The organism is Brevibacillus brevis (assembly GCF_900637055.1).
In the GTDB taxonomy this organism is placed as follows: Bacteria; Bacillota; Bacilli; order Brevibacillales; family Brevibacillaceae; genus Brevibacillus; species Brevibacillus brevis.
This window is the reverse complement of the sequence record NZ_LR134338.1, coordinates 2385491-2500567: the sequence shown is the minus strand read 5'-3', so window position 1 is coordinate 2500567 and position 115077 is coordinate 2385491. Positions and strand designations below refer to the sequence as shown.

The window sequence follows — 115077 nt, the reverse complement described above, 5'->3', positions numbered from 1 at the left end:
ACCGGGACTTTCAAATGCTTCAGCACGTAGCTGAGGCCGCCGATGTGGTCTTCGTGTCCATGCGTAATAATAATACCCCGAACCTTGTCGCGATGTTCCTCCAAGTAGGTGATATCCGGAATAACCATATCAATCCCCAGCATTTCCTCTTCCGGGAACTTCAATCCGGCATCAATCACTACGATGTCGTCACCGCTTTGTACCACGTACATATTCTTCCCAATTTCGCCGACTCCGCCCAGGGCGAAAACGAGAACAGAGTGATTCGATTTTGCCAAAACGTGTAACCTCCTATATTTAGTTGTCATGTCCACTCAAAAAAACCGCCCCAAATCACTTGTTTTTATTATACCCGAAGTGAAATCATGAACACAAGGAAAAAGAGCCATCCCAGGTAGGAATGGCTCTTGATCTTCTATGGAGTTAAACAAGCAGAGAATGCACGAATGCTTTTTCTTGTTCGTTCAGCTCGACTAAAGGTAGTCGAACGCCGCCAACTTGAACCCCGAGCTTTTCTAAGGCGACCTTGGTTGGTCCTGGGCTCGGGTAGGCAAAGAGGCCTTCAAAAATCGGCAACAGCTTGCGATGGAGTCTTGCTGCCTCCGTATAGTTACCGGCAAAATAGGCGTCCATCATGTCTGTCATTGGGCGGCCAACTACATGACTCGCCACACTGACAATGCCCACCCCACCGATAGACAGGATCGGCAAGGTTAAGCCATCATCACCACTGTACAGCTCAAAGCCTTCCGGGGCATGCTCAATGATTTGCGCCATCTGCGACAAATTGCCGGAGGCTTCCTTGATGCATACCACATTGGGCAGTTCCGCCAAACGAAGTGTCGTTTCGGCAGTCATATTGACTACGGATCTTCCTGGCACATTATACAGCATCACGGGCAGCTCGGTCGATTCCGACAATGCCTTGAAGTGTGCGTAAAGTCCTTCCTGTGATGGCTTGCTGTAATAAGGAGCAACGACCATGACAGCATCTACGCCAATGGATTGTACAGCTTGGGTGAACTCGATGCTTGATGCTGTATCATTACTGCCTGTTCCCGCAATGATGTGGCATCTTCCTTTTGCATAGGAAACCACGTGACGGAAAAGATCGAGCTTCTCCGTACGAGATAAAGTCGGTGATTCACCCGTGGTACCACTCAGTACAATTCCAGTTGTGCCATTAGCAATCAAATGGTCAATCAGTCGCTCTGTTTTATCGTAATCGACCTGTAGCTGCTCATTAAAAGGCGTTACCATAGCGGTAACCAGTCGACCAAAACGTGCCACTACCTCTCCAACTCCTCTTATCGTGATCAGTAGGTATTTAAGTCAGGATATGCTCTTACATATGTTGAACATGCAGGTTGAACTGCTGATGAAGCGCACGAACAGCCTTCACCATATCCATTTCATGCACGAGTACCCAGATGGTAGTATGAGAGTCTGCCGATTGAAGAATTTGAATGTCTTCTTGGGTAAGTGCCTCCACGATTCTCGCCATCACGCCGGGTACGCCCGTCATTCCTGCACCAATCACGGACACTTTTGCGCAATGCGGCAAAAGCTGCGGCTCGTATCCCATTTCCGTTAACAGACGAGCAGCTTTTTCTCCCATTTCATCATGGACCGTGTAAGCAACACCCATTGGGTTCACATTGATGAAATCTACGCTGATGTTATTGGTTGCCATCGTTTTGAAGACTTGCAGCTGTGTATCGTAAGACCCTTCTTTGTTCGCGACCTTGATCTGAGTAATGTTTGGTACATGAGCAATTCCCATAACGACTCTGTCGTGTACAGTGTAGCCCATTTTCCCGATCTCCAGCATAGTCGTAACAAGTGTACCGGGGTCGTCCGAAAACGTAGAGCGAACACGAATCGGCACGTTTGCGTGCATCGCGATCTCCACCGCTCTAGGATGAATAACTTTTGCACCCAGGTGAGCCATGTTGCAAATCTCCGTGTAGGTCACCATGCCGAGCCGCTGCGCTTCTTCGACGATACGCGGGTCCGCCGTCATGATGCCTTCCACGTCGGTGAAAATATCCACCGTTTCAGCCTTCAAGGCGACACCGAGAGCGGTTGCAGTCGTATCGCTTCCGCCTCGTCCCAGTGTCGTAATTTCCCACTCGGCTGTGCGTCCCTGAAACCCTGGAACGATCACAACTTGACTTTCCTGCAAGTCCTGCAAAATGCGACCTGGATCGATCGACATAATTTGTGCATTCGTAAAGTCGTCGCTGGTCACTATATTTGCCTGACCGCCTGTCAAAATCGTAGCTTTAATTCCTCGTGCATTCAGCATGCTGCACATGACTGTTGCAGAGATGATTTCTCCGGTATGCATCAGCATATCCATTTCTCGACTTGGCAGTTGGTTCCCATTCGCACGAACCAACTGCAAAAGTGTATCGGTTGCGTATGGATCACCTTTGCGCCCCATCGCCGATACGACAACGACGAGGGCATAGCCCTCATCAATTGCTTTTTCCATATGGTAGATTGCCCGCATCCGGCAATCCTCCGTCGTCAAGGAAGAACCACCGAACTTCTGGACGAGAATCTTCACTAACCTCTCCCCTATACTCTTGCTTTTATGAGTTCTTCAGCGATTTGTACTGTATTCCATGCTGCACCCTTGAGAAGATTGTCAGAAACGATCCACATATGCAGTCCACGAGGATGATGGAGATCACGACGCACCCGGCCCACGAATACTTCCAGTTTGCCTGTTGCATCAGTAGCGAGTGGATACTGCTGTTCCTCCGGCGCATCTACTAACACGATACCAGGAGCGTTTTTCAGCAGGGCCTTTACTTCTGCCAGATCGTAATCCTGTTTCAGCTCTACATATACCGACTCGCTATGGCCGTAGACCACTGGAATACGTACGCAAGTAGCTGAAACAAGTACAGTGTCATCACCGAAGATTTTTTTGGTCTCATTGACCATTTTCATTTCTTCATAAGTAAAACCATTGTCGGTGAACACATCAATCTGCGGAATCGCGTTGTACGCAATCTGATGATGTACAGGCAATTTGCCTACGGGAAGTACGTTACACTGCGGTTCTTTACCATCCAAAATGTCTCGACTCTGGTCGAGCAATTCATTGATCGCAGATTGACCTGCACCTGATACTGCCTGGTAAGTAGAAACGATAATTCTGTCTATACCAAAACGATCATACAGGGGTTTTAGAGCGGCAACCATCTGAATCGTAGAGCAATTCGGATTCGCAATGATTCCATTATGGGCGAGCGCAGCATCCATGTTTACTTCTGGCACAACGAGAGGAACATCTGGGTCCATCCGGAATGCGCTGGTATTGTCAATGACAACTGCACCATGACGCACTGCGTGATGAGCCAGTTCCTTACTGACCGATCCGCCAGCACTAAACAAGGCAAAATCAACCCCTGCAAAACTGTCTGGAGTCGCCTCTTCCAGCACAATTTCTTGTCCCTTGAACGTGACCGTTTTTCCTGCAGAACGTCCAGAAGCAAGCAGCTTAAGCTGTTTGATTGGGAAGTTGCGCTTTTCTAATAGTTGAATCATTTGCTGTCCGACTGCACCAGTCGCACCGACTACAGCAACATTGAAAGTCAGTTGGTTTGCCATCTCTTACTCTCCTCCTAATCGCGAAAAAGCAGGTTTATTGTTTTTTCTGTAGTCTTATTAGTAGTTAAATCTTTCGATGAGCAAGGGTTGCAATTGTCGTCCTTCCAAAGCTGCTTCGCATGTTTCCAAGAGGAGATCCATACGAGCTACAAGCGAGTTCGGTTTTTTATCCGGGGCATCCTGCCCGAACGGCACGAAATACATATGTTTCGCGGCCAATAGCTTGGCAATATTGGCTGCATTTAATCCCAGACCATCATTGGTGGAAATGGCAATCACAATGGGTCGCAGATTACGCATCGTCGCTTTAGCCGCCATCAGTACAGCACTATCCGTAATGGCATTCGCCAACCGACTCGTCGTACTGCCTGTGCAAGGCGCAATCAGCATGACATCCAACAACTTGGAAGGTCCCAACGGCTCAGCCTGAGGAATCGTCGAAATAAGCTCTTCCCCCGTCAGTTCCTTGATTTGTTGCTGCCAGCTTTGAGAAGTACCGAAGCGTGTATCTGTGGTCATAATCGTATTCGATACGATCGGTACTACCCGTGCCCCAGCATCCACAAATCGCTTAATTTGCGGCATGGTTTCCTCAAAGGTGCAATGCGATCCAGACAAACCAAATCCAATGGTCTTTCCCTGAAGCTTACTCATGTTGCATCCCCTCCTGGCGCTTTCCTTTGATCCGCAATAAGACGAGACAATGTTTGGGCTAAAATTTGTCCAGCGGTTTTCGGTGCAACGATTCCAGGCAATCCGGGAGCAAGAAGAGCTTTGATACCTCGTCTTTCAGCGTAACGAAAATCCGTTCCCCCTGGCTTGGAGGCAAGATCAAGAATAAACGCGGATTGAGGCATTTGAGCAATCACTTCTGCTGTGAGTAACAATTGCGGGATGGTATTAAAAATGAAATCAGCATTCGTAACCTGTTTCCTTACTTCGCTTATATGGAAGGGAGTCAATCCCATCTCATAAATGCGTGCCAAGTGTTCCTGACGCCTGGCCCCCACTCTTACGCGGGCTCCCAACGCATGCAATGCTCGAGCCATGGACAAACCTGTTCGGCCCAATCCCAAAACAATTGACTGTGATCCATGAATCGTAATATCCGTATGTTGAATCGCCATCATTAACGCTCCCTCTACAGTAGGGATAGAGTTATAGATAGCTACGTCATCACGATCCAATAGCTCCACGAGAGGAAGCTGTGTGGAAGCCAACAGCTTTTTCAGATAAGGCTTTGCCATTCCCGTGTAAACCACGCAATGACTCGGCAGACTTGCCACATGTTCATCTAGCAACTGCAGTTGTTTGGAGCAGAAAATACTTTCCACGTATCCTTGGTCATCGGTCCCTACGATGGGTAGGATGAGGGCGTCCACGTCTTTCAACACATCGCATGTTAATGGTTTCTTCGTTGCCCCTGTAAAATTACTTTCCAGGTTGTCGAAGCCAACTAACGTGACGCTAGCATCCAGTTGTATGCACCGCTTGATGACTTCCAACTGGCGAGCGTCTCCGCCGATGAAGGCAACATGTATGCCCGTTAGCATGCTGCGTTCCCCTTTCCACACATTTTACTGCATTAAATGATCGGAACGCAAAGGTTTTCCTTTTGGAAAAGTTGACGGAAATCCATGCGGTCTACCCCCATCCTATTCCGCTCCTGCTACTTCGGTGACAGTAGCGCCTACTTTTGGGAAGCCTGTGCCTCAGGCGTTTGAAGCTGGATGATGACCATATCTGGCCCAATTTTTACAATGGAGCTCCATGGGATCACGAGGTCCTCTCGCTTCTTGCCGAATCCAAAGAAACTACCTCCTGGCAAGATGATGGATTGAATTGTACCGTTTTCGGGATGGATGACTAAATCGGAATCACTGATAACTCCCATTTTCTCCCCGTTGTCCAGTCCGATAATCTCCTTCCCACCCAACTCGCTTAAGCGCATGGAGAAGCCCCCTTTGTCCTTTCATTTACTGTTGATATACGCAAAAAAATCCGGGCTATGCCGGATTTTTGCTTACAGTAAAATATCGTTCTTCACGTTTTCAGGGAAGCCGTCGAGTGGACTCACCATTGCCATAGACATCTTGGAACGGAACAGCTGCTGCGCCACAGCCAAAACAGATTCATGGGAAACACGGTCAATTTTGGCAATGATCTCGTCTAGACTAAGGTGACGGCCCAGCAAGAGTTCATTTTTGCCAAGTCGACTCATTCGGCTATTCGTACTTTCCAAGCTGAGCATCAGGCTGCCTTTCAGCTGCTCTTTTCCTTTGTTCAGCTCTTTGTCAGTAATTCCATGATCAGCGACATCGCGCAGGACGTGCGAGACGATGTCAAATACCTGTCCCACTTGCTCTGGTGCCGTTCCTGTATAAACTTGGAATGTACCCGCTTCTTTATAGGACGAATGATAGGAATAAACAGAGTATGCCAAGCCGCGCTCTTCTCGAATTTCTTGGAACAGGCGCGAGCTCATGCTGCCACCCAACACGTTGTTTAGCAAAATCAACGAGTATACTTCGGGATGCCCTACCTTAAACCCAGGTAAAGACAGGCACAAATGCGCTTGCTCTGTTGCCTTATGATGCGCGATAACATTCCCAGCAAAGTCAGGAGTAGACAAGGTCGGCATACTGCCTGAACGCGAGAAAGTCTGAAAGCGCTTTTGAATGTCTTCAATCAAACTGTCTTCAAAATTACCCGCTACCGTAATCACCGTATTCGTTGGCAGGTAGTGCTGATCAATATAAGCGAGCAAATCGTCACGCTTCAAGCTGCGCAGAACATCTTCCGTACCCAAAATCGAATAGCCTAGAGGGTGTGTGCTGTACGAAGCGCGTGCAATCAAATCATGCACCAAATCATCTGGCGTGTCTTCATACATGCTAATCTCTTCAATGACGACGTTCTTTTCCTTTTCCAACTCAGCTGCATCAAAAACTGAGTTGAAATACATATCGGAAAGAACATCGAGAGCGATTGGAGCGTGTTGGTCGAGCACCCTTGCGTAATAGCAGGTATACTCCTTCGAAGTAAAGGCGTTCACGTTCCCGCCAATCTCATCAAAGGTTTCCGCAATTTCCTTTGCAGAACGAGTTGTTGTGCCTTTGAAAAACATATGCTCGAGAAAATGGGAAATCCCGTTGTTTTTCTCGTTTTCATATTTCGAACCAGTCCCTACCCAGATGCCTAAGGCAACAGAGCGAACGGACGGAATCCGTTCCGTCACGATTCGAAGACCGTTATCACACGTATGACGTTGTATCACGTAAATCCTCCTCGGTTGTTCATCTGTCTCTACCCGAAACCTCGGGGAATTTCTTGTAAACACGTCTAACTATAGCAAACTTCCTTTGTCTCCACAATAAATGAACATGTATTTACGGTGACGGGAGTCTACGACTCGATATGACCTCCGAGACTGTCGTCGGCTGTAGCCCCTTCTTTTTCGCGATTGTCAGCAGTTGATCCAAACTGGCCTCGGAAGTAGAAGTAGGATGCATGAGTACGAGGACACCATTCCCCATTTTACTGCTTATTTTATTGATCACAGAAGCAGGCGATGGTTTCTGCCAGTCTACCGTATCTGCCGTCCATAGAATCGTCTTCATTTGGTAAGAAGACTGCGCGATTTGTACAACGCGCTGGTTAAAAGCACCAGATGGCGGTGCAAACAGGGAAGGCTTTACTTCCAGCGTTTTAAAAATAACATCTTGTGTACGACTTATCTCTTGATGAATCCTCTGTGTTCCCAGTATGTTCATATCGGGGTGGGAATACGCATGATTACCAATCTCATGGCCACGTGCCATGATCTTTTTAGCTTCATCTGGGTAGCGTTTTACCCAAGAGCCATCCAGAAAGAAAGTCGTCTTTACCTTGTGTTTATCGAGTGTATTGAGCATCGAATCGAGATACTCATTTCCCCAAGCCACATTGATCATGAAAGAAATCGCTGGTTTATTCGGATTTCCTCGATAGATGGGATGGGCTCCCAATTGCTCAAGCGAAACCGTTGGAGGTACTTCCTTGTATACCAGCAAATCTGGACTGTTCACACCTGCAGCCAGCATTTTATTAATTGATTCTTCTACATCCACTACACGGCCATTATAGCCGGGAATCGCCTTCCACGTCTGATCGACGACGGCATCTATCGGCTGTTCCTCTCTTCCCTCTTTCCACTTTTCAATCTGCGCCCGTAAACGCGCTTTTTCGTTATCATTACTATTTCCATTCACTACTTGGACATTTTTTATCGTACTCATGTAATGATGAATAGGCTGATAATTCAAGAGAACGATCAGCGCTGCTCCATATACAACTATGAACAAAAGTCTCCTGGTCCTATTCTTCATTAGGGCGCCGCCCTCCTCATCGATCGTACGAGTCTCTCTTGTCCAATGTATGAGAGGAAGGGACGACTTAGACATCATCTGGCACACAAAAGAAAAAAGCTTCCGTACACGAATTTCTTCGAGTGACGAAGCCTTTTGTTTTTCTTTATTCTGTTTTTGTTGGTGTTTCATCAGCTTGTGCCGCAGCAGCTTGCTCTTTCAAAACTGCTTTGCGAGAGAGATTCACACGACCTTGGTCGTCAATCTCGGTCACTTTCACTTGTACTTTATCACCAACTGCGACAACATCTTCTGTTTTGGCTACACGCTCTTCAGCCAGTTGAGAGATGTGGCACAAGCCCTCTTTACCTGCGAACAACTCGATGAACGCACCGTACTTCTCTACGCGTTTTACTGTTCCCAGGTACACCTGACCAACAGCTACTTCACGAACCAAATCTTCAATGATTTGTTTCGCGCGCAGATTCGCTTCGTGGTTGATGGAAGCGATGAAGACTCGTCCATCTTGTTCGATATCGATTTTTACGCCGGTTTCTTCGATAATCTTATTGATGATACGACCTTGTGGACCGATTACATCGCGAATTTTCTCCGGATTGATCGTCATGGTCATGATTTTCGGTGCATAAGGAGACAGTTCTTTACGCGGTTCGGAAATTGTGCTCATCATATGATTCAGGATGTGCAAACGACCTACACGCGCTTGTTCCAGGGCCAGCTCTAAAATCTCACGGTTGATACCGGAAATTTTGATGTCCATTTGGATAGCTGTTACACCAGCCTCAGTACCCGCTACTTTGAAATCCATGTCACCCAAATGATCTTCCATACCTTGAATATCAGTCAGGATCGAGAAAGATTTCTCATCTTTGCTCATGATCAAGCCCATCGCAATACCTGCTACCGGTGCTTTGATCGGAACACCTGCATCCATCAAAGCAAGTACGCTCGCGCAAATCGACGCTTGCGACGTGGAACCGTTGGACTCAATTACTTCGGATACGAGACGAATCGTGTATGGGAACTCTGTCTCAGATGGAATGATCGGCTCGATCGCACGCTCACCCAACGCACCATGTCCGATTTCACGACGCCCTGGAGGACGCAACGGACGTGCTTCACCCACGCTATACGGCGGGAAGTTGTAGTGGTGCATGAAACGTTTCGATTCTTCCAGACCAAGTCCATCGAGAATTTGAACATCTCCCAGCGCACCCAATGTGCAAACGCTTAGTGCTTGTGTTTGACCACGGGTAAACATAGCGGAGCCATGTGTACGGGAAAGAATGTTTGTCTCACTGGACAGCGGACGGATTTCGTTCAGAGCTCGTCCATCAGGGCGAACTTTCTCGTCAGTAATCAGACGGCGAACCTCATCCTTGACAATATTGCCAAGTACTTCGCTAATCATCTTTTCCTGCTCTGGATATGCCTCAGGGTCCTTGGCTGCAAAATGCTCTTTGGTTTCTGCCTTGATATCGTCAATAGCATCGTAGCGCGCTTGTTTTTCTTCGATGCGAACAGCTTCTTTCAGGCGAGCTTCCGCATATGCACGCACAGCTTGATCGATTTCAGGATCAACCTCATGCAAGATGACTTCCATCTTTTGCTTGCCGATTTCAGACACGATCTTGTTCTGGAATTCTACCAGTTGCTTAATCACGTCATGGCCAGCCATGATCGCTTCGAGCATTACTGCTTCCGGTACTTGGTTCGCAGCTGCTTCCACCATGTTAATCGCTTTGTGCGTACCTGCGACAGTCAGGTGAATATCGCTTTTCTCCGCTTGAGCGACAGTAGGGTTAATGACGAACTGGCCGTCAATTCGTCCTACGATTACTCCTGCAATCGGACCTTCAAAAGGAATCTCCGAAACGCATAGCGCTGCGGAAGTACCGATCATCGCAGCGATTTCAGGTGAGCAGTCTTGATCCACAGACAGAACAGTATTTACGATTTGTACATCGTTACGGAATCCTTCTGCAAAAAGAGGGCGGACAGGACGGTCAATCAAGCGGCTAGCCAAAATAGCCTTTTCGCTCGGACGTCCTTCTCTTTTAATAAAGCCGCCAGGAATTTTCCCAACCGCATAGAGACGCTCCTCATAGTTGACAGTCAGCGGAAAGAAGTCAAGTGGTTTTGGCTCCTTCGAGACTGTAACTGCAGACAGGATTGCTGTATCGCCGTAACGAACCAAGACCGAACCATGCGCCTGTTTAGCCATTTTGCCAAATTCCAGGGTCAGTTTTCGGCCTGCCAGTTCGAAGTCATATGTACGGTATTGTTGCTCCATGATGCTAGCAGTCCTCCTTTACAACAATGTGCATTTCACACTTTGTTTTCTACCTGTATGTATTATTTCCTGCCATGATAAAAATTAAATGGGTACCTTTGGCAGTCGTTCTAGATAATAAAAAAAGCTTCTTTTGTGAAGCTAATGCAAGCAAGCAAATTGTTTCCAGCTTTTTATTCGTTTCGGATGGGTTTAGCGTATTGCTACGCTAAACCCTCCTACACGATAGAAAAAGCGGGAAGAACCCGCTTTTTACAAAACGCTGATTAGCGGCGCAGACCCAGGCGGTCTACAACCGAACGATAGCGTTGAACATCTGCTTCACGCAGGTATGTCAACAGGTTACGACGTTGACCAACCATTTTCAAGAGACCACGACGGCTGTGGTGATCTTTCTTGTGCGTACGCAAGTGTCCGTTCAGATTGTTAATGTTTTCGGTCAAGATAGCGATTTGCACTTCCGGTGAACCGGTGTCGTTCTCATGAGTACGGAACTCTTGAATCAGTTGAGTTTTACGTTCTTGAGTCAATGCCATCATGACTCACCTCCTCATTTTTTATACCGTTCGCCGAGTCTGCCGTCGGTGAGAATCGGACAGCCAAGCTACGGTTATCTGTACAACGTTTTGAATTATAGCATACCATTTTGTGAAAAGCAAAGAGAATCCTTTACGAGATTCCCTCTGCGAATTTTTGCTTCGCCGTTTGTACATCTCGTCCAATTTGCGCGATGAGTGCATCGACTCCAGCAAATTTCTGTTCTTCCCGAATGTAGAACAGGAACTCTACTTCTACTTCTTTGTCATAAATTTCACCAGAGAACTCAAAAATGTGCACTTCTAGTGACTTTTCTTTTTTCTCCAGTTCAAATGTAGGCTTGATCCCTACGTTCATGACACCATAGTAGCTTTGTTCATCCACGGTAAAGCAAACACCGTAGACACCATTCTTTCCGATCAAATACGGCTGATTCACTTGGACGTTCGCTGTAGGAAAACCAATGGTTCGACCGCGTTTGTCGCCATGCACGACTGTTCCGCGCACTTTGTAGGGGCGGCCTAACAAATGGCGAACCTGCTCAACATCTCCATGATGAAGATATTCACGGATGATTGTACTGCTCACTTTTTCACCCAAGCGATTTACCGGACCCACGATGTCGAGCCCATAGCGACCTTTGCTCATTTCTTGCAAGGTATGGGCAGTACCCATCCCGCGATAACCAAAGGTGTAGTCGAAGCCAACGACAATATGGCGGCATTCCAATGGGAGAAGGCATTCCGAGATGAAATCTTCTGGATAAATAGCCGCAAAGCTAATATCGAACTTCATCACATATGTAGTGTCTACGCCCATCTTTTCGAATTGCTCGAGCTTGTCTGCAAGTGGTGTCAAATAGCGAGTATAACCGCTTTGCCCCAATACTTCTCGAGGATGCGGATCAAAGGTCACTACCGTACTTTGCCATCCGTTTGCTTTCGCTGTATCAATCGCCTTTTGGATTACTCGGCGATGCCCAATATGTACACCATCAAAGTACCCCAGTGCAATCGCACAAGGATTCGCTTGCAGGTCAGACGGAAACGGGTATGTCAGGTAGATCGTTTTCACGGATTACACCTCGGCTGGAAAGACTTTTTCTGGTTTGGCGAAAAGTCCTTTGTCTCCACGGCATACACGATGGATGCCAAGTAATTCTTCCCCCGCAAACAAGCAAATCAAACTTCCTTCCTCCGCAGTGACGCCCGGAAGCGCAGTCGCAAGTCCATTACGAACTGCTTTGATCCGTTCTGGCTTGACCTGAAACGATGGTAAGAACGAGATTGCCTGAGGGATGGAGACCAAGTGGCGGGAAATGTCCTCCCCGTTTGCTGCCTGTTCCTCAATTTGCTCGAGGGGAATTGCCTCTTGCTCCTGGAACGGGCCACTTTTTATTCGCCGCAACAGCTTCATATGGGCAGGATAACCCAGAGCGCGTCCGAGGTCAACACATAAGGTACGCATGTATGTGCCTTTGGAGCACGTGCACGTAAATGCAACATCGACAGTGTCCCCATCCACGCTAATCTTATGAAGTGTCAGCTCATACAACGTTACTTTCCGTGCCTGCCGCTCGATCACGGTGCCTTCACGAGCCAGGTCGTACAGCCGCTTGCCGTTTACCTTTACCGCAGAGAACATCGGAGGTACCTGCTCCATTTCACCCAAAAAGGATTCGAACAGCGCTTGAATACGCTCCATTGTAATCGATGCTGCATCTACTCTGGCTTGCTCCACCACTTCTCCGGAAGCATCTTCCGTCGTGGTAGTTGAGCCGAGGCGCATGACTACTTCATAGCGCTTAGGCAACTCTTGCAAATATTCAACTAGCCTCGTTGCGTGTCCCACACAAATGGGGAGTACACCAGTCACATCTGGATCCAGTGTACCCGTATGCCCCACTTTTTTCGTTCCATACAATCGACGAATACGTGCTACACAATCATGGGAAGTCATACCAGCTGGCTTATCGATAACCAGCACGCCGTTCACGTTACTCATCGAATTTCACTCCTACTGCATCGTCCAGCACAGTCCATACTTTTTGCTGTACTTCTGAAAGTGGTCCTTTAATCGTGCATCCCGCTGCTTTTGCGTGTCCACCGCCACCGAGCTGCTTAGCAATGACAGCTACGTCAACCCGATCGCGAGCGCGCATGCTCACCTTGACCACTCCCAGTTCCGCTTCCACAAAAGAAACGCCGACCTCGACTCTTTCAATGTTGCGGCAGTAATTCACCAATCCACCAGCATCTTCTCGCTCAGCACCGACTTCGGCAAAATCTGCGGCTGAAACAGTGATGGAGGCAACCTGATTTTGATGGGACAGTTGCAAGGTTTGGAGAGCACGTCGCAAAACTTTCACATGGGCAAAAGTGATTTCCTCCAAGCAGCGCTCTGCTACGTCTCCTGGCTTCACGCCGTATCCGAGTAATCGAGCAGCGATTTCCATAACGCGCGGCGATGTATTGGAATAGCGGAAACCGCCTGTATCCGTCAGAAGACCGGTATAGATGCACAGCGCAAGCTCTTCATTGAAAGAAACCCCTGCTGCTTCTGCAACATCAAACAAAATCTCTGCTGTTGCGGCTGCATCCGGACGAACCACATTTACCGTTCCAAAATGATCGTTGGTTGGATGGTGATCGATATTCAGCAAAGCAGCGCCAGACGCAAATAAAGACCGTACATCGCCCATCCGCGACTCATCCGCGCAGTCTACAGCGATTACGGCCCCGAACGTCTCGTTCAGTGGTTGTTTGCGCAGGTTATAAAGACGGTCAAACCGCGGCAAGAAGTTAAACTTGATCGGTGTTTCCCCTTCATTTACAACCACATACTCTTTTCCCAACTGCTCTAGCATGAGCACGACACCCAAAGCAGATCCTGTAGCATCTCCATCAGGACTTACATGAGAGAGAACCAGGAAGCGGTCGTGCTCCTGCATAAACCGCGCCGCTTCCTGTACTGCCATTTGATTAGGATTCATCCTGTTTCTCTCCCTCTGTGGAGATTTCCCGCAGGATTGATTCAATTTTGCTGCCGTAGTCAATGGACTCGTCCAGCTTGAATACAAAATCAGGAATGTGACGCAGCTTAACGCGTTTCCCGATCTCCGTACGCAAATAACCTTTTGCTTTTGTCAAACCTGCAAGAGAAGCTTTACGCTCTTCCTCACTGCCAAAAATGCTGACAAAAACTTTTGCCAATTGCAAGTCACTGCTTACCTCTACATCTGTTACCGTTACGAAACCGACACGAGGATCTTTGAGTCCACGCTGCAATACAAGGCTCAATTCTTTTTTGATTTCTTCGCCTACGCGGCTGATTCGTGTTTTATTCATCGATTTTCACCTCCGCTGACTGCTCGTTACTCGTAGTATTCCGTATCCACGCGAATCAACTCTACCTCTGGATGGTTTTCCACGAATCGAATGACAGCCTGCATTTCTTGTTGTAAAAAAGAGATCTCATTAGCAACGGCAGCGATACCCAACACGGTACGCTGCCATTGCTCGAGATAAGCCACCTCTGCCGCGGAGACATGAAATCGGCTCCGCAGCTTGCCGATCAGACTTTTGACGATGGCCCGTTTTTCTTTCAGGTTTTGGCTAGCGGGCAGAAACAGTTCAATCTGCACACCTGCAATCATTATTGTTTCACTTCAACCATGACGAATGCTTCGATTACGTCGCCGATTTTGAGGTCATTGAAGCGTTCCAAAGTCAGACCGCACTCATAGCCAGCTGCAACGTCTTTCGCATCATCTTTGAAGCGCTTGAGAGTATCGAGCTTACCTTCATAAATTACAATGCCTTCACGGATCAAACGCGCACCAGCATCGCGGCTCAATTTACCTTCAGTCACATAGCAACCTGCAATGTTTCCGACTTTGGATACTTTGAACACTTCACGAATCTCAGCTTGACCGATAATATTTTCTTTGAAGACTGGATCAAGCATACCTTTGAGAGCAGACTCGATCTCTTCGATTACAGTGTAGATAACACGGTGCAGGCGAATGTCGATTTTCTCTTGTTCAGCCATGCTGCGTGCATTCGGTTCAGGACGTACGTTGAAACCAATGACGATAGCATTCGAAGCATTTGCCAAAGTAACATCGGATTCTGTAATCGCACCAACACCTGTGTGAATGATCTTCACACGAGTTCCGTTGACATCGATTTTCTCCAAAGAACCACGCAGCGCTTCCACAGAACCGTGTACGTCTGCTTTTACAATCAGGTTCAGTTCTTTGATGTCGCCTTCTTGGATGTGTTGGAACAGATCATCCAAAGAAACGCGGGAGCTCTCACGACGCTCGGATTCACGTTGCTTGGAAGCACGTGCTTCCCCGATCGCGCGGGCTTTCTTCTCGTCTTCAAAGACACGGAACTGGTCGCCTGCTTGTGGAACATCATTCAGACCCGTGATTTCTACTGGCGTAGATGGACCAGCTTCTTTCAGACGGCGTCCTTTGTCATTCACCATCGCACGTACACGTCCAAAAGCGGAACCGACAACGATAGGATCACCTACACGGAGAGTACCTTGTTGAACCAGGATGGTTGCAACTGGACCACGTCCCTTGTCTAGCTCAGCTTCGACAACGGTACCGCGGGCAAGTTTGTCTGGGTTGGCTTTCAGTTCTTGTACTTCGGATACGAGCAAGATGTACTCGAGCAGTTCTTCGATACCTGTACGCTGTTTAGCGGACAATGGGGAGAAGATCGTATCGCCGCCCCACTCTTCGGCAACCAGCTCATACTCGGTCAACTCTTGCTTGATACGGTCAATATTTGCTTCCGGTTTGTCAACCTTGTTGACCGCAACGATGATTGGCACATTTGCCGCTTTCGCGTGGCTGATCGCCTCAATGGTTTGCGGCATGACACCGTCATCTGCTGCAACAACCAGAATAGTGATATCTGTGATTTGCGCACCGCGTGCACGCATCGTTGTGAACGCCGCGTGACCTGGTGTATCGAGGAAAGTAATTTTCTTTCCTTTGATCTCAACTTGGTACGCACCGATATGCTGTGTAATTCCCCCTGCTTCTCCCGCTACTACGTTTGTAGAGCGAATCGCGTCCAGCAAAGTTGTTTTCCCGTGGTCGACGTGACCCATGATGGTAACAACTGGCGGGCGCTCCAGCAGGCTTTCTGGTGCATCTACTTCTTCCAGCGTTTCGAAGTTAGTCTCATCGATGATGATTTTTTCTTCGACTTCAATACCGTAATCCGTGCAAATGAGTTCAATGGCATCGCGATCGAGGTATTGGTTAATCGTTGCCATGATCCCCAAGTTAAACAACTTTTTGATTACTTCTGCAGGTTCTTTGCGGAGCTTAACAGCCAATTCGTTTACAGTCAAAGACTCTGTAAATGTGATCTTTGTTGGTGGGTCAAAAACAGGACGCGGTGCCTTTTGACCACCACGCGAATTATTGCCACGGCGGTTGTTGTTGCGGTTATTACCACCACCACGGAACGGCTGACTTTTTTTATTATCTTCAAAAGTCTTTTGTGTTTGTGGTCCCTTTTTGATTTTCTCACGTTTTTCCGTACCCACGTTTGAAGGAAGTTTCACTTTGTCTTCAAACTCTTCACCAGTACGTCCCTCTGTTTGATTAGCAGCAGGTTGAGTGGTAGACGCAGCTTTCTGAGCTGGACGCTGTTGGTTTTGCGGTCGTTGCTGATTGTTCTGTGGTCTTTGTTGGCCTTGACCTTGTGGTCGTTGCTGGTTACCTTGTGGCTTGCGGTCATTCGACTTTGCGGGTTGACTTCTCATATTGTTTGGTTTTCTCTCCTGATTCTTCCCCTGATTTTTTCCATGCTGAGGACTATTTTGATCGGAATTGCTACCTCCACTGTTGATAGCTGGACGATTAGTGTTTGAGGTGCTTCCTCCACGATCGTTATTTGGTCTGTCATTTCTAACAGTTTGAGCTTGCCCCGCTTGCTGCTGGGGTTTGATCTGTTGTCCTCTGGAGTCGTTGGGGCGTCGTTGATCGTCCGTTTGTTTGGGTCTTGCATCACTAGGTGTATTCCGCGTTTCCGGTTTGGCACCAGATCGCAATTTGGCCATGTGATCCTCGATCCTTTTGATCGTCCCTTCTTCCATGATACTCATATGATTTGCTACTTCTATATTCAATCGTTTTAGCAAATTGAGGATTTCCTTGCTGCTCATGTTGTGCTGTTTGGCATACTCATACACACGTGTCTTCAAATATACTTCACCCTTTCTAAGTTAGGTGAGCAGACGCTGAATGCTTTCGGCCAATTTCCCATCGGTTACCGCCACGGTAACGCGCCCATCTTTTCCGATTGCGTGTCCCAATGAATGTCGGTCGCCAGTGGTTACACATGAGACACCGTAATAGGAACATTTATCCTTTACTTTCTTGGCGGTATTGTCTGATGCATCTGATGCGAGCAATACCAGGCGGGCCTGCCCATTACGAATAGCGGTAATGACCAGTTCCTCTCCGGTAATGATCTTTCTCGCACGCATCGCCAATCCGAGTAGTTGTGCTGCTTTTGGGATCATTTTCCCATCATCTCCAGCCATTTCTCACGGAAAGCATCATACTTTTCTTGGGAGATGGACATATTGAGGGCACGTTCCAGCACTTTTTTCCATTTTCCCGATGCGAACGCATCCGGCTTCAGACAGCTTTCCTGCCGACACACATAGGTACCGCGTCCCGCCGCCCTTCCAGTAAGATCAATGACGATCTCTTCTTCTGGCGTCCGGACGACGCGGACTAATTCCTTTTTCGGAAACATTCCTTGGCAAACAATGCACTTACGCAACGGGATCTTTTTTTGCTTCATGATTATTCGTTGTCCGTCCCTTCATCGCTCTCTACTTCTTTCGGATAAGCGATGCCTTCTTGGTCGGCTTGGGACTCGCTCTTGATATCGATTTTCCAGCCAGTCAGCTTGGCTGCCAGACGTGCGTTTTGACCACGCTTACCAATCGCCAGAGACAATTGATAATCGGGAACGATTACACGTGTAACCTTCTCCGTGACGTTGACCTCAACATGCAGAACCTTCGCAGGGCTGAGTGCGTTGGCTACGTACTCGGCAGGATCTTCAGACCAACGGACAATGTCGATCTTCTCGCCTTTCAGCTCTGTAACGATCGTTTGGACACGCATGCCCTTTGGACCCACACATGCTCCAACTGGATCTACATCGGCGTTGATCGAATGAACAGCGATCTTCGAACGATCACCTGCTTCACGCGCTACAGACTTGATTTCAACCACACCGTCATATATTTCTGGCACTTCTAATTCGAAGAGGCGCTTCAAGAGCCCCGGGTGAGTACGGGAAACGACGATTTGCGGTCCTTTAGTGGTTTTCTCTACTTTGATGATGTATGCCTTCACACGATCTTGTGATTTAAAATCTTCGGATGGCATTTTTTCAGTGATCGGCATAACAGCTTCCGCCTTACCCAGATCAATGTAATAATTGCGAGCGTCCATACGTTGAACGACGCCAGTTACGATATCGTCTTCACGCTCAATAAACTCGCTGTAGATCAAACCGCGCTCCGCTTCGCGAATGCGCTGCGTAACCACTTGCTTCGCTGTCTGAGCGGCAATACGACCGAAATCACGAGGCGTTACCTCGATTTCTACGATGTCCTCCAGACGGAAGTTAGGATCGATTTCTTGTGCTGCTTCTTGAGAGATCTCGAGGCGCGGATCCAAAACCTCTTCGACTACGCTCTTCCGCGCAAACACACGCACCATACCTGAATGACGATTTACATCCACCCGCACATTTTGGGCCGAGTTGAAGTTACGTTTGTATCCAGAGATAAGAGCCGCTTCGATAGCCTCGATCAGTACGTCTTTGGTGATGCCTTTCTCTCTCTCAATGGCTTCTAAAGCCTCGATAAAATCGCCGTTCATGACTTTCGTTGCCTCCTCCTTTACTTACCACGGGCTAACACTGGCCGCGACAACTAAAAAATAATTGCCATTCTAGCCGTGTCAATTTGCTCTTGGGAAATTACATACGTTTTCTTTGCTTCTTTTACTGTCAGCTTGCCATCCTCATAGGATATCAGTTCGCCTTCGAACGTGGTTGCACCTTCTATTGGCTCTTTTGTTGTGATATGCACATTTCTGCCGACAGCTTTCGTGAAATCCTTATCCTTGCGCAATGGGCGCTCAGCACCCGGCGAAGATACTTCTAAAAAGTATGCCGTAGGGATGGGATCTACTTCGTCTAGTTTTTCGCTCAGCTTCTCGCTGACAAGGCGGCAGTCATCAATGTCGATGTTGCCAGTTTCATTGTCGATAAACACGCGCAGAAACCAGTTGCTGCCTTCCTTTTTGTACTCGATGTCAACCAGCTCCAGGCCCACTTCTTCAACAATGGGCGTGACGAGTTCAGTGACGATGCTCGTTACCTTGCTCAAGCAAGTACCTCCTTCTCATTTGAACCATGAGGTGTAGCCAGAAAGAAAGAGTGGGTTTCCCCACTCTCGATCAGCCATGCGTATAAAACCAGTATTTCCAAAAAAATTATAGCATAACAGCCCTCCGCTGACAACCTTTGGATGACTGTGAGCCTTGACCGCACGCCTTAGAACAAGGATAGCTGGTTGGATTCTGGCAATCCTTTCAAAGCACCTTGCTCATCCAAGAACTCCAAAATGGTCTTGGATATACGGGATCGGGATAGGAGGTCCTCCTTGGACAAAAACTCCCCTTGCTCTCTCGCTTGCACGATACTGATCGCTGCATTCGTCCCTAAACCAGGCAGGGCGTTGAATGGAGCGATGAGAGAATCCCCTTCGATCAAGAAGCGAGTAGCGTCCGATTTGTACAAATCAACGTTGGCAAAACGGAAGCCGCGTTCTACCATCTCCAGCGCCATCTCCAAGACAGTCAGCAATGCTTTTTCTTTTGGCTGTGCATCGTGTCCCTTGCCCTCGATCTCTTCAATCTTTTGCTTGATCGCCGCTGAGCCTTTAACCATCAGCGGAATATCAAAGTCATCTGCGCGAACAGTGAAATACGTCGCGTAAAACTCCAATGGGCGATGAACCTTGAAGTATGCGATCCGTACAGCCATCATGACGTAGGCAGTCGCATGCGCTTTCGGGAACATGTACTTGATTCGCTGGCACGACTGAATATACCATTCTGGCACGTTGTTATTGCGCATTTCTTCCTGATCATCCTCAGGAACCCCTTTACCCTTACGCACGGACTCCATGATCTTAAAGGCACGAGAAGGCTCTAGCCCTTTATAGATCAAGTACACCATGATATCGTCACGACAACCAATTACATCTGGCAGCTTGCAGGTACCGTTGCGGATCAAGTCCTGAGCGTTGTTCAACCAAACGTCCGTACCGTGAGAGAGTCCAGAAATCTGAACAAGCTCGGCAAACGTAGTCGGTTTGGTGTCTTCTAACATCTGACGTACGAATTTGGTTCCGAACTCAGGAATGCCCAATGTCCCCATGTTCGTACCGATTTGCTCAGGTGTAACCCCCAAGGCTTCCGTCGAACTGAAGATGGACATCGTCTTTTTATCATCCAGTGGAATCGTCTTCGGGTCCATTCCCGTCAAGTCTTGCAGCATACGAATGACGGTCGGATCGTCGTGTCCCAGAATATCGAGTTTTAGCAAGTTGTCATGAATGGAGTGGAAGTCGAAATGGGTTGTGCGCCATTCTGACTCATTATCATCAGCCGGGAACTGAATCGGACAAAAGTCTTCAATCTCCATGTAGTCAGGTACTACGATAATTCCGCCCGGATGCTGCCCTGTCGTCCTTTTTACACCTGTGCAGCCGTTCACGATCCGGGATATCTCCGCATTTCGCAACGTCATGCCTCGTTCGTCGGCATACTTGCGCACGTAGCCATACGCTGTTTTTTCCGCAACCGTACCAATCGTTCCTGCACGGTATACGTAGTCCGCTCCAAACAGCTCCTGTGTGTACTTATGCGCACGCGGCTGATAATCACCAGAGAAGTTCAAGTCAATATCAGGTACCTTGTCTCCTTTAAAGCCGAGGAACGTTTCGAACGGGATGTCTTGCCCATCCTTGGCATACATGGTTCCGCATTGCGGGCATGCTTTATCCTCCAGGTCAAATCCAGAGGCGATTGAACCATCTGTAATGAACTCGCTATGTTTGCAATTTGGGCAACGATAATGAGGCGGCAGTGGATTAACCTCTGTAATCTCCGACATGGTCGCTACAAAGGAAGAGCCTACAGACCCACGAGAACCTACCAGATAACCGTCTTTCAACGACTTTGTTACCAAACGCTGTGAAATCAAATAAATCACACCGAAACCGTGCTTGATGATACTGTTCAATTCTTTTTCCAAGCGATGCTCGACCAGCTCAGGCAACGGATCGCCATATAAGGACTTCGCCTTATCGTAGCACATTTGACGCAGCTCATCGTCCGCCCCTTCAATGATCGGCGTGTACAGCTTGTCTGGAATCGGACTAATATCCTCAATCATATCCGCGATAGCATTTGTGTTCGTCACGACAATTTCTTTTGCGGTCTCTTCTCCCAAAAAGGAGAACGCCTCCAGCATCTCATCCGTTGTATGAAAGTAAAGCGGCGGCTGGTTGCCTGCGGTTGGATCACCTTTTGACAATAAGAAAACATCGCGGAAGATCTCATCCTGGGGATTCAGAAAGTGCACATCCCCTGTAGCTACGACCAGCTTGCCGAGCTCTTTTCCCATTTCGACGATCTTTTCATGATAGCCTTTCATCGTCTCCAGCGAAGGAATTTCTTCATTACGCAACAGGGGTGAGTAATGAGCAACCGGCTGTAATTCCAAAAAGTCGTAAAAAGCAGCAACTTCCTTCAATTCTTCAGGTGACTTACCGCGGAGAATCGATTGCATGAGTTCTCCGTCTTTGCACGCCGTACCAATTAGCAAGCCTTCGCGGTATTTGGTCAGCTGGCTTCGCTGAATTCGTGGCCAACGGAAGAATGTTTCCACATGGGAACGACTTACAAGCTTGTACAGGTTTTTGAGGCCTTCTTTATTTTGCACCAGAATCGTCGCATGGAATGGTCGTCCACTCTTGTAATCCGCCTCTTCGTTGCTTTTTTCATTCAACTCCGCCAGCGATTTGATTTCCGCTTCTTTAATGTCCTTTAGCATTTGCTGGAACACGTGAGCCAATGCCACGGTATCGTCCAACGCACGGTGAGCATTGATGAGCTCGACGTTGAACTTTTTCGCTAATGATCCCAAACGATAATTGCGCATTCCTTTGTACATCAAGCGCGCCAACGGCAGTGTATCTAAAAATGGATTGCTCCATGGCTCCATGCCAATCCTTTTAGCGCATGCATTAATAAACGCTTTGTCAAACTCTGCGTTGTGCGCGACCAGGATGGCGTCACCTGTAAAATCCTTGAACTTGCGGAGCACCACATCGAGTGTGTCTTGCCCACGGAGCATTTCGTTGGTAATCCCCGTGATCTCAGTTGTCTTTGGCCCAATTTCCAATTGCGGGTCGATCAGCTCCGTCCATTGGTCGACAATTTCCGAGCCCTTCATTTTGACAGCAGCGATCTCGATGATTGTATGCTCTGACGCGTTTAACCCCGTCGTTTCCGTATCAAACACAACATATTCCGTATTTTCATCAATGGAAAGATTATTGTCTGCTTGCAGGTTGTAAACGATATCGATACCATCCTCGACTACGTACGCTTCCATACCGAGAATGCATTTGATATTGTTCTTTTTGGCGATGGAATACGCCTCTGGAAAAGCCTGCACGACACCATGGTCAGTGACAGCAATTGCTTTATGCCCCCACTTTGCTGCCGTCGAGACCAGTGATTTTACAGATGCAACAGCATCCAGCGCACTCATCGGCGTATGGCAATGGAGCTCGACCCGTTTTTCATCCGCTTGATCTTTGCGAATGACCTGCTCAATCTGGTTCAAATCATTGGCATTCATAACTAGATCGCGTACAAATGTGTCATGCTGTACACTTCCCCGCACTTTCACCCACATGCCGTCTTTCAGCAATTCAAGCATTTTCACGTCTTCTTTATCGCGGGAGAACATCTTCACCGTGAGAGAATCCGTATAGTCTGAAACGTTGAACGTGAGCAAATGACGTCCACTGCGAAGCTCTTTTACTTCCACGTTAAATACGGTTCCTTGGATGACGATACGCCGTTCCTCATCTTGAATTTCGCAAATCGGGATCGGTGCATCTTTGATTTCATACCCCATCATGAGCGTAGTGACAGCCTCAGCTTTATCAGACGATTTGTTCTCTTGTTGAACAGAAGTCATCACAACTTCGACGAGCGCGCGCTCTTCCTCTTTCCGTTGCTCCTCAAAGGCCTTATACGCGTCATCGCTTTCTTCCCCATGGAAAGTAAAGCGCATCGAACAATCGGTAGCTTTCTGGAAAGCAGCCAAAAGCTCATTATCCGCTCGTTTTCGCTTGGCAACCTCAACGGACATCTCCGTTGGCAAGTACACCTTGACTTCCTGTTGGTCGACTTGCTTACGGGCTTGACGCATCGTAACTGCCAAGGAGTTCAGAGTTGGCTCCAGACCCGCCAGCAAGACATCCCAATACTCTTCGACTACGTGATCGAGAGACGGCTTTTGCAGATAGCGAAATCGGGTATCTACTTTGGCTAGATGTGAAAATGTATGCGTCAATCGCTTGGTAAAAGCTGCATAAACATCCGCAGGTATCATTCTCGGGAGGGCAAAGTGAAAAACCCATTCTTTGTTTTGCTTATACAGCTCTAGCTTTTCAATCTGAGCATCAAGAAAAAATCGCTCCACCCATTCGTCAGGAACTTCCATTTGCTTGACCAATAGGGAGAAGCGATGTTTTTGCTCTTGTAAACGGTCCACGGTTTTCCCACCTTCCCTATAAGTGAGCGTTCAAACAAGAAAAAGAGGCACTCCCCGTTAATCCAGGGGAGTACCCCGTAAAAATTCGACAAAATCCTTCTTATTCCTGCATGCAACTAGTTACCGAACAAGGCAGCTCCGGTATGGTCAACACGAGATAAGAGGCCTTTCACTTCATCAACCAATTGATCCAGCTTCACATCATGTGTTTCACCATTTTTGCGAATACGCACTTCAACTGTTCCTTCTTGTGCTGCTTTATCGGAGACGGTAATACGCAGAGGCAATCCAATCAAATCAGCGTCTTTAAACTTTACACCAGCACGCTCAGGACGATCGTCAAACAAAACTTCTACGCCAGCCTTGCGCAATGCTTCTGTAATTTGTTCACTGACTTGACGTTGCTCTTCTACTTTAACATTGACCGGAATCACATGCACATGGAAAGGTGCAACAGATACTGGCCAGATGATACCATTTTCATCATTGTTCTGCTCGATCACTGCCGCAATTGTGCGAGATACACCGATTCCGTAGCAGCCCATGATCATCGGTTGACTGCGACCGTTCTCATCCAAGTACGTAGCACCCATCGCTGTGGAGTATTTCGTACCCAGCTTGAATACGTGACCGACTTCTACACCACGTGCAAACTTGATAACACCACCTGACCGAGGGCATTCGTCGCCTTCTGTAATGTTGCGCAAGTCAGCGTATTGGGAAACCGTAAAATCACGGCCAGCAACTACGTGTGTCAGATGATAGTCAGTTTCATTGGCACCGACGACACCATCATAAACATCTTGAACAAAATTGTCCGCGATGATTTCCACTTTTTCAGGATCAATGCCAACTGGGCCAACAAAACCTGCAGGTGCCCCTGTTACCGAAACGATATCCGCTTCAGAAGCCAGTCCTACGATTGTAGCATCATACAAGTTTTTCAGCTTCACTTCATTGATCTCATGATCACCGCGCACCAGCACCATAACCAGCTTGTCGTCTACGCGATAAATGAGACTCTTGATGATTTGCTTTGCTTCGATTTGCAGGGCTTGTACCAATTGGTCGATCGTTTTCATGCCAGGCGTATGCAATTTTTCTCGAGCTGGCGCTTCTGTTGCCGGCTTCGCAGATGGCTTGTACACGACTTCTGCCTTTTCCAAGTTGGCCGCATAATCGCCTTCTTCAGAATAAGCAATCGTGTCTTCCCCAATGTCGCACAACGCCATGAATTCGTATGTGCCTTTTCCGCCGATTGCACCTGCATCCGCTTCTACCGCACGGAAGTTCAAGCCTACACGGGTAAAGATGTTCGTGTACGCATCGTACATCGCCTGGAAGTTGCGATCCAGACCTTCCTGTGACGTATCAAAAGAATAAGCATCCTTCATAATAAACTCGCGGCAACGAATCAAACCGAAGCGCGGACGAACTTCATCACGGAACTTGGTTTGAATTTGATAAAGGTTGATCGGGAGTTTTTTGTAAGAGTTAATCTCATCACGCACGAGACTCGTAATGACTTCTTCGTGGGTTGGACCCAAGGCAAAAGGACGATCATGACGATCACGCAGGCGAACGAGCTCGGGACCGTATACATCCCAGCGACCCGTTTGATGCCACAGCTCAGCTGGTTGCATCGCTGGCATCAACAGCTCTTGTCCCCCAGCATTGTTCATTTCTTCACGCACAATCGCTTGGATTTTGTGTAGGGAACGGAGCGCCAGGGGCAGGTACGTATAAATACCGGAAGCCAGTTGGCGGGCCATACCAGCGCGGAGCAGCAGCTTGTGGCTGGCAATCTCCGCGTCGGATGGCACTTCCCGCAGGGTAGGAATCAACATTTGACTTTGCTTCAACACGTGCGTGTCCTCCTTATGCCTTATCAGCAATCACATGCATTACCCTACAGTTGTAGGTTTTTGCTCGTTTACTATTTCGTTAATTTCTTTCATCAGCTCTTCAAACAACTCGGTTTCTTTTACTTTCCGAACAATTTCACCATTACGGAAAATCAAGCCCTCGCCATTTCCGCCCGCAACGCCTACATCTGCTTCACGAGCTTCACCAGGGCCATTTACCGCGCAACCCATTACCGCTACTTTTAACGGTACTTTCAGTGTAGAAATAGCATCCTCGACTTTTGTTGCCAATCCGATCAAATCAATTGCGCATCGACCGCAAGATGGGCATGCAATGACCACTGGATCGTTGTTCACGATATCCAAGCTGCGAAGGATTTGTTTCGCTACTTTAATTTCTTCAACAGGATCAGCCGTCAGGGATACGCGGATGGTGTCACCGATTCCCATCGACAATACCGTTCCGATTCCTACTGAAGACTTAATGCTGCCGGAGAACTGTGTACCTGCTTCTGTTACACCAACATGCAGCGGATAGTTGCGTTTCTGTGCCATCAACGAATAGGTTTGAATCATCGTTGGAACATCGGAAGACTTCAAGGAAATGACGATGTTATCGTAATTCAAGTCTTCCAGAATTTGAACGTGGTCTATTGCACTTTCTACGATCGCTTCCGGAGAAGGGTAACCGTATTTTTCCAAAAGCCTTCTTTCTACTGAACCGGAGTTGACCCCGATACGGATCGGAACATTGCGCTCGCGGCACGCTTCCACTACGCGTTGCGTTTTTTCTTTCGATCCGATGTTGCCTGGGTTGATCCGAATTTTATCAATCCCGCTCTCCAGTGCAATCAATGCCAGCTTGTGGTCGAAATGAATGTCGGCAACAAGCGGCAACGGGGAGCGTTCTTTAATTTTTTTGATGGCACGTGCTGCATCTTCATTGATGACGGCCAAGCGAACAATTTGGCAACCGACATCGTGCAGTCTCTGAATCTCGGCCAGAGTTTTTTCTACATCACGTGTGTCTGCTGTCGTCATCGACTGGATGACTACGCTTTTTTGGCCCCCGATTTGCACTCCACCTACAAAAACCGGTTTCGTCTCCTCGCGCTTGAACATTTTGCACCATCCTTTTACGTATGTCTGTTTTTCTTTCTATCGTGTTAGTACGTGTTTAGGAGAACAATCGTTGCAGATCATTCCAAGTCACTACCAAAATCAGCAACATCAAAAAGGCAAAGCCCAAGAAATGAACCATTCCTTCTTTATGCGGGTCAACAGGTCGACCACGCAGCGCCTCTACTCCCAAGAATGCGAGACGTCCGCCATCCAAGGCTGGCAGTGGCAACAGATTGAACAACCCAAGGTTAATGCTCAAAGCCGCGGACCACTTCAACAGAACCGCCATACCTTGTTGGGCAACCTCTCCAGTCATCTTAAAAATGCCAACTGGACCACTCAAGTCCTTTAGCCCGTATTCTCCAATTATAAGCATACCTAAGCTCTTCAAGATCATCACTGTAAACTCGTATGTGGAGGTCGCACCGTATTTCAAAACCTCTCCTGGGGAAAACGTGAGTGCGTAGGTAACCATGATTTTGCCCACGTTGTTTTCATCTTTCTCTACTTTAACTGGCACAGTCATCCGCTGGCCATTGCGCTCGTACTCAAAGGTTAATTGTTGATCCGGCGCTTTGCTAATCTTCTCTACAACATCTTTCCACGAGGATACAGGCTGACCTTGAATCGCGATCACCTTATCACCTGGCAATAATCCAGCTTGAGCTGCAGGTCCTCCCGGAATTACATTCCCCAGATAGCTGCCATTCGGTACGCCGTACAAGAAGCCGATCACGATAAACAAAACAAACGCCAGCAAAAAGTTGGCTGCAGGTCCTGCAAAAATCGCCCAAAAACGTTGTGATACGGTCTTGCCTTTGAATTGTCTGTTCAGAGGGGCAATCTGTACTTCTTGTCCATCCTTGACCAGATGAGCCTGTGGATGAACAGCAAACGTCTTCTGCTCTCCATCCAGTTCAAGCACGATATTTAAATTTTGCTCCAAATCAAATTGTACCACCGTACCGGTGATCGCACGAGCAGAACCAGAACTTGGCCCATCGAGCAAAATATGTGTGACCTTTCCTAACGCATCCCGCTCCACGCTTACTTCCATGTGCGGTTTCAACATATCCATCTCCGGGTCTTCCCCCGCCATGCGAACAAGTCCACCGATGGGTAACAGGCGTAAGGTGTATTCCGTTTCTCCCCGCTTCACGCGAAAAATTTTTGGCCCCATTCCCAGTGCAAATTCACGACATAAGATCCCTGCCCTCTTGGCCAGAAGGAAGTGTCCTAGTTCGTGCACAAAGACAAGTACCCCAAATACAACTACAATCGCGAGAATTGATTCAACGGAATCCAGGTTGGGCAAAGGCAAGTGAACAGCCACCTTTCTGTCAAGTATCTAACACTCATATTCCTTAGATGGAGACGAGCGCGTAAGAACGTGCCCAATCATCAGCTGCAAAAATATCCGCAAGCTTTGGGCTCGCTACACCAGCGTGAGCTTCGCAAGTTTTTCGGACGACCTTTTCGATGTCTAAAAAACTAATGGCTCCCTTCAAGAACCTATCAACTGCGACCTCATTGGCTGCATTCAGTACTGCCGTATGCGTACCACCTGCTATACCGCACTCATACGCTAATTTTAACAGAGGATAACGCTCATAATCCATGGCTGCAAAATGAAGCGTGGCGATCTTGACCAAATCAAGTGGTTCCGTAGGCAGTTTTTTTCTGATGGGATAGCTCATGGCGTACTGAATCGGAACCTTCATATCCGGCGTACCGAGTTGGGCCATGACGGCTCTGTCTTTGTATTCTACCATAGAGTGTATGATACTTTCATAATGCAATACGCATTCGATCTTCTCATAAGGTAAATCAAACAGCCAATGAGCCTCGATCACTTCAAAACCTTTGTTCATCATGGTAGCAGAATCGATGGTAATTTTTGCACCCATGCTCCAATTCGGATGAGCCAATGCCTGCTCTACTGTCACTTGCTGTAGATCCTCGCGAGAGAGGTGACGGAAGGAACCTCCTGAAGCGGTCAAAATAACTCGCGCCACATCTTCCTTGCGCTCGCCTTGCAGACATTGGTAGACAGCTGAATGCTCGCTGTCTACTGGAATAATCGATACGCCTTTTTCTTTCGCTCGTTTCATGACGACAGGGCCAGCGCTCACCAGTGTCTCTTTGTTGGCCAGTCCAATTGTTTTTCCCGCCTCAATCGCAGCGAGTGTAGGTGCGACCCCTACACTGCCGACAACAGCGGTCATAACGAAATTGGCAGCTTCATGACGGGCAACCAGTTCCAATCCTTCCGCACCGTAAACGATTTCTGGTTGAGACTTGCCCGCCAATCTATCTCGCAGTTCAACGGCAGCCTTCTCATTTCCTACAGAAACGAGCTCGGGCTTGAATTTTTCCACCTGGCGTGTCAATAGATCGACGTTTGTTCCAGCAGCCATAGCCACCACCGAAAAATCCTCAGGATGCTGATCTACGACTTCCAGCGTGCTCGTTCCAACTGACCCCGTTGAACCTAAGAGCGCTATTTTTTTCACGGATTTCACCCTCTATATCTCTTTCTATATGCAAAAGGTTTTAGACAATACCTAATAGATGTAGAACCGGAAAGACGAGCAAAAAACTATCAAAGCGATCCAAAACGCCCCCGTGACCCGGAATGAGCTGTCCTGAATCTTTTACATGGAAATGTCTCTTGAAAGCCGACTCAACCAAATCACCCAATTGACCGACGATCCCCGCAACAAGTGCGATGGTCAAAGCCTGATCAATCGCAAAATGTCCAAAGCTTGCATTGATGGAAAGAACAATCAAGACAGAAGCCACGAGACCTCCTAAGGCCCCTTCCACCGTCTTGTTTGGACTTATTTCTGGCCACAACTTACGCTTGCCTATTGCTTTTCCGACAAAATAGGCGCCCGAATCAGTCGACCAGATTCCCATAATGACCATGACCGTAAGCATAAATCCTTCAGGTAGGTTTCGGGTAGCGGCCATATAAGTAAAACCGTAGCCTATGTATAACGCCCCCACCAACGTAAGGGCGACGTGTTCAATGTGAAACTGATTTTTCCGTAAAACGGAGTAAATCAACAAGAGCAGGATGACGGGCAGCATCAGATCCGGCATGCTGATACTGAGCCAATCCGAAAATAATAGAGACGGCCACAAAATGCTTAACATCAATACATATCCGAGCAATCCTGCCAAATAAAATGACTGAATGCCAGCCATTCTCATAAATTCAAAATAGCCAATGACAGCCAGTAAAAACACCAGTAGTGAGTACCAAGCTCCACCAGCATACATCAAAAATAGAAAAGCAGCCCCACCAATCAGGCCTGTTATTATACGTTGCTTCAACTGATTCCACCTCTCGGCTATACCGCCCCGTAGCGACGAGCTCGGCCTTGGTATTCCACGATTGCCTGATAAAAATGTTCACGGGTAAAATCAGGCCATAGCACGTCCGTAAACCATAATTCTGTATACGCTAATTGCCACAGCATAAAGTTACTCAAGCGAATCTCTCCACTTGTGCGAATCAAGAGGTCTGGATCGGGAATTTCGCTTGTATACAGGTAGCTCGATATCAATTCCTCAGTCAGTTGCTCTGGTTGAAGCTCACCTGCTTTTACTTGTGCTGCCATTACTGAAAATGCTTTTGCAAGTTCATCTCGCCCGCCGTAATTCAGGGCAAAATTCAATTGAAGACCGCTATTGTCCTTCGTTTTCTCTTCTGCTTCCAGCAGTGCTTTCAGCGTATGAGAAGGCAGCTCGTTTTTACTGCCCAGCATGCGTATGCGGACACCACGTTCTATTAATTCATCCAATTCTGTCGACAAAAATTCCTGCGGAAGTTTCATGAGAAAATCCACTTCATCGCGTGGCCGCTTCCAGTTTTCGGTAGAGAATGCGTACATGGTCATATAACGAACGCCAATCTCGTCTGCAGCCTTGACGACTTCTTTTACTGCTTTCATTCCTGCACGGTGCCCGGCAACCCGGGGTAAACTGCGCTTGTTGGCCCAACGACCGTTACCATCCATAATAATCGCCACATGTTCCGGAATCTTACCGGAACGATCCAACTCGGCTGGCTCCGATTGCTTTTCTTTGCGGCCCCATTTGCGCGCCAGATGTTCTAACATAAAGTGTTCCCCCGTAATGAGAGATATAGACGTACATCCCCCTCAAACGAGGGGGATTACCATTACCTATACTTCCAAAATGTCTTTCTCTTTGTCCTTAACAATCTTGTCAACTTCGGCGATGAATTTATCCGTCGTTTTTTGTATGGTTTCCTGATGACGACGAGAATCGTCCTCAGAAATGGTAGCAGCTTTTTCAAGCTTTTTGATTTCATCGTTTGCATCACGACGGATGTTACGAATCGCTACCTTTGCTTCTTCTCCACCTTTACCTGCCAACTTCACGAGCTCTTTACGACGCTCTTCTGTCAGTGGAGGAATGACCAGGCGGATAATCACGCCATCGTTGGATGGAGAAATTCCCAAATCCGATTGTTGCAGCGCACGGTCAATTTCTTTGAGCGCCGTTTTATCCCAAGGCTGGATAGTCAGCATACGCGGCTCTGGTACGCTGATGTTTGCCAATTGGCTAATCGGCGTTGGAGTGCCGTAGTAGTCTACTGTAACACGATCCAGCATCGCTGGGTTCGCACGACCTGCACGCAGGCTGGACAGATCTCTTTTCAAAGCATTGATCGCTTTATTCATGCGATCTTCCATGTCATTTAGCACAGTTTGTGGCATAATTATTCCCCTTTCACTAGAGTACCGATTTTGTCGCCCATTACTGCCCGACGAATATTGCCTTCTTCAGAAATGTTAAAGACGATCAACGGAATACTGTTATCCATGCACAAGCTGGACGCTGTTGAATCCATGACACCTAAACCTTTATTCAGCACTTCCAGGAATGTCAACTGGTCGTACTTCTTAGCGTTCGGGTCAAGGCTTGGGTCTGCAGAGTACACACCGTCTACCTTGTTTTTCGCCATCAGGATTACTTCAGCTTCAATCTCAGCTGCACGCAGAGCAGCTGTCGTATCCGTTGAAAAGTAAGGGTTACCAGTACCGGCAGCGAAGATGACCACACGCATTTTTTCCAAATGACGAATGGCACGACGGCGTATGTATGGTTCTGCTACCTGTCTCATCTCAATCGAGGTTTGAACACGAGTCGGGACGTTCACTTTTTCTAACCCATCCTGCAAGGCGAGTGAGTTCATAATTGTGGCCAGCATCCCCATGTAATCGGCTGTTGCCCGATCCATTCCTTTAGAGCTGCCGGAAAGTCCGCGCCAGATGTTACCTCCTCCGACGACTACTGCGACTTGTACACCCAATTCTACGATTTCCTTGATCTGGTTAGCGACGGAGAAAATAACCTTTGGGTCAATACCATACCCTAAGTCCCCCGCCAAAGCTTCCCCACTCAACTTTAACACAACCCGTTTATAGGCAGGAAGTGGCATGTGAAACGGCCTCCATTCATGAATCATTCTCTGTGCCCAGTCTTCATTCCTTCTAATTGGGAACAGGTACACACTGCTATTTACATGCAGAGAGTTTCACACAAAGTGAAACTCTCGCTTTGAAAATAGGGAACACGAAGGTGTTCCCTATAACCTTTATTATTGCTTATTAACTTGAGCCATTACTTCAGCTGCGAAGTCTTCTTGTTTCTTCTCGATACCTTCGCCTACTTGGAAGCGAGCGAAACCTTTCAAGGTAGCACCTGCTTCTTTCAGCAGAACAGCTACTTTCTTGTCAGTATCTTTTACGAATGGTTGCTCAACCAGTACGTATTCTTCGAAGAATTTGGAGAGGCGGCCTTCTACCATTTTCTCAACGATGTTAGCAGGTTTGCCTTCAGCCAGTGCTTGGTTTTTCAGAACTTCACGCTCACGTTCGATCTCATCAGCGGAAACTTCTTCACGGTTAGCAAAACGCGGGTTGGACGCTGCTGCGTGCATGCCCAGGTCTCTTGCGAGTGTTTCGTCTTGTGTGCCTTCCAAAGTTACCAGAACGCCAATGCGGCCACCCATGTGCAGGTAAGCACCGAATACGCCAGCGTCAGATTTCTCAGAGAGTGCAAAACGACGGAAGGAGATGTTTTCTCCGATAGTCGCGATTTTCTCATTGATTACATGAGCCAGAGTCTCGCCAGCACCTTTGAATGGTTGCTCCAGAGCTTCTTCAACTGTTGCAGGACGTTGGGAAACAACGTGCTCAGCAATGTCTTTTACGAGTGTTTGGAACTCAGGGTTTTTCGCTACGAAGTCAGTTTCGCAGTTTACTTCTACAACTGCTGCAACGTTTCCAGCTACTGCCGTTCCAGTCAAACCTTCTGCTGCGATACGACCAGATTTTTTCGCTGCTTTCGCGATACCGCGCTCACGGAGCAAGTCAATTGCTTTTTCCATGTCGCCTGCTGTTTCTTCCAGCGCGCGTTTGCAATCCATCATACCTGCGCCTGTACGCTCGCGCAGTTCTTTAACCGCTTGTGCACTAATTGCCATTGAGTGAAACCTCCTCGAAAAGTTACGATCCTATTATAATCGAAAAGCAAGTCACCTGTTAACCTTGGTGACGCTATTCAGCAAAAAAGGATGGACGGGGGTTCTGACACCCTCAGTCCACCCTTTAACACACATGCTTACGCAGTTGTTGTTGCTTGTTGCTCTGTACCTTGGTTTCCTTCCAGGAGAGCGTCTGCCATTTTAGCAGTGAGCAATTTCACAGCGCGAATTGCGTCATCGTTACCTGGGATCACATAATCGATTTCATCTGGATCGCAGTTAGTATCTACGATCGCTACGATTGGGATACCCAATTTACGAGCTTCTGCTACAGCGATGCGCTCTTTACGAGGATCGATGACAAACAGAGCGTCAGGCAGTTTATCCATGTGAGCGATACCGCCCAAGAATTTTTCCAGACGATCCATTTCTTTGCGCAGAACGATAACTTCTTTCTTAGGCAATACTGCGAAAGTACCATCGTTTTCCATACGCTTCAGCTCAGCCAAGCGAGCTGTACGTTTTTTGATGGTTGTGAAGTTTGTCAGAGTACCACCCAACCAACGTTGGTTGATGAAGTAGTGACCTGTGCGTTCTGCTTCTTCTTTAACGGATTCTTGTGCTTGTTTCTTCGTACCAACGAAGAGGATTTTTCCGCCGTCTTGAGCGAGTTCACGTACGAAGTTGTACGCTTCCTCTACTTTCTTAACGGTTTTTTGCAGGTCGATAATGTAGATTCCGTTACGTTCGGTGAAGATATAGCGAGCCATTTTCGGGTTCCAACGACGAGTTTGGTGACCGAAGTGTACACCAGCCTCGAGCAATTGTTTCATCGAAATTACTGCCATATTTCACACCTCCTTCAAAAATGGTTTTTGTGATGCTACCTCCGCCTCACCGCATGTTCCAAGCAATTCTGCCATAGGCAGCACCGTTGCCGGAATTGGTGGACGTGCGATTTCAACACCGTAAATGAATATATCATATGGGAGTTTCAATTGCAACAAACGAATTCCATTTATTTCGTAAAAAAAAGTTTTGACCCTTTTGGCAGACGACAAACGGACACATTTCGTTACATTGAAAAAAACCGCCTATTTTTTAGGCGGCGTTGTTATCAACTTGACGATGTCTGCTTCCTTAGAGGCGGTCGACACTTCATAGGTACCGACACGAATGCGATTTAGCTTGTCACTCGCACGTAGCTGGGCCACAAATTGATTGTCGGCAGGAAGGATTCCTTCCTTTACTAGGATCTGCGCTACATCCTCTGCAGTTGCTTTGTAAGGAACAGTAAAAGATACCTTCTTATCTGCTACAGGTGCTTCCACTGTCGGAGCTTTAGGTGCCACCGTATTGGGTGGTGTTGGTGTCTGCGTATTTGGTACTGTTGGGGTAGCCTGGCCATCTTTACTCACTGGATTGGTTGGCGGAATCACCTTTTGCTCTGAAGCTGCAGGTGTTCCAGGCTGAACATCTGGCGTCTGCGGTTGCTTTGTCACAGGCGCCACTGTTTGACCCACCTTTGGTGTTACTGGCGCCTTAGGCACTCCAGGAGCTGGCTGTACGTTCACTTTCTTTTCTTCCTGCCACTGTTTGTATTCTTCTGCTGTAAGAACGACCATTTCCAGCTCTTGTGCAGCTGCTTTCATTTGATCTACAGTCATAGCTGGGGCCTGCGCAGTCTGTTTAGGCGCTAACATTCCGATAATGGAGGTAGCCACAATCAGTCCTGCTCCAAATCCAAATAATAGCTCTTGTTTACGCATCGGCAAGACCTCGCTCATGCCTGTCAGCCAAGGAAAAGATCAAATCGATTTCCCCTCTGCCGGCACCGAGTCGTTTTGCGATCTCATCCCGAGACAAACCTTCTTTATTCAGCTCAAAGGCACGGCGATAACGTTCACGCAGTGCCAGCATATCCAACTCTTGAACTTGAGGTGTTGGTTCTATCCTATTCGTATCCTTCGAAGCCTCTTGCTTGTGACTTTCACTCTTTTGCCATTGTTCTTCCATATTGTCTAATCGCTTGCGCAAACTAGCGATATCCTCGAGAAGATCCGCTCTCATTTCCTGCCATTCTGCAGCAAGAAGATTGGTTTCTTGCTTTACCTGTTTTTGAAGACGCTGCACGCTTTTTTCGAGCTCGTCCTTGTCCGTCGTGCGTTGTGTCGGTAATGAGGAAAAGGAGTCAACAGGCTGCTTCTTTTTAATAACAAAAGCAAGAAGCATGCTGATCATTCCTGCTCCAATCAGGATGGGATACACTACGTCCATGTTGTCCACCTTTATTTCTGGCTTGACTTCATTTATAAAGAAATATCTATAATACGTCCACGCAATGGATCTCTCATGAGATCAGCATTCGTAGATACACCTTCGCTTGATTCGGACAATTGACTCCCAGTGGATTCTTTTTTGTCCTGTTGTTCATGCTGTCCTTGCTGTTTTTCTCTTTCACGTATCTGGTTCTTTTCTGATTGCTCAATATCGCTCGGGCGCTGGCGCATCTGTTCATCCAGGTCTCTTCGCTGATCAATCATTGATTGTTGTTCATGCATGGTTCGTTGTTGCTGATGCTCCTGAATTCGGCTGACTTCTAGCGTGCGTGGTATTGCCACCTGCAATTCAACCGCTTTCAAACTCATATGGCCCCAACTCCCTTTTTCGCACTTAAGTATGTAAGCATCCTGGATCAGATAAGAGTTGCTGTACTAATTTCACCGTCTAGCACAATAAAGCGCGTTCTGGCATACTCGTGCTTGATAAAGTGCACCAGCTTTCCAAACGTCATTTTGATTCCTGGATACATTACATGATATGCCTCAATAGCTGCTGGGCCTTCCCCTTTCAGCTCGAGTTCAATATCATTTCTGCGTGCTTCCAATTCCTTGCTTTCTTTTTCCAGAACCAAACGAGTATTGGTTAGCTTGATTTGCATGAGACGTTTATCTGCTGGAAGTTCTTTGCTGACTTGGAGGATCTGATTAATAACGCCTAAACCTTGATCTGTTTTGCGTAAATTTTCATACACATTTTGCAGTTCTTTTTGAATGTTCGCCAGTTCTTGTCTTAATTCGGGTTTTACTCCTACTTCGAGTATCGTAGGAGTGGCACTGCTGTTCCCAAATACTCGTGCCGCAATCTTTTCCCCAGCCTGCAGCACGCCGCCAATGATGAAGCCTTTTGACCCTTTGCAAATGATTTGCTTGCCGGCTCTTACGGTTGAGAACATAATGCTTTGTGAAACAATGACTTGATTGCCAGCCGTTACATTGGCGTTTTGGATAAAGGACGTCCGGATATCTTTCCCCGCAACAATGCAGCCTTTGTCCTGGGCAACAATCCCGCTTTTGATTTCAATGGAGCCTTCCGCGTACAACTCGGCCCCTTCTACACTGCCAAGTACGCGGATATCTCCTGATGACTTTACGCGAAAGCCATTCAATACGTTCCCGCGAATGACCACCGTTCCCACAAAATCAATATTGCCAACACCAAAATCAACATCCCCGTTTACTTCAAATACGGGAAACACGTTCATTTTTGCCTGTTCCGTAAAGGAGACTTGTCCGTCAATAGCGGCGTATAGCATCGTCCGCTCTTGATTGAGCACAACATTTTTCCCAGGCTTTATGTTTATTTCCTTGCCGGCTTTGGGAGCGATGGGCTCTCCGGTAACTGCTGTGCCTGGTTGTCCCTGGCTTGCTGATATTTTACGCGCCAAGAGTTGTCCTTTTGCTACATTAGGGATTGTCGTGACATTATAAAAATCAACCCGGCCATCCTCTAGCTCTACTGGACCTTCCCCTTCATTAATAGAAGCCAAATAGGGGTACTCGATAGTCGCATCGGTTCCGCCCACAGGTGCAATCCCTTGAGCAACCTTTACTTTCGCGTTTGCATACTTCGCGGGAAAGGTACACAAGTTCTGCACTACATCATCGAGAATTCCATACTTCACATTGCTTGCCTGTAATGCTTTGTATACGTCTGTTTCCAAGACGACAATTTCGTCGATATCTTGTTCGTCCACACGTAATAGTACCTCAGCCTCCAATTTATCAGCTGAAATTCTTACTTCTATTTTATATTTCCCGATCCCTTCCATCATTCTACCCCTCTCAAGCTTGGGTAATGTCCCCTTACATCAATTGCGATTTCCATCTGGACAACGCAGAACGAAGTCGGAAAAGAGCTTTGGAGTGCAACTGGGATATTCTTGAAGGTGACAAGCTCATGATTTCCGCAATTTCTGATAAGGTCATTTCTTCAAAATAAAACAAGGAGACAACCAGTCGTTCCTTTTCAGGCAATTTGTCGATCACCGTTACAAGAACCTCTTTTAAGCTGGATACTTCTGCCACATTTTCAGGGCGTGGTGTGAGCTCGTCGATGATATACGAATGTCTTGCTGTTTTTTGCTCGTCTTCATCCCCTACTGCCTCATCGATAGAAACCATGCTGGCGAGTGAGGTTTCCAAGAAAACCTGTTGAAGCTCCTTTTTGCTTATTCCCAGATAATCAGACACTTCTTGATCGGTTGGCATTCGCAGCATTTGCTGTTCCAAGGTGGTGTATGCTTCTTCGATTTTTTTGGCCTTGTCTCGAACAGTACGAGGGATCCAGTCGTTCTCGCGTAGTCCATCGATCATTGCACCACGAATCCGCCACATGGCGTACGTCTCAAATTGGAGACCCCGGGTATGATCGAATTTAGCCAAAGCGTCCAATAGCCCAAAGCGCCCATAACTAATCAAGTCATCCTTGTCCACATTTGCTGGCAGATTAATTGCCAACCGATTTGCCACCTTATCTACCAGTGGCAAAAACCGCGTGACCAAGTCAACCTCCGCCTCGCGACTTCCCTCTTGCTTCCACATGACCCATTTATCGAACTCTTTTGCTTTTTCTTGACTGGTTAGCCGTGCCACGAATAGTCACCAACCTTTACTCATCTGATAAGCGCCTAACGACCTCTGCAACGGTGGCTGGATCCTCAGTAGGATGAATCCTTTCCATCTTGTTGATTGAGAGTGGTGCAAATGTTTGATCTTCCTGTTCGAATTGTTGTCCAATTTCCAGAACGACCCCACCTTCTGCTAGAGGAGAGCTTGTCCCCTCTAGCGTGTCCGTAACCATTGGTGGAGTAGATGACTGTATGAACGTTGCGAGCAGCCAACGAATTGGAAATGCAGCGAGGAAGAATAGGACAAATGCGATACCTGCTCTCTCCAGTGATACAAGCCAGACATTACTCGCCACAGCCGTACCCAGCGTTACAAGAAATGCGAGCATCCCTAATCCAAAATTAATCCAAATGGTTCCTAACATTTGTTATACTTCCTTCACACCTTGATTTACGGTCCTGATTTGAAGAATGCCGTTTGTGGCATCTAACTCTATTGTCCGACCGCAGTTTCCCCCTGTATCTTCTGCCACGATCTTTATACGAGCATCCTTCAATGCAAGTTTGCACGCCTCTACATTTCGAGGCCCAATCCGCATGGTGTCATTATTCCCTAAAAATGCGAACATTTGTGCACCGCCAGCCAATTTCGCAACCGTGTGTCTGGTCTCCGCACCAGCCTTCACCATCAACTGAATCAGATGGGGGATTGCTGTATCCGCATACTTGCCTATCGTTAGCTCCCCGCCTTTAGCTAAAGACGATTCAGGGAGCATAACATGTGCCATACCTGCAATTTTATGGATATGATCGTAGAGCACTACCCCTACGCAAGAACCTAAACCGGTAGTACGCAGCTTGCTCGGCGGCTTTGCCACACCGAGATCCGCCATCCCTATCTTAATAATCTCCATCGAACGGAACCCCTAATGAACGAAATAGTATTGGGAGCGATTCAGGATCAGGAATTAAGAAAAAGTTCCCTTTTACTTGATCATTGCCTTCGAAAAAAGCGGTGTCAATCGTGAGGGCAAAGTCACCCGCTTGACCCAACGCTATTAATCCATAACTTAGAATAGCTCCAGCCATATCCACAGCGAGTGCAGGTACGGACGGCTGTAAATTTAATTGTGTAAAATCAGCTAACGATGATAAATAAGAACCTGTTAAGATGTTGCCAATCTCATGCAGCGCCGAGATCTCCAGCTCTTCCCACTCGTACACATCTTTATTAATTCCTGTAATTTGTTCGAGCAGATGCTTGGCAGAATCCAAATCAAGGATGAAAAACATGTTCCCTGGACAATCGCCTTCAACCCGGAGGAACACGGTCACTACTACAGTTTCCGCTCCTCCTACACAATCTGCAACTTCGTCGAAGGGGATAATCTTGACTTGTGGAACTTTCATATCGATTTCTTTTTGTATGAGCTTGGAGAGAGCCGTGGCAGCGTGACCAGCACCGATGTTCCCGATTTCCCGTAAAACGTCAAATTGGAAATCCCCAAACTTCGTAAAATCGCCCATTTTACTTACCCCTCAATTGCGTCCAACTGCTTGATTTCCTCTGTGCTCAATACTTTATCGAGGTTTAAGAGGATTAACAGTCGTTTATCCAGCTTCGCGACTCCTCGCAAATAAGCAGCCTCCACTCCTCCTACAACCTCTGGAGGCGGTTCAATCGCATCAACTGGTATATCGATAACATCATTAGCAGCATCTACAATGAGACCCACTTCCAATTCACCTACGGCCACGATAATGATTCGAGTTGCTTCGGAATAGACGCTTTCTTCGAGACTAAAACGATTGCGCAGGTCAATAATCGGTGTCACAACGCCACGCAGATTAATAACCCCTTTGACGAAACTAGGCGTTCGCGGAACTCTTGTGATGTGCTCCAGTTTTTCAATGGATTTAACCTGATGAACCTCTACGCCATACTCTTCGTCCTTCAATCGAAAGACAATCACTTTGACTTCGCTAATGACTTCTTTTTGATCGAGCATGTGGCTGCCCCTCCTTCTACTTAATCAGCGAGTTACAATCTATGATGAGCGCGACCTGACCGTCTCCCAGGATCGTTGCACCTGAAATGGCAAATACATTAACCAGATATTTGCCGAGAGATTTTAGAACAATCTCTTGTTGACCGATGAACGAATCGACGACAAGGCCTGCCATTTTCTCACCTTTACGTACGATGACGACTGCCACTTCATCTTCCATCGTTTCCCCATTATCAGGCACTTGGAAAATGTCCTGCAGCGAAACGAGCGGCACTACACGTCCCCGGAAGTCGATCACTTTTTGGCGGTGAGCCATCATGATTTGATCTTTTTTAAATACAGCCGTCTCAATGATGGAGCTGAGTGGGACAGCGTACTTCTCATCTTTCACTTGTACCAGCATCGCGGAAATGATAGAGAGCGTAAGTGGCAATTGAATGAGGAAAGTCGTGCCCTGGCCGCGTACAGAATCTACGCTGACACTGCCGCCCAACGATTCAATTTTGGACTTAACGACATCCAGACCAACACCACGACCGGAAATATCAGAAACAACTTCCGCTGTACTAAAACCTGCTGCAAATAGCAACTCGTGGATTTGCTTGTCGCTCATGCTATCTGCAGTAGCAGGATTGACAATCCCTCTCTCAAGCGCTTTTTTGAGAACCTTATCTTTATTGATTCCAGCTCCGTCATCTTTTACTTCAATAAATACATGGTTCCCACTGTGGAAAGCGCGGAGCTCGATTTTTCCTTCCTCTGGCTTACCCGCCTTTTTCCGATCTGCTGGAGACTCAATTCCGTGGTCAAGCGAGTTACGCAGCAAGTGATTGAGTGGGTCGCCGATTTCGTCGATGACGGTACGGTCCAATTCTGTCTCCGCACCGATAATCTCCAGATTCACTTTTTTATTCAGATCTTTTTGTAGATCACGAATCATACGTGGGAAACGATTGAATACTTGCTCCACCGGAACCATGCGCATGGTCAGAATGATGTTTTGCAAATCGCCACTAATCCGACTCATGTGCTCCACGGTTTCCTGCAGTTCGTTCTTTCCAATCTCCCGTGCCAACTGCTCCAGACGACCGCGGTCAATGACTAATTCGCTAAACAGATTCATCAAGATATCCAAACGTTCAATATCCACACGAATTGTTTTTCCACCAGCCGTCGCCTTCTTCACTGGTGCTTGAGGAGCTTCTGCTGCTCCTTTCTCAGCTGGTGCTGGTGCCTGTTGCACTACGGGAGCAGGTGGAGCTTCACTCTTCAATTGAATGTTTTCGATTGTCACATCTTGGATTTCCGAAATGTTAAGAATCGTAGTACGTACTTTTTCAATCGATTGCTCCGTCACATATGCGATTTCAAACGATTGTTCAAATCGCTCATTCTCAATATCTTCAACAGCTGGCTTCGTTTTGATCACTTCACCCATGGATTCCAACTGATCAAAAACCATGTAAGAGCGGGCAGCCTTGAGCAAGCAGTTTTCATTCAATGTCACTTTGATCCACAAAACGTTGTTTCCGAGCTCCTGAGACTGCTTCAAGACCATCATTGCATAATCATCGAGCTCATGATCTTCAGCTGGTGTACTTTCCTCTTGCGGTGCTTCCACTTCCATCGTAGCAACTGCTACTTCCTGCTCGGCTGAGAAGTCTCCCGCAACAATCGCCCGGAGTTTCTTTACAATAGCGGATACATCTGCTGAACCGTCTCCACCTTCTGTGATATCGATTACCATGCCTTCAATCAAATCTACGCTCTGAAAAATAGCGTCCATGATGTCACTGGTAATCGTTAACTTCTGATTGCGAATCAGGTCAAGTACATTTTCCGCTTCGTGAGTCAAACTCGCCATGTCTTCAAAGCCCATGGTCGCCGACATACCCTTCAATGTATGTGCGGAACGAAAAATCTCTTTGACGTGGCCAATATTACCCGGATCACTTTCCAAGAGTAACAAATTGGCGTTGATTGCCTGTAGGTGTTCCTTTGACTCCTCAATAAACATGTCCAAATACTGATTCATATCCATAGGTGATCCACCTCCCAAAAATCAGTGCAAGAGCTTGCACAACAGCTCTGGAATCTTTTCCAATGGGGCCACGTTGTCTGCCAAGCCTGCTTGAATCGCTGCTCGTGGCATTCCGTATACGACACAACTCGACTCATCTTCAACAATACTTGTGACACGGCCAAGCTCCTTCATAAGCTTTAGTCCTTTAGTCCCATCATTTCCCATGCCTGTCATGATGATTGCCCATTTGTCTACATTTGTCAATTGACTGACTGATTCAAACAGAATATCGACAGACGGTCTGTGACCGCCTCGTGGCTCCTCTTGATGCAAATAGGCCTGCAGTCTCCCATTTACTTGACGAACTTCGAAATGGAAGCCTCCTGGAGCGATGTACGCTGTACCATTTTCCAAATACTCGCCATCGACAACCTCGGTTACTCGAATTTGGCATAACGAGTCTAGTCGATTTGCTAACGATTTTGTGAAACCTGCTGGCATATGCTGAACGATGGCAATTGGTGCCGGAAAGTTCGCCGGAATTGCAGTCAGTACACTCTGCAATGCTTTAGGACCACCCGTGGAAGTCCCCAGAACCACCAGTCTTGCCTTTCCGCCCACTTGTGACCGCATCACGGCAGGCGGGCTCGGTATTTTCGTACGTATTACTGGAGATGCCGGTGTAACCGGTGCAGGTTTTGATTCGGAAGATACCGGTTTGACTACGCGAGGGATCTGCTTTCTCAAACGTACTTTCGACGCTGCCGCAGCCTTCACGCGCTCGATAAGACGATCGCCCACTTTGTGAATGTCGAGAGAAATTGGACCAGAAGGCTTCGTTACAAAGTCAAACGCGCCTAGTTCCAACGCATGAATTGTAGCTTCGGCCCCTTCTTTTGTCAGGCTGCTCAACATGACGATCGGAACCGGGCACTCATTCATCAGCTTTTCCAGTGCGTCCAAACCGTTCATGACCGGCATTTCAATGTCGAGTGTGAGGACATCCGGCGCCAGTTCTTTACATTTTTCTATACATTCGAGTCCATTCTTGGCTCGATCAATCACTTCAATCTCAGGATCAGTAGATAAAATGTCCGAAATCACTTTACGCATGAATGCTGAATCGTCCGTGACGAGAACCCGGATTTTGCTCATTCGAATGTCGCTCCCTTCCTACATTTATGTCTCATCGTATGAAGTGCCTCAACCTCGCAAGAAAACCTTTGAGACCACTGACAGAAGTATCTGAAGTATCCGGACGATCCAAATACCGTTCTACCAGATTTCGTATGCTTCTCGCGGCTTGCGATTGTGGATATGTAAGTAGAAAAGGACGCTGCAGTTTAACAGCTTTTGAAACGTAAGGATCATCAGAAACATATCCAAGCGACTGAATATCCATATTCAAAAAGCGTTTGGAAACCATCGCAAGCTTGTCCGCCGTCATTTTCCCTTCTCTCTCCGACGACGCTCTATTAATCACCAAGCGAATAGAGACAGCGGGATTACGTGCGTGTAGCATCTTGATGACTGCATATGCATCCGTTATCGCTGGTGGTTCGGGGGTGGTAACGAGGATGACCTCGTCTGAGGAGAGCATGAATCGCATGGATTCTTTTGAAAAACCTGCTCCCGTATCAAAAATGATAGTGTCGGCATAGCCTTGCAGCGGGTCCAGATGCGAGAATAAGCGATCTAGCTTCTCATCATCTAACTGCATAATCTGCGTAAATCCAGAACCACCCGCGATGAACTCTAAGCCTCCTGGCCCGTGCTCGATAATGTCCCAAACAGTCGTATCTGGCTCTAACAAATGAAACAGATGCTTTTTTGGGGTAATTCCCATTAATACATCCAGATTTGCCAGACCCAGATCCAAGTCAAACAAAACCGCTTTATGACCCTTCTCAATCAAACCAAGTCCAAAATTCAAGCTGAAATTGGACTTGCCGACACCACCTTTTCCACTCGTCACTGTCACCAGTCTAGTTGGTCGTGACTTCTTGTTTTGTAGCATCCGCTCACGGAGTTGCTCTGCTTGGTCACGCATCTGTTTACTCTCCCATAATCATCGTTGAAACCAGCTCGGGTGTAGCTACAACGATATCATCTGGTACATTTTGACCTGTCGTTACATAGGAGAGTTGTAGATTCATCTCCTGACAAACATTCAGCATTGTGCCAAAGCTGTTCGTTTCATCCGCTTTTGTAAAAATGACTTGCTTCACTGGAACTTCCGCAAAATTTTGGACGATCGCTTTCATATCGTTGAATTTGGAGCTCAAGCTAAGTACTAGGTAGTTCACGCTGTCTTTTCCATGCTCCAACAATTCACGAATGCCTTCCACGTACTCATCGTTGCGAAAATTTCGTCCAGCGGTATCGACAAAAATGAGGTCACAATCACTTAAGCGTTCCATCGCTGCCGCCATTTCTTTCGGAGAAAAGACAACCTCCAGCGGGACATTCAAAATGTTTGCGTACGTCTTCAATTGTTCTACAGCCGCCATTCGATACGTATCAGCCGTGATAAAGCCGATTTTTCGTTTTTCTTTCAACATGCTGTTCGCCGCAAGCTTCGCAATGGTCGTTGTTTTTCCAACCCCCGTCGGACCGAAAAAGAAAGCATACCGTACGTTCTTACCCAACTTTGGTGAAGATACTGTATATGGCTCGATCATGGAAGTGACAATTGATCGGCATACCGCAAACGCTTCTTCCTCCGTCCACTTTTCACCCGGTTGCGACATTTCCATTACTTTTCGAATGATTTCCGCTGTTAACTCTTCAGTCACTTCTTGCTTCAATAACTGTGCACGAATAGACTGTATCGCCGGAGGAAGTTGTTCACTTAAGTCATGCACTAACAGCTTTTGAAACATTTGACGCATATCTCGCATTTCAGTGGCAATCGCGTCATGATTGCTCGCGTGTAACACTCTTTCTTGGGAGGTCGTGACAGGAGCATGCTGCTCAGCTAGCTCACCTTGCTTTTGCACATCTCTCGTATCTGAGATCTCTTCTTTTGGAGGCGCCGCAACCGCGGTTTGTGCCATCGCGGCTACGAGCTGCTCTCTACCTGTTGATTCAACTTGTTGATTCTCCGATGCTTTTGTCACAGGCGGTCTTCGATACGCTTGAGCAGCCGTGTACGTACCCGTCTGCGATTTGGGCAAAACGTTGTTGGTTCGATGTTCAGCTGCTACTGTGGGATTTTCTCGCTCGGATGCCTTTTCATCGACAGCAGCGATTACTTCGATTCGTTGTTTGCCAAACATCCCGAACAATCCACCTGTTTTGATCGGCTTGGAATTAAGAATCACTGCATCCATTCCTAAGTCCGTCCTGATTTTTTCCATTGCTTCTGGCATCGAATCGACAATGTAACGTTTTACCCTCACGAAATGTTCACCATCCCTACGCTTTGCACTTCAACATGTGGTTCGAGCTCGCTGTACGACAAAACGGGAACGTCTGGCATCATGCGATCTACTAATTGACGCAAGTACATTCGGACCGCTGGTGAAGAAAGAATGATCGGCTGTTGACCCGAGTTGATCATTTTGCTCACTTCAGTCGACATGTTTTGGAAAATTCGCTGAGACGTTTCCGGATCCATCGCCAGATAGCTTCCTTGCTCAGACTGTTCCACACGTTCAGAGATTGCTTTTTCCAATCCTGCTCCAGCTGTAAGCACGTGAAGTGGTTGTCCTGGCTCCGTAAATTGGAGTGTAATCTGTCTCGCCATCGCTTGTCTCACATATTCTGTCAGTACATCTGGATCTTTTGTATACAAGGCATGATCCGCAAGTGCTTCGAGAATGACGTGGAGATTTCGAACAGACACTTTTTCACGCAACAGCTTTTGCAATACTTTTTGTACGTCCCCAATGGCCAGCAGACTTGGAATCAGCTCGTCTACGAGAACTGGTGCTGTCTCCCGTACATTGTCGATCAGGGCCCTTGTTTCCTGGCGACCTAACAATTCGTGGGCATGTCGCTTAATGACCTCTGTCAGATGTGTAGCTACAACAGATGGCGGATCGACAACTGTATACCCAGACAGCTCAGCAATCTCCTTATTCTCTTCTGTTACCCATAATGCAGGCAATCCAAACGCAGGTTCTACGGTTTCTATACCAACAATGGAATCATCTTCGATCCCCGGGCTCATCGCCAGATAGTGATCCAGCATGATTTCCCCTTTTGCGACCTGGTTGCCTTTTATTTTGATCATGTATTCATTCGGTCGAAGCTGGATGTTGTCACGTATACGAATGACCGGTACAACGATCCCCATCTCGAGTGCGATTTGTCTTCGAATCATAATAACCCGATCTAGCAAATCTCCTCCCTGCTTCACATCGGCAAGCGGGATTAAGCCATAACCGAACTCGAATTCGATCGGATCGACCTGTAACAGGTTTACGACGCTTTCTGGACTGCGTACTTCTTCCATTTGCTGCTCTTCCACCTTATCGGCGGATTCTTGAATTTGCATCTTTTGGTTCTTCTCCATTTTCCAAGCAGCAAATGCCATTATCCCGCATACCGGAAGTACAGGCAGAATTCCAATCGGTGTAAAGAGCCCCAGCAAAAGCATGCATCCGGCTACGATATAGAGAAGACGCGGAAAGCTGAACATTTGCTTGACGATGTCTTCTCCCAAACCTTCACCAGAAGTGGAACGCGTTACAATAATACCTGCTGCGGTCGAGATTAAGAGCGCTGGGATCTGGCTCACCAGTGCGTCACCGACAGACATGGTAGTGAATCGAGAGGCAGACTCGGCAAAGCTCATATCGTGAATGAGCATCCCGATGATAAAACCACCAATAATATTTACGATAAAAATGATAATACCCGCGATGGCGTCCCCTTTTACGAATTTGCTGGCACCATCCATTGCTCCATAAAAGTCAGCTTCGTTCTCAATCTTTTTTCTTCGGACACGTGCATCTGCTTCTGTGATCATTCCTGCATTCAGATCCGCGTCGATACTCATCTGTTTACCAGGCATCGCGTCGAGCGTAAAACGTGCTGCTACCTCAGCTACACGCTCAGAACCTTTGGTGATTACGATAAACTGAATGATGATCAAGATCAGAAACACGACGAAACCGACAACTTGATTACCTCCGACTACAAAGCTACCGAACGTTTCAATAACTTTACCGCCTTCACCGTGCGATAAAATGTTTCTCGTCGTCGACACGTTCAAGGCTAGTCGAAAAAGGGTTGTAATAAGCAAAACCGTCGGAAAGATCGAGAATTCCAAAGTTTCTTTTGTATACATCGACACAAGCAAGATGGTCAATGCAAGGGAGATATTCAAAATCAACAGCAAATCTAGTAGCGCTGAAGGAAGTGGGATTACCATCATGACAACAATGCTTATGACAAAAAGGATCGTACCAACTTCTTTAAATTTGAATCCCACTGGTTATCCTCCTTCCATTTATTTCACTTTCCCTTGCAGCTTGTAGACGTACGCGAGAACTTCCGCGACCGCTTTAAACATCTCTTCGGGAATTTGTTGCCCAACTTCAACTTGACTATAGAGAGCCCGGGCCAAGGGCTTGTTTTCCATGGTAACGATACGATGCTTTTTCGCTACTTCCCTTATTTTTAATGCTAGATAGTCTTGCCCTTTGGCGATTACCGTCGGTGCGCTCATCGCACTTGCGTCATAGCGAACGGCAACAGCAAAGTGAGTCGGGTTCGTAATAATGACATCCGCTTTGGGAAGCTCCTGCATCATACGGCGAATGGCCATGCTTCTTTGCCGTTCACGAATCTTCCCTTTAATGAGCGGATCACCTTCCGCTTGCTTATGCTCGTCCTTGAGATCCTGCTTGGACATCCGCAGATTCTTTTCATGCTCATAACGCTGATAGGCGTAGTCCAGAATCGCGAGAATGAAAAGCAATAACCCGAGATAGATTCCCAGCTTTGTCACCTCTTCGGCAGTAAACGATAGGACTGCTCCGATAGACAATAAGGAAAGCTGTACAACTTGTTCCTTTGCACTCCACAAAATGACGTACGCGACATATATGCCTGCACTTATTTTTAATAAAGATTTCAGTAGCTCTACGAGCGAGCGTAAGGAAAAAATTCGCTTTGCCCCTTTAATTGGATCGATCTTTTCCAGTTTCATTTGAAGGGGTTCTGTACTAATTAGCCAGCCTACCTGCATGTAGTTCACCGCGAATGCGACAAGAAAACTCAAGCCTAGGATAGGTCCTACAATTTTTATCGCTTCAAATACAAGCTGCATCACGATGACTTTTAAATTTTCTTCATTTACTTGCCATGTGGTGTATGTAATCAATGATTCCCGCATCAAATCTTGAAATATGCCTAGCATGGTAGAGCCAAGCATCATTAACAGAAAGAAAAATGCTGTCAAAGATAGGGCTGGGGAAAGATCCTGACTTTTCGCGACTTGCCCTTTTTTTCGTGCGTCTTGCTTTTTCTTGGGCGTAGCTTTTTCTGTCTTTTCCCCATTAAAAAATTGAAGATCTATTTGATAAGAAAGCCTCAATTGATTCATGGTGATCCTCCGAGCGATTTCATCATTTCTGCAAGTGCCCGGAACATATTCCCAAACAATCCGTTCAGGGTCAGCAAGAACGCAGGCATCACCACGATAAGAAGTAAAAAGCCTGCAAGCAGTTTTATGGGCAAACCCACCACAAAGATATTAAACTGCGGGACAGATTTGGCGATAATACCAAGAGAGAGATCAACCAGAAACAATGCAACGACGATCGGTGCCGCAATCATAAACGCACTCATAAACATCGTTTGAAAGGTTTTTACTGCTGTCATCATGACGTTTTCGCTTCCGAAAGCCGCCCACATGATGTCCACCGGTATAACCTGGTAACTGCTTATCACACCTCGTATCAGCATGTGATGCCCGTCAATACTGAAAAAGTACAGGACAGCGAGAATATTTTTGAAGTTACCTGTCACCGGGATATATGCACCTGTTTTGGGGTCAATCACGTTTGCCATTGCGAGACCCATCTGCATGTCCATCAGTCCGCCGGCAACCTGAATGGCGATAAACATCATTTCACATATGTAACCAAGAATGACACCAACAAGCGCTTCCTTCATGACATACAGAATAAAAGTCAAATCCATCGGAATCTCGCCTTGTACCGGCAAGGATTGAAAACTAATGACGGCAATGATAAACGCGAGGCCGATTTTAAACTGATTCGGTACGCCACGAATGGAAAAGAACGGAGCCGTTACAAAAAAGGCACTCATTCGGACAAAAACAAGCAAGAATACGGGCAGATACATCAGAAAAAGATTCATATGCTACCCAACAAAACGATGAAGGTTACCGAAGATCCCCATCGTAAAATCAAGCAGTACCCGAAGCATCCATGGGCCGACAGCCAATATCACGACAAATACGGCCACGATCTTTGGAATGAAAGCGAGTGTCTGCTCCTGAATTTGTGTCGTTGCCTGAAAGACACTGACCATCAAACCGACCAGTAAGGCGACCCCAAGTGCGGGTGCCGAAATCAGCAGGATGGTATAAACAGAGCTTTGGGCAATCTGCATAAGTAATTCTTGTGTCATGCTCTACCTCCTGAGGCATTCGGAATGTCGCTAAAAACTGGTCAAAAGTGATTTCACTATGAGATACCAACCATCCACCATGATGAACAATAAAATCTTAAACGGCAATGAAATCATAACCGGCGGTAACATCATCATCCCCATCCCCATCAAAATACTGGAGACGATCATATCAATTACGAGAAAAGGAATGAATATCATAAAGCCGATCTGAAAAGCCGTCTTCAATTCACTAATGGCAAAAGCAGGTACGAGAGCATTCAACGGAATATCTTGGATCGATTTTGGTCGTTCGGCTTTTGTGTATTCCAGAAAAAGTGCTAAATCTTTTTCACGCGTCTGCTTTGCCATAAATTCCTTAAAGGGGATGACCGCTTTGTCCAATGCCTGCTGCTGCGTTAGCTTTCCTTGCATAAATGGCTGCACGGCTGTTTCGTTTACTTGTCCGAGTGTCGGAGCCATAATGAAAAATGTCATAAACAACGCAAGGGCAATCAAAACCTGGTTCGGTGGCATTTGTTGAGTTGCCAGCGCATTTCGAACAAAAGACAACACAATAACAATTCGCGCAAAACTGGTCATTAAAAGCAAAATCGCTGGAGCTACAGATAGTACTGTCAAAATCAGTAACAGCTGAATGGCCGTCGATGTCTCCTGCGGTGTTCCTGTTCCGCCGCCTATCTTCAAATCAATGCTCGGAACAAGCGGTGTTCCCGCTGGCGCCGCCATGACCATATCAGGTACGGATAGCAACACTGCGACAAGCATCAGCACCTGCAAAAAATATTTCATTTTTGGTCCCCTCTGTCCTGAGCTTGCTCTTCCTTCCAATGTTCTGTATGGTCTGGACGATTTTTCAAGTCGTTCCATTGACCCTGCAACAGATCTTGAAAGCTTTTGCCGTCCATATCAGAAGAAAACAAGATTTCTTCTTCTGCCTGCTTTTTCTTACCGAACGGGAGCCATTCTAGCGAGAATGGGCTTTTCATCGGTTTGATCTCTGCGTCAGCCAAGATCAAATCTACCTCTTCACCCGGTTCGATCCTACGAAGCAATTGAACGTTTTCTCCCACTCCCACGATGTACAATGACTCACCGATCATAACAACCTGAAGTGTTTTGCCATTGCCTAGCGCAGTGGCGCTAATCACTTTAATTGGTCCATGACTCTGAGCCCCTTGACGTCGACCAAGAAAACGGAGCAGTAAAAAGATTAATACTGCAATAAAGCCTAGCGAAAAGATGACTTGAACTAGATACCCGATCATACTTCCTGTTCCGCTGCCCGGAATGGCCGCCGGCTGTTCACTGCCGGCGGGCGCATTGCTAGTTGGCACTTTTCCCTGGTTGTACGCATCCGCTACTGAACCTTCCGCAAAAGCGGTACTCGCCAGGGAGGAGACGAAAAGCAACAGGATCAGACTGAAGGCTAAAATGAGTCTTGCCCCTGCATTCCGGATCATCATCATTAGCTCATTGTCTTTTTGATCGCTTCCAGAACGCGATCCGCCTGGAATGGTTTTACGATGAAGTCTTTTGCGCCCGCCTGGATCGCATCGATTACCATCGCTTGTTGTCCCATCGCGGAGCACATGATCACACGCGCGTTAGGATCCAACTTTTTAATTTCTTTCAATGCAGAAATTCCATCCATCTCTGGCATGGTAATATCCATGGTTACGAGATCAGGTCCCAATTCTTTGTACTTTTCAACTGCTTGTGCACCGTCACTTGCTTCCCCTACGACGCTGTACCCGTTTTTCGAAAGAATTTCCTTGATCATCATACGCATGAACGCTGCATCGTCGACGATTAAAACTTTGTTAGACATGAATAGCTCCTCCCTAATGCTTCCCTCTTGATTGGATTATTGTAATTTTTGAACACGATCTATCTGACTGATGATGTCTGTAACACGAACCCCAAAGTTCTCATCAATGACGACAACCTCGCCCTTGGCAATTAATTTGTTGTTCACCAAAATGTCTACATGCTCACCTGCCAGCTTGTCCAACTGTATAATCGATCCAGCGGACAAGTCAAGGATTTCTCTAATAAGCTTTTTCGTGCGGCCTAACTCAACTGTGACTTGCAATGGAATGTCGTGAAGCAAGTTTAAGTTCTGTATGTCTCCTGTATACATAGGAGCACCTCCAAGCGGAGCAAATTGTGCTGGTACTACATTCGCCTGACTTGCTGCAGGACCTCCGAAATGCTGTGGTGTTGGCGGAGCCATTGGAGGCTGCTGATACATACCTGGGTACGGAGCGTAGCCAGGTGGCATCATTTGTTGTCCATACGCGTCAGGATACATCGGCGGCTGTCCTGGGTAGCCCATTGGCTGAGCGTAACCCGGTGGTTGCTGATACATCGGCTGTTGCTGTGGTGGCGGCGCTACAGGCGGTACGTGGCTCTGTGGTTGCTCTTGCACACTTGGCTGGACAGAAGGAGCCGACAGACTCATAGCAGGCAGAGAAGGCATCTCTATCTCATCTATGAGGGCCGCCACTGCTGCTTCATCCTCTGAACCTCCCACTAGTCTATCAATCATCTTTTTCGCAAAGGAAAGCGGGAGAAGCTGCATAATATTTGAATCGATAAGTTCGCCTTGCTCTCCTACCTTTAAGCGGAAAGATACTTTCACTAGAGGACTGTCATCATCAGAGAAGCTGTCCCCACCCTTGCCTTGCGCCAGATCCATTACGTCGATGCCTGGTGGCGTAATATTAATGAACTGGTTGAAAATCGTCGACATGGACGTAGCAGCGGAACCCATCATCTGATTCATTGCTTCCTGAACCGCGCTGATATGAAGCTCAGACATTTCAGTGTTCGCCGGTCTGCCGTCTCCGCCCATCATCAGATCCGCGATAACTGCAGCATCTTCCATGCGAATGACTAACAGGTTAATTCCTTTGAAACCATCTGTATATTCCACGTGGACTGCCACGTGAGGAATCGGAAATTCGCTTTCCAATTCATCGACATTGACTACCGAAACAGTAGGGGTTGTAATATCTACTTTTTGACTTAACAAAGTAGATAACGCAGTAGCTGCGCTCCCAAAGGAGATATTACCAATTTCTCCGAGTGCATCCTGTTCAAACGGGGACAGAAAATCGGCAACATCCTGGGTCACTGCCGACACAGCTTCCTCTTCGTCCTCAACCAAGTTGTTCGCACGTAACAGCGCGTCAATCTCGTCTTGAGAAAGCATATCTCTACTCATTTTGTTCCTCCCCCTCCTCTATGACTTCATCAATCTGTACGGCGACTCTTCCTTTAAGTGTTCCTGGCTGACCCAAGAACTTTAAGTGGTCGCCTACTTTAATTTTCAACTTATTGTCGATCGATTGATCTAATTGAATGACATCGCCTTTTTGTAGCTGCAGGAAATCTCCTACTGTAATCGTAGCTGTTCCCATTTCAGCAACAATCGGCAATTTTGCAACTTTTACTCGCTCTTCTACACGGAGACGCTCTTCTTCATCCCGCGTTTTCTTTTGTTTGGAGAACCAGTATTGTCCAGACAGCTTTGTCATGATTGGTTCCAGTACCACGTGAGGCAAACAGAGATTGATCATTCCCGTTGTATCGCCGATTTTGGTACTAAAGGAGATTACCACGACAATCTCGTTAGGTGAGACGATCTGCATGAACTGTGGATTCATCTCCAAGCCTTCCTGGTACGGATCTAGCTCAATGATTTGCTTCCATGCCTCGTGGAAAGTATCCAGCGCTTTGCCGAATACGCGTTCCATCACCGTTGTTTCAATTTCCGTAAGGGCGCCCATCTTTTCCGGAATCGCCCCCTGTCCTCCCAGAAGTCGATCCAGCATGGTATAGGCGATGTTTGGATTCACTTCCAAAACCATTCGTCCTTCCAGCGGAGGAGCTTCAAAGATGTTCAAGATGGTCATCTTGGGAATAGAACGTATAAATTCGTCATACGGCAATTGATCGACGGAGGCAACCGTAATTTGCACGAAGGTACGGAGCTGAGCTGAAAAATACGTAGTCAACAGCCTCGCGTAGTTTTCATGGATTCGCGTTAAACCACGGATCTGATCTTTTGAGAACCGCAGGGCGCGTTTGAAATCATATACCTTGACTTTACGCTCAGTTTCTTCCTTTTTCAGCTCGTTGGCATCCATTTCGCCCGAAGATAGGGCGGCCAACAGCGCATCAATCTCACTCTGTGAGAGAACCTCGGCCATATGTCGTCACCTCCTTGCTATGTATACCATAATCGCTTCCTATGACAAGACGCGTTTGGTTGTCACTACTTGAACAATCTTACCTTCTTGCATCAGGGAGCTGATTTCATTCATGATTTTTGCTTCCAGCTTGTTCACACCTTCAGTTCCTTTTATGTCTTCTGGTGTCAACCCCGCCAATGTTTTAATAATCACCTGATTGACTTGCGGCAAACGCTGCTCCAACTCTGTTTTGGCATCAGCACTGTCCGCCGTAATGCTAAAGCGTACAATCATGTAATTATTTGTTAGCAAGTTCGTAGTAATTTCGCCCGTGTCAACGGAGAACTCTTTCATTTCCTCTGCCGTGAGCGGCTTCACTTCTTGCTCTTCCGTCGTGGTTGTTTGCGCAGCCGGAGAGAGATACGTTTGCCAGAGAACGAACGAGATCACTCCCAGTAGCGATATCGCGATGATAATGATTAGAGCCATGTTAAACAATCGATTTTGAAACATCGCTAATGCCTCCCGCTATTCATTTGAATCACCCGGCATTTTCGGTACAGATGCTGCCGGAGGAACATTATGATAAAAAGCCTGAACACGTTCAGCGATGGATTCCACCGAATCCTTCACGATGTACTTTCTGTCGTTGAACAGCGTGATTACGCTATCCGGAGTTGCTTCAACAGTTTCAATGTGAGTGATGTTCAGATAAAATGTAGAGCCGTTAAACCGCGTTAACTTAATCATTGGCTGCTCCTTTCCGGATCAAGCTGGGGAAGGCTTAGAACACTTCCCCAGCTATTTCCGTTAAACGAAATTATCGTTTCAGGTTCACCAGTTCTTCCAGTACGGTGTCAGATGTCGTGATGATCCGAGAGTTTGCTTGGAAACCGCGTTGTGCCACGATCATTTCTGTAAATTCTTCAGAAAGGTCAACGTTGGACATTTCCAGTTGTCCCGCGATAATGCTGATTCGTGCATCTGCTGGAGTAGCAGGAGTCATTGGATCATCATCACGTGCACCGGCGTTCACTGTGTTTTCGTAGAGGTTGTTGCCGATCTTCTTCAAACCACCTGGGTTGTTGAAGGTCATGACGCCAATGGTATTGTCCGAAGCAAGTGCTCCAGTATCATCCACAGTCGTAATTACGCCATCCTTGCCAATGGAGTAAGAAACAATTCCATCTGCTTGGTTGATTTGGATTGGAGCCGGGTCAGTGTTCATCAGCTTCATTCCTTGAGAGTTCACCAAGAAACCTTGGGCATCACGAGTGAAGTTCCCAGCACGCGTGTAATAGATAGTTGCCCCATCATCCGGACTGACCATGAAAAACGCGTCCCCTTCGATGGAAAGGTCTGTCGGCAGGTTCGTTGTCATTGGGCTACCAGCAGAGAAAACCGTATCAATCGAAGCAATGGAAGAACCAAGGCCGATTTGCGTCGGGTTTGTACCGCCTTTCCCACCATCTGTAGGAGCACCGGCCCCTTGTACGTTTTGGCTCAAAATATCTTGAAACATCACACGCCCCTTTTTAAAGCCAACTGTGTTTACGTTCGCAATATTATTACCAATAACGTCCAATTTCGTTTGAAATCCACGCAAGCCTGAAATACCTGAATACATAGATCGAAGCATACTAACTTCCTCCTTTACCTTCTCATTTACAGCGGCTACCTCTGTCAGTCGGTAGCCGAATGGGCTTCCTCAAAAGGAGGTCCAGCCCAGTAAACAGCCACCTACACGAAAATGGCACTGTCAATGTTAGTAAATACGTTGTCCTTCATGCTGCCATCGTCCACGGCGGTAATAATTTTCCGATTTACGATGCTCACGACGTAGGCCACATTATCCATCATAACGAGAGACTCTCTGGCGCCTTTGGCTGCTGCTTTTTGCACAGCGGATTCCAAACGCTCCATCTGCTGTCTTTCTAGCGTAATGCCCCGCTCCTGCAAGCGATTGACGGCATGCTGGCTAAAGCTAAGTGGTTGAGTCTTGGTTGCAGCGCCAATCGATTCCGTCAAATACTCCTGAAATAGCTTGTTGTTTCCTGGAGCAGTTTGGGTAGTAGCTTTTGCGACGTGATTCGTTTTCGGAGGAAAATAGGGTTGCCCCACACGAAAATGGTTCATGGCGCTTCCTCCTTATATCCAATCCTAGACGATGTCGTCAATGCCGCGAGCCGTTTCCCGCAATCGATTCCATAGCACTTCTGTCGATTCATTACTGTCTACCAGGGCATCGAGAGCAAATTCTTGCTCGTCTTTATCTTGCTGTTGTCGATTCTCTTGTTGCTGTCGCGCTTGTTCACGCTGCTGTTGGAAGTTAAAAGCTGTATCCTGCTGCTGGTTTACCTCCAAGCGATCAACCTGCAAGCCTTGTTGTGTCAACGCAGCTCGAAGCTGCGGAAGCTGATTGTCCAGCATTTCCTTTCCAGCCTGTGTTTCAGCATGGAACTGTGCTGTAATCACGCCATTTTGGGAAGTAATCGTTACATCTACTTGGCCCAAAGATTGTGGATTCAGAATCAGCCTTGCCTCATGTACGCCATTGTGTTGCGTCAACTGCATTTTGGACACGAAAAGCTGCGTGACTTGCTGTGTCAATTGATTGGCGTTCACATGATGAGTTGGAACCGACTGTTGCTGAAAGGTCTGTACAGATTGTGTTTGCGTATTAGATGAAGCAATAATCGGCGTCTGACCATTTCCATTCAACATGCCCTCTTGTGCATTGCCCTCTTGATTCAAAAGGCCGCTTTGAAGGGTAGACTGTACTGTCTGGGACTGAATCCCTGCCTCTAGCTTGTAAGCCGAGAGACCTTGGTTCAACCGCAGTGGAGAAATCGTTTTAAACGTGTCCTGCTGGGTTGTGTTCATGTTTGCTATCACATCGGATCGCAAGTTCAGTCCACTTCGTTTTGACTCCTCAGCATTTCCTTTTTGATTCTTCAGGGATTCGAGAAGAGCTGCCAGCTTGTCCAGTTCGTTTGGCGTTGCTTCCCCTTTTTTCAGGTTAGCTAGAATCTGCTTCAAATCCTCACTTACTTGACCAGCATTTCCTTGTGCTTTACCCAAGAGTTGTTCAATTGCAGTTGCAAATTTTTCTTGGGCGTCAGGCGGTAATTCATCTTGCGTAGTTTGACCAGAATTAAGCAGTTGGGCAAATAATGCCATGAGATCAGCTAATGCTAGCATTTCCTCATCACTTAAACCCTCTGGTGCCACCATAGTCTCTTCTGCGGTCCCCACCTGATCCAACACCTGCATCAATTGCATGGAAAACATTTGACCTAAACCAGTTCCTCCCGCATTTGCTACAGGTGTCGCTGTAACAGATCCTGCTGATCCTACGGCAGGAGTCAAATTGGCCACATTCATCTCGTTCACCTCCTCTTTTTGAATTGTTGCTTATAGGAACGAAAACAGCTGATTGCTCAATCTATTTTCGAAGCAACTCTGTCGTAATGCGAGCCGCCAGATTGTCTTTTTCTTTCTTGTCGTCATTGGCGATCACTGAGAGAGTTTGTGCCCGTTTATCTGCAGGCAAATCTTTCATTAAAGCAATGGCTTGCCCCTTGTTAGTATTCATGAGTGAACGAATGATAGCAGCAGCATCCGCTGGCGGCAATTGAGTAAATGTGTTCTTTAGATCCTCATTCGATTCAGACCCATCACGTGTATTGCTGAGCGCCTTTGTAAGAACATCTACACGTTGTTGTAGAGCAGCAATGTCATCATCTTTGTTCACTACTGAATCTTTTAACAAGATGGAAATATCCGCGGCTTTCTTCGGTTCCATCTTGGCCAAAATGTCGGCTTGTTGGGCAGGTTTCATTTTGGTCATGACCGCCACTGACTCTTCCAGCTTGAGATTTCCAATGATGGCTGCCGCATTTTTTGGCGACATGGTTGTATAAACTTTTGCCAAATCAGCAAACTGCTTCTGACGTTCTTCCTCAGTCGCACGTTTGTCTTCCATTGCCTTGTTTACATCATCAAGCTGTTTTTCCAGCGCCGCAATGGTAGCGTCTTTCCTTGCTGACTCTTCTTGTAAAGTGGCAATCTGCTGCTGGTTTTTTGCTTGATCTTGCTGTAGGGTTGCCACTTGTTTGTCCATGTCAGGTTGTTCTTTTGAGTCGGGAGTTGCTGCATAGTCGTCCGGGACTAATTTTTCCACGTACGGTATGGAGTTTGCCCAGTGGAGAACAGTCCCTAACACGTTTACTCCGAGCAAGCTCAGGAGCACACCGCCAAGGAGGCTGGCAAACAGTGCAGGAATGACAATCATATAAAAGAACCATTCCCACCTGCCGTATTCCCGTTCTTCTTGGATTTCTTCCATTTGGAACCTCCCTCAGTAGCTTCGGCGAAGATAGAGCTGCGTACCGATCTCATCCAACTCTTTTTGCTCTCTTTGCTTCTGGTCGTCCAGAAATTGGTGGAGCGACTTTTCCCGAAGGCGTTGCCATAGTTGGGACTCTTTCATACGTTCCGTCAATCGTGACTGACAGCGTTCCACATCCTGTACACAACCGTGCAAGGTTCGTTGCTGATTCTGGATGGATCTTGCAACAGATTGCTGATATTGCGTAATGGAAATGAGCTGCGCAGCACTGCATGTCTGCATCTGTACTTCCTGGAGCTTCATCGTCATCTCGTCATGATGCTCAGTTAGTTGAGAAAGCTTCCACTCTTCTTCGTTTTTACGTTGGATCGACTTTCCGAAAGCCCACTCTGCTTGTTCTTTTTCTTTTTCCTTTAAATCAAGAACCTTTTGGAGATGAAACTGAAAAACACGCACGTTAGTTCACTCCTCCGAAATGAGCTGTCAACGCTTGGATAGCGCTCTGTAAAGTAGATGGCTCATGCGTTCCTTGTGCCGTAAAACCAGAAATGATATCACGATAGCGAATAGCCGCATCGATTTCCCGATTGCTTCCCGGCTTGTACGCCCCAATATTTATGAGGTCCTCCGCTTCACGAAACGTAGCCAAATGCTTTTTCAGTTGACGAGCAGCATCCAAATGGTTACTATCGACGATTTCATTCATGACACGACTTACACTCGCCATCACATCAATAGCTGGAAAGTGACCTTTGTGAGCGATTTTTCGGTCAAGAACGATGTGACCGTCCAAAATCCCCCGCGCCGCATCCGCAATCGGATCGTTCATATCGTCAGAATCAACCAATACGGTATAAAAGGCTGTAATACTTCCCTTGTCCGCTGTTCCTGCGCGCTCCATCAGCTTTGGCAGCATCGCAAACACCGATGGCGTATAACCACGCGTAGCCGGCGGTTCTCCAATTGCCAAGCCCACTTCACGTTGTGCCATGGCAAAGCGCGTGACGGAATCCATCATGAGCATGACATTCATTCCACGATCTCGGAAATATTCCGCTATGGAAGTCGCAATCATTGCTCCCTTGATTCGAATCATGGCAGGTTGATCGGAAGTAGCTACGACAACAACAGACCGCTTTAGTCCTTCTTCCCCAAGATCGCGCTCAATAAACTCCATGACTTCACGGCCACGCTCTCCAATGAGACCGATGACATTGATATCTGCCGTAGTATTTCTGGCGATCATTCCCATCAATGTACTTTTTCCTACCCCTGATCCGGCGAAGATGCCGACCCGCTGACCTTTCCCGATGGTAAGGAGACCGTCTATTGCTCTAACACCTACACTCAATGGTTCTTGAATGCGTGGTCGAAGGATTGGATTTGGCGGCATATTGTTCGTAGGATAGGACGTCAACCCAAATGGGAGTGAACCTTGATAGGGGCGGCCCAGTCCATCGAGGATCGAACCCAATATTTCTGGTCCAACTTTTACATCTAACGAACGTCCTGTCGCAACCACATCACAACCTGGACCAATTTCGGTCAATTCACCTAATGGCATTAACAGCACTTTGTTTTCCCGAAAGCCAACGACTTCTGCGATGATCGGTTCCTTTGTGTTAGTCGGATATAGATGGCATATCTCGCCTAATTTCACTTCAGGCCCTTGCGACTCAATGGTGAGTCCAACAACCTGTGTCACTTTGCCATTCACGCGCATCGGATCTAATCCATGCAGCATGTGCTTGTACTTCGAGAGATCTAGGATGCTCATGGAGCCTCACTTCCTCTGGCAATCGTAAGCAGCGCCTGCTTAATCTCCTCCATTTGTGTATCGATGCGGGCATCGACACTTCCCAAAGCAGTACGGATGACACATCCGCCATCTTGTACTGTATAGTCAGGGTAAATGGAGAGTTCTGCTTGTCCGTCCAACAATTCCAGAAAACCAGCACGATGCTCGAGCACATAATCGAAATACTTATGGTTGACGCACACCGTAATCTCACCATGAACACGGGAACGGCGGAGTGCTTTTTTGGTCATTTCCAGGACCTGCTCGGGATGCTGTTGCAATTCCTGTCCAATGATTTTTTTAGCGATTTCCATACTGAGTTCCACTACAAAAGGCTCTGCCTCAGCTATAATCTGTTTTTTCTCAGCAAACGCCTGTTCCATAATGGTTTTTGCTTGGCTGAGTGTAGCTGTTTGCTCCTCGTACGCCTCACGTTTACCCGCTTCGAAACCTGCCTCGTGCCCTTCCGTTATAGCCTGCTCTTGTACTTGTTGAAACAGTTGCGCAGCTTCCTGACGCTTTTGTTCCCACCATTCTTCCATCTGAGCAAGCGTCTCTTGTCTTACTTGCTCTGCTTGCTCAGCAGCTTGCTGCAAGATGTTTTGCGCGGTTTCTTCTGCATCTGAGATGATCGTTTTTGCTTCGATCTCAGCTTGATTTAAAATTTCTTGATTTTCTTGCAACCTTTCGGCAACTTCTTCCGTCTTAAGTGGTACAGGCGTTACCGAGAGGAGAAAAGATTCCTCAGAAGGCCGATAATTGGCGCTTTTGATGATCCTAGACAATGATATCATCTCCTCCACCGCGGGCGATGATGATCTCACCAGCCTCCTCTAAGCGACGGATAATTGCAACGATACGAGATTGTGCCTCTTCGACGTCGCGAAGGCGAACTGGGCCCATAAACTCCATTTCTTCTTTGAAGGTATCCGCCATCCGTTTGGACATGTTCCGGAAAATAACTTCCCGAACTTCTTCGCTGGATACTTTGAGAGAAAGTTGCAAATCGGCATTTTCCACATCGCGGATAACGCGCTGAATCGAACGGTTGTCGAGTGTAGCAATATCCTCGAAGACGAACATACGCTTCTTGATTTCTTCTGCCAACTCTGGATCTTGAATTTCGAGGGAATCCAGAATCGTGCGTTCGGTTCCACGATCGACACCGTTGAGTACAGCCACGATCGCTTCGATCCCGCCTGCCTGCGTGTAATCTTGGGTAACAGTGGCAGAAAGCTTTTGCTCCAATACCTGCTCTACTTGAGCGATTACTTCCGGTGAAGTACTGTCCATAGTCGCAATACGTTTCGCAACCTCTGCTTGACGTTCTTGCGGAAGAGCGGACAGGATCATGGCTGCTTGTTGAGCCTCCAGATAGGAAAGCACCAAAGCTATCGTCTGCGGATGCTCATTTTGGATAAAGTTAAGGATTTGACCTGGGTCAGCCTTTCTAGCAAAGTCAAACGGTCGAACTTGAAGGTTTGCCGTCAAGCGATTGATAATATCCATCGCTTTGGTCTCACCCAAAGCTTTTTGCAATATTTCTTTGGCGTACGTAATCCCGCCTTGTGCAATTACCTCTTTGGCAACTGCTATCTGGTGAAATTCAGATAAAATTTTATCTTTTTCATCTGTATCCACTTTTCGCACATTGGCGATTTCTAATGTCAGTTGCTCGATCTCATCCTCACGCAAATGCTTGAACACCTGGGCAGAAACTTCTGGCCCGAGTGAGATGAGGAGGATAGCTGCCTTTTGTCGTCCTGACAACTCTTTAGCGCCGCGAGCCATACCATTCACTCCTTAATCTTCTGCTAACCAAGTACGAAGCAGAACAACAAACTCATCTGGTTTGCTTCGCGCCAATTTTTCAAGTTGCTTTCTGACCACTACCTGGTCTCCATCTTCTTGGTAAATCAAGTCTGGTATTTCGGCCGCGTTTAACGGTGTCAGCAAGTCTGGCAATTCCTCTTCTTCTTCTTGTTGCTTCGCTTGACTGCGTCTGCGATAAACGAGGAAGGCAACAGCAGCAAGTGCCAAGACTGCAATACCACCAACTGTCCAAAGAACAGCAGGACTTAGTGCACTGGAATCCTCAATCTCAGCTTTTCCTGAGAACTGACGAGGGAGTACAGAAATATGCTTGTCCAACTCTGCATCCGTTAAATCAGAAGCCTGATCACTTAAAGTGACACGAACAACATTGCGCAACACTTGCTTGATGCTCTCGAGCGTAGCAGCATCCAACGTTGCACCATCTGGCGGTTCTACCCCAACGTTGATTGTGATGTCTTCGATCTTGTACGGGCTTGATGTAACATTTCGTGTGATGCGATTTACTTCACGGTTAATCGTATCATTCAACTCTTCGTATTGACTGTTACTTCCTTGCGGGGTAGCTCCCGGGTAGTTAGGAACTGCATTGTTATTGGTTCCTGCAATTCCCCCTGGAGGTTGACCTTGCCCAGAGAAGGCTTTTGATAATTTTTGAGAAGAAATGATAAGTCCTTCGTTATTCTCTTTGTCAGGTGCCTCGACTATGTTCTCTACGCGATTTTCTTTGTCAAAGTTCATTTTGATGAACGTATGGACGATGACTTTATCGCGTCCCATGATTGTACCCAACAAATTGTACAGGTTTTGTTGAATTTTCTTTTCAACATCTGCCTTGATTGTTTCCTGTTGCTTAAAGCTACTCAATGTGCCTTCGTTTTCATTGCCTTCGGAACGTTCCAGCGGATTGGAATACTGGTCTGTAATCGCGATCGCTTCCATCGGCAATTTCGGAACGCTTCGGGAAACAAGCAGATAAAGCGAGTTAATTTGCTTTTGATCAAGCGTTGTTCCAGGTTCAACATCGACGATAACGGAAGCAGTCGCTGTATCTGGAGTCTCTGTCACCCAAACGCTTTCCTGCGGCAATGTAATCATCACTTGTGAGGAACGTACACCTTTTACACGTTCCAGCATCTTGCGCAGCTCTTGTTGTAAAGCCTCTTTCTTCATGACATCAAATTGGCGATCTGTAACTCCAAGGGTACTGGAGAAAATTTCTGCATTAATTCCTGCCTGACTCGGAATACCTTGTGCAGCCAAATCGACAATGACATCTTGTGCCATCTTTTCTGGAACCTCGATACTTGTACCATTCCCCGTGATACGATAAGGGATTTGTGAAGCTTCCAACTCTTGCTTGATCGTCCCGATTTCTTGTTCACTCAATTTTTGGTTGTAGAGTGGTTTGTACACCGGCTGAGAAGCGATGTATATGTATAGACCAAGAGATATCAAGAGGAAGAGCGAAATACCGAGAATCATCCATTTTTGTTTCTTGGAAAATTGGTTCCATTTTGACGTAAACTGGTCTTTGTATACTGCTAAACGTTCGTTCATGTTTCACCTCTCAAAGGATACCAACAACGATCAAATCGACATGCGCATGATTTCTTGATAAGACTCAATCATCTTGTTCCTGACCTGCATAGTCATTTGTAGCATCACGGAAGCTTTTTGACCTGCAACAGTCAATTGGTGCAAGTCGGTAATTTCTCCCGCTGCAAACTTGTCGGCAAGATTCGACGATTCTACTTGCGCCTGATTCACTTTATTCATGGCATCCGATAGAAACGATGAGAATTCTTGGGAAACTTCAGCTGGGGTTGGCTTGTTCACACTCGGTGTACGAATTGGCGTTAGTTGGGAGATTGCACTCATTTCCATACCTTACTCTCACCCGCTTTACTTGATTTCCAATGCTTTTAGCATCATCGATTTGGAAGCATTCAATGCTGTCACGTTGGCTTCGTATGATCTTGATGCGGAGATCATGTCCACCATCTCTTTCATCGGGTCGACGTTCGGCATCAAGAGATATCCGTCTTGATCTGCATCTGGGTGAGATGGATCAAACACTCGCTTAAAAGGAGTATTGTCTTCTTGAATCGCTGTGACCTTCACACCTTGTCCACCTCGACTTCCTGAGACCGTCCCTACGGCTGCTTGCAGGAAGTTATCAAATGTTCCATTTGTTTGAGGTGACAACTCCACCATTTTTCTCCGATATGGCTGCCAGGCGCCATCTACGAAGTTTGCTCGAGTGGTTTCCGCATTCGCAATATTGGAAGCAATCGTATCCAATCGCAAGCGGTTAGCTGTTAAGGCAGAAGCACTTGTGTTAATTCCCTGAAACAAGCTCATCCTTATTTACCTCCACCCTCAATTACACTGCGTAGCTTTTGAAAATGTCCTGCTGTCAATTGCGTCAAACCGCTGTACCAAATTTGGTTTTTGGCCAATTCTGTTGTTTCTGTTTCCAAGTCAACATCATTGCCACTGTTCTGAATGAAGTTATTCGGATTGGACACAACCTGTGGTACTGCAACGCCTCCTGCATTTCCAAACGGGAGGTGTCGTTGATTGGTCCGATACGCTTCTAACTTGCCATGTCCCGCTCTTGCGTTCAACTCATCTTGCAAAAAGCTCTCAAAGATGACTTGTTGACTTTTGAATTGAGGGGTGTCTATGTTGGCAAGGTTGTTTGCGATCGTTCTATGTCGCAATGTTGCAGCGTCGAGTGATCTCTCCAGGACCTGCAGATGGTAACTATCCAGCATTTTTCCTTCTCCCCCAATATGAGTCAATTGTTTTCCCTAAAACCACCTATATTTCCTGTATTTTCGACACCCTAATACGATTCAATCATAGCAAAATCAATTTGGACAAAAAAGCCCCTTTTCATGACGTTTTTCAAAATGATTCAATGGGACTAAATCCCTTATCTTTCCTGTTTTTTTACTGCATTTTACAAGGAATCCATATTCAAACCATTGCCTATTTCGTAGCAAGCATAAAAAATCAATATATAATTTATGGTAATAATGTGTCGTTTTTTGCAATAATTAGGACTAAAGTCCCATGAGAAAAGGTGCAGCAACATGGGTTGCTACACCTTTTGTTTACTTTCTTGTAACTTTTGGCAAGGTATATATTACGAGGTTTTGAGCTTCTCGAGCTCAGGCAACAGCTTTTCATTCAGCACTTTAATGAAGGTACCTTTCATCCCCAAAGAACGGGATTCGATAACACCCGCACTCTCCAGCTTACGCAGTGCGTTTACGATTACGGAGCGAGTAATTCCTACGCGATCCGCGATTTTGGAGGCAACGAGCAAGCCTTCTTTGCCTTCGAGCTCTTCAAAAATATGTTCAACTGCTTCCAACTCACTGTAAGAGAGGGAACCAATCGCCATTTGTACAACCGCTTTGCTGCGTGCTTCCTCTTCGATTGCTTCAGAACGCTCGCGCAAGATTTCCATACCTACTACAGTTGCCCCTACTTCTGCAAGAATCAGGTCGTCATCGACAAATTGATCGTTAATACGACCCAAGATCAGCGTACCGAGACGATCTCCTCCACCCATAATTGGAACGAGCGTCGTCCAACCTGTACGGAATACTTCTTTCATTTCAACTGGGAAAATGGTGTATGGACTATCTACATCCAGGTTCGCAGATGTTTCATCTACTTTCAGTAACCCCATGCTGTACTCTTCTGGAAAGCGGCGCTCTTCCAGCATTTTCTGCATACGGCTGTTATCCATCTCTTGATGAATCGCATAGCCAAGAAGTTTTCCTTTGCGGCTTACAACATAAGTATTTGCTTCAATAACGTCACTCAAAACTTGGGACATTTCATTGAAGTTCACGGCATGACCCGCGGATTTTTGCAACATGCGGTTAATTCTTCTTGTTTTTGACAGTAGATCCATCTGTATTTCCTCCTAATTATATGTGCTGCCTATCCAATGTTTATAAAATATATTGACTCAAGTCTTTGTTCCCCGCGATTGTACCTAATTTCTGTTTGACATAATCGGGGGTAATCTGTACAACTTCTAGGTGGATTTCTGGGGCTTCAAAAGAGAGATCCTCCAGTAGCTTCTCCAATATGGTGTGCAATCGTCTAGCACCAATGTTATCTGTGCTCTGATTGACCTCAGCAGCGAGACGAGCAAGTTCCTGAATGGCTTCTGGTGTAAATTCAACACGCACACCTTCTGTTTCCAAGAGGGCCACGTACTGCTTAAGCAACGCGTTTTTAGGCTCAGTCAAAATTCGGACAAAATCTTCAACGCGCAAGCTAGTCAGCTCCACCCGAATCGGAAAACGACCTTGCAATTCAGGAATTAAATCTGATGGTTTTGCCATGTGAAAAGCACCAGCTGCAATAAACAGAACATAATCTGTTTTGACAGGACCATACTTGGTCATGACAGTTGAGCCTTCCACAATCGGTAAAATGTCACGCTGGACCCCTTCACGGGATACATCCGGGCCACGCCCATCCTTACCCGCAATCTTGTCAATTTCGTCAATGAAGATAATACCGTGTTGTTCGGCTCGACGAATTGACTCCTGCGTAACTTCGTCCATATCCACCAGTTTTTGCGCTTCCTGCTGAATTAATACCTTTCGCGCATCTTTTATTCGCAATTTTCGTTTCTTCATCCGCTTAGGCATCAGGCTACCGAGCATATCCTGCATTTGCATCCCCATTTGTTCTGTACCCGGAACCTGGAACATGTCAAACATCGAAGGTGATTGGTCTTCGACTTCAATCTCAATCATTTGCTCTTCTAACTGGCCATTCGTCAATTGCCACATGACTTGTCTGCGTTGCTGCTGTCCACCGAAGAACATCTCCAACGGATTTTTGAACGAGTTCGACTGCTTGCGAGATGGGACAAGTACGTTCACAATCGCTTCATTCGCAAGCTTCTCGGCTTTCTCTTTCACCGACTCTACTTTTTCCTGTTTGACCGTACGGATAGAAGCTTCGACCAGATCACGGACCATCGATTCCACATCTCGTCCTACATAACCGACTTCCGTAAACTTCGTTGCTTCGACTTTAATAAAAGGAGCACCTGTCAGCTTTGCAATCCGACGTGCAATTTCCGTTTTTCCAACACCAGTAGGTCCGATCATCAAGATGTTTTTTGGAACAACCTCTTCAATCATTTGCTCTGGCAAACGACTGCGACGATAGCGGTTGCGAAGCGCTACAGCGATGGCTTTCTTGGCTTGTGCCTGCCCGACAATGTATTTATCCAAATGCTCTACGATCTTACGCGGGGTTAATTGCTCAAGATTCAGCACAGTAGGTTCCTCCCTTTCGCTCAATTCAACTCATCCACAACAAGATTGTTGTTTGTGAACACGCAAATTTCAGCAGCGGTACGAAGCGATGCTTCCGCAATTTCACGTGCGCCGAGATGAGGCGCATATGTTTTCAATGCACGACCTGCTGCAAGGGCAAAGCTACCGCCAGAACCAATTGCAAGAATCCCATCATCAGGCTCAATGATTTCGCCATTTCCGGAAATAAGCAGCAAATGCTCCTTATTGGCAACAATCATCATCGCTTCCAAACGACGCAAAATTTTATCCATGCGCCACTCTTTCGCCAGCTCTACAGCAGCTCGCTGCAGATTCCCGTGATACTCCTCCAGCTTTCCTTCAAACTTCTCAAAAAGCGTAATCGCATCAGCAACAGAGCCAGCGAATCCTGCTAAAACTTCGCCGCGATATAGACGTCTTACTTTTTTGGCACCGTGCTTCATTACCATGCTGTTGCCAAAAGTAACCTGACCATCTCCGGCCATCGCTACAGACCCATTGTGCTGTACAGCAAATATGGTTGTTGCGTGAAACTGTTCCATCACTGATTCCTCCCGTTATGTCCGATTGGCGGAACCTGTATTGCCCGGGTTTGCTCGTGGGTGAGCGGTGTCATATACATGCCGAAGTCGCTCTTTGGTTACATGCGTGTACACCTGTGTCGTCGAAACATTGACGTGTCCCAGTAATTCTTGCACGGTACGCAGATCAGCGCCGCCGTTTAACATATGGGTCGCAAACGTATGACGAAAGGTATGTGGTGAAACCCGCAATTGAAGAGCGTACGTTTCTACGTATTTGTCTACAATCCGCCGAACACTGCGGTCGGATAACGGTTCTCCCCGATAATTAACCAGCAAATTGCCGTGTTCTACTTTTCCAGCCAACAGTTTTTCTCTTCCATATTCTAGGTATTGCCGAAGAACGTCGCAGGCATAACTTCCAACCGGCACATACCGTTCTTTCGCTCCTTTTCCATAAACCAAGGCGACTCCCATGCTCGGATTCACATCATTCACAGATAAAGTGGTGAGCTCCGTAACACGCATGCCGCTTGCATACAACAGTTCAAAAATCAGCCGATCACGAATTCCCAGTGGAGTGGTTGTATCAGGCAGATCGAAAAAAGCTTGAACTTCTTGCGGATATAAAAAGGAAGGAAGTTTCTTCTCCATTTTGGGAGTGGAGACTAGTTGAAATGGATTCTGTTCCAGTTGACCTTCACGCAACAGAAATCGGTACAAGCTACGCAAACTGGATAGCTTGCGGGCAATACTTCGCCGGGAAAGCCCCCTGCCAGCCAATTGCGCGAGAAAGGAGCGACCATGCAAATAAGAAACAGCAGCAAATACGGGGATTTGGTGCTGTTCCATAAAGGAGACAAATTCGCTGATATCTGCCACATACTGCTTCACCGTATGAGGAGAGGCGTTTTTTTCAACTCGCAAATAGCGGGTAAACATCTCAATATCCGCAGAATTTTGATGCGAAATGTCCATACGGGATGCACCCTCCTCGAAGCACCTATATAGTAACACAGACGAAAATCGGATATCAATGTTAATTGTGTCGTTCTTGTGTAAAATTCTGAATTGTATCTAGCGCCCGTTCAGCGAGCTTTTCATTTTTCAAACGCTTGTCTCGGATTCTTTCTGGCCATTCCGGTACCAACCCGAAGTTTGCGTTCATTGGCTGGAAATGCTTTGGATCTGCCGTTGTAATGTAACGAGCCATGCTGCCCATAATGGTTTCTGGCGGAAGCTCGATCAATTCTTCCCCTTTTGCGAGTCGTGCTGCATTGATCCCCGCAAGCAAACCAGATGCCGCTGACTCCACATATCCTTCTACACCAGTCATTTGACCTGCAAAGAAAAGAGTTTCCCGATCTTTATACTGATACGTAGGCTTCAACAGTTTTGGCGAGTTGATAAAGGTGTTGCGGTGCATGACACCATAACGAACGATTTCGCAGTTTTCCAACCCAGGAATGAGTGAAAAGACTCTTTTTTGATCCGGCCATTTCAGATGGGTCTGGAAACCTACGATGTTATACAATGTCGCAGCACTATTGTCCTGACGAAGCTGTACAACCGCATAAGACTTTTTGCCTGTCCGCGGATCAACCAGGCCTACTGGCTTCATGGGACCAAATGTCATGGTTTTGTGCCCACGCTTTGCCAATACTTCAATCGGCATGCAGCCTTCGAAGAAGATTTCCTTTTCAAATTCCTTCAATGGAACTGTTTCTGCAGAGATCAACGCATCATAGAAACGATTGAACTCCTCTTCTGTCATCGGGCAGTTTAGGTAGGCTGCTTCCCCTTTATCATATCTGGAAGCAACGAATACCTTGTTCATATCAATCGAGTCTTTCTCGATAATGGGCGCAGCCGCATCATAGAAGTACAGATATTCTTCACCCGTCAGTTCTTTTAACTTTGTAGACAAAGCTGGAGAAGTAAGTGGCCCCGTCGCAATTACTACGATCCCATCAGGAATTTCGGTAATCTCTTCCGAAATGACCTCAACCAAAGGATGATTACGAACAGCATCTGTAACATGAGCCGCGAATTCGTGTCTGTCTACGGCAAGCGCGCCTCCAGCTGGAACCGCGCAACGATCTGCCGAATCAATAATGACAGAGTTCAATCGACGCATTTCTTCTTTTAATACACCCACTGCATTCGTCAACGTGTTAGCACGCAATGAATTACTGCATACCAACTCTGCAAATTTATCGGTATGGTGAGCAGGTGTTTGTGTCTTCGGCCTCATTTCATATAGCTTTACTTTTACACCTGCCTGCGCGATTTGCCATGCTGCCTCACTACCAGCGAGGCCAGCGCCCACTACTGTAATTGTTGGTTGTGACATGCTGTTAATCCTCCAAACTACAAAATCGAATCAGGCTGCTTAGGAGTCTGCCTCTTCTTGATAATCACACTTGGTGCAAACAATGCTAACTCCTTGCTTCTTGCGCTTTTTCTCCACGAGCATGCTGGAGCATTTTGGACAAGGTCTGGCAATCGGTTTGTCCCACGATACAAAATCGCATTCCGGATATTGATTGCAGCCGTAAAAAATACGACTCTTCTTAGATTTACGTTCGATAATCTCTCCGGTTTCACACTGCGGACACTTTACGCCGATTTCTTTTACAATCGGCTTCGTATTACGACAATCCGGGAATCCGGAACAAGCTAAAAACTTGCCAAATCGACCAAGCTTATAAACCATCACACGGCCGCAAAGCTCACATGATTCATCCGATTCTTCGACTTTCAGCTCTACTTCTTTCATTTCTTCTTCTGCAACAACTACGCGCTTTGCAAAGTCTTGATAAAAATCGTCCAGCACCTGCACCCAATTGGTGGTTCCTGCTTCGATATTATCTAAACCCGACTCCATATGCGCAGTGAATTCTACGTTGAGAATCTCCGGGAAAAACTCCTCGACAAGCGTGATCACAATCTCGCCCAATTCAGTCGGGACAAATCGCTTCTCTTCCAATGCCACATAGCCCCGCTTTTGAATGGTCTCTAATGTAGGCGCATAGGTAGACGGACGTCCAATTCCCATCTCTTCCATCGTTTTAAGCATGCGCGCTTCAGAGAATCGAGGTGGTGGCTGTGTAAAGTGCTGACTCGGCTCGATTTCTTTTTGTTCGAGGATTTGTCCTTCTTCAATCGGCGGAAGGAAGCTTTCTTCTTCTGCGCCATCATCGTTTCCTTCAATATATACCTTCATAAATCCTGGGAACTTCACTTTTGATCCTGTTGCTCTGAAGGTAACTCCACCTGCGTCAATATCTACGCTCATCGTATCAAGAACAGCGGATGACATTTGACTGGCAAGGAAACGCTCCCAGATTAATCGATACAAGCGCAATTGATCTCTCGACAAGTATTCCTTGATCTCATCTGGTGTACGCATCACACCTGTTGGACGAATCGCTTCGTGAGCGTCTTGAGCATTTTCGTTTTTCGCCTGATTGCGTGGCTCAGATAATACATAGTCTTGCCCATATTTCTCAAGTATGTATTCTCTTGCTTCGTTCTGTGCTGTTGCAGATAGGCGAGTAGAGTCTGTACGCATATAGGTAATCAAACCAACTGCGCCTTCTTTATTGCCAACGTCAATCCCCTCATAGAGCTCTTGAGCAATTCGCATGGTCTTAGAAGTGCGGAAGTTCAGCTTACGCGCTGCCTCTTGCTGTAAAGAACTCGTGATAAAAGGAGGTGCAGGATTGCGCTTACGCTCACGCTTCGTTACCTTTTGTACCACGTAGGGTTTGTTCTTCATTCGTTTCAATACCGCTGCTACATCATCTTCCGAATGAAGCTCAACCTTTTCATCGCCATAACCATAGAACTTAGCGTTAATTTCTTTTCCGTCGCTAATTAATGTACTCGCAATCGTCCAATACTCTTCCGGGATAAACTCTTGGATCTCACGCTCACGATCCATGATAAGCTTAACCGCAACCGATTGAACACGTCCGGCACTCAAGCCTTTTCGAACCTTTTTCCATAGAATTGGACTGATATTGTAGCCCACGAGTCTGTCGAGAATGCGACGTGCCTGTTGAGCATTTACCAAGTCCATGTTTATGTGTCGTGGATGCTTGAATGCTTCTTTGATGGCATCTTTGGTAATCTCATTAAATACCACACGAAGCGGTTGATTCAAATCAAGTCCCAAGTATTGTGCCAAATGCCAAGCAATTGCCTCCCCTTCGCGATCCGGGTCGGCTGCGAGATATACTTTTTTTACTTTTTTAGCAGCATCTTTTAAGCCTTTCAATACATCGCCTTTGCCGCGAATGGTTATGTATTTGGGTTCAAAATTACGCGTAACGTCTACACCCATTTGACTTTTCGGCAAATCGCGTACATGCCCGATAGACGCTTTCACGATATATTTACTACCCAGGTATTTTCCAATGGTTTTGGCCTTCGTAGGGGATTCTACGATTACTAGCGTATCAGCCATTTTTTTCCTCCCCTTTTAGTAAGGAATCTTCCCTATTATTAAATACCCTCATCCGGTTTGTCAAACACTTGTGCCTCTAGGCGTTGCCAAAAAGCTAGCGGATATGCTATCGCCGTGCAAAATAACCGCCAGGAAGTGCCACAATAGCCCCTTTTGCTTCCAAACGAATGACCAGCTGATGCAGCATCCTGCGTTGGTCTTTTTCTAAACTGCTCATTAACTCATCCAGATGAATGCCATCATATGTTAGGGCTTCCACAATCGCTTTTTCTTCATTAGATAAGGGAACAACATCGTTTGTCTTTCTTTTTTCGACCTGCTGCATCTGCTCAGCTTCTGGAAGATGATGCTTAATTTCCTCCCAGATATCGTTACTGCACGTTACTAGCTTTGCACCTTGTTTGATCAAGTTATGCGGTCCCGCACTCATCAATGAAAAAATTGGACCAGGAATTGCAAAAACTTCTTTGCCCTGCTCAAGTGCACAGTCTGCCGTAATCAAAGATCCGCTTTTTTCTGCTGCTTCTACCACTAATACACCGATAGATAGTCCACTTATGATACGATTTCGCTCTGGAAACAATCCTGAAACAGGTGGAATATGAGGTGGATATTCGCTGAGGAGTAGGCCAAAAGATTCAATTTCACGATAAAGTTCTCGATGCCGAGAAGGATAAACGTGATTCATACCGCAACCGAGCACACCAATGGTCTTGCCCCCTGCTTTCAACGTAGCTTGGTGGGCTTCCGCATCAATTCCATACGCGACCCCTGAGACAATAACAAGACCTGCTTGTACCAGCTCTCGGACAAAAAAGCTACAGCTCGCTCTTCCATATGGTGTCGGTTTGCGCGAACCAACGACGCCAATCGACAATTTTTCCAATAATGTGTGATCGCCACGGTAAAACAACGTCAACGGAGAATCGGGGATATTGCGGAGCGAAACAGGATATGTATCGTCAAAAGGACATAAGAAGCGCGTTCGCTCTTCTTCACGCTTTTCCAATAGTGCTATAGCTGAAGCTTCATTGCTTTGTTTGTCAACCTGCCTAGTGATCAAGGAAGTCAATCTGAGCTGGCGTGCCAGCTCATGCCAATTTTCGATGGCAACCTGAAAAGAACCTGTGATTTCAAAAATTTCTCGGATTTTCTTTCTTCCCAACCCTGATATCATCGTTAATACATACAGCCAGTCTCTCTCGTCGAGCTTCGCCTTTTCCAATCCAAAATCCTCCTTCATCCCGATCACAATTGTCACAGCGGACGGTTTTGAAAGCTATTCTATCGAAAGAAAGAGGCTGCTTCAAAAATAAAAAAGTGGACAAGCCTAAGGCTGTCCACTTCTTTCTTATTTGCTTACTTGCCCATTACTTTCTCGAGCATACCGCGCTCTTTCAGCAATTCAACAAGTGTTTCACCGATAACTGCAGGTGTTTTCGCTACGCGAATACCACATTCTTCGAGCTTCGCAATTTTCTCAGCAGCTGTACCTTTACCGCCAGAGATGATCGCACCAGCGTGGCCCATACGTTTTCCTTCAGGAGCAGTTTGTCCCCCGATGAAACCTACAACTGGTTTTTTCATGTTAGCAGCGATCCACTCTGCTGCTTCTTCTTCCGCAGTACCACCGATTTCACCCAGCATGATAACTGCTTCTGTGTCTGGATCTTCGTTGAACATTTTCAGTACGTCGATGAACTCCATACCTTTTACTGGGTCTCCACCGATACCCACAGCTGTGGATTGACCAAGGCCGCGAGTAGAAGTTTGGTGAACTGCTTCATAAGTCAAGGTACCGGAGCGAGATACGATACCCACTTTACCTGGAACGTGGATGTAACCAGGCATGATACCGATTTTGCACTCACCTGGAGTAATTACGCCAGGGCAGTTAGGACCTACGAGAAGGGTTTTCTTGCCTTCCATGTAGCGCTTAACTTTCACCATGTCCAGAACTGGGATACCTTCAGTGATGCAGATTACCAGATCCAGTTCAGCATCAACTGCTTCCATGATCGCGTCAGCAGCGAAAGGAGGAGCAACGTAGATAACGGATGCAGTTGCACCAGTTGCTTCAACCGCTTCTTTTACTGTGTTGAAAATTGGAATACCGTCAACTTCGGTTCCACCTTTACCAGGTGTTACACCGCCCACCATTTGTGTACCGTATTCAACGGCTCCGCGAGTGTGGAACAGACCAGTTGCACCCGTAATCCCTTGCGTAATTACTTTTGTATTTTTATTAACGAGAATACTCATCGCGTAATTTTCCCACCTTTTTTTACGTATCTACTCGAAATAGCTTACTTCACCAAGGATACGATTTTCTCAGCGCCATCCGCCATAGATTCTGCAGCTACAATGTTCAAACCGGACTCATTGAGGATTTTCTTACCCAAATCTACGTTTGTACCTTCGAGACGTACAACGAGAGGTTTGTCCAATTTGATTTGTTTTGCTGCATTCACTACGCCGTTTGCGATAACGTCGCATTTCATGATGCCGCCGAAGATGTTGACGAAAATACCTTTTACTTTTTCGTCACGGAGAATAATTTTAAACGCTTCCGTTACTTTCTCTTCAGTAGCTCCGCCACCAACGTCAAGGAAGTTAGCTGGGTCTCCACCGTAGAATTTCACGATATCCATTGTTGCCATCGCCAGACCTGCACCATTTACCATGCAACCGATGTTACCATCAAGTGCGATGTAGGACAGATCGAACTTGGAAGCTTCGATTTCTTTCTCATCTTCTTCATCCAGGTCGCGCAGAGCTACGATGTCAGGGTGACGATAGAGAGCGTTGCTGTCGAAGTTCAGTTTCGCATCCAGTGCCATTACTTCACCGTCGCCAGTTACAACCAGTGGGTTGATTTCAGCGATAGAAGCATCTTTATCAACAAAAGCTTGGTACAAGCTCATCATGAACTTGGCAGCTTTGTTAATCAATTCTTTTGGAATGTTGATTGCGTAAGCCAGGCGACGAGCTTGGAAGCCATTCAGACCTGTTACTGGATCAACTACTTCTTTGAAGATTTTTTCTGGAGTGTTTGCTGCTACTTCCTCGATGTCCATACCGCCCTCTTCGGAAGCCATCATTACAACGCTTCCAGTAGCACGGTCAACAACTACACCCACGTAGTATTCTTTCTTGATGTCGCAGCCTTGCTCGATCAGAAGGCGCTTAACTTCTTTACCTTCTGGACCTGTTTGATGAGTAACCAGTACTTTGCCAAGAATTTCGCTGGCATATGTACGAACTTCATCAAGATTTTTTGCAACCTTTACCCCGCCAGCCTTTCCACGGCCACCAGCGTGAATTTGCGCTTTTACTACGTTTACTTGGGTGCCCAGTTCTTTCGCTGCTTCAACAGCTTCTTCCACTGTGAAAGCTACGCGTCCTTCAGGAACTTTTACACCGTACTGCTTAAGTATCTCTTTACCTTGATACTCATGAATGTTCATTCTCCATCCTCCTATGGCAGATAAAGATCGGCAGGCTTTTAGACCGGTTCAAAGACGTCTGTCTTTTTCCAGTCATAACCTCCACTATCAGTGCAACGTAACTATTCTACGACAAAAACTGCAAAAGTGGTAGTAATATGTTCTTTTTATCGTGACCAGAAGTGCGAAACTTCATGAGGAAATCCCTCATTTTCGTAGAGATTGAAACAATTTCCACTCGTTTTCAGCGAGTTCATCGTGAATATACCAAGTTTGGTCATACTTAAAGTATCGTGGATAAAGTTCAATTTTCTGCTCTGTATCATTCACAAAAAAATGTAGTTCGTATTGTTTTAAGCCCGGATTTTTCGGTGGAACATTTAGTGGATCTGCATTTTTTAGCAATCGGACAGCTTGATGGGCAATTCCTTGTTCGATCGTCGTTTGGGTGACATCCAACTCTGAGTCTTGGACGTTCATTTCGCCATTAGCTGCGATGCGAATCCTTGTAGATTTAAATAACTGGTCGATCCTGTCTTCCTTATGATTGCTTGGCGGCATCCATTCCGTTAACCGCGAAAAGAGGCTACCCTCTACGTGAAAGAAAAACGTTTCTCTCCCAAAGGGAACCGCAATCAGCGTCGGCGTCAAAATGGCCACTTCTACCGGCTTGTCAGCAGAATTCATTCTCATCCGATAGTTCGGATAGAGTGGATATTGCTTGCTACGACTGTCCGCCTCCGGGACTGCCGATCCCATTACTTTCCTGATGTATTCTGCTTCTGCTTCGTTCAGCACGCGCGCCTGACCAAGGTCCTCTGCCGCCAACCGCACGCTTTGAATTTTTTGTGAGAGCACTCCTTTGCCAGTTAACTTGTTTACCCACTGATAAAAAAAGCTGGCACCCGCTCCACGATACGTGTGTCCGCCAAATTCACTTGCCGACTCTCCCACCGTCACGACAAGTGGAGCCTGCTGTGTCCGGTACAAGACAAGCGTAAAACGTACATCCTCTTGCTTTAACGGCTCGGATGATATTTGTAAATCTTGTCCCTGTCCGGACAATTCTTGCAAAAACAAGCGCATGTCCAATAATACTTCCTGTCCATCCGTTGACATCACCGTTACTTTTTCAACCGCACCTAGCTCTGTCTCGATATGATCTTTCATGTCTTCAGAAACCTTGCCTGGCTGTGCACAACCAGAGACGAACAAGCTACTCACCATCATAACCAGTAGACAAGTACGTAAAGACGATATCACGCAGTAACCCTCCTCGTATGTTCCTGTAAGATAACGCTACAGAAGTCCCAATCGACGGCTGATCTCACTGCCAAGCTTTCGTTTCACGTAAATTTCACCAATTTGGTGCGGATCTTTCACGACAACGGAGCGATTGTTCGTACGAATAACCACATATTTTTCATTATTTTTGTCCAAACCACAAATCAAATCAGACGAGGCTTCTACAAAAATAGCTACAACCGTTTTCCCATCTATTTTTTTCAACGAAATTTTTGGAAATGGGGTCACAAACGGTGACGTCTTATCTTGGATATATTGCGTAATGGCAAGAATGTATTTGTCCGGGTCTCCATACTGCTCGATCTCATGGTCAATCCCGCACACTGTCCCCTCATCTGTGATACCTAAAAATAAATTCCCGTTGTTTGAATTCGCAAACGCCACAATAGACTTAATAATTCCCGTCTTCGAATAAAGAAAGTCGCGTTTGAATTCAATCATGTCGTTTTCACCAAGTTTTGTTGCGGTTACGGGATCATCAATTCGGCCTAAATAGCGAAAGCGACTGATGGCGCCTAAGCGATAGACATATTCTTCAAATATATCAGCAGGCAAAGAAAGGTCTTCTATGCTTGCATCCGTGTTTTGCCACAATTTATATGTTTGTGGAGCAAAGCACATGTCAAACAATACGTTTCCACCGAGCGAGCGTATGTTCATACCGATGGAAGCAGGCATGATCTTCCCCGGCTGATAAGGGGCATCTGTTTCTACTTCCAATACTCCTGAATGAATTAAATAATCGAAATAATGACGCGGTAATTGTACATGATGCTTTAATAACTGACGTTCTGGCTTGGGTCGTCTGATTTCTTGATAAAAATCAAAATGCACAGATTGTTCTTCCAGTTGGCTTACCATCGCAATCAGTGAACAAATATGGCGCATGTTTCCCCTCGTTTTGTGTTGGAGTAGGTGTCATTGTTTGGTCATATTTTAACGTAACCTTTTCCGAATTGACTAGTTTTTTCGTTATTTTTGTGATTGATAGTGATGCAAGATTGTTTGCAATTTAAACGAAAGTCCCATTTCTCCGCTAATTTTTAGCTTACCTGTTACAAAAGCAACGGTAGGATTCAAGCGTCCCTCTACGAGCTTAATAAAATCTTTGTCAGATAACTCCAGCTTGCAGCCTGCTTCCCTTGTCACACCCATCTTGTAGTCCGCTTGATTATCAGCAAACACAACCTCGTAGGTGCCCCCCTCTTCTCCACTTAGGACAAAATGGTAAACCGCATGTAATCCAGCGATTCCTTGTGGCTGAGCGTTTATTCTATTCGATAAATCCTGAAGAGTGTTTTGTACCTGCATGCTCACTTCTCCTTGCTTGCTATGTATGAGGGCCGCTTTCGGTAAAAAAAGAAAGCCGGGTGTTTACCGGCTTACTTCACACGGACTGCTGTGCCTGTGGCAATAACCATCATCATACCTTCTCGCAATGTTTCGAAGTCGAGATCAACCCCAATTACTGCGTTTGCACCTAATACTCGTGCTTTTTCTTTCATTTCACGCAAGGCCAGTTCACGACCTTCTGAGAGCTTGCTCTCATACGAGCCACTTCTGCCTCCGATGATGTCCGTAATCCCTGCGAGAAAGTCACGGACTACGTTTGCGCCCATGATTACCTCTCCGCTGACGATATCCAGATACTCTTCCACTTCTTTTCCTTGGATCATGCTGGTAGTAGTTACGATCATGTCATTGCCTCCTCATTTCGATCTATTTACAATATGTATTACGTACCATAAAATAATCGGTTGCAAAGAAAGATCTAAACCTGTCCAAAAGTGTATGCGCATTGCCAGCAAACTATACTTTTCCTATCCCACTGTGGAAGAAAGTGTTTTGGATAACTTGGCAGCTGAAGAGCCTAAACTTGCTTCAGCGATTAATTCCCGCCATGATCTAGCGAAGAAGTCTGGTGTTTGGTACCCGTTCACATGACCAACCGCTGCAGATACAAAGATATCCAGAACGTTTGTTGGACGTGTAATGAGCGTAATGTATTCCTGAATTTGTTCATCGGAAATCGTAGAGATCAAAACAAACTCGTCCCCTGCATAACGACATAAATAATCCCCCTGATCTTCAGCCAAAGAAGAGAGAACCGAAGAATAGGTCCGGATGACATCATCCCCGAATGGATGACCATGCAGCTTATTAATTCGGCCAAAGTCGTTCAAATCGATAAAAAGCAAATGGAAAGGTTTTCGCTCCTTTAAAAAATTTTCCCCAATAAACTGGATGTATGGAGCGCGATACAAACCCGATAATGGGTCTCGATATTCTGCTATTTTCATCTCTACGATTTCTTTTGTGACGAATCCGATCACTTGATCTTCTTGTTTGACCAAAGCAAGCCCATTTTGTTCTTGATGAAGCGCGTGATAGGCCTCCCAAACGTTGTGATTGGCTGACAGATAGAACGGCTGACTACTCATGGCATCGGCAACGATTCGATTAGGATGAGCTGACAGAACGTCTCTCGTCGTAACCATTCCTAGTACCTCTCCGTGATCCATGACAACTAACGAATCAACATGAGATTCGTTCATTCGCTCCGCCGCATAAGAGACACTTTTGTCAGAGGTGATGGTACAAATCGTCGTCGTCATGATGTCGGAGATGTTCATAAAAGATCCACCTCTCGTTGAACAGACAATGCTATTTTTAACTCAGATCGCAGAACCATAGAGTCGCTAATCATACGCTCTGCCTCTTCCAGAATGATTTTCATCAATAATTTTTCATCAATCATTTGCAAAAGGGTATTCCTTAACAAAACCGCCTCAATCTTTGGATGATCCATTTTCAGTAATGTAAACTGCTCTGGTGAAAGTGCATCCGCCATTCTCCTTACAGCCTCAGGACCAATTGGTGCTTTCCGTCCGATGATCAACAGATCCTGCATCGGAGGGACTTCAAACTCGGATATTTTTAAGGAAAGCGTTGCCTTCCGAGAATATACGTTGTTATCACTAGCCATAAAAATTCCTCCAATTCTGCATTGTCCTCTTATTCGTCCGGCAAGCTGCCTGGTTTACCAAACAAGTATCCCTGGCCGATTGCAACGCCCAAAAAAGAAGCGCAAGCAAAATCTTCTTCTTCTTCAACTCCTTCGAGAATGAGTTGAGGTGCATCTTTGCAAAAATCGACAAACAATTTTACAGTCTTTTGCTTTTCTAATGAACTCGAGAGCTCTTGCGAAAAAAAGCGATCAATCTTGATGTAATCTGGCGAAATATCTTCAATTTTACTGAATATGTTCGCGCCATCTCCGACATCATCCAGTGCAATTAGAAACCCCATCTTTTTCAATTCAGCTATGCGTCGTGTAAAAATGGGTTCGCTCCAGCATTCTCCTTCCATAATCGATTCGTTGATCTCCAAAACGATTTGGGTTAAAAAGGGACGGAAGGAACGAGCGATCTTTTGAATGAAGCCAGGAAATGTGTCTTCTATTATGGTAGAAGGAAAAATATTCACAAATAAAAGCTCGTTTTTGTGTTCAAGCGACGAATGAAAAAAAGTCGAGAGTGCATGATGCAGGGAATGGACGTCGAGTTCTGGCAGCATTTTGTTTTCCTTCGCCAAAGAAAACAATGCCTCTGGATGGATCCCCGCTTTACTGCGAAGTAATACTTCATACCCTATCCTACTTTTCTCAGGAAGTTGACATATAGGCTGAAATGCGTGGTAGTACTCTTTTTTCTTAAATAATTCTGCAATGCTCTCCATCAATTTTCCTTTCCCTTTCCTAGCAAGTATGAACACAAAGAAAAAGCTTCTTCCATGCGCGAGATATTCTGCGCCATGGAAGTGCTGGGAAATGTACCTACATGCACGAGCAAAAGAAATTCTACTCACTCTGGATATTTCTAGCCATAACAATAACTAGGTAATAAAGATTACAAATAACAGCAGACATTTCGACAATATATGTCTTTGTCCCTACTTATTCGCCAACATCTTGCATATTCCTTTCCAGATCATACTAATTGTTTCAAATTAATTAGGAACATTGTCCGTATAATGGCTATTTTCCATCATAATCATTTCGCTAAATGATAGATGTATCAAGCAATTCCACAACTTGTAAACGAATTGGATCTCATGAAATGAATGAAAATAAAATTTTAACTGTTTGTTTTGTCGTTAGCAGCTATCAAAACTTTTTTCATATGGTATGGAAAATGGGTTACCACTTCATCCAAAAGGAGGAAGGAAGGCCAGTGATTAAGACCTCAACGTATACACTACAAGTTCAGGAAGGCAACTTGTTCACAATTTCGCTAGTGGCAAATCCCTCAACCGGCTACCAGTGGGACTTGTCTAATCCAGTCGATGCTCGCTTTTTATCGTTGCATGCGAATCATTTTGTTCCTCCATCATCACCGGCTCGTATTGGGCAAGAGGGGCATCAGGTGATATCTTTCCAGGCTTTACGGCGAGGAATGACGTCGATTTCTTTGAAGTATTGTCGGCCTTGGGATAGTGGGGATTGCGGGGAGTTTGTGTTTTATGTGGTTACGGTTGTATAGGGCTATGTGTAGAAAATACCCATTGCTCGGTAGTGAAGTGCTTAGTCTGTATGTGGTGCGTTCATTTACGAGGCACATGCAGACTAACTGAGCGCATATTGATAATCACCCAGGCATATATGGTATAATTTGGATGAGGTGATTAATATGGGTTTCATTATTTTTACTGCGATATACCTTAATCCTATTCTGGCTATTTTGTTCTTTGTTAACTTTACATTTATTATGAAGAAAATTGTCAACAATAAGGATTATAGGCGAAATGCAGTCTTTGGATCGTTGCTGATTGTATGGATCTTTTTTTCTTATGGATTGCTCATTATGGCAAGATAGTTTATTCACTGTTGGGAGAATTATCTCTTGGATTTAGGAAGTGAGCAAAATCAAATGAATGCAAAATTCACTTGTCCATGTTGCGGTTATAAAACGCTCTGTCATGACGGAGAATTCGATATCTGTCCAATTTGTTTCTGGGAGGATGATCCCTTTCAATTTATGGAACCAGATTCAGATAGGGGCGCAAACAAAGTATCCCTACGAAAGGCACAGGGAAACTTTATTCGTTTTGGAGCCTGCGACGATCACGGCAGACCATTTGTTAGAAAGCCTACATACGATGACGAAAAAGATAAAAAGTGGATGCCACTGACTTGAGACTAAATGTAATGATGTGAGTGATAACTACGCGCTATTCTGTTTTCGTAATCAAAATGATGAGGATTTCTACTTTCCACAAAATTGGATACTTTGGAGCTGAGAGTATTGTTCAAACGCTATACAAATAAATACGCTCGTTGGATTCGGATTCTCGCGTTTGTTATTAGTATAGTTGGTTTTATCGTTGGGTTATTTATTTGGTTCGACGATCTTAATGATAATTTTCTCCATTTTCTAACCAGTGTGTTTTATTCCGTCATTCCTTCTATATTCTTGCTTGGATTTGCTGAAGGAATTGAAATCTTGTACCGTATTCATTTACGATTAGAATTTACTGCTAAGGATAAGCCATTGTTTGATGAAACTAGTGAGTCTGAATGAGGTTAACATTTACATCTATAGGGCATAAAAAATGAAAATAATTGGTTCTTCCTCATCGCATCTATGTTCTTTCTTTCTACACTAGCAAGGATGTTAAATGTTCATACCTTTGAGGTATTGGCACTGAGACGTTTAAACTTATCGGTTTTTTTGTATATCTAGCACTCTTAAAAAAGTAGCCCTCGATCCAAGGCTCTGTAGCGAATCGCTTCTGCTACATGTGCAGCATCTACACGGGAAGCGCCATCTAAATCTGCAATCGTTCTCGCCACTTTCACAATTCTATCGTAGGCTCTTGCACTCAAACCTAATGTCTCGAAGGCAAGCTGCAGCATCTCTTGTCCTTCCTTATCCAGCTGAGCAAATTGTCGCAGTTCTTCGCCATTCATCACGCTGTTAAAAGGACATCCCGGTCGGTAGTGGTATCTTGCGCATTGAACAGCCCTCGCTTGTTCTACTCGTTGTTGAATGTCTTTCGAGGACTCCTCTGCTTTTCTGTTGTGAAGAAGTTGAACTGGCACTCGCGGCACCTCGATGTGCAGGTCGATGCGGTCTAGCAGGGGACCCGAGAGCTTTGACCGGTATTTGTAGATTTGTTGGGGAGAGCATGAGCAGGTTTGCTTCTCTCGAGTAGCGTAGAATCCGCAAGGACATGGATTGCACGAACCGATTAACAGAAACCGAGCAGGAAAGGTAAAAACCTGCTTGGATCGTCCAATCGTAACAACCCCTGATTCCAGCGGCTGGCGCAGTACCTCTAATACATGCCGAGAAAACTCGGGCATCTCATCAAGGAAGAGGATACCACCGTGAGACAAGCTACACTCTCCGGGACGCGGGATTTGCGCACCACCGCCAATCAGTGCAGTAGCTGTAATTGTATGGTGCGGGGCACGAAAAGGTCTTTCCTCGACAAGCCCACTCTCCCGCTTCAATTGACCAGCAATACTGTATATTTTCGTCACTTCGTAAGATTCATGTATGGTCATGTTCGGCATGATACCAGGCAGGCAAGTAGCTAAAAGGGTTTTCCCTGAACCTGGAGGCCCCACCAATATCACATTATGAAATCCAGCTGCAGCGATCTCCAAGCCACGTTTTACAAATTGCTGTCCGTAAACATTGGCAAAGTCTGGGGGCAGTTGGTTGGCATTTGTCTTGCCTTTCTCCGATTCGGGAAAAATCAAGTCTGAGTTCTTACTATGAAGTCCTTCTTTCCAGTAGCTCACAGCCTCTTCCAGATTGCTCGCAGGCAATACGATAATGTCGACGAGCCGTGCTTCCGATACATTTTGTTCGGGGAGGATCACATGGGTAAATCCTGCATTTTTAGCTTCTAGCAGAATGGGGAGTACACCCGTTACAGGGCGAAGAGAACCGTCTAATGCCAGCTCTCCAAGAACGAGGGTTCTCTCTGGTCTAGGGAGCATTTGCTTCGAGGCTAGTAAAATTCCAAATGCAATAGCAAGGTCGAAACCTGAGCCTTCTTTGCGCTGGTCAGCTGGTGCCAGGTTGACGGTGATCCGCTGCATTGGGTAATCGTATCCTGCATTGCGCAAGGCAGCTCGAACACGATCTCTCGCTTCTTTTACTGCGGAGCCGCCAAGTCCGACCAAATCGAATTGAGGTAAGCCATTTGCTATGTCTGTTTCTACAGTGACGACCATTCCATCTATGCCGAGTACAGTGCCTGAGTAGCTGCATGCGTACATATTCTCTCCCCCTCTGGTTATAGGGTAGGAAAAGACAGAGGGGGTAGGCAAGTAAATTGGAGCTTTTGCCTAAACGTTGATACCAATTTGTCCAAAGTCTTTAAGTCTGGATTTCAAAGATTCTCTTTGTCTTGGTCATGACAATAACCCGCATTCCTTCACGAACGCTTCCGCATCCTCTCGGGATGGCGTCGCTCGGCCATTAATTACATCCGATACCAAGCGTGCCGATCTTCCTAGCCTCTTCCCAAGTGATTCATTCGTCAGTTGTTCGCCTGTACGCTGATTTTGATAAGCATATCCACAGATGTCATGTATCCGAGCGCGAGAATATAGTGAAATTCTAGTGCTGTTGTTCCCCATCTGTTCTCCTCTTTTCTATTTGGTTTTCGAATTACAATGAAACTTTGCTCATCTTTCAGACTTCCCCTCGTGGATAGCGATGGGGCTTTTTCTTTTAAAAGCGATACTAGAAGCAATTGGTAGGACTTTCCATGACCCTTGTCGAATCTGATGTCGGAAGAACGTGAACTTTGGCGAGTGACGTTCTTCTACTCACAGTAAAAGGGGTGGAAAGAATGAAATGGATACCTGAAACACCTGTTAGAACAACTATTGGAGCTCGCTTTGCCGCAACGGATTTCAAAAAATCCCACAAGTTTGATTTCTCAAAAGGTGACTTTGTAGGGGGAGGAACTGTTTACGTTGATGGTGTTGAGGCTTTCAAGCAAAGTGTAGAAAAACTTGTTTTAACAGATAGAGAAAAATTCTCTTATGGATTGATGAATGGAATCTTTAAAGCCTCCAAGCTGGATGAGTTGAGAATGAAGCTCGTGATTTGGCGATAATTCTTGTTTCTCAATCCCTTGGTTCAACTGCTCACAGCGACTTAATGGTCTGGGACATACCGTTGATTCAGTCGAAAGCATCGAGAAATCTGTTATTGACGGGAAAGACTATTTGCTAATAACTTACGAGCAACAGGCGTGGATGAAACGTTGGTAATTCATGTGCCCTATCCGTGGTGGTAAGCAGCTGGGCTAGTTCATATAAAGTGTCATGAGTAATTGATCCAACTTGCTTGTCTAGAACATCGGGTAAGGATTCCAATATAACTTTTAGATATTCATCCTTTTGAGCCGCTTACTCGGCGGCTCTCTCATCTATAGCAGCCTTGAACTCTTCCTGCACGATCTCACGAATACGTTGTTCAGTCAGATGCATTATTTTCACCTCACTTTCATCACACAACTGCATGCAGCGTCGAGTCTTGGCAGTGACCCCACCTTGACCTTGTTATCACCCTTACCTGGTGAATTGGTGGAATGTATTAAGGCGCGGCTCATTTCTTCGGCCGCTCCCGCTCTTCGGCGCTCTATGCAGTTGTGTGAGTGTCGTCCAGCACTCCTTTAGGCTGTTTCCTCTTTCTTTACTGGTTGATCCGTCTCAGTGACTTCCTTTGGTTTTGCTGGTTTTGACTTAAGTAGAACCTCCAAAGCATGGACCATACGTTTCATATCAGGTGCGAACTCACGGTGGAATTCGATACCTTTAGGTGGTTTGATCATTGTTGGCCTCCTTTCAAGCTAGTAATTGTATATTGCCCTCGAAACTAACCGAATCGTTTAGTTTCAGGCAAAAAAATTTCTTGGATCAACTTCTAAAGCCTCTGCAATTATTTGTAAACTGTCCGTACTAATTGGTGATCTTCCTGTAGCCAGGTGGTGATAACCCATTGCTGTAATACCTAGTTTCTTAGCTAAATACGACTTTGTTACACCTCTATCGACCCTAATCTGCTCTATTCTTTCATGTACAGCAATCAAAAACTTTCACCTCTCGTCTAAACGTTTTGTTTACCTCTTGTTCAGATAATAAGATAAACGTTTCGTTTAGTCAAGTGCATAATTAAACTTTTCGTTTATAATATTAAACGGTGCGTTTATAAATGGTAAACTATTTATTACTGGAGGTGATTACTTTGACTCTTGGCAATAAATTAAAAGCATTACGTGAACAACGTGGTTGGACACAAACCTTAGCAGCCTCGAGACTTGGTATCTCATCTCAAGTAGTTTCTAACTACGAAAGGAATTATAGATCCCCTGACAAAGAGATGTTGTCTCGGATCGCTAAGGTATATAACTGCTCTCTAGATTGGCTACTTGGAATTAGTGACGATCCGGAAAGAATAGAAGATAATGCCTCTGTAGTAGAGAAGAAAAAGTCCACTTCTGAATTTGAAAGCTTATTCTTCTATGAATTAGAAAAGCTAAGCGAGGAAGATAAACAGAAGGCTTTAGAGCATGTAAGGTACTTAAGATATCTAACGGAGCAAGAGAATAGGAAGTAATACACGAGGCACGCATTTTAAAATACGTGTCTCTCACTTTATCCAAGTTATTATCAGTTTTTTGAATGCTCTACATATTGTCAATCCAATGATCATTTTTATGGGGGATATTAATGAGTAAGATTAACTTTAAAGTTAAGCACCTTGGTCACCGCACCTTAACATTAGATTCAAGATCAATCTCTACTCTAAGAAACAATTATACTAAGAGCATAAAAAAACGACCTCTAGGCAATTATGCCATTAAACCAATTAAACAGCCTCTAGGCAAAGCTACGGCAGTTTTCGAATATCAAGCGAAACTATTCTCTCAATTTCATAATCCATTTAATCCCATGGTATCCAATGCTGCTAAATCAATAGAGTATCAATCAAAAGTACTGCAAGATGTAATTAGACCAATTAATCCTGTGTTTGCAGAAGTCACGAAATCTTTACAGTACCAATCAAAAATACTTTCTGAATTCCAAAACGCTATTCGTCCAATTAATCCCGTCTTCGCTGAGGTTACGAAAACACTGCAGTATCAATCCAAAGTTCTTTCTCAATTCCAAAATGCTATCCGTCCAATTAATCCCGCATTCGCGGAGGTTACGAAAACACTACAGTATCAATCCAAAATTCTTTCTCAATTCCAAAATGCTATTCGTCCACTAACCACTGAGGTTGCGAAAACACTACAGTACCAATCCAAGGTACTTGCTCAATTTCAAAATGCTATCCGTCCAATTAATCCCGCATTCGCGGAGGTCACCAAATCCTTACAGTATCACTCTAAACTGGTTTCCCAAGTAATCAGTCCAGAAATAAGTTTATCCCTTTCTCATTCTTTACAAGCTTTTCAGGCTGAATATAAATTTAGTTCCGATAAGGTTAATCAAGTATCATCCTTTCTTAACAGTATAGATATTGAAAGTCTTCAAAATTTACGTACTGTACAAGTTGAAGCAGATGAGAACGTTCGAATGAATTCTCTAAGTTCCGATCAAATTAGTGAAGTGATTCGTCTAGCATTAGAAGAGAGTGGAATCTTGACGCGGATTCAATCACTTGAATCATCTATTAATAAACTAATTATCATTGCATTAAAATTTAAAGAGCCGTTTTTTAAAACTGTCATTTTAAGCATTGTACTTAATCTGGTATCAAGTATGATTTTTTGGGTATTTCAACCAGCACTCGACGAATATAGAAAAACTATTCAAAATAAACCTCAATCTATTAAGCAAATAAAATCAGCTGTTTCACAATCGGAAATTTCTAAGGAAGCATTAGTTGATTACAGGTTTGTTTCCGCAGATACTCTTAGCGTAAGACAAAAACCCAGTAGTAAGTCAAGCAAGCTAAGTACGCTTTATTTTGGGACATTCATTAGAGTTGTGGAGACTAGAAAGGACTGGTCCTTAGTTGAATGGACTAGTGACGATACACTGATTCGAGGTTGGGTATTTTCAAGATACTTAGAAAAATTTAAGTAAGAAGAACTGACAACGAGACGATCTAATTAAGAGCCGTCTCGTTTTAGGGAACAGGAGGCATAATTTATGGGTAAATACGGAGAAACTGCACTACTGGCAGTTAAATTGATTGAATCAAATCAAGCTGCTACTCCCCAAGAAGCCTGGGAGAAGGCGTCAACCAAGCTATTTGGCGCAGGTACATATGGACAGAAAAAAGGTTGTCCTAAAGGTGCATTCTTGGGGCTCTGTGAGGAAGGCTTTATCCGCGGAATAGAGGCTGGCAAATATACAAAGTCACTGGATAATAAAGCCTATGCTCTTCGGGCTGCTGCATTACTAGTGAAGGACCCTACCCTATCACAAAGTCCTTCAACCTTGTGGAAAGCAATTAATATACAAAAGAGTCATAACAGTCAGATGGATGTTGTGATATGGCTATGGGAAAATAATTATATAGTGAAGTAATGTTTAACTACTTGTTAGCACAGTGGTATTTGCAGTTTCTTGCGGAGCAGGAAGATATGAAAAAATAAGAATCAGTTTGGTGGTGTATGGCTATCATGAAATTATCTAAAAACTGGAAAAAAGTTATTGATAGGTGGAAATATTTCGTATTAATCGTTTCATTTCTATTAATATTTTTTATTGATAATTGGGTTGAGCACTCTGATATTTCTAAATCATTTTATGATAATGTATTGTTCTATCTTTTTGATTATATTCAATTACCAGTTGTTTACTCCCTTCTAATTGTTATGTTACTTGTTGCATTTTATACGGATATTATAAGACAAAAAGAAGATGACATAAATTCGCAAGCTGCAAGTATGATTAAAATAAATTCTGAACTTGCTACGCTAAAAGCAAGAAGCAATTTCCTTTCAGCAATGAGCTCTTTTACAAACAGTCAGCCAAGTGTGTACGCAGTACAATTATACAAATTTTCTATAAGGCACCATCTCAACAATATTTCCAAAATAAAAGTAGAACACTTAGATGGATATGTTAAAGAAGAGATTAATTTAAATGCTTTATTGCAACTCTATTTTGTTGTCGATAAAAAATACTTAAAAATTTTCAGTATGCATTAAAAAAATTGGAGCAGGGTGATTTCGTACCTATTGTAGACTTTATCCAAACATATAATAATAAATTAAAAGAAAGGAAAATACTGGACATAAAAAGAACTGATTTGATGATCTTAAGTTTTTTAGAGCTTGCGGACGACTTGCTTGAAAGTAAGTATGGAGTCATAACAGGGAGAACTCTTGACGAAGTATTAGTAAGGAAAATTAAGGAACAAGGAATTAAACGAACAGGTATCCTTAAAGGAATCTTATCCTTTAAATCAACATTCTATCAATTTGAGTACTCAGGTAAAGGTGATAAAGAAGGTCGTCTTTATGTAACAAGATATGTGAATATACTGGGGAGTGATTACGTTTTTTTAATTACTCTAGATCCAGATATTCTAAACGAAAAAGATGCTAATGAGCTGCTACAATCATTACAAGATGATTTTTATGAGCTGATTAACAAAGCAACCAATTTAGAGTATAATAAAGACATCAAATGATTTTAGGGGTGTTTCATTATGACAAATAATACAACCCAAAGCCAGAAAGCTGAACTAATGGATCTTTTAAGAAATCGCGGTCTCCAACCTATTGAGGGACAAAAATCAACCAAGTCTGGTACGAACTACTCTTCAGTGAGTCAACCAACTAAAGTACTAGTTGTTAAATAAGATAAAGACATCTCTGTTAAGGCGTACCTTTTGTTATTGCATAATAAAATTCTGCTATTATTTGGATACTGGTTAATAACATATAAAAAGGACGACCAGATGTTTATAAAACAATGTCTGGTCGTCCTTTTTATTATAATAATTCTTTTAGGTAGTTTTTCCCTTTAATAAGTTCAGCATCTTTTGGATTTAATAAAAGACAGTAATTGATTAATCCCAAGAGTCGCTTTAAGTAGTTTGCTTTATAGGAATTGAGTTTTTCTAAATGCGATGCTAGCCCAAACTTTTTAATATAGTATAATTCTTGTCTAATTTTTCTTCGGACTTCTCGAGGTGCTTGTAGTTTTTCATTTACGACGCTTCCAGTTACAAGCTGTCGCTGATTTTTTGTCATTACTCTTGTCTTCGAATCATTGATTTTAAAATTGTCGGCATCAAGAACTTTTTTCACGAAATTTATTACTTTTCCAGGCTCAATGTCTCCAGAAAATGTTAAATCATCTGCATATCTAGTATATCTTACTCTATTTTTTACAGCAAAGGCAGCAATACGTTTATCTAGTCTTTTCATGATTATATTAGAAAGCATTGGACTTGTTACAGCACCTTGTGGTAATTTTCCGTTCAAGCAACATAACTTTGCTAACATAACTGAAACAGGTTTGGAATACCCCATTTCTATAAATAATACAAAAACTTTTTCTTCACTAATTGATGGGAAAAAGTTTTTTATATCAATAGTAATTACGTATTTTTGCCCTCTATGAAACCTAACATTGTCTCTAATCGATTTTCCTTTTAAGTATGCTTTAGCAAATTCACTTACGTTATTTTTATAAAGAATCTCCTCTAGAATCCATCTCTGGATCTCCTTAAGATTTGGTAAGGGTTCAGATATCTTTCGAAACCCTCCATTTTTTTTAGATATAGCAAAATTACGATAAAAGTTCTTTGCTGAATTTGATACTTTCAATAAAAAAGAATACTTATATCCTAGTAATGCTGATAGATGTTGTTGATCATATATCACTGGCAATGAACGATCAAATAGATTCTTTGAATATTGCAAACATTTATTGATATATTCTTCGTCATACTCAAATTCTTTTGCACGTAATGTGAAATTTACTCTATAAGTTTCCCAGTTCATAATTTCTTTCCTTTTTTGCATTGGTAAAGAGCTTTGATTGGAAATATTACCAATCATTGAATTTTATCATTCGCACGAGAGCTTGCATAAATGTAATTTATGCGAGGTCTTGTGCCCCGCAAGCTTCTTTGAAGCGCAGCGGACTTTACAAGCACTAAGCGAAAAGCTCCGGTTTGAAGCTTAGTGCTTGTAAAGATGGCTTGAAATTAAGTCCTTCTCCGCCTGACGACTCGTCAGACAACGTGTTCTCAACGTAAGTCTAATATTTTTCATCAAAGCTCTTTTACCACACTTTTACTAGGCAAATATATCTCATATATTCCAACTTTGTCTAGTTTAAATTCATCTAGAGGAGAAATCCATTCTGCCGATTTACTTCTGTCAAACTTTTTATTCAGCTCCTTTAATTTAGCCTTCCCCTTCTCCGATAAAACAAGTCCACTTTCAGTACCTTCAGCAAACCCTTCTTCCTTAATAAACGATAAGCAACGAGCTATTTGTGAATATTCTAGCCCTAAATTTAATAATCTATCTACACTACCATTATTTTTTACTAACTGTAGTATCAAAATCATAACACTATCTTTAACCATGTGTGCTATCTCCTCGGAAAAGGAGCAATGTTCTTTCCGTTTTCATACCAGTAGATTGGGAAGGTATTATTAGGAGTTCTAGCCATTGCTACCAAAGCCTCTGATTTTCCATAACCCAAATTATTATTAGCTTTTACTTTTATTTTTTGCTCGATCAATTGCATCAATTTCAATTTCTCTTTAGCCTCGTCTGGTGGAAATACACCTGATATCCCTTTTTCCTGTAGATAAGTCACGAAACATTTAACGCCTAGGGATTCTATCCTCTCAACACCTTCCTTTTGAGCAACTAAAGATAATAAAACGATTTTGTCCTTAGCAATATCATTATCAAACATATGTTTCAGTGCATCCTCTGCTGTTTCACCTGTACCTATAAAATCATCTACTAATAATATTATACTCGAAGTCGAACTATTAATGTTCTTAGGTAAAGCATCAATCGTATTTGCAAGTATAACTTGCTTTGACGCAAAAACTGAATATTGTAAATCAGTAGCTATGAATGAATATGCCATTAATGTTGAACTTTTGGATTTGCCAATATCTTTTGGTGCCAATAATGGCATAACATAGATTTTATTAAATTTATTTAACTCAGTATCTTCTTGATATACTCTTATCAAAAGGTTTTTAATTTCAAGACTATACTGTGGCAAAGCGATCCTTAGGAAATTTTCAGATAATTCTAAAACGAGTTCTTGTTGCTCTTCTGTTAAGCTCTCTAGCATAACACAAAAACGATTAAATAAACTATGTTCCATTTCTAAACTATCTTCAATTTCCCATCCCTTTTGTTCAAATAAATTAATGACTTTTTCAGCCATACTCACATTGAGAGTTGTCTTTTGTTTCTTTGAATGTCGAAGTTTTCGATTGTTATACATATTTAACCATGCCCTTTGGTAACCTATGACTGTTTTCATTTTACATTCTATTGTCATTTACATAATTCGCTATTTACAGCAAAATACCTACATTGTTCACCCATCATCATTCGACATAAAACGACATAACCTCCTGATCAGTGATCAAGAGGCTGCAAAAATCTGTTCTAATTACGGTTAATACTAATATCAGCTTCCTGCGATCCTATCCTCCAATTTCCGCAGCATAAGTTCCACATTTGTTAATTCTATCCGATCTTCACTGTCTCTGAAGTCGTCGTACTCAAACATTCCAGTAATTCTGATCTTATCTACTTCTATAAAGCTTAATATCCTTTTGGCTTCTTCCCTTAGTAATTCACTTATGCCTTCATTGAGAATCAACGTTCCATTAGAACCACTTAATAATGCAAAAGACAGACCCAAGAATCGCAAGAAACTATATCCATCACAATAGTCCTCGTAAATGTTATCTAATACCCTATCTAAATCATTCGCATCACTAGCTACTATTTCTAATTCCTCTTTGACTCTTCGGTACTCAAGATCTCCAAAAGGTATTACCGGCGTTAACATTTGCTCCAAGTCCAGATCAATATATCTCCCCTTGAAATCTAAGCTGATAAGCTCCAGATAGAAGGCGCTCCCATAATGCTCTTCAATCTCCGAAGTCACATACACCCATTGCTCGAAGTCCTCTATGGTTAGTTTCTTTTTTAAAACCTCGCTAAATTTTATCTGAATATCAATAAGATTCATTTGCTGAGCCCACCTTTCCAGCTCAATTTATTACAGCAGGCGATGCTGTATTAGGATCTCATTAGCAATCACATCAATCTCCTCTTGTGATTGCCTGTTTGATAGGATTATAAGCTCATCTTTTAACTCAAGAATCAATTCTGTAGGCCAATGTTTCACCAGTGCTATCAATATCCAATAAATCCACAATTTATCATTGCCGAGTAAAACCGGTCTTAAATGAGGAATGACCAGTTCCCTCATTTCAACCAGTATTTTTGCGATTACTTCAGCACCCGGCCAGTTCATATCTTGTAACCACATTAGAAGACTTGGTATATGCCCTTTTAAACGTTGATGGTCTATGCTAGATAATACTACTGCGGCATTATCCCAATATGATTTATCGAAAGGTTGTATTAACATGTCCAAATATTCTTCTGAAGCATGTTTTAGTTTTTCGATTGCTTCATTTTGAAATATTTCGGGAGTATCCAAGTGCAGGAATTGAATGAGTTGTTTTATACTCTCTGCTTCGTTTTTATATGATGGTAGTTTCTCATTTTCGATGTTATCTGTTAACAAACCAAATTTTTGTTCATTACACCATATCGGTTTAGAAAATGTGATCACCTTCATTTCCTCACCAGAGGGAGTATTTTCTAGTTTAACCGTATAGAACAGCTCATTCATTTCTAAATTTGATTTCTCCTGTGGTTCACCTATCGTTTGATATATTTCTCCGCTGATTCTAATACTGCCATTTTCATTGTTTCTCCAACGAAAAGTCTCTAACTCACATAACTCATAGTGAAAGAATGCAATCCATCCCGTTCCGTCTGGTAAGAAAACAATCTCTGTGTCTTCCTGAGCACCCGGTCCATACATCACATCGATTGACCATTTCCCAATCATCATATATTTCTCCTCCAATTGGTCATCCATCCAGAAATTATACAATTTATTGTCACTAGTAAGAAGACTGAACACATGGTAGGATTACGCAGCAAGAACAAACGTTCCCAAGAGGTGATTTGATGAAATTGTCCTACTCTCCTACCCCACTTGAAATCTGGATAAGCCACTTCTACAAACAACTTAGGATAAAAACCCCCGAGGAAATGGATGAACAGCGTATAGCTAGATCATTAGGCATCCATCTCGTTTACAAAGAGATGCCATCAATGGCATATGAGTTTGGCCGTTTCAAAAGTATAACGATAGACAAAAGACTCCCTTCACTTATGCAAAGGGAGCACTTTTACCATGAGCTATGCCATATCCTACGTCATTCTGGCCGCCAGCTAATAATGCCAGCGGCATTCCGCGAGCTACAGGAATGGGATGCAAGGAACTTTACAAGATATGCTGCACTGCCACTCCATATGATTACTGCATACGATTTCAAGCAGCCTGATATCCTAGACATTTTATCGGACCAGTTTAAAGTGACGCCGCAACTATGCGGAGAGCGATTATAAAAAATACATAATAGATTAAAACTTGCTGTAATCTAACCTTCTCCTGCTTATAGCAGGTTTTTTCATTTCTTGTCATCATTTAAAAGTATATATGATAATATTCCTAAGTTTCGACATAATACGACGGATTTTTTACCTATAAAACATTAATATATGAGTAACCACTAAAATATGCCTATTCTAAGAGGAATCTTATGGACCTATCAAAACTTGTATCAGATGCTACAATATTGCGGTTATTACTCCCTATTGTGAGTACAATTTTCTTATTCATAGTGTTAAAGCCAGGTATTATTACAATCTTTACAGCATCTAAGAGTGAACGATTATTAATGAATAAGGAACTTCGGCAAATTCTTTACTTTGTAAAATACATTGTGTTAGCTTATCTTTTTCCTTTTTCGATGTTTCAGTCTTTCAAAGCAGCAATAGTAACGTCGCCTTTTTTTCAATCTGATATATACTTGTTAATCTTAGCTTCAATTGGTTTAACTTTACTATGGTTTAACTCAAAAAAAGAAGAAAAATGGAAAGCAAGTAATAATATTTGGGTTAGGCTCTTACTAGTTTTTAGTTCTGGCTACTATTGCATTTGTCTCGGCTTGGGCTATTCTGCAATCCTAGACGCTGCGTTCGAATCAAAAACAGTTGATGCTATTTTAGTAGTATGTTTTATTACAGTTTTATATTGGTTGTTTCTTAAACCTGCGATTAGATTTTTTACAGAAATGGATTCCGAAGAAATCAAGGTAAAAATACGATTATCGAATGGTCAAGTCATTCGAGATGCTTATCTTCTCCATCCAACTCATAGTAACCAGATTTTGTTGGGAGATAAAAATGAGCCTGCTCTTTGTTATCATAAGATTTCTCTCCCAGTTTCAAAAATAGAGTACATCGAATTTTTCATTACGAAATATCATTGGGGAACCCCCTACACCGTTAAGAACTCCTCTATCACTATTCATAAATCTAAATAATGTAATTCTAGATAAACTAAAGACTCGTGTTACTTGTTATAGTTCTTAATGTTTCTCATTATCAGCCCGATCGGGCTTTTCTTTTAGTCTATTTATCAAACGTACGTTCTTAACCAAAAATGAGGAGGAAAAAAGATGCGCCTTGCTGTCTATGCACGAACAAGTTCAGATGATCAAGCAGAACGTGGTACGATCGAAAATCAGCTAGAGTTTGCTCGTAAGTACGCGGATCTCCATCAATTAGAAATCGTTAAGTGGTACAAGGATGACGGGGTTACTGGAACAATCCCTCTAGAAGCTCGTCCAGCCGGCCACGAACTGTTACAAGATGCTAAGGACGGAATGGAATTATCGATCTCCTTCTTATCTACCGCTTAGACCGACTTGGACGTTCCGCTAGAATCATCCTAAATTCCGTTCACGATCTAGAAAGTGACGGTGTTAAAATTCGTTCTATGACGGAGCCATTTGATACCGGAGATCCGTCTGGCCGTTTCCTTTTAACCATTCTAGCAGGGGTGGCTGACTTAGAGCGTGAGACCATCATAGAACGTCTGTGGTACGGTGCAAACCGCGCTGCACGGGCTGGTAAATGGCTTGGAGGTATTGTCCCCTATGGATACCGCGTAGACAGTGAAGGCTATCTGGTGGTTTGTGAAGAGCTACTCCCCCACTCAGATATGACTGAGGCAGGAGTTGTTAGGCTGATCTTCCATATGGTTGCTAACCAAGGCCACTCATGCATAAAAGTCTCAGAATACTTAAATGCCTTAGGTGTTCCTACGGCTTACGCAAGGGATGATCGGAAAGTTACTCGAGGAAAACGAAAACAGAAAACTGCGGGTATTTGGCGCCCCTCAAGAATACGTGGGATCATTACGAGTACCACTTACTATGGATTACATATCTATGGAAAACGGAGCAAAAGAAAACGCGATTTGATAGAACGTGAAGTTCCAGCCATCGTTGATATAGAAACATGGGAAAAGCACAGGCAGTCCTCCGAAGTAATCAAATAGAAGCTATGCGTAACACCAAGAATCAGTATTTACTTCGAAGCCTACTAAAATGTCAGTGCTGCGGATTAACGTATGTGGGGATTCATTATCCTGGAAGTAAACGAGCTTTGAAAGGATTCTATGTCTGTACTGGTAAACAAGTATATAAGGGCCCAATGCAAGGGAAATGTACTTCGAAGAATTTGCCGCAATATTGGATAGAAGACCTTGTGTGGAGAGATTGCTTGGCCTTTATTAATCAGCCAGGGGAAGCCCTTCAGGAAATTGCTGCAGCTAGGGAAGTAAAGCAGACTGAGAAGATCGATTTGGAGACCGAAATAACACTTATTCAAAAGAGCATTGATGATAAAGATGTAGAACGACAGAGTATCCTGGACCTCTTCCGTAAAAGCATCATTACTTTTACCGATTTAGAGAAACAGATCCATAAAATCAATCAAGAGAAAGAGATCCTCGAGCAACGGATAAAAGAAATACGGACCTCGCTACAAGTTGACCGCGATTACTCTACTAAGGTAATGAATGCTTTTCAATTACTCACATCTCTACGAAACAAACTAGATGACAATCCCTCATTCGAAACGCGACGTGAAATTGTGAAGGCTTTGGTCCAACGCATCCAGGTACATACAACCCCTAGCGTAGGTTCAAAACGCCCACGTGCTTCAGTCACCGTTCAGTATTGTTTTGCCAAGGATATTATCTACACGGACATTGGTTGCAATAACAATCGCTTTTTCTAAAGTACTCATCTACTTCCCCCTTTTCTAATGAAATGCCAATTCTATTGAACATTTATTAAAAGCCCACCTATGGTTTTCAGGTAAACATTCATCACATAATAACTTTCCGTCTACTCTCGCTCCGTAATTCCTTCTGATTTAAACACTGCTTGCATTCCATCAAATACTTCATCGATTGCTACGCACTATCTTTCCAAATATAGTTGGTCTATTTCTTTCAAAATGATGAATCAGTTCTTCTCCAAAGATGCTTATTGATTGCTCCCAGGGATGCCCTAAGTATCCCCACTTAAAATCTTTATGTAAATAGAAGCTATAGTCACCATCTGGGTAAAACCCTATCCTTCTACTTGCATTGCTATTCTCTAGATGCGGATTATAGAGGTAGCAGTCATGATGCCAATCAAGTGCATAGATAAATTCGTCAGACCCAGTCACCGCTCTCAGGTTCGTAACACACTTCTCCTCAAGATCATCGATATCCTCATCCGTATATTCAGTAATATCAAAAGTAACAAAAGGAATCGGTAAATGAAAGGAAGGCCAATCACTGCTATGGACACTAGGTTTGAAATTGAAATCCTTATAAAATCTTCCCCAAACCAGACGATATTGCACATCCGAAATTGGAATCCAATTGTCCATTTTACATCTCCTCTGGATTTATTATTGATTCATTCCTGTTTGTGAACGGAATGCAGTTTCAAGTTTCCTCTCACCCGACCCTACGCCCAACACACGAATCTCTCTGATTTTTCGAGGCAGTTGACCAAAAAGATCTACACTCCCCCCAAGCAGCTACCACTCCTCCATACATTTATGGAAAACTTTCACTCCAACAGGTATACTGCAAATAAACAGGTAAGGAGTTGGTTCTATTTGATTTTTACGGTTGATCGCCATCAAATTTCCATCCACTACGAACATGCTGAACCTGTTCAGATCGACTGGGACGAAGTATACAGTATCTCTTACTATAAGATCGATTGCATTGAGTACGAAATGGGTTACCTCGTTTTTGACTTGGTTTACGGTGAGTATATCGAGATTAATGATAGTGATCAAGATTGGGAAAAAATCGTAAATGACCTCGAAAAATACTTACCTTCGCAAACAAGCGATTGGAGGCATTCTTTACGTATTTGGTCGATCGACGACGGTATTCTTTATCTTTATGAAAAAGCGTAAAAACGAAGGTGAACTGAATTGAAAATTTCCAATGATTTAGAACGAGTATTATTGCTGAAACCATTTGAATACGATGGGGAAAACGATAATCGCTGGTCCTGGACCTATGATCAAGACCACATTCAGATCAATATATGCCTTGGCCGTATCTTTCTGCAAATCTTCAAGAATGGGACCACACCGTTCCAGATGGATGTAATTACAGTTTACTCCTGATTAGTGATTTTCCACTCATTGACTACGAACAAGACAAATACAATCCGGATTTTGTCATCTCGGTCCTGATTCCCAAATATGTAGCCGTTTTACGTAAAGTCGCTGGAGAAGTTTACTACCACTCTGGTAATCATCATGCGGAATACGTAAAAAAACTGCTCACTCCACCCCTATTGCGACAACTGCGCAGTCGTGCTCAGTCACCCTTAACCTCACTGCTTTCTCTTCAATTCATTCAGTAGTTCAATGATTCGTTGGTTTTGATCGACTTGCGTTACTATGTTTTGATTCAGCTTCCGAATCGCATCGTAGATTGCAAAAAGTCCTGCCAGCAGTAGAATAGCAAACAACAAATCCATGCCGTTTTTACCTCCTTATGATTCATGTTGATATAAAAAAGACCCGCGATCGAATGCGAGTCATTTCTCATGCTGTGTTGTTTCTTCTTGAGCAAATCGAGCTACTTCTAATAGACAGAGATGTACTCTTTTTGCACGTGATCTGCTAACCAAACGAGCTCATTTCCATGGTAAAACTTCACACCATCTTGCCAAGCTTGCCTCGCATCGATTCGCAAAAGTACGGGATGATCGTCTCGTCTTTTCCCAACCTGCTGTGCTGTTTGGACGTCTTCAGACAGATGCACATACTGTCTTCCTTTTGGAACAAGACCGCTAGCCAAAATAGATTCGAGGAATCTTTGCGGCGTGCCATGAAAAAGATACGCAGGCGGTTCTTTTTCTTCCTTTTGAATCTTTTGCGGCACTGAATGTCCGTAGAGAGCGCGAATTTTGCCTTGATTGATCTCATGGCGCTTTTTTTCTGATAACGCAATCATCGTATGTAAATCTTTTTCGGTAACCGCTCGCCACTTGCGCTGTTCATGAAGTGACGAAAGCAATTGCTTGATAGGAACCCATCCTTGTTCGTCTAACTCAAGCTCATATTCATGGGGTGCATGACGAAGCGCATAGGACAATTCTTTACTCAATTTTTGATAATCCATACACTCATCTCCCCTTACAGGTCATAGTCACTTCTTTACGCAAAAAAGTAACTGAGACTCACTATTGCAGCAATAAATAGGTGAACGATGAAATTTCCTGTTAGTCGAACCCAGAGCTTTTGGCTTTTCATCGTCCAAAATCCATAGAGGAGAGCAACGATCAGGTAAGCCAGAACATAAACGAAAAACACAGGACTGCTCTCCTTTTTAGGACATTTCTTTTTTTATGTTAGCAATTAGCTTGTCAGCATTGTTTTCATCATTATCAAACATAACCAGGTCTTGCAAGGCAATCCCTTCCACGGATTGAATTGCTGTGGACATAGAATCGGCCAGCTGCTGCATATCAGCTTTGTCTGCTATTTCAACATCTAGAACCAGTACAAGTTTTTTCTTCATGGTGAAAATCCTCGCTTTACGATAAGTATGGATAGTGCAATCGAGCCATATCATCCCCATTATACATAATAATCCGGTACACATCGATACCGGGTGATCACAGCCTAATCGGGAATCTCTATATATGCGGAAACACTCGATTTTAAAATCTCGATCAGTTCCTCATCCATGTACATGTATTCATCAGGAATGCCCAAGCAAATGATCCTTTTATCCATCAGTTCCAAGCTAAACTTTTCTTGTAACCGCCTTGCATGTTTTTTCTCCATACAAAAAATGAGATCAGCCCAGCCAATAAGACCACTTGTTATTTTGATACGCGCCCCAGTTTCCGTACCTGCTGATCTTACTTCATAGTCATTGATTCCTTGAAAAATCTTTTCTGCCGTCAAGCTCCTCCATTTATTTCTGCTGCAGATGAACAGTAGCTTCATTCTTCCTCCTCATCCAAATCTTCAAACTTCCATTCCTCTGGTACCGGAAAATAAGCGTCATACTCTTTCCTGGCATCCTCGCTCATTTCCTCTAGCCATGGCCAATAATGCATGACATAGTCCTCACCAAAACCCATCCGCCAAAACAAACTATAAGGATGCTCCTCTGGAAACACTATCCATGGCGGCAAATAGAAATGTGGTTGATACCCCTCTAGGCTTTCACGTACTTCCATCCACAATCTTCCTAGTATGTTTGGATCGTTACTCGTACGATCGATTAAGGCTGCATCCCCAGTAGAGAGCAGGATTTCACGAATGACAGGGTGCTGTTCTACTTTTGCTTGTAATGCCTTGCGCATGTTCTCTTTTTCAAGGGTAGTCCCTGAAACTTTCTTGCCTTGCAGATAGTATTCCAAGGTTGTCCATATTTCCCCTTCCAGCTCTACTGGATGACTGGAGAAATTGGAGAAGCAGCCGTACGGTTTGTCTGGTTGATCAAAATGAATTTCGATAGGTTGCTGTATATGTTTTCGGATATGATCCTGCATGAATATTTGTACCTCCTATCTATCGTAACGTTTCCATAATGACTAACTAACAATCCATGCCTTCTGTAGATACTTCCGAAATATCTCATCCAGCTTATCTGTTGGGTCCTCCAGATCATTTGTATATTGGCTTGTCAGTGCAGTTAGACGCTCTATTTGATCCTCAATAAAATGGTGAAGTTCTTCGATTCTTGGCTCAAGGTTCAACTCATCCCCAGCTATTTTTCTTTGGAGCAACTCAGAAATTTTACCTTTTAACGTAGAATCGGTTATCAGCTCTGCAACTAGCTGATCAAATCCAATGGGGGGATTCGTATGATATGTTTCAATCCAGATACATGCGAGAATGGGACGTAACACGTAGAAGTATTTTTTGATTTTGACTTGCTCGCCTTGCAGATAGTCCCGAAAATTACCTTTTGCCATACTAAGATAATGATGCAAGGAAGCCTTTGGCGAAAATACTTCCCCTTGCAACCTTACCAGCTCATCTCGAAAGCCTAATGTATCAACATAAACAATGTCTGACACAAGCCATTCTTGTAGGGGTGGATTCGATTTTCGAAATAGCTTGAGCGCTTTTCGAATATCCCAGCCGTTTATATCTAAGAGGTCATTGATCGGTACTTCCACAACATCCCGTTTGTCGTCAATGGACAAATACCATTCCGGTTTCTTCACATAAACAAAACGTACATCAAAATCGCTATCTTTGGACGGAAATCCCCATGCCCGGCTTCCTGATTCAACAGCGAACAATATTTTCAAGTCATGCACTTGTTCGATTTCTTTTAACTTTTCCAAGATGATCTCTCTCAAGATTCATTCCTCCTCCACAACAAATAACAGTGCTTCCTTTACTTTTGAAAAAAACTCGCTGAACCAATTAAGATTCAGCGAGTTTTCTGTCCTATCTTATTTTACGGTAACTTCAATTTCAACTGTATAGCCTTTGTATTTTGCTGTAATAGTGGCCTTACCTTTCTTTTTCCCTTTTACAGTTCCATTGTCTGATACGGTGGCTACAGAAGACTTGGAGGACTTCCATGTAGCTTTGGAACCGCTGATATCATCGCCATCATATGTGAGCTTGATCTTTTCGGAGTCACCTTTTTTGATTGTAATCGTGTCGTCATCTGCCTCCAACTTGCCTGAGCCAGATCCGTCAACTTTTACCTCAATCTCCACTTTTTCACCTTTATACGTAGCGGTAATCGTTGCCGTTCCTTTTCCTTTTGCAGTAATCGTACCACTGCTGCTGACAGTCGCTACAGAAGTTTTAGAGGATTTCCATGATGCTTTAGAACCACTGATGATGTCGCCATCATATTTCAATACAACGATTTCTCTGTCACCTTTATCCATGGTGAGGCTGGTATCATCAGCTTCCAGCAATGAGGAGGAACCATCAACAGTTACGTCAATGTCTACTTTTTCGCCTCTGTATTCGGCAGTAATCGTTGCCTTACCCTTACCTGTCGCTGTAATAGTACCGCTGCTGCTGACAGTTGCTACGGAAGATCTAGAAGTTTTCCAGGTTGCTTGGGAATTACTGATCACAGCACCATCGTAAGTCAAAATAATGATTTCACGATTTCCTCTCTTCATGGAGAGGTTGGTGTCGTCCGCTACCAGCTTACCTGAAGTATTTGCATCAACTTTTACTTGGATCTCTACCTTGTGACCCTTGTATTCAGCTGTAATGTAAGCAGTTCCTTTACCTCTAGCTGTTACAACCCCGTCACTTACAGTTGCGACAGACGAATTGGATGTTTTCCAAGTTGCTTTGGAACCCGACAATCTTTCATCGTCATATCTTAACTGAACAGTTTCTCTTTGTCCGTCTTTCAAAGAAATACTAGTATCATCCGCTTCCAGTCTACCTGAGGCATCTGTATCGACATAGACGTCAATTTCTACCTCGTCGCCCTTGTATTTGGCAGTAATCGTAGCTGTGCCTTTGGCTCTAGCAGTAACGACCCCATCATCACTGACTCTTGCCACAGAAGTATCCGACGATTTCCAAGTTGCTTTGGAACCAGACAGTTTATCATCGTCATAAGTCAATTTGATTGTTTCTTTATCGCCTTTCTCCATCTTGAGTCGAGAGACGTCTGCTTCCAGTTTCCCATCTGAGTTGCTTTGATCAACATTTACTCGAATTTCTACTGTTTGGCCTCTATATTCCGCAGTAATGATTGTGCTTCCAGAAGATACAGCCTTTACCTCACCATCATCCACAGTAGCAATGGATTTATCCTCAGTACTCCAATCTGCCTTTGATCCAGCTAGAGTCTTATCAGCATATTTCAAACTAATTGTTGATTTCTTACCTTTTTTAATATTGATTTCAGTACGATTTGCTTCCAAAATCTCAGCTTTTGAAACGGTGACTCTGATTGTTACTTTATGTCCATTGTATCTTGCTGTAACAATAGTCGATCCTGCCTTCTTTCCTGTCACGACTCCATTGTTAACAGTAGCGATACTAGAAGTACCTATTTCCCAGTCAACCAGTCCATTATCGATGGAGTTGCCATTATAAGTAAGGCGAATCGTTTGCGTTGAACCTACGGAGATATTCATTGCACTCGAATTGGCTTTTAGGCCAGAAGTGCTTGCTACCACGCTATAAGCTTGTAAAGCTTGTGGTGTTACGACTTGAGCTGAAGCAATACCTGTAACTGAAAACTGAACAGTACAAATAGTTGCAACCGCTAGGGAGACGTTTTTCATTAAGTTGCTTTTGATCTTTTTCATGTTTTTACCTCCAAATTATTTCCTATACTTGTATTGACGTATGAGATGGAAAAATGTCACACCATATCGGCTATTTTTTTGAAAAATATTTGTTTTTCTTTCAAACAATTGTTGATACCCCAGATTTAAAAGCAAAAGAGATACTAGTTATGGGCTTGTCTGTACAAATCGATCCATGTCATCAAAAAAAATGCTTCCCAGCTTTTGAGCCGGAAAGCGGATATTGATGCTTGGAGGAGTTTCATCGCGTCGAGTACAGTACATAGTACGCTGGCTCTGCGACTGATGCTGTAGACGTATCCCCAATATATTCGTGGTCAAGAGCCCGTTTTTCCTAGAACGCACTCTCATAATGCTCAATGACCGGCTTCATGAAGTCTCCACCTTGCGTTGATGTACCGGTGTAAATCGCGATGACATCAAAACGAAAGGCCGGGATTGGCTGTGAGGTTTTTTGCAAATATTCGATGGCAAGCTCACGCAGCTTCTGTTTCTTCTTCCACGTAATGGACTCGCCCGCTGTTCCAAAAAATTGGCTGCTCCTCGTTCGAACCTCAATGAAAACCAAACAATTTCCGTCTAGAGCAATCAAATCCATTTCCCCACGTTTTGTTCGAACATTTCGATCGACAATGCGGAAGCCCTTGTTCACTACATAGCTTTCAGCAAGCTGTTCTCCTCTTTGACCAAGAAGGCGGCGGCGATCGCTCATGATTTGGTTCCTCCGCCTTTATCGATGCGATAGACAAAAGCAAGGATTTCTGCCACAACTTGATACAGCTCCGGAGGAATTTGTTGATCCAAATCCAGCTTGCCCAAAACCTCTACAAGTGATGGGTCCTCTTGTACGGGTATATCATGCTCCTTTGCTGTCTTCAGTATATTGTCAGCCACGTACCCCTTGCCTTTTGCTACAATCTTTGGCGCTTCCATGATACCCGCCTGGTATTTTAGCGCAACTGCCTGTTTGCGTTTTTGTTCTGAAGAGGATGGTGGCTTCATACGCGAAGGTCAACCCCTTTATAGTCAGCCAAGATGGGGCCTTTGGTTTGAATCGGGCTTGTTGACTTGCCGCGCTCGGCCGGGACAGGCTGGACCCGCATAGCCGATAGATGGTAACCGACGTCCTGTAATTGGTCAGCAAAACGATCCTTGGACCCTTGAATGAGTGCTTCCACCCATGGTGTATCGTTAAAAATTTGCAGGTTAACAATTCGATTCACGATACTTACATCAATCATGGTTGTCCCCATGCTTTGGAGTTCCAAATGAAAGAATAGACGGCAGTTCTCCGGATCAAGCTGGCCAGAGCCTTTCTTTTTCGACTCAATTTGGACGAAAGCCGTCTCATCCCCTTCACCTTGGTGAATCGGAATTTGCATCACAATTTGAGACAAAGCTTGGTTAGCGGGCTGTACCATCATCAACTGTTGCCCGGTCACTTGTTGCAGCAGTTGATCTGCAGCTTCACGCAAGGCGGTTGGAATTGCTTGAGCTGGCGCCTGACTGATTTGGAGCAAGAGGGATTTGACTGTATCCATCTGCTTTAATGAATGGGAATCGATCGCCCCTTGTGAAAATGCCTGTCCCATCAATTCTCTCTCGTGGGTTACGCCTAAATGACGAAACAATTCAGCAATCGGGTTAGCAGCTGTGGCTCCATTCACCGCACCAGATGCTTGAGACACCATTTGTGGCATGACTTTTTGTCCCGCGTCTGTCACTACGGTCCTTTGCTCTGCCGTCTGCTTGTTTTGGATCGACTCCTGATTCATCTGTGTTGACTGAGGAATAGGCAAGGGCTCATTTCGAGCAATTTTTGACTCGACTCTTGCACCACTGGTCTGGTTCGACACCAACTGATTACTCTTACCAGTCATGGCGTTTTGCTGCGATTCCACCTGCTTACCGGCGGTGTTTGGTGCAGGTACTGTCTCAGTGGAAACAGATGACGAAACAGCTTGTGATGGCGATGGTATGGTACTGAAAGCCTGTGTTGATGATTGGGGCGATGTCTGCACTTGCGATGAAGGCTGACCGCTCTGCGCAGGCAGAGGCTGAGTCTGGCTTCCTCCAGTCGCGTTTTGCGAAGCACCTTGATTGGGCTGATTCCCTTGTTGCATTTGTTTGACCGCCAGTCCCTCGTCTGTACCATCGTTGCCCTGGATAAGGAAAGAGAGTCCCGTCAACTTTTCTTTTAACTGACTGACAAGCTGTTTGACATCTCCCGTTGCTGCATTAGCTTGTCCGGGTACTTGCTGTGATTGGCTTTGAGGCACCTGCCCTGTCGTCTGGGAAGGCTGGCCCTCTCCCTCTAAAAAGAGCGAGGCTTGCTGCAGCAGGTTTTGTATGAGCTGCCCCATTGGCTTGTCCGATAAAAAAGCCTTGAGCCCTGCGATTGTATCGGGAGACAGTGGCAAATTTCGTTTCATGGCAGTCAGGAATGCCTCGATAGTGGCATTGTCTACGCCTAATCTCCCAGCAACGGCTGAAAAAGCTTGTATGGTTTCCTTATTCACAGGAAGATTGGCACCAAGCAGAGCTTGCACGATTGCTTTGTTCTCTTTTGTATCGGCAATCCCCAGTGAACGCATTAGCCCTTCTAGAGATGCTTCTTTTCCAGCTCCGTCCCCGACGCTTTCCAAAACCTTCAACGTGACGACACCTGTTGATGGCTGGACTTGCAGCCAAGCTTTCTGGCCCGGTTCCAGACTTGCTTCCATTTTAGCCTGAACCTGCATTCCCCCGACTTGTACGAGCGCCATATTGTCCGGGTAATGCTTGATTACCGTGCCTTTAAACACTTGACCGGGAGTAAGCTCAACCGGCTTCGGAGCGGATATGGGTGCTTTTTGCACGAATGATTGAATAAGTTGCGACGGGGAAAACATGCAGATCCTCCTCCTGTAGCTCGTATGTTACTAGCACTTTTTAGGCGTGTTCTTTTACGCCAGTAAATGTCTTCCGATGAATCGGCGTAGGGCCAAATCGAGCGATTGCTGCCAGATGCTCAGGGGTGCCGTAGCCTGCGTGTTTGTCAAAGCCATAGGCTGGATATTGTTCGGCATACTGCGCCATCAATCGATCACGGGTGACCTTCGCTACGATCGATGCGGCTGCAATCGAGACACTCTTGGCATCTCCCCCAATAATCGGAACCTGCTCGCAATCCATTCCGGTTAGCTGCACAGCGTCAATCAGTAATGCATCTGGTGCTTTACCTGCCTGTTGGATCGCCAGCTTCATCGCCTCTTTTGTAGCAGCTAATATATTGATCGCATCAATTCTTGCTGCTTCGACAATTCCGATTCCCACAGCAAGTGCATCTCTTTGAATGATTTCGCAAAAAGCCTCCCGGGTGGATACGGGTATCTTCTTCGAGTCATTCAGGCCTGGCAAGTAAAAATCCTTGGGCAGGCACACGGCACACGCGACAACTGGACCAGCCAATGGACCTCTTCCGACCTCATCAACCCCGAATATGTACTGATGCCCCTTCTCAAACATCGCTTTCTCATAGACGGTCATGTCAGCCCACATCTGTGCGAGCTTTTCTTGACGCGCAATCGCTGCTTCCATCTGCTTCGCCAGAGCCTGTACACCCGCTCTTTTATCTTCTTTCAGCAATTGTAAAAAATCTTTGGGTACCTCGTCCAACTTTTCCATCGTCACTCGTATTTCTTTTATCGACATATCCGCTAGATTCATTGACTCATTTCTCCTTACCGATCCTCATAGTAAAAAACCTGCCTACCGTATATGTCGATAGACAGGTTTTTGATGGCTGGAAAAGCTTATTCTGGAAAAGATACCGGCTTACCAATCGGTTCGTCCATTTCCCAGTCAATCGGGCGCTCGACAGAGATCGTTCCCAGCTTGCCGGAACGCAGCTCACGCAGGAAAATTTCCGCTGCCTTGTCGTAGTCGATATTTCCGCCAGAAACGAGGCATCCACGCTTCTTCCCGATTTCTTCGAGCATTTCTACTCGATCCTCAGGCAATTCTTTTAGCTTGAAGCGTTCGATCAGGCGTTCCGGATAGTAGTGCATCATGTAGCTGATGACAAATAATGCTACCTCCGTAAAATCGATGAGCTCGTCTTTAATTGCCCCACTTGCCGCCAATCGCAGACCTACCATCTGATCTTCAAATTTCGGCCAAAGAATACCAGGCGTATCGAGAAGCTCCAGTGTATCGCCCATTTTCACCCATTGTTGCGCCTTGGTTACTGCCGGACGATCACCTGTTGCCGCTACCGAGCGCTTGGACAATCGGTTAATGAGGGAAGACTTGCCGACATTGGGGATTCCCAAAATCATGATGCGGATGGCACGCCCTTGCATCCCCCGCTCACTGCGCTTTGCCAGCATGTCAGCAGCTAGCTCCTTACACATTTCTGGGAGCTTGCTGACACCTTTTCCACTGAGAGCATCAATCGGCAATGTGCGAATGCCTTGTTTGCGAAAATAAGCAATCCACTCATCTGTTGCCCGTTCATCCGCCAAATCTGCTTTGTTAAGTAATATCAAACGTGGTTTATCACTGACAATCTCGTCAATCATCGGATTACGGCTGGAAAGCGGCAGACGTGCATCGAGAAGCTCAATGACTACATCGATTAATTTCAGCTTTTCCGTTACTTGACGACGTGCTTTAGCCATATGGCCAGGAAACCATTGGATCGTCATGATGTCTCACCTACCTTGAAGCTTTGCGTTATCTAGTCAAGCGAATTCCCGCAACCGGCCAAAATGTAAACTCAGCTCTACCAACAACCGTACTGACGGCAACAGGACCGATGGCTCTGCTGTCATGACTGTTCAGCCTGTTGTCGCCCATCACAAAGATATGGTCTGCTGGTATTTGGACCGGGGGAAAATCGTGGGTAAAGAACGGCTCTCCCTGCTGCTTCGCTTGTTCTTTTATTTGTGTAAGATACGGTTCCTCTACCACTTTGCCATTGACCAGCAGCTGATCGCTTTTGACCTCAACTGTATCACCCTCAACAGCGATGACTCTCTTGATGTAATCCCGTTCCTTTTCAGCATGGAACACGATGATTTCACCAGGCTTCGGACCTTGCAAAAAGTAAATAGCTTTGTTCACAACTAATTTTTCGCTGTTATGTAATGTACTTTCCATGGATTCGCCTTCTACAATAAACGGGGCGAACAAAAAGGTACGAATGAGAAACGCCAAGACTAAAGCGATCCCAAGTGCCTTTATCCATTCCCATAGTTCATTTTTCTTCTTATGACTGGAGGTAATTTCTTCGCTCATGACTTACGATCCTCCCATGAGAACTCGTCCAACCTTAGCTGTAACATATGTCAAGATGAACTATTTTATTTCAAGATCGTTAAATGGAAAAAAGAGGCCTGGCAAGCAGGCCAGTCCTCTTTCTAAGCGTTACGCTTATCGACGAATTTCTTTAATACGAGCTGCTTTACCTACGCGATCGCGCAGATAGTACAGTTTCGCACGACGTACTTTACCATGACGCACGATTTCGATCTTGTCGATCTTAGGCGTGTGTACTGGGAATGTACGCTCAACACCTACGCCGTAAGAAATCTTACGAGCTGTAAATGTTTCGCTGATACCTGTACCGCGACGGCGAATGCATACGCCTTCGAACAGCTGGATACGCTCACGCTGACCCTCGATAACCTTAACGTGTACACGAACAGTGTCACCAGGTCGGAACGCAGGAATGTCCTGTTTCAATTGCGCTTTTTCCAGTTCACGGATAATTTGGTTCATTTGAATTTCCTCCTTCCGATAGACGTTCTTACTCGTCTAACCCATAGGTCCAGCCGCTTAGGCTGCGTTACGAGTAGCGGACCGCCTTAGTCAGCGGGCAAAATTGCCACAAGAAATATATTAACACAGTGGGTACAAAACTACAAGGTTCTTCTCCTATTTGTGCCCTACTTTTTTTCTTGCTCCAATTCAGCCAATAGCTTTTTCATTTCATCTGTCAGCACAAGCTTTTCCAATAAATCTGGACGCCGTGCTTTTGTTCGACGCAACGATTCTTTTAACCGCCAGCTTTCAATATTGGCGTGGTGACCCGACAACAATACGTCTGGCACCTTCCAGCCGCGAAACTCAGCCGGTCTTGTGTAATGAGGGTATTCGAGCAGTCCTGTTGAAAAGGAATCCTCAACAGCTGACGTCTGGTTGCCCAACGCCCCTGGTTGCAAACGAACGACACTGTCAATGACCACCATCGCCGCGAGCTCTCCCCCAGTCAGGACGTAGTCGCCAATCGAGATCTCATCCGTGACGAGATACTCCCGAATTCGCTCGTCGTACCCTTCATAATGACCGCAAATGAAGACAAGGTGCTCTTCTTGCGCTAACTCCTCTGCAAGCTTCTGATGATAAGGCACACCCTGTGGACACATCAGAATCACTCGGGGCTTTTTCTCTCCTGTCAAGGCTTCTACGGCCCGAAACAACGGCTCTGGCTTCAAAACCATTCCACCGCCACCACCATAAGGGGTGTCGTCTACCGTACCGTGCTTGCTCTCAGAGAAATCACGAAAATTGGTGACGTGAAAATCAACCAGTTCTTTTTCGCTTGCCTTTCCCAAAATGCTGCTGGACAAAACACCTGTAAACATCTCGGGAAAGAGCGTAAAAATATCGATCCGCATCAGAAGTTCCTCCTACAGCAAGCCTTCCATCAGATGGCAGACCACACGTTTGTTCGCGATGTCCACTTCCTTAATGCAGTCATCGATATACGGCAGCAAGATTTCTCCGCGTTTTCCCTTCACTACCCATACATCGTTTGCTCCCGGCTGCATGACATCCACGATTTTCCCCAGTTCTTCGCCCTCATCGGTTACGACGACGCAGCCGACCAGCTGATGAATGTAGAACTCATCCTCTTCTAATTCCATCAGCGCTTCCTCTGGAATTTTCAACTCTCCGCCCTTGTACTTTTCGATATCGTTAATATGCTCATAGCCTTGAAAGCTCACAATCTCAAAATTTTTATGCGAGCGACGAGAAGCGATTTTCAATTTGAGCGGCTCACTGAGTGTCGGATGGAACAAGTACAGCTCATTTCCTTTGCGAAAACGCTGATCTGGAAAGTCAGTCGTTGGTGTTACACGTACTTCACCACGCAGGCCATGCGTATTAACCAGTTTGCCTACCCCGTAAAAACTATTTTGGCTCAACGTGTTCATTCCTCCTTTTCTTTGTTCCCATTTTTCGTTTGTAGTCGAATCTCATGCACCAGGCCATCTTTTATCATGATTTCCGTTCCGGACATAATTTCATCCCATACATCGCCCTCTTGAATCGTGACAGGGCTTTGGACAGTCTGGTAATCGATCTCGCTTCCCTCTGGGAGATTTTCTACCTGCTGGAGGGTATATGTCAGGTGATCTATCTTTTCTTTGCGCCGACGCTCTTCCTGCGCGATTTTTTCCTGCGCCAACGCATATGTATCCGCAGACTTTTTCTTCGCCTCGGTTAATAGCTTTTTCGATTGAAACTGCCACTGCTCCCACTCTTTACGCTGCAAACGAAGTCGTTGGCTATACTGATCAATGAGAGCAGCCCGTGATGCTTCCGTAATGATCAGTTTAACCTGTACCGTCCGAAATATAGTAAGCACCTTCGCCACTCCTTTCGGAAAAACCATCATGGTTGATGAGCATCCTGGATACTAGAAAAAAGACTGGGAAAGCTCCCAGCCTTTTCTCATACAATTTCAACCGTGACACGCTTGTCCGTTTCCACGGATGCGGCGATCACGACCGTGCGCAGGGCTTTCGCGATTCGACCTTGCTTGCCAATAATCTTCCCCATATCATCAGGGTGTACCGACAATTCAAAGACGAGAGTTCGCTCTTTGTCCACTGCGTTAACACGAACCTCATTCGGATGATCGACGAGAGCTTTAGCGATCGTTTCGACCAGCGCTTTCATCATCAAACCTCCAGATGACCGACTTATTTGCCGTATTTGGTTTCGTGTACTTTTGCGAGTACGCCTTCTTTGGAGAGAAGGTTACGAACGGTGTCAGTTGGAGCTGCACCATTCAGGATCCATTGTACCGCTTTGTCGGTATCAATTTTCACCACTGCCGGTTGAGCAACCGGATTGTAGTAACCGATTTCTTCAATGAAACGGCCATCGCGTGGGGAACGGGAGTCAGCTACTACTACACGGTAGAAAGGAGCTTTCTTGGAACCCATACGCTTCAGACGGATTTTTACTGCCATGTTGTGTCACCTCCTGTATTAATCAACGCTAGAAGAGCATCTGCGTTGGTGCTACTATATCTGAACCATCGCGGCCAGCTGACAAGTCAGTGTCGCGAAGAGATCATGCCTACTTACTTGAACGGTGGCTTGAAGTTAAAAGGGAAGTTCATCCCGCCCTGGTTGTTGCCTCCGCCTTTTCCCATGAAAGGTAATCCGAAGCCTTTTTTCTTCGACTTCTTGACCATCTTGTCAGCAGCGCCTGAGAATTGCTTCATCATCTTTTTCATTTCCTCGAACTGCTTGAGGAAGCGATTGACTTCTTGAATACTCGTTCCGCTTCCGCTTGCGATGCGCTTGCGACGGCTGGCATTCAATAAATCAGGATTCGCGCGCTCTTGTTTGGTCATGGATTTGGCGATCGCTTCAACGCGGGCAATCTGCTTCTCATCCACGTTCATTTTGCCCTTCATCTTGTTCATTCCTGGCAGCATGCCGAGAATGTCTTCAAAAGGACCCAGGTTGCGAAGCTGCTGCATGGAATCCAGGAACATGTCGAAGGTAAACTCACCTTGACGCATTTGGCGTTCCATATCGCGTGCTTTGTCTTCATCCACGGATGCCTGTGCTTTTTCAATCAGGCTGAGTACGTCACCCATACCCAAAATACGGGAAGCCATACGATCCGGATGGAACGGCTCGAGCGCATCCAGCTTTTCACCCATCGCCGCGAATTTGATCGGCTTGCCAGTGACAGCTTTGACGGACAGTGCCGCACCGCCTCGGGTATCACCGTCGAGCTTCGTGAGAACCACACCAGTCAGTTCGAGCTGGCTGTTAAAGCTCTCTGCTACATTGACGGCATCCTGACCTGTCATCGCGTCCACGACGAGCAATATCTCATCGGGCTTGGTTACTTCGCGAATTTGCTTCAACTCATCCATCAGCGCTTCGTCAATATGCAGGCGACCTGCGGTATCGATAAGGACTACGTCGAGATGATTCGTCTTCGCGTGTTCAATCGCTTGGCGAGCGATATCGACAGGACTGACTTGATCACCGAGAGTGAAGACGGGAACATTCAATTGATCCCCTAAAACCTGAAGCTGCTTGATCGCAGCAGGACGGTAAATGTCTCCCGCTACCAGAAGCGGCTTGCGGTTTTGCTTTTGCAAGTACTTGGCCAGCTTACCAGTTGTGGTCGTTTTACCTGCCCCTTGCAGACCTGCCATCATGATGACGGTCGGCGGGCGGTGCGCCATCGTGAGCTGAGCGACGTTGCCACCCATCAGAGCGACCAGCTCTTCGTTCACGATCTTGATCACCATTTGACCAGGCGTCAGGCTTTTCATGACTTCCTGACCGACTGCGCGCTCCTTGACTCGAGCAACGAAGTCTTTTACCACTTTAAAGTTAACGTCTGCTTCCAGCAGGGCCAGACGAACCTCACGCATCGCTTCATTCACGATGGTCTCGTCTATTTTCCCTCTGCCGCGCAGTTTGTCAAACGCGTTTTGCAGCCGATTGGCTAAGCTCTCAAACGCCATGCGAGCCCTCCTAATCCATCTCTGACAGTTGGTGGAGCAAAGTGTTCAGCTCGTCTCTTGTCTCGCTCTCCGAAAGCTCATTTACAAGTTCGGTCATGCGATTCAACACGTCCATGCGCTTTTCATGACGCTCAGCGAGGCGAAGCTTCTGATCGTATTCAAACAGTTGCTTCTCTGCCCGCTTAATATGATCATAGACAGCTTGGCGGCTGACCTCATGCATCTCGGCAATTTCTCCGAGCGATAAATCGTCCAGATAATACAGCTCAAGATATTCTCGCTGCTTGCCCTTGAGTAGCGGCGCGTAAAAGTCAAACAAGAGATTAACTTGATTGGTCTTTTCTAACATGAAACCAATCCTTTGCTATGAGGTACTCGTTTCAAACTGTAAAGACTTTTTCTTTACAGCACGTAGATTATAGTACCTAATTCCACACCTAGTGTCAAGCTTTTTTATTGACATCATTTTTATATCCTCGAAACACTATGTTTTACGCGTTTTCCTGCTGTTCTGTTTCATCTTTTTGGATCAATCCAGCAAACAGCGCATGAACAAATTGCTCGGGATCAAACTGCTGCAAGTCATCCATTCTTTCACCCAAGCCGACGTATTTCACCGGAATGTTCAGCTCGTTGCGAATCGCAATGACGATACCGCCCTTTGCTGTACCATCCAGCTTGGTCAGGACCAAACCTGTTACACCAGCAGACTGTCCAAACGTTTTCGCTTGTGAAAGCGCATTTTGCCCAGTCGTAGCGTCCAAAACTAGCAAGACCTCGTGCGGAGCTCCTGGCAATTCGCGCTGCAATACGCGGTGAACCTTCGCCAGCTCTTCCATGAGATTGACTTTGTTTTGCAAACGGCCTGCCGTATCGCACAACAGCACATCGACCTGTCGGGATTTCGCTGCCTGAATCGCATCGTAGATCACTGCAGCTGGATCAGAGCCTTGCTGCTGCTTGATTACGTCAACTCCTACACGCTCTCCCCAGACCTCCAGCTGTTCAATCGCTGCTGCACGGAATGTGTCACCTGCTGCCAGCAGCACTTTTTTATTTTGCTGCTTGAACATATGCGCCATTTTACCGATCGTAGTCGTTTTCCCTACTCCGTTAACCCCTACGAACAAAATGACGTTCAGACGACCGTCCTCTACATTCAGAGTCGTATCAGCAGCATCATCATTTTTCAAAAGGGCAACCAGTTTTTCTGAGAGAATGGGCTGCAGGTCGATCGCAT

General features: G+C 45.3%; 132 protein-coding genes and 1 pseudogene (2 of these 133 only partly in view). 17 read left to right on the top strand and 116 right to left on the bottom strand.

Annotated features, from left to right (window positions below; all coding sequences use genetic code 11):
- From EL268_RS12595 to EL268_RS12180, 84 genes are all read right to left on the bottom strand, one after another.
- Positions 1 to 308 carry the 5' end (the start) of a ribonuclease J gene (locus EL268_RS12595; protein ID WP_211330243.1) on the bottom strand. The gene continues 1399 nt to the left of window position 1, outside the view, so only the first 308 of its 1707 coding nucleotides appear in the window; its start codon is at positions 306 to 308; its stop codon lies beyond the left edge, outside the window.
- 115 nt (positions 309 to 423) lie between these two features.
- Positions 424 to 1290 (bottom strand): 4-hydroxy-tetrahydrodipicolinate synthase, encoded by an 867-nt coding sequence (gene dapA, locus EL268_RS12590; RefSeq protein ID WP_106653502.1) that lies wholly within the window; start codon positions 1288 to 1290, stop codon positions 424 to 426.
- A gap of 55 nt (positions 1291 to 1345) precedes the next feature.
- Positions 1346 to 2572, bottom strand: a complete 1227-nt coding sequence (gene dapG, locus EL268_RS12585) for an aspartate kinase (protein WP_106653501.1) — start codon at positions 2570 to 2572, stop codon at positions 1346 to 1348.
- Between the two features lie 11 nt (positions 2573 to 2583).
- Positions 2584 to 3624, bottom strand: a complete 1041-nt coding sequence (locus EL268_RS12580; RefSeq protein WP_047067813.1) for an aspartate-semialdehyde dehydrogenase — start codon at positions 3622 to 3624, stop codon at positions 2584 to 2586.
- Between the two features lie 57 nt (positions 3625 to 3681).
- Entirely contained in the window at positions 3682 to 4278 is a 597-nt protein-coding gene (locus EL268_RS12575) for a dipicolinate synthase subunit B (RefSeq protein ID WP_106653500.1), read from the bottom strand.
- A complete protein-coding gene (dpsA, locus tag EL268_RS12570) occupies positions 4275 to 5177 on the bottom strand; it encodes a dipicolinate synthase subunit DpsA (RefSeq protein WP_106653499.1) in 903 nt (300 codons plus the stop codon). The genes EL268_RS12575 and dpsA overlap by 4 nt, the downstream gene beginning before the upstream one ends.
- 137 nt (positions 5178 to 5314) lie before the next feature.
- Positions 5315 to 5575, bottom strand: a complete 261-nt coding sequence (locus EL268_RS12565; protein WP_106653498.1) for a YlmC/YmxH family sporulation protein — start codon at positions 5573 to 5575, stop codon at positions 5315 to 5317.
- A 72-nt stretch (positions 5576 to 5647) separates the two neighbouring features.
- On the bottom strand, positions 5648 to 6901 hold the full coding sequence (locus EL268_RS12560) for a M16 family metallopeptidase (RefSeq protein ID WP_106653497.1): 1254 nt from the start codon (positions 6899 to 6901) through the stop codon (positions 5648 to 5650).
- A gap of 112 nt (positions 6902 to 7013) precedes the next feature.
- Entirely contained in the window at positions 7014 to 7991 is a 978-nt protein-coding gene (locus tag EL268_RS12555) for a polysaccharide deacetylase family protein (RefSeq protein ID WP_106653496.1), read from the bottom strand.
- 145 nt (positions 7992 to 8136) lie between these two features.
- On the bottom strand, positions 8137 to 10284 hold the full coding sequence (pnp, locus tag EL268_RS12550) for a polyribonucleotide nucleotidyltransferase (RefSeq protein ID WP_106653495.1): 2148 nt from the start codon (positions 10282 to 10284) through the stop codon (positions 8137 to 8139).
- Between the two features lie 266 nt (positions 10285 to 10550).
- Positions 10551 to 10820, bottom strand: a complete 270-nt coding sequence (rpsO, locus tag EL268_RS12545; protein WP_015891708.1) for a 30S ribosomal protein S15 — start codon at positions 10818 to 10820, stop codon at positions 10551 to 10553.
- A gap of 133 nt (positions 10821 to 10953) precedes the next feature.
- Positions 10954 to 11895, bottom strand: coding sequence for a bifunctional riboflavin kinase/FAD synthetase (locus EL268_RS12540; protein WP_106653494.1), 942 nt, complete (start codon positions 11893 to 11895; stop codon positions 10954 to 10956).
- Positions 11896 to 11898: 3 nt separating this feature from the next.
- Positions 11899 to 12825, bottom strand: a complete 927-nt coding sequence (truB, locus tag EL268_RS12535; RefSeq protein WP_106653493.1) for a tRNA pseudouridine(55) synthase TruB — start codon at positions 12823 to 12825, stop codon at positions 11899 to 11901.
- The gene (locus EL268_RS12530; RefSeq protein ID WP_106653492.1) at positions 12818 to 13813 is read right to left on the bottom strand and encodes a DHH family phosphoesterase; all 996 of its coding nucleotides are present in this window, start codon (positions 13811 to 13813) and stop codon (positions 12818 to 12820) included. Before EL268_RS12530 ends, truB begins: the two co-directional genes overlap by 8 nt.
- Positions 13803 to 14168 carry a 30S ribosome-binding factor RbfA gene (gene rbfA / locus EL268_RS12525; protein WP_007719226.1) on the bottom strand — a complete coding sequence of 122 codons (366 nt, stop codon included), beginning with the start codon at positions 14166 to 14168 and terminating at the stop codon, positions 13803 to 13805. Before rbfA ends, EL268_RS12530 begins: the two co-directional genes overlap by 11 nt.
- Before the next feature lie 26 nt (positions 14169 to 14194).
- A complete protein-coding gene (locus tag EL268_RS12520; RefSeq protein WP_106653491.1) occupies positions 14195 to 14476 on the bottom strand; it encodes a DUF503 domain-containing protein in 282 nt (93 codons plus the stop codon).
- Entirely contained in the window at positions 14476 to 17055 is a 2580-nt protein-coding gene (gene infB, locus EL268_RS12515; RefSeq protein ID WP_106653490.1) for a translation initiation factor IF-2, read from the bottom strand. Before infB ends, EL268_RS12520 begins: the two co-directional genes overlap by 1 nt.
- A gap of 21 nt (positions 17056 to 17076) precedes the next feature.
- On the bottom strand, positions 17077 to 17376 hold the full coding sequence (locus EL268_RS12510) for a YlxQ family RNA-binding protein (protein ID WP_106653489.1): 300 nt from the start codon (positions 17374 to 17376) through the stop codon (positions 17077 to 17079).
- Positions 17373 to 17663, bottom strand: a complete 291-nt coding sequence (rnpM, locus tag EL268_RS12505) for an RNase P modulator RnpM (RefSeq protein WP_017249292.1) — start codon at positions 17661 to 17663, stop codon at positions 17373 to 17375. The genes EL268_RS12510 and rnpM overlap by 4 nt, the downstream gene beginning before the upstream one ends.
- 2 nt (positions 17664 to 17665) lie before the next feature.
- Positions 17666 to 18757 (bottom strand): transcription termination factor NusA, encoded by a 1092-nt coding sequence (gene nusA, locus EL268_RS12500; RefSeq protein ID WP_106653488.1) that lies wholly within the window; start codon positions 18755 to 18757, stop codon positions 17666 to 17668.
- 53 nt (positions 18758 to 18810) lie between these two features.
- Positions 18811 to 19269, bottom strand: coding sequence for a ribosome maturation factor RimP (rimP, locus tag EL268_RS12495; RefSeq protein WP_106653487.1), 459 nt, complete (start codon positions 19267 to 19269; stop codon positions 18811 to 18813).
- A 167-nt stretch (positions 19270 to 19436) separates the two neighbouring features.
- Positions 19437 to 23741 carry a PolC-type DNA polymerase III gene (locus EL268_RS12490; RefSeq protein WP_106653486.1) on the bottom strand — a complete coding sequence of 1435 codons (4305 nt, stop codon included), beginning with the start codon at positions 23739 to 23741 and terminating at the stop codon, positions 19437 to 19439.
- 116 nt (positions 23742 to 23857) lie between these two features.
- Positions 23858 to 25603 carry a proline--tRNA ligase gene (locus tag EL268_RS12485; protein ID WP_141385434.1) on the bottom strand — a complete coding sequence of 582 codons (1746 nt, stop codon included), beginning with the start codon at positions 25601 to 25603 and terminating at the stop codon, positions 23858 to 23860.
- 42 nt (positions 25604 to 25645) lie between these two features.
- Complete coding sequence (ispG, locus tag EL268_RS12480; protein WP_007719240.1) at positions 25646 to 26728, bottom strand: flavodoxin-dependent (E)-4-hydroxy-3-methylbut-2-enyl-diphosphate synthase; 1083 nt, start codon at positions 26726 to 26728, stop codon at positions 25646 to 25648.
- 55 nt (positions 26729 to 26783) lie between these two features.
- A complete protein-coding gene (gene rseP, locus EL268_RS12475) occupies positions 26784 to 28049 on the bottom strand; it encodes an RIP metalloprotease RseP (protein ID WP_106653484.1) in 1266 nt (421 codons plus the stop codon).
- A gap of 43 nt (positions 28050 to 28092) precedes the next feature.
- Positions 28093 to 29241, bottom strand: coding sequence for a 1-deoxy-D-xylulose-5-phosphate reductoisomerase (locus EL268_RS12470; protein WP_106653561.1), 1149 nt, complete (start codon positions 29239 to 29241; stop codon positions 28093 to 28095).
- A gap of 40 nt (positions 29242 to 29281) precedes the next feature.
- The gene (locus EL268_RS12465; RefSeq protein ID WP_106653483.1) at positions 29282 to 30067 is read right to left on the bottom strand and encodes a phosphatidate cytidylyltransferase; all 786 of its coding nucleotides are present in this window, start codon (positions 30065 to 30067) and stop codon (positions 29282 to 29284) included.
- Positions 30068 to 30084: 17 nt separating this feature from the next.
- Positions 30085 to 30855, bottom strand: a complete 771-nt coding sequence (locus EL268_RS12460) for an undecaprenyl pyrophosphate synthase (protein WP_048033430.1) — start codon at positions 30853 to 30855, stop codon at positions 30085 to 30087.
- Between the two features lie 66 nt (positions 30856 to 30921).
- Positions 30922 to 31479 (bottom strand): ribosome recycling factor, encoded by a 558-nt coding sequence (gene frr, locus EL268_RS12455; protein WP_106653482.1) that lies wholly within the window; start codon positions 31477 to 31479, stop codon positions 30922 to 30924.
- Positions 31480 to 31481: 2 nt separating this feature from the next.
- A complete protein-coding gene (gene pyrH / locus EL268_RS12450) occupies positions 31482 to 32204 on the bottom strand; it encodes a UMP kinase (protein ID WP_007719254.1) in 723 nt (240 codons plus the stop codon).
- Positions 32205 to 32363: 159 nt separating this feature from the next.
- Positions 32364 to 33251 carry a translation elongation factor Ts gene (gene tsf, locus EL268_RS12445; RefSeq protein WP_106653481.1) on the bottom strand — a complete coding sequence of 296 codons (888 nt, stop codon included), beginning with the start codon at positions 33249 to 33251 and terminating at the stop codon, positions 32364 to 32366.
- Positions 33252 to 33388: 137 nt separating this feature from the next.
- The gene (rpsB, locus tag EL268_RS12440) at positions 33389 to 34099 is read right to left on the bottom strand and encodes a 30S ribosomal protein S2 (RefSeq protein ID WP_015891726.1); all 711 of its coding nucleotides are present in this window, start codon (positions 34097 to 34099) and stop codon (positions 33389 to 33391) included.
- 246 nt (positions 34100 to 34345) lie between these two features.
- Positions 34346 to 35038, bottom strand: a complete 693-nt coding sequence (locus tag EL268_RS12435; protein WP_106653479.1) for a DNA polymerase III subunit gamma/tau — start codon at positions 35036 to 35038, stop codon at positions 34346 to 34348.
- A complete protein-coding gene (locus EL268_RS12430; protein WP_106653478.1) occupies positions 35013 to 35537 on the bottom strand; it encodes a DUF6115 domain-containing protein in 525 nt (174 codons plus the stop codon). Before EL268_RS12430 ends, EL268_RS12435 begins: the two co-directional genes overlap by 26 nt.
- A gap of 23 nt (positions 35538 to 35560) precedes the next feature.
- Positions 35561 to 35899 carry a hypothetical protein gene (locus EL268_RS12425; protein WP_106653477.1) on the bottom strand — a complete coding sequence of 113 codons (339 nt, stop codon included), beginning with the start codon at positions 35897 to 35899 and terminating at the stop codon, positions 35561 to 35563.
- A gap of 47 nt (positions 35900 to 35946) precedes the next feature.
- Complete coding sequence (locus EL268_RS12420; RefSeq protein ID WP_106653476.1) at positions 35947 to 37365, bottom strand: flagellar assembly protein A; 1419 nt, start codon at positions 37363 to 37365, stop codon at positions 35947 to 35949.
- 31 nt (positions 37366 to 37396) lie between these two features.
- Positions 37397 to 38185, bottom strand: a complete 789-nt coding sequence (locus EL268_RS12415) for a FliA/WhiG family RNA polymerase sigma factor (protein WP_106653475.1) — start codon at positions 38183 to 38185, stop codon at positions 37397 to 37399.
- Positions 38186 to 38201: 16 nt separating this feature from the next.
- Positions 38202 to 38585: a hypothetical protein gene (locus EL268_RS12410; RefSeq protein ID WP_088908092.1), complete on the bottom strand. Its 384-nt coding sequence runs from the start codon at positions 38583 to 38585 to the stop codon at positions 38202 to 38204.
- Positions 38586 to 38588: 3 nt separating this feature from the next.
- Complete coding sequence (locus EL268_RS12405) at positions 38589 to 39074, bottom strand: chemotaxis protein CheD (RefSeq protein ID WP_106653474.1); 486 nt, start codon at positions 39072 to 39074, stop codon at positions 38589 to 38591.
- A complete protein-coding gene (locus EL268_RS12400; RefSeq protein ID WP_048033437.1) occupies positions 39061 to 39687 on the bottom strand; it encodes a chemotaxis protein CheC in 627 nt (208 codons plus the stop codon). Before EL268_RS12400 ends, EL268_RS12405 begins: the two co-directional genes overlap by 14 nt.
- A gap of 5 nt (positions 39688 to 39692) precedes the next feature.
- Complete coding sequence (locus EL268_RS12395) at positions 39693 to 40169, bottom strand: chemotaxis protein CheW (protein ID WP_007719278.1); 477 nt, start codon at positions 40167 to 40169, stop codon at positions 39693 to 39695.
- A 16-nt stretch (positions 40170 to 40185) separates the two neighbouring features.
- Complete coding sequence (locus EL268_RS12390) at positions 40186 to 42210, bottom strand: chemotaxis protein CheA (RefSeq protein ID WP_106653473.1); 2025 nt, start codon at positions 42208 to 42210, stop codon at positions 40186 to 40188.
- Between the two features lie 21 nt (positions 42211 to 42231).
- A complete protein-coding gene (locus EL268_RS12385) occupies positions 42232 to 43347 on the bottom strand; it encodes a protein-glutamate methylesterase/protein-glutamine glutaminase (RefSeq protein WP_106653472.1) in 1116 nt (371 codons plus the stop codon).
- A gap of 31 nt (positions 43348 to 43378) precedes the next feature.
- Positions 43379 to 44242: a MinD/ParA family protein gene (locus tag EL268_RS12380; RefSeq protein WP_106653471.1), complete on the bottom strand. Its 864-nt coding sequence runs from the start codon at positions 44240 to 44242 to the stop codon at positions 43379 to 43381.
- Positions 44243 to 44246: 4 nt separating this feature from the next.
- Positions 44247 to 45593, bottom strand: a complete 1347-nt coding sequence (gene flhF / locus EL268_RS12375; RefSeq protein WP_106653470.1) for a flagellar biosynthesis GTPase FlhF — start codon at positions 45591 to 45593, stop codon at positions 44247 to 44249.
- On the bottom strand, positions 45590 to 47632 hold the full coding sequence (gene flhA / locus EL268_RS12370) for a flagellar biosynthesis protein FlhA (RefSeq protein ID WP_106653469.1): 2043 nt from the start codon (positions 47630 to 47632) through the stop codon (positions 45590 to 45592). The genes flhF and flhA overlap by 4 nt, the downstream gene beginning before the upstream one ends.
- 18 nt (positions 47633 to 47650) lie before the next feature.
- The gene (gene flhB / locus EL268_RS12365) at positions 47651 to 48748 is read right to left on the bottom strand and encodes a flagellar biosynthesis protein FlhB (protein ID WP_106653468.1); all 1098 of its coding nucleotides are present in this window, start codon (positions 48746 to 48748) and stop codon (positions 47651 to 47653) included.
- Complete coding sequence (fliR, locus tag EL268_RS12360) at positions 48745 to 49527, bottom strand: flagellar biosynthetic protein FliR (protein WP_106653467.1); 783 nt, start codon at positions 49525 to 49527, stop codon at positions 48745 to 48747. Before fliR ends, flhB begins: the two co-directional genes overlap by 4 nt.
- Positions 49528 to 49530: 3 nt before the next feature.
- Positions 49531 to 49800, bottom strand: coding sequence for a flagellar biosynthesis protein FliQ (fliQ, locus tag EL268_RS12355; protein WP_106653466.1), 270 nt, complete (start codon positions 49798 to 49800; stop codon positions 49531 to 49533).
- Positions 49801 to 49830: 30 nt separating this feature from the next.
- Positions 49831 to 50592 carry a flagellar type III secretion system pore protein FliP gene (fliP, locus tag EL268_RS12350; protein WP_106653465.1) on the bottom strand — a complete coding sequence of 254 codons (762 nt, stop codon included), beginning with the start codon at positions 50590 to 50592 and terminating at the stop codon, positions 49831 to 49833.
- Positions 50589 to 51269 carry a flagellar biosynthetic protein FliO gene (locus EL268_RS12345; protein WP_106653464.1) on the bottom strand — a complete coding sequence of 227 codons (681 nt, stop codon included), beginning with the start codon at positions 51267 to 51269 and terminating at the stop codon, positions 50589 to 50591. The genes fliP and EL268_RS12345 overlap by 4 nt, the downstream gene beginning before the upstream one ends.
- On the bottom strand, positions 51269 to 51631 hold the full coding sequence (locus EL268_RS12340) for a response regulator (RefSeq protein ID WP_007719294.1): 363 nt from the start codon (positions 51629 to 51631) through the stop codon (positions 51269 to 51271). The genes EL268_RS12345 and EL268_RS12340 overlap by 1 nt, the downstream gene beginning before the upstream one ends.
- Before the next feature lie 36 nt (positions 51632 to 51667).
- The gene (gene fliY / locus EL268_RS12335; RefSeq protein WP_106653463.1) at positions 51668 to 53029 is read right to left on the bottom strand and encodes a flagellar motor switch phosphatase FliY; all 1362 of its coding nucleotides are present in this window, start codon (positions 53027 to 53029) and stop codon (positions 51668 to 51670) included.
- A complete protein-coding gene (gene fliM / locus EL268_RS12330) occupies positions 53022 to 54017 on the bottom strand; it encodes a flagellar motor switch protein FliM (RefSeq protein WP_017249321.1) in 996 nt (331 codons plus the stop codon). Before fliM ends, fliY begins: the two co-directional genes overlap by 8 nt.
- 39 nt (positions 54018 to 54056) lie before the next feature.
- Entirely contained in the window at positions 54057 to 54512 is a 456-nt protein-coding gene (locus EL268_RS12325) for a flagellar basal body-associated FliL family protein (protein WP_106653462.1), read from the bottom strand.
- A gap of 15 nt (positions 54513 to 54527) precedes the next feature.
- The gene (locus EL268_RS12320) at positions 54528 to 54749 is read right to left on the bottom strand and encodes a flagellar FlbD family protein (RefSeq protein ID WP_106653461.1); all 222 of its coding nucleotides are present in this window, start codon (positions 54747 to 54749) and stop codon (positions 54528 to 54530) included.
- A gap of 70 nt (positions 54750 to 54819) precedes the next feature.
- A complete protein-coding gene (flgG, locus tag EL268_RS12315) occupies positions 54820 to 55638 on the bottom strand; it encodes a flagellar basal body rod protein FlgG (protein ID WP_106653460.1) in 819 nt (272 codons plus the stop codon).
- A 101-nt stretch (positions 55639 to 55739) separates the two neighbouring features.
- Entirely contained in the window at positions 55740 to 56135 is a 396-nt protein-coding gene (locus EL268_RS12310) for a TIGR02530 family flagellar biosynthesis protein (RefSeq protein WP_106653459.1), read from the bottom strand.
- A gap of 24 nt (positions 56136 to 56159) precedes the next feature.
- Positions 56160 to 57383, bottom strand: coding sequence for a flagellar hook-length control protein FliK (locus EL268_RS12305; RefSeq protein WP_106653458.1), 1224 nt, complete (start codon positions 57381 to 57383; stop codon positions 56160 to 56162).
- A gap of 61 nt (positions 57384 to 57444) precedes the next feature.
- Positions 57445 to 58347, bottom strand: coding sequence for a MotE family protein (locus tag EL268_RS12300; protein ID WP_106653457.1), 903 nt, complete (start codon positions 58345 to 58347; stop codon positions 57445 to 57447).
- Between the two features lie 12 nt (positions 58348 to 58359).
- A complete protein-coding gene (gene fliJ, locus EL268_RS12295) occupies positions 58360 to 58806 on the bottom strand; it encodes a flagellar export protein FliJ (RefSeq protein ID WP_106653456.1) in 447 nt (148 codons plus the stop codon).
- A gap of 1 nt (position 58807) precedes the next feature.
- Entirely contained in the window at positions 58808 to 60127 is a 1320-nt protein-coding gene (gene fliI, locus EL268_RS12290; protein ID WP_106653455.1) for a flagellar protein export ATPase FliI, read from the bottom strand.
- Complete coding sequence (fliH, locus tag EL268_RS12285) at positions 60124 to 60942, bottom strand: flagellar assembly protein FliH (protein WP_106653454.1); 819 nt, start codon at positions 60940 to 60942, stop codon at positions 60124 to 60126. The genes fliI and fliH overlap by 4 nt, the downstream gene beginning before the upstream one ends.
- On the bottom strand, positions 60926 to 61939 hold the full coding sequence (gene fliG, locus EL268_RS12280; RefSeq protein WP_007719331.1) for a flagellar motor switch protein FliG: 1014 nt from the start codon (positions 61937 to 61939) through the stop codon (positions 60926 to 60928). The genes fliH and fliG overlap by 17 nt, the downstream gene beginning before the upstream one ends.
- Before the next feature lie 12 nt (positions 61940 to 61951).
- Positions 61952 to 63541, bottom strand: coding sequence for a flagellar basal-body MS-ring/collar protein FliF (fliF, locus tag EL268_RS12275; RefSeq protein ID WP_106653453.1), 1590 nt, complete (start codon positions 63539 to 63541; stop codon positions 61952 to 61954).
- Between the two features lie 30 nt (positions 63542 to 63571).
- Positions 63572 to 63868, bottom strand: a complete 297-nt coding sequence (fliE, locus tag EL268_RS12270; protein WP_017249332.1) for a flagellar hook-basal body complex protein FliE — start codon at positions 63866 to 63868, stop codon at positions 63572 to 63574.
- Between the two features lie 18 nt (positions 63869 to 63886).
- Positions 63887 to 64345: a flagellar basal body rod protein FlgC gene (flgC, locus tag EL268_RS12265; protein ID WP_106653452.1), complete on the bottom strand. Its 459-nt coding sequence runs from the start codon at positions 64343 to 64345 to the stop codon at positions 63887 to 63889.
- Positions 64346 to 64347: 2 nt separating this feature from the next.
- Positions 64348 to 64761, bottom strand: a complete 414-nt coding sequence (gene flgB / locus EL268_RS12260; RefSeq protein WP_106653451.1) for a flagellar basal body rod protein FlgB — start codon at positions 64759 to 64761, stop codon at positions 64348 to 64350.
- A 374-nt stretch (positions 64762 to 65135) separates the two neighbouring features.
- Complete coding sequence (gene codY, locus EL268_RS12255; RefSeq protein WP_106653450.1) at positions 65136 to 65915, bottom strand: GTP-sensing pleiotropic transcriptional regulator CodY; 780 nt, start codon at positions 65913 to 65915, stop codon at positions 65136 to 65138.
- A 40-nt stretch (positions 65916 to 65955) separates the two neighbouring features.
- Positions 65956 to 67305: an ATP-dependent protease ATPase subunit HslU gene (gene hslU / locus EL268_RS12250; protein ID WP_269149401.1), complete on the bottom strand. Its 1350-nt coding sequence runs from the start codon at positions 67303 to 67305 to the stop codon at positions 65956 to 65958.
- Between the two features lie 20 nt (positions 67306 to 67325).
- Positions 67326 to 67868: an ATP-dependent protease subunit HslV gene (gene hslV, locus EL268_RS12245; protein ID WP_015891764.1), complete on the bottom strand. Its 543-nt coding sequence runs from the start codon at positions 67866 to 67868 to the stop codon at positions 67326 to 67328.
- Positions 67869 to 67883: 15 nt separating this feature from the next.
- Positions 67884 to 68825 (bottom strand): tyrosine recombinase XerC, encoded by a 942-nt coding sequence (xerC, locus tag EL268_RS12240; RefSeq protein WP_106653448.1) that lies wholly within the window; start codon positions 68823 to 68825, stop codon positions 67884 to 67886.
- A gap of 61 nt (positions 68826 to 68886) precedes the next feature.
- The gene (gene trmFO / locus EL268_RS12235) at positions 68887 to 70200 is read right to left on the bottom strand and encodes an FADH(2)-oxidizing methylenetetrahydrofolate--tRNA-(uracil(54)-C(5))-methyltransferase TrmFO (RefSeq protein WP_106653447.1); all 1314 of its coding nucleotides are present in this window, start codon (positions 70198 to 70200) and stop codon (positions 68887 to 68889) included.
- Positions 70201 to 70239: 39 nt separating this feature from the next.
- The gene (topA, locus tag EL268_RS12230) at positions 70240 to 72318 is read right to left on the bottom strand and encodes a type I DNA topoisomerase (RefSeq protein WP_106653446.1); all 2079 of its coding nucleotides are present in this window, start codon (positions 72316 to 72318) and stop codon (positions 70240 to 70242) included.
- Positions 72319 to 72424: 106 nt separating this feature from the next.
- Complete coding sequence (gene dprA / locus EL268_RS12225; protein ID WP_106653445.1) at positions 72425 to 73543, bottom strand: DNA-processing protein DprA; 1119 nt, start codon at positions 73541 to 73543, stop codon at positions 72425 to 72427.
- Between the two features lie 134 nt (positions 73544 to 73677).
- Positions 73678 to 74580, bottom strand: coding sequence for a succinate--CoA ligase subunit alpha (gene sucD, locus EL268_RS12220; RefSeq protein WP_015891769.1), 903 nt, complete (start codon positions 74578 to 74580; stop codon positions 73678 to 73680).
- A gap of 44 nt (positions 74581 to 74624) precedes the next feature.
- Positions 74625 to 75785 (bottom strand): ADP-forming succinate--CoA ligase subunit beta, encoded by a 1161-nt coding sequence (gene sucC, locus EL268_RS12215; protein ID WP_016743310.1) that lies wholly within the window; start codon positions 75783 to 75785, stop codon positions 74625 to 74627.
- Positions 75786 to 75971: 186 nt separating this feature from the next.
- Entirely contained in the window at positions 75972 to 77027 is a 1056-nt protein-coding gene (locus EL268_RS12210; protein WP_106653444.1) for a hypothetical protein, read from the bottom strand.
- Between the two features lie 36 nt (positions 77028 to 77063).
- Positions 77064 to 77957: an AlbA family DNA-binding domain-containing protein gene (locus EL268_RS12205; protein WP_106653443.1), complete on the bottom strand. Its 894-nt coding sequence runs from the start codon at positions 77955 to 77957 to the stop codon at positions 77064 to 77066.
- Positions 77958 to 78041: 84 nt separating this feature from the next.
- Positions 78042 to 78380, bottom strand: a complete 339-nt coding sequence (locus tag EL268_RS12200) for an SCP2 sterol-binding domain-containing protein (RefSeq protein WP_106653442.1) — start codon at positions 78378 to 78380, stop codon at positions 78042 to 78044.
- Positions 78381 to 78451: 71 nt separating this feature from the next.
- Positions 78452 to 78766, bottom strand: a complete 315-nt coding sequence (locus tag EL268_RS12195; RefSeq protein WP_048033469.1) for a YbjQ family protein — start codon at positions 78764 to 78766, stop codon at positions 78452 to 78454.
- Positions 78767 to 78889: 123 nt separating this feature from the next.
- Positions 78890 to 79702 (bottom strand): CBS domain-containing protein, encoded by an 813-nt coding sequence (locus tag EL268_RS12190; RefSeq protein ID WP_106653441.1) that lies wholly within the window; start codon positions 79700 to 79702, stop codon positions 78890 to 78892.
- Positions 79699 to 80055 (bottom strand): hypothetical protein, encoded by a 357-nt coding sequence (locus EL268_RS12185; protein WP_048033471.1) that lies wholly within the window; start codon positions 80053 to 80055, stop codon positions 79699 to 79701. The genes EL268_RS12190 and EL268_RS12185 overlap by 4 nt, the downstream gene beginning before the upstream one ends.
- 29 nt (positions 80056 to 80084) lie before the next feature.
- Positions 80085 to 80807 (bottom strand): EAL domain-containing protein, encoded by a 723-nt coding sequence (locus EL268_RS12180; RefSeq protein WP_106653440.1) that lies wholly within the window; start codon positions 80805 to 80807, stop codon positions 80085 to 80087.
- A gap of 494 nt (positions 80808 to 81301) precedes the next feature.
- Between EL268_RS12180 and EL268_RS12175 the strand changes: the two genes are divergently transcribed.
- From EL268_RS12175 to EL268_RS12160, 3 genes are all read left to right on the top strand, one after another.
- Positions 81302 to 81610 (top strand): protease inhibitor I42 family protein, encoded by a 309-nt coding sequence (locus EL268_RS12175; RefSeq protein WP_106653560.1) that lies wholly within the window; start codon positions 81302 to 81304, stop codon positions 81608 to 81610.
- Positions 81611 to 81997: 387 nt separating this feature from the next.
- Positions 81998 to 82264: a CPCC family cysteine-rich protein gene (locus EL268_RS12165; protein ID WP_106653559.1), complete on the top strand. Its 267-nt coding sequence runs from the start codon at positions 81998 to 82000 to the stop codon at positions 82262 to 82264.
- A 108-nt stretch (positions 82265 to 82372) separates the two neighbouring features.
- The gene (locus EL268_RS12160; RefSeq protein ID WP_106653438.1) at positions 82373 to 82648 is read left to right on the top strand and encodes a hypothetical protein; all 276 of its coding nucleotides are present in this window, start codon (positions 82373 to 82375) and stop codon (positions 82646 to 82648) included.
- Positions 82649 to 82815: 167 nt separating this feature from the next.
- Here EL268_RS12160 and EL268_RS12155 read toward each other — a convergent pair whose 3' ends face one another.
- Together EL268_RS12155 and EL268_RS33930 are read right to left on the bottom strand one after the other, a co-directional pair.
- Positions 82816 to 84360, bottom strand: coding sequence for a YifB family Mg chelatase-like AAA ATPase (locus EL268_RS12155; RefSeq protein ID WP_106653437.1), 1545 nt, complete (start codon positions 84358 to 84360; stop codon positions 82816 to 82818).
- Positions 84361 to 84495: 135 nt separating this feature from the next.
- On the bottom strand, positions 84496 to 84723 hold the full coding sequence (locus tag EL268_RS33930; RefSeq protein WP_373863404.1) for a helix-turn-helix domain-containing protein: 228 nt from the start codon (positions 84721 to 84723) through the stop codon (positions 84496 to 84498).
- Positions 84724 to 84938: 215 nt separating this feature from the next.
- Between EL268_RS33930 and EL268_RS12150 the strand changes: the two genes are divergently transcribed.
- Positions 84939 to 85208, top strand: coding sequence for a GPW/gp25 family protein (locus tag EL268_RS12150; protein ID WP_106653435.1), 270 nt, complete (start codon positions 84939 to 84941; stop codon positions 85206 to 85208).
- 561 nt (positions 85209 to 85769) lie between these two features.
- On the opposite strand, the gene EL268_RS32775 is transcribed toward EL268_RS12150, so the two are convergent.
- Both EL268_RS32775 and EL268_RS12145 read right to left on the bottom strand, forming a co-directional pair.
- Complete coding sequence (locus EL268_RS32775; protein WP_164724467.1) at positions 85770 to 85928, bottom strand: hypothetical protein; 159 nt, start codon at positions 85926 to 85928, stop codon at positions 85770 to 85772.
- Positions 85929 to 85991: 63 nt separating this feature from the next.
- On the bottom strand, positions 85992 to 86186 hold the full coding sequence (locus EL268_RS12145; RefSeq protein ID WP_106653434.1) for a helix-turn-helix domain-containing protein: 195 nt from the start codon (positions 86184 to 86186) through the stop codon (positions 85992 to 85994).
- Between the two features lie 146 nt (positions 86187 to 86332).
- Between EL268_RS12145 and EL268_RS12140 the strand changes: the two genes are divergently transcribed.
- The 5 genes from EL268_RS12140 to EL268_RS12120 all read left to right on the top strand — a co-directional run bounded on the left by EL268_RS12140 (position 86333) and on the right by EL268_RS12120 (position 89749).
- Positions 86333 to 86713, top strand: coding sequence for a helix-turn-helix domain-containing protein (locus EL268_RS12140; RefSeq protein ID WP_232030545.1), 381 nt, complete (start codon positions 86333 to 86335; stop codon positions 86711 to 86713).
- A 113-nt stretch (positions 86714 to 86826) separates the two neighbouring features.
- Positions 86827 to 88191 carry an SH3 domain-containing protein gene (locus EL268_RS12135; RefSeq protein ID WP_106653432.1) on the top strand — a complete coding sequence of 455 codons (1365 nt, stop codon included), beginning with the start codon at positions 86827 to 86829 and terminating at the stop codon, positions 88189 to 88191.
- Between the two features lie 66 nt (positions 88192 to 88257).
- The gene (locus tag EL268_RS12130) at positions 88258 to 88638 is read left to right on the top strand and encodes a DUF6979 family protein (RefSeq protein ID WP_106653431.1); all 381 of its coding nucleotides are present in this window, start codon (positions 88258 to 88260) and stop codon (positions 88636 to 88638) included.
- A gap of 95 nt (positions 88639 to 88733) precedes the next feature.
- Entirely contained in the window at positions 88734 to 89264 is a 531-nt protein-coding gene (locus EL268_RS12125) for a hypothetical protein (protein WP_126435422.1), read from the top strand.
- 5 nt (positions 89265 to 89269) lie between these two features.
- Positions 89270 to 89749, top strand: a complete 480-nt coding sequence (locus EL268_RS12120) for a hypothetical protein (RefSeq protein WP_106653429.1) — start codon at positions 89270 to 89272, stop codon at positions 89747 to 89749.
- A gap of 304 nt (positions 89750 to 90053) precedes the next feature.
- Here EL268_RS12120 and EL268_RS12115 read toward each other — a convergent pair whose 3' ends face one another.
- The 5 genes from EL268_RS12115 to EL268_RS12095 form a co-directional block, all read right to left on the bottom strand.
- A complete protein-coding gene (locus tag EL268_RS12115) occupies positions 90054 to 91127 on the bottom strand; it encodes a retron St85 family RNA-directed DNA polymerase (protein WP_106653428.1) in 1074 nt (357 codons plus the stop codon).
- Between the two features lie 215 nt (positions 91128 to 91342).
- On the bottom strand, positions 91343 to 91663 hold the full coding sequence (locus EL268_RS12110; protein WP_106653427.1) for a hypothetical protein: 321 nt from the start codon (positions 91661 to 91663) through the stop codon (positions 91343 to 91345).
- Positions 91664 to 91668: 5 nt separating this feature from the next.
- Positions 91669 to 92550 (bottom strand): phosphoribosyltransferase-like protein, encoded by an 882-nt coding sequence (locus EL268_RS12105; protein WP_170154331.1) that lies wholly within the window; start codon positions 92548 to 92550, stop codon positions 91669 to 91671.
- A gap of 189 nt (positions 92551 to 92739) precedes the next feature.
- Positions 92740 to 93309 carry a hypothetical protein gene (locus EL268_RS12100; RefSeq protein ID WP_106653425.1) on the bottom strand — a complete coding sequence of 190 codons (570 nt, stop codon included), beginning with the start codon at positions 93307 to 93309 and terminating at the stop codon, positions 92740 to 92742.
- A 30-nt stretch (positions 93310 to 93339) separates the two neighbouring features.
- The gene (locus EL268_RS12095; RefSeq protein WP_164724465.1) at positions 93340 to 94206 is read right to left on the bottom strand and encodes a DUF5071 domain-containing protein; all 867 of its coding nucleotides are present in this window, start codon (positions 94204 to 94206) and stop codon (positions 93340 to 93342) included.
- A gap of 119 nt (positions 94207 to 94325) precedes the next feature.
- On the opposite strand from EL268_RS12095, the gene EL268_RS12090 reads away from it, so the two are divergent.
- The 6 genes and pseudogenes from EL268_RS12090 to EL268_RS33265 all read left to right on the top strand — a co-directional run bounded on the left by EL268_RS12090 (position 94326) and on the right by EL268_RS33265 (position 97511).
- Entirely contained in the window at positions 94326 to 94769 is a 444-nt protein-coding gene (locus tag EL268_RS12090; protein WP_106653423.1) for an ImmA/IrrE family metallo-endopeptidase, read from the top strand.
- 194 nt (positions 94770 to 94963) lie between these two features.
- The gene (locus EL268_RS12085) at positions 94964 to 95749 is read left to right on the top strand and encodes a hypothetical protein (RefSeq protein WP_106653422.1); all 786 of its coding nucleotides are present in this window, start codon (positions 94964 to 94966) and stop codon (positions 95747 to 95749) included.
- 135 nt (positions 95750 to 95884) lie between these two features.
- On the top strand, positions 95885 to 96127 hold the full coding sequence (locus EL268_RS33280) for a recombinase family protein (RefSeq protein WP_232030395.1): 243 nt from the start codon (positions 95885 to 95887) through the stop codon (positions 96125 to 96127).
- Entirely contained in the window at positions 96097 to 96768 is a 672-nt protein-coding gene (locus EL268_RS33275; protein WP_331251424.1) for a recombinase family protein, read from the top strand. Before EL268_RS33280 ends, EL268_RS33275 begins: the two co-directional genes overlap by 31 nt.
- Positions 96729 to 96932 (top strand): annotated as a pseudogene (locus EL268_RS33270) (recombinase family protein); the annotation flags it as partial. The gene EL268_RS33275 and the pseudogene EL268_RS33270, both read left to right, overlap by 40 nt.
- A 60-nt stretch (positions 96933 to 96992) precedes the next feature.
- Positions 96993 to 97511: a hypothetical protein gene (locus EL268_RS33265; protein WP_232030620.1), complete on the top strand. Its 519-nt coding sequence runs from the start codon at positions 96993 to 96995 to the stop codon at positions 97509 to 97511.
- 168 nt (positions 97512 to 97679) lie between these two features.
- On the opposite strand, the gene EL268_RS12075 is transcribed toward EL268_RS33265, so the two are convergent.
- Complete coding sequence (locus EL268_RS12075) at positions 97680 to 98156, bottom strand: DUF2716 domain-containing protein (RefSeq protein ID WP_106653421.1); 477 nt, start codon at positions 98154 to 98156, stop codon at positions 97680 to 97682.
- Positions 98157 to 98390: 234 nt separating this feature from the next.
- On the opposite strand from EL268_RS12075, the gene EL268_RS12070 reads away from it, so the two are divergent.
- Positions 98391 to 98699 (top strand): hypothetical protein, encoded by a 309-nt coding sequence (locus tag EL268_RS12070; protein WP_106653420.1) that lies wholly within the window; start codon positions 98391 to 98393, stop codon positions 98697 to 98699.
- 428 nt (positions 98700 to 99127) lie between these two features.
- Here the strand turns inward: EL268_RS12070 and EL268_RS32770 are convergent, their stop codons facing one another.
- The 7 genes from EL268_RS32770 to EL268_RS12040 all read right to left on the bottom strand — a co-directional run bounded on the left by EL268_RS32770 (position 99128) and on the right by EL268_RS12040 (position 104065).
- Positions 99128 to 99274 carry a hypothetical protein gene (locus tag EL268_RS32770; RefSeq protein ID WP_164724464.1) on the bottom strand — a complete coding sequence of 49 codons (147 nt, stop codon included), beginning with the start codon at positions 99272 to 99274 and terminating at the stop codon, positions 99128 to 99130.
- 107 nt (positions 99275 to 99381) lie between these two features.
- Positions 99382 to 99921, bottom strand: a complete 540-nt coding sequence (locus EL268_RS12065; RefSeq protein ID WP_106653418.1) for an RNA 2'-phosphotransferase — start codon at positions 99919 to 99921, stop codon at positions 99382 to 99384.
- A gap of 207 nt (positions 99922 to 100128) precedes the next feature.
- Positions 100129 to 100320, bottom strand: coding sequence for a hypothetical protein (locus EL268_RS12060; protein ID WP_017249355.1), 192 nt, complete (start codon positions 100318 to 100320; stop codon positions 100129 to 100131).
- 104 nt (positions 100321 to 100424) lie between these two features.
- Complete coding sequence (locus EL268_RS12055; RefSeq protein WP_106653417.1) at positions 100425 to 100754, bottom strand: low molecular weight protein tyrosine phosphatase family protein; 330 nt, start codon at positions 100752 to 100754, stop codon at positions 100425 to 100427.
- Entirely contained in the window at positions 100751 to 101305 is a 555-nt protein-coding gene (locus EL268_RS12050) for an NADAR family protein (protein ID WP_106653416.1), read from the bottom strand. Before EL268_RS12050 ends, EL268_RS12055 begins: the two co-directional genes overlap by 4 nt.
- A gap of 42 nt (positions 101306 to 101347) precedes the next feature.
- The gene (locus EL268_RS12045) at positions 101348 to 102124 is read right to left on the bottom strand and encodes a nucleotidyltransferase domain-containing protein (RefSeq protein ID WP_106653415.1); all 777 of its coding nucleotides are present in this window, start codon (positions 102122 to 102124) and stop codon (positions 101348 to 101350) included.
- A 96-nt stretch (positions 102125 to 102220) separates the two neighbouring features.
- Positions 102221 to 104065 (bottom strand): Ig-like domain-containing protein, encoded by a 1845-nt coding sequence (locus EL268_RS12040; protein WP_106653414.1) that lies wholly within the window; start codon positions 104063 to 104065, stop codon positions 102221 to 102223.
- Positions 104066 to 104118: 53 nt separating this feature from the next.
- Between EL268_RS12040 and EL268_RS32765 the strand changes: the two genes are divergently transcribed.
- Complete coding sequence (locus EL268_RS32765; protein WP_164724463.1) at positions 104119 to 104292, top strand: hypothetical protein; 174 nt, start codon at positions 104119 to 104121, stop codon at positions 104290 to 104292.
- Positions 104293 to 104399: 107 nt separating this feature from the next.
- Here the strand turns inward: EL268_RS32765 and EL268_RS12035 are convergent, their stop codons facing one another.
- The 15 genes from EL268_RS12035 to ftsY all read right to left on the bottom strand — a co-directional run.
- Entirely contained in the window at positions 104400 to 104777 is a 378-nt protein-coding gene (locus tag EL268_RS12035) for a YraN family protein (protein WP_106653413.1), read from the bottom strand.
- Positions 104774 to 105067 carry an EscU/YscU/HrcU family type III secretion system export apparatus switch protein gene (locus tag EL268_RS12030; protein ID WP_106653412.1) on the bottom strand — a complete coding sequence of 98 codons (294 nt, stop codon included), beginning with the start codon at positions 105065 to 105067 and terminating at the stop codon, positions 104774 to 104776. The genes EL268_RS12035 and EL268_RS12030 overlap by 4 nt, the downstream gene beginning before the upstream one ends.
- Positions 105064 to 106956, bottom strand: coding sequence for a hypothetical protein (locus tag EL268_RS12025; protein ID WP_106653411.1), 1893 nt, complete (start codon positions 106954 to 106956; stop codon positions 105064 to 105066). Before EL268_RS12025 ends, EL268_RS12030 begins: the two co-directional genes overlap by 4 nt.
- Before the next feature lie 40 nt (positions 106957 to 106996).
- A complete protein-coding gene (locus EL268_RS12020; protein ID WP_106653410.1) occupies positions 106997 to 107773 on the bottom strand; it encodes a ribonuclease HII in 777 nt (258 codons plus the stop codon).
- A gap of 86 nt (positions 107774 to 107859) precedes the next feature.
- Positions 107860 to 108753, bottom strand: a complete 894-nt coding sequence (gene ylqF / locus EL268_RS12015; RefSeq protein WP_007719698.1) for a ribosome biogenesis GTPase YlqF — start codon at positions 108751 to 108753, stop codon at positions 107860 to 107862.
- Between the two features lie 28 nt (positions 108754 to 108781).
- Positions 108782 to 109345 carry a signal peptidase I gene (gene lepB / locus EL268_RS12010; protein ID WP_106653409.1) on the bottom strand — a complete coding sequence of 188 codons (564 nt, stop codon included), beginning with the start codon at positions 109343 to 109345 and terminating at the stop codon, positions 108782 to 108784.
- Between the two features lie 135 nt (positions 109346 to 109480).
- Positions 109481 to 109828: a 50S ribosomal protein L19 gene (rplS, locus tag EL268_RS12005; protein ID WP_015891886.1), complete on the bottom strand. Its 348-nt coding sequence runs from the start codon at positions 109826 to 109828 to the stop codon at positions 109481 to 109483.
- A gap of 167 nt (positions 109829 to 109995) precedes the next feature.
- A complete protein-coding gene (trmD, locus tag EL268_RS12000) occupies positions 109996 to 110727 on the bottom strand; it encodes a tRNA (guanosine(37)-N1)-methyltransferase TrmD (RefSeq protein WP_106653408.1) in 732 nt (243 codons plus the stop codon).
- A gap of 12 nt (positions 110728 to 110739) precedes the next feature.
- Entirely contained in the window at positions 110740 to 111267 is a 528-nt protein-coding gene (rimM, locus tag EL268_RS11995) for a ribosome maturation factor RimM (protein WP_106653407.1), read from the bottom strand.
- Positions 111264 to 111731, bottom strand: a complete 468-nt coding sequence (locus EL268_RS11990; RefSeq protein WP_232030393.1) for a YlqD family protein — start codon at positions 111729 to 111731, stop codon at positions 111264 to 111266. The genes rimM and EL268_RS11990 overlap by 4 nt, the downstream gene beginning before the upstream one ends.
- A 56-nt stretch (positions 111732 to 111787) precedes the next feature.
- Positions 111788 to 112015, bottom strand: coding sequence for a KH domain-containing protein (locus EL268_RS11985; RefSeq protein WP_007719711.1), 228 nt, complete (start codon positions 112013 to 112015; stop codon positions 111788 to 111790).
- 23 nt (positions 112016 to 112038) lie between these two features.
- Positions 112039 to 112311: a 30S ribosomal protein S16 gene (rpsP, locus tag EL268_RS11980; RefSeq protein WP_047067992.1), complete on the bottom strand. Its 273-nt coding sequence runs from the start codon at positions 112309 to 112311 to the stop codon at positions 112039 to 112041.
- A 113-nt stretch (positions 112312 to 112424) separates the two neighbouring features.
- The gene (gene ffh / locus EL268_RS11975; protein WP_047067995.1) at positions 112425 to 113837 is read right to left on the bottom strand and encodes a signal recognition particle protein; all 1413 of its coding nucleotides are present in this window, start codon (positions 113835 to 113837) and stop codon (positions 112425 to 112427) included.
- Between the two features lie 10 nt (positions 113838 to 113847).
- Positions 113848 to 114186 carry a putative DNA-binding protein gene (locus EL268_RS11970; protein WP_106653406.1) on the bottom strand — a complete coding sequence of 113 codons (339 nt, stop codon included), beginning with the start codon at positions 114184 to 114186 and terminating at the stop codon, positions 113848 to 113850.
- 142 nt (positions 114187 to 114328) lie between these two features.
- On the bottom strand, positions 114329 to 115077 hold the 3' portion of the coding sequence (ftsY, locus tag EL268_RS11965; RefSeq protein ID WP_106653405.1) for a signal recognition particle-docking protein FtsY. Its footprint extends 259 nt past the window's final position; the window shows 749 of its 1008 coding nt (coding positions 260-1008); its start codon lies beyond the right edge, outside the window; it ends in the stop codon at positions 114329 to 114331.

Excerpts from the sequence above, each read along its gene's own strand:
- EL268_RS12580 (WP_047067813.1), bottom strand. The coding sequence starts at position 3,624 with ATGGCAAACCAACTGACTTTCAATGTTGCTGTAGTCGGTGCGACTGGT.
- EL268_RS12575 (WP_106653500.1), bottom strand. The coding sequence starts at position 4,278 with ATGAGTAAGCTTCAGGGAAAGACCATTGGATTTGGTTTGTCTGGATCG.
- dpsA (WP_106653499.1), bottom strand. The coding sequence starts at position 5,177 with ATGCTAACGGGCATACATGTTGCCTTCATCGGCGGAGACGCTCGCCAG.
- EL268_RS12565 (WP_106653498.1), bottom strand. The coding sequence starts at position 5,575 with ATGCGCTTAAGCGAGTTGGGTGGGAAGGAGATTATCGGACTGGACAAC.
- EL268_RS12555 (WP_106653496.1), bottom strand. The coding sequence starts at position 7,991 with ATGAAGAATAGGACCAGGAGACTTTTGTTCATAGTTGTATATGGAGCA.
- pnp (WP_106653495.1), bottom strand. The coding sequence starts at position 10,284 with ATGGAGCAACAATACCGTACATATGACTTCGAACTGGCAGGCCGAAAA.
- rpsO (WP_015891708.1), bottom strand. The coding sequence starts at position 10,820 with ATGGCATTGACTCAAGAACGTAAAACTCAACTGATTCAAGAGTTCCGT.
- truB (WP_106653493.1), bottom strand. The coding sequence starts at position 12,825 with ATGAGTAACGTGAACGGCGTGCTGGTTATCGATAAGCCAGCTGGTATG.
- EL268_RS12530 (WP_106653492.1), bottom strand. The coding sequence starts at position 13,813 with ATGAATCCTAATCAAATGGCAGTACAGGAAGCGGCGCGGTTTATGCAG.
- rbfA (WP_007719226.1), bottom strand. The coding sequence starts at position 14,168 with ATGAATAAAACACGAATCAGCCGCGTAGGCGAAGAAATCAAAAAAGAA.
- EL268_RS12520 (WP_106653491.1), bottom strand. The coding sequence starts at position 14,476 with ATGATTGCAGGTGTGCAGATTGAACTGTTTCTGCCCGCTAGCCAAAAC.
- EL268_RS12510 (WP_106653489.1), bottom strand. The coding sequence starts at position 17,376 with ATGATCCCAAAAGCAGCACAACTACTCGGATTGGCGATGCGTGCGAGA.
- rnpM (WP_017249292.1), bottom strand. The coding sequence starts at position 17,663 with ATGAAGCAAAAAAAGATCCCGTTGCGTAAGTGCATTGTTTGCCAAGGA.
- nusA (WP_106653488.1), bottom strand. The coding sequence starts at position 18,757 with ATGAACGGCGATTTTATCGAGGCTTTAGAAGCCATTGAGAGAGAGAAA.
- ispG (WP_007719240.1), bottom strand. The coding sequence starts at position 26,728 with ATGTTCAAGCGCGAGGAGACGAAACCGGTTTTTGTAGGTGGAGTGCAA.
- EL268_RS12460 (WP_048033430.1), bottom strand. The coding sequence starts at position 30,855 with ATGTTAGAACATCTGGCGCGCAAATGGGGCCGCAAAGAAAAGCAATCG.
- frr (WP_106653482.1), bottom strand. The coding sequence starts at position 31,479 with ATGCCACAAACTGTGCTAAATGACATGGAAGATCGCATGAATAAAGCG.
- pyrH (WP_007719254.1), bottom strand. The coding sequence starts at position 32,204 with ATGCCACTTCCTGCCTATAAACGGGTTGTGTTAAAGTTGAGTGGGGAA.
- tsf (WP_106653481.1), bottom strand. The coding sequence starts at position 33,251 with ATGGCAATTAGTGCACAAGCGGTTAAAGAACTGCGCGAGCGTACAGGC.
- rpsB (WP_015891726.1), bottom strand. The coding sequence starts at position 34,099 with ATGGCAGTAATTTCGATGAAACAATTGCTCGAGGCTGGTGTACACTTC.
- EL268_RS12435 (WP_106653479.1), bottom strand. The coding sequence starts at position 35,038 with ATGAGCGAGGTCTTGCCGATGCGTAAACAAGAGCTATTATTTGGATTT.
- EL268_RS12425 (WP_106653477.1), bottom strand. The coding sequence starts at position 35,899 with ATGAGTTTGAAAGCGGTTGAATTGCAGGTGGCAATACCACGCACGCTA.
- EL268_RS12420 (WP_106653476.1), bottom strand. The coding sequence starts at position 37,365 with ATGATGGAAGGGATCGGGAAATATAAAATAGAAGTAAGAATTTCAGCT.
- EL268_RS12410 (WP_088908092.1), bottom strand. The coding sequence starts at position 38,585 with ATGTTAGGAACCATTTGGATTAATTTTGGATTAGGGATGCTCGCATTT.
- EL268_RS12405 (WP_106653474.1), bottom strand. The coding sequence starts at position 39,074 with ATGGAGATTATTAAGATAGGGATGGCGGATCTCGGTGTGGCAAAGCCG.
- EL268_RS12400 (WP_048033437.1), bottom strand. The coding sequence starts at position 39,687 with ATGGGCGATTTTACGAAGTTTGGGGATTTCCAATTTGACGTTTTACGG.
- EL268_RS12395 (WP_007719278.1), bottom strand. The coding sequence starts at position 40,169 with ATGCTCGATCAAAAAGAAGTCATTAGCGAAGTCAAAGTGATTGTCTTT.
- EL268_RS12390 (WP_106653473.1), bottom strand. The coding sequence starts at position 42,210 with ATGGATATGAATCAGTATTTGGACATGTTTATTGAGGAGTCAAAGGAA.
- EL268_RS12385 (WP_106653472.1), bottom strand. The coding sequence starts at position 43,347 with ATGAGCAAAATCCGGGTTCTCGTCACGGACGATTCAGCATTCATGCGT.
- EL268_RS12380 (WP_106653471.1), bottom strand. The coding sequence starts at position 44,242 with ATGCGTGACCAAGCAGAGCAACTCCGTGAGCGGATGCTACAAAACAAG.
- flhB (WP_106653468.1), bottom strand. The coding sequence starts at position 48,748 with ATGAATCAATTGAGGCTTTCTTATCAAATAGATCTTCAATTTTTTAAT.
- fliR (WP_106653467.1), bottom strand. The coding sequence starts at position 49,527 with ATGAATCTTTTTCTGATGTATCTGCCCGTATTCTTGCTTGTTTTTGTC.
- fliQ (WP_106653466.1), bottom strand. The coding sequence starts at position 49,800 with ATGACACAAGAATTACTTATGCAGATTGCCCAAAGCTCTGTTTATACC.
- fliP (WP_106653465.1), bottom strand. The coding sequence starts at position 50,592 with ATGAAATATTTTTTGCAGGTGCTGATGCTTGTCGCAGTGTTGCTATCC.
- EL268_RS12345 (WP_106653464.1), bottom strand. The coding sequence starts at position 51,269 with ATGATGATGATCCGGAATGCAGGGGCAAGACTCATTTTAGCCTTCAGT.
- EL268_RS12340 (WP_007719294.1), bottom strand. The coding sequence starts at position 51,631 with ATGTCTAACAAAGTTTTAATCGTCGACGATGCAGCGTTCATGCGTATG.
- fliY (WP_106653463.1), bottom strand. The coding sequence starts at position 53,029 with ATGAGTAGAGATATGCTTTCTCAAGACGAGATTGACGCGCTGTTACGT.
- fliM (WP_017249321.1), bottom strand. The coding sequence starts at position 54,017 with ATGGCCGAGGTTCTCTCACAGAGTGAGATTGATGCGCTGTTGGCCGCC.
- EL268_RS12325 (WP_106653462.1), bottom strand. The coding sequence starts at position 54,512 with ATGTTTCAAAATCGATTGTTTAACATGGCTCTAATCATTATCATCGCG.
- EL268_RS12320 (WP_106653461.1), bottom strand. The coding sequence starts at position 54,749 with ATGATTAAGTTAACGCGGTTTAACGGCTCTACATTTTATCTGAACATC.
- flgG (WP_106653460.1), bottom strand. The coding sequence starts at position 55,638 with ATGCTTCGATCTATGTATTCAGGTATTTCAGGCTTGCGTGGATTTCAA.
- EL268_RS12310 (WP_106653459.1), bottom strand. The coding sequence starts at position 56,135 with ATGAACCATTTTCGTGTGGGGCAACCCTATTTTCCTCCGAAAACGAAT.
- EL268_RS12305 (WP_106653458.1), bottom strand. The coding sequence starts at position 57,383 with ATGAATGTGGCCAATTTGACTCCTGCCGTAGGATCAGCAGGATCTGTT.
- EL268_RS12300 (WP_106653457.1), bottom strand. The coding sequence starts at position 58,347 with ATGGAAGAAATCCAAGAAGAACGGGAATACGGCAGGTGGGAATGGTTC.
- fliI (WP_106653455.1), bottom strand. The coding sequence starts at position 60,127 with ATGAGCATCCTAGATCTCTCGAAGTACAAGCACATGCTGCATGGATTA.
- fliH (WP_106653454.1), bottom strand. The coding sequence starts at position 60,942 with ATGATATCATTGTCTAGGATCATCAAAAGCGCCAATTATCGGCCTTCT.
- fliG (WP_007719331.1), bottom strand. The coding sequence starts at position 61,939 with ATGGCTCGCGGCGCTAAAGAGTTGTCAGGACGACAAAAGGCAGCTATC.
- fliF (WP_106653453.1), bottom strand. The coding sequence starts at position 63,541 with ATGAACGAACGTTTAGCAGTATACAAAGACCAGTTTACGTCAAAATGG.
- fliE (WP_017249332.1), bottom strand. The coding sequence starts at position 63,868 with ATGGAAATGAGTGCAATCTCCCAACTAACGCCAATTCGTACACCGAGT.
- flgC (WP_106653452.1), bottom strand. The coding sequence starts at position 64,345 with ATGAGCTTGTTTCAGGGAATTAACACAAGTGCTTCTGCCTTAACAGCT.
- flgB (WP_106653451.1), bottom strand. The coding sequence starts at position 64,761 with ATGCTGGATAGTTACCATCTGCAGGTCCTGGAGAGATCACTCGACGCT.
- codY (WP_106653450.1), bottom strand. The coding sequence starts at position 65,915 with ATGGATCTACTGTCAAAAACAAGAAGAATTAACCGCATGTTGCAAAAA.
- hslV (WP_015891764.1), bottom strand. The coding sequence starts at position 67,868 with ATGGAACAGTTTCACGCAACAACCATATTTGCTGTACAGCACAATGGG.
- xerC (WP_106653448.1), bottom strand. The coding sequence starts at position 68,825 with ATGGACATTTCGCATCAAAATTCTGCGGATATTGAGATGTTTACCCGC.
- trmFO (WP_106653447.1), bottom strand. The coding sequence starts at position 70,200 with ATGTCACAACCAACAATTACAGTAGTGGGCGCTGGCCTCGCTGGTAGT.
- topA (WP_106653446.1), bottom strand. The coding sequence starts at position 72,318 with ATGGCTGATACGCTAGTAATCGTAGAATCCCCTACGAAGGCCAAAACC.
- sucD (WP_015891769.1), bottom strand. The coding sequence starts at position 74,580 with ATGAGTATTCTCGTTAATAAAAATACAAAAGTAATTACGCAAGGGATT.
- sucC (WP_016743310.1), bottom strand. The coding sequence starts at position 75,785 with ATGAACATTCATGAGTATCAAGGTAAAGAGATACTTAAGCAGTACGGT.
- EL268_RS12205 (WP_106653443.1), bottom strand. The coding sequence starts at position 77,957 with ATGCGCCATATTTGTTCACTGATTGCGATGGTAAGCCAACTGGAAGAA.
- EL268_RS12200 (WP_106653442.1), bottom strand. The coding sequence starts at position 78,380 with ATGCAGGTACAAAACACTCTTCAGGATTTATCGAATAGAATAAACGCT.
- EL268_RS12195 (WP_048033469.1), bottom strand. The coding sequence starts at position 78,766 with ATGATCGTAACTACTACCAGCATGATCCAAGGAAAAGAAGTGGAAGAG.
- EL268_RS12190 (WP_106653441.1), bottom strand. The coding sequence starts at position 79,702 with ATGAACATCTCCGACATCATGACGACGACGATTTGTACCATCACCTCT.
- EL268_RS12185 (WP_048033471.1), bottom strand. The coding sequence starts at position 80,055 with ATGGCTAGTGATAACAACGTATATTCTCGGAAGGCAACGCTTTCCTTA.
- EL268_RS12180 (WP_106653440.1), bottom strand. The coding sequence starts at position 80,807 with ATGGAGAGCATTGCAGAATTATTTAAGAAAAAAGAGTACTACCACGCA.
- EL268_RS12165 (WP_106653559.1), top strand. The coding sequence starts at position 81,998 with ATGAATGCAAAATTCACTTGTCCATGTTGCGGTTATAAAACGCTCTGT.
- EL268_RS12155 (WP_106653437.1), bottom strand. The coding sequence starts at position 84,360 with ATGTACGCATGCAGCTACTCAGGCACTGTACTCGGCATAGATGGAATG.
- EL268_RS33930 (WP_373863404.1), bottom strand. The coding sequence starts at position 84,723 with ATGGGGAACAACAGCACTAGAATTTCACTATATTCTCGCGCTCGGATA.
- EL268_RS12150 (WP_106653435.1), top strand. The coding sequence starts at position 84,939 with ATGAAATGGATACCTGAAACACCTGTTAGAACAACTATTGGAGCTCGC.
- EL268_RS32775 (WP_164724467.1), bottom strand. The coding sequence starts at position 85,928 with ATGATCAAACCACCTAAAGGTATCGAATTCCACCGTGAGTTCGCACCT.
- EL268_RS12135 (WP_106653432.1), top strand. The coding sequence starts at position 86,827 with ATGAGTAAGATTAACTTTAAAGTTAAGCACCTTGGTCACCGCACCTTA.
- EL268_RS12130 (WP_106653431.1), top strand. The coding sequence starts at position 88,258 with ATGGGTAAATACGGAGAAACTGCACTACTGGCAGTTAAATTGATTGAA.
- EL268_RS12125 (WP_126435422.1), top strand. The coding sequence starts at position 88,734 with ATGAAATTATCTAAAAACTGGAAAAAAGTTATTGATAGGTGGAAATAT.
- EL268_RS12115 (WP_106653428.1), bottom strand. The coding sequence starts at position 91,127 with ATGATTGGTAATATTTCCAATCAAAGCTCTTTACCAATGCAAAAAAGG.
- EL268_RS12110 (WP_106653427.1), bottom strand. The coding sequence starts at position 91,663 with ATGGTTAAAGATAGTGTTATGATTTTGATACTACAGTTAGTAAAAAAT.
- EL268_RS12105 (WP_170154331.1), bottom strand. The coding sequence starts at position 92,550 with ATGTATAACAATCGAAAACTTCGACATTCAAAGAAACAAAAGACAACT.
- EL268_RS12100 (WP_106653425.1), bottom strand. The coding sequence starts at position 93,309 with ATGAATCTTATTGATATTCAGATAAAATTTAGCGAGGTTTTAAAAAAG.
- EL268_RS12095 (WP_164724465.1), bottom strand. The coding sequence starts at position 94,206 with ATGATGATTGGGAAATGGTCAATCGATGTGATGTATGGACCGGGTGCT.
- EL268_RS12090 (WP_106653423.1), top strand. The coding sequence starts at position 94,326 with ATGAAATTGTCCTACTCTCCTACCCCACTTGAAATCTGGATAAGCCAC.
- EL268_RS12085 (WP_106653422.1), top strand. The coding sequence starts at position 94,964 with ATGGACCTATCAAAACTTGTATCAGATGCTACAATATTGCGGTTATTA.
- EL268_RS33280 (WP_232030395.1), top strand. The coding sequence starts at position 95,885 with ATGCGCCTTGCTGTCTATGCACGAACAAGTTCAGATGATCAAGCAGAA.
- EL268_RS12075 (WP_106653421.1), bottom strand. The coding sequence starts at position 98,156 with ATGGACAATTGGATTCCAATTTCGGATGTGCAATATCGTCTGGTTTGG.
- EL268_RS32770 (WP_164724464.1), bottom strand. The coding sequence starts at position 99,274 with ATGGATTTGTTGTTTGCTATTCTACTGCTGGCAGGACTTTTTGCAATC.
- EL268_RS12065 (WP_106653418.1), bottom strand. The coding sequence starts at position 99,921 with ATGGATTATCAAAAATTGAGTAAAGAATTGTCCTATGCGCTTCGTCAT.
- EL268_RS12060 (WP_017249355.1), bottom strand. The coding sequence starts at position 100,320 with ATGAAGAAAAAACTTGTACTGGTTCTAGATGTTGAAATAGCAGACAAA.
- EL268_RS12055 (WP_106653417.1), bottom strand. The coding sequence starts at position 100,754 with ATGAAGCTACTGTTCATCTGCAGCAGAAATAAATGGAGGAGCTTGACG.
- EL268_RS12050 (WP_106653416.1), bottom strand. The coding sequence starts at position 101,305 with ATGCAGGATCATATCCGAAAACATATACAGCAACCTATCGAAATTCAT.
- EL268_RS12040 (WP_106653414.1), bottom strand. The coding sequence starts at position 104,065 with ATGAAAAAGATCAAAAGCAACTTAATGAAAAACGTCTCCCTAGCGGTT.
- EL268_RS32765 (WP_164724463.1), top strand. The coding sequence starts at position 104,119 with ATGTCACACCATATCGGCTATTTTTTTGAAAAATATTTGTTTTTCTTT.
- EL268_RS12035 (WP_106653413.1), bottom strand. The coding sequence starts at position 104,777 with ATGAGCGATCGCCGCCGCCTTCTTGGTCAAAGAGGAGAACAGCTTGCT.
- EL268_RS12030 (WP_106653412.1), bottom strand. The coding sequence starts at position 105,067 with ATGAAGCCACCATCCTCTTCAGAACAAAAACGCAAACAGGCAGTTGCG.
- EL268_RS12025 (WP_106653411.1), bottom strand. The coding sequence starts at position 106,956 with ATGTTTTCCCCGTCGCAACTTATTCAATCATTCGTGCAAAAAGCACCC.
- EL268_RS12020 (WP_106653410.1), bottom strand. The coding sequence starts at position 107,773 with ATGAATCTAGCGGATATGTCGATAAAAGAAATACGAGTGACGATGGAA.
- ylqF (WP_007719698.1), bottom strand. The coding sequence starts at position 108,753 with ATGACGATCCAATGGTTTCCTGGCCATATGGCTAAAGCACGTCGTCAA.
- lepB (WP_106653409.1), bottom strand. The coding sequence starts at position 109,345 with ATGAGCGAAGAAATTACCTCCAGTCATAAGAAGAAAAATGAACTATGG.
- rplS (WP_015891886.1), bottom strand. The coding sequence starts at position 109,828 with ATGAACCAAATTATCCGTGAACTGGAAAAAGCGCAATTGAAACAGGAC.
- trmD (WP_106653408.1), bottom strand. The coding sequence starts at position 110,727 with ATGCGGATCGATATTTTTACGCTCTTTCCCGAGATGTTTACAGGTGTT.
- rimM (WP_106653407.1), bottom strand. The coding sequence starts at position 111,267 with ATGAACACGTTGAGCCAAAATAGTTTTTACGGGGTAGGCAAACTGGTT.
- EL268_RS11990 (WP_232030393.1), bottom strand. The coding sequence starts at position 111,731 with ATGATGGTTTTTCCGAAAGGAGTGGCGAAGGTGCTTACTATATTTCGG.
- EL268_RS11985 (WP_007719711.1), bottom strand. The coding sequence starts at position 112,015 with ATGAAAGCGCTGGTCGAAACGATCGCTAAAGCTCTCGTCGATCATCCG.
- rpsP (WP_047067992.1), bottom strand. The coding sequence starts at position 112,311 with ATGGCAGTAAAAATCCGTCTGAAGCGTATGGGTTCCAAGAAAGCTCCT.
- ffh (WP_047067995.1), bottom strand. The coding sequence starts at position 113,837 with ATGGCGTTTGAGAGCTTAGCCAATCGGCTGCAAAACGCGTTTGACAAA.
- EL268_RS11970 (WP_106653406.1), bottom strand. The coding sequence starts at position 114,186 with ATGTTAGAAAAGACCAATCAAGTTAATCTCTTGTTTGACTTTTACGCG.